Origin of the sequence: Burkholderia cepacia (assembly GCF_001718835.1) — a bacterium.
Lineage (GTDB): Bacteria > Pseudomonadota > Gammaproteobacteria > Burkholderiales > Burkholderiaceae > Burkholderia > Burkholderia cepacia_F.
In genome coordinates this window covers 172,102-286,371 of the sequence record NZ_CP013444.1, presented here as the reverse complement: position 1 = coordinate 286,371, position 114,270 = coordinate 172,102, and the positions used below count along the sequence as shown (strand labels likewise).

102 protein-coding genes and 4 pseudogenes (2 of these 106 cut by a window edge) are annotated in these 114,270 nt (G+C 66.4%); 54 read left to right on the top strand and 52 right to left on the bottom strand.

Annotated elements, in window-relative coordinates:
- From WT26_RS21755 to WT26_RS21735, 5 genes are all read left to right on the top strand, one after another.
- Window positions 1–609 carry the 3' portion of a LysR substrate-binding domain-containing protein gene (locus WT26_RS21755; RefSeq protein ID WP_069273924.1) on the top strand. The gene continues 330 nt to the left of window position 1, outside the view, so the window shows 609 of its 939 coding nt (coding positions 331–939); its start codon lies beyond the left edge, outside the window; the stop codon is at window positions 607–609.
- 276 nt (window positions 610–885) lie between these two features.
- Window positions 886–2,310: an aldehyde dehydrogenase gene (gene aldA / locus WT26_RS21750; protein ID WP_069273923.1), complete on the top strand. Its 1,425-nt coding sequence runs from the start codon at window positions 886–888 to the stop codon at window positions 2,308–2,310.
- A gap of 109 nt (window positions 2,311–2,419) precedes the next feature.
- Entirely contained in the window at window positions 2,420–3,751 is a 1,332-nt protein-coding gene (locus WT26_RS21745; protein WP_069273922.1) for an MFS transporter, read from the top strand.
- Window positions 3,748–4,965 carry a mandelate racemase/muconate lactonizing enzyme family protein gene (locus tag WT26_RS21740; RefSeq protein WP_069273921.1) on the top strand — a complete coding sequence of 406 codons (1,218 nt, stop codon included), beginning with the start codon at window positions 3,748–3,750 and terminating at the stop codon, window positions 4,963–4,965. The genes WT26_RS21745 and WT26_RS21740 overlap by 4 nt, the downstream gene beginning before the upstream one ends.
- 15 nt (window positions 4,966–4,980) lie before the next feature.
- Window positions 4,981–6,648: a GMC family oxidoreductase gene (locus WT26_RS21735; RefSeq protein WP_069273920.1), complete on the top strand. Its 1,668-nt coding sequence runs from the start codon at window positions 4,981–4,983 to the stop codon at window positions 6,646–6,648.
- Between the two features lie 164 nt (window positions 6,649–6,812).
- Here WT26_RS21735 and WT26_RS37465 read toward each other — a convergent pair whose 3' ends face one another.
- Window positions 6,813–8,051 (bottom strand): hypothetical protein, encoded by a 1,239-nt coding sequence (locus tag WT26_RS37465; protein ID WP_155123163.1) that lies wholly within the window; start codon window positions 8,049–8,051, stop codon window positions 6,813–6,815.
- Between the two features lie 21 nt (window positions 8,052–8,072).
- On the opposite strand from WT26_RS37465, the gene WT26_RS21725 reads away from it, so the two are divergent.
- On the top strand, window positions 8,073–9,449 hold the full coding sequence (locus WT26_RS21725) for an acetate kinase (protein ID WP_059821389.1): 1,377 nt from the start codon (window positions 8,073–8,075) through the stop codon (window positions 9,447–9,449).
- A 22-nt stretch (window positions 9,450–9,471) separates the two neighbouring features.
- On the opposite strand, the gene WT26_RS21720 is transcribed toward WT26_RS21725, so the two are convergent.
- The 7 genes from WT26_RS21720 to WT26_RS21690 all read right to left on the bottom strand — a co-directional run bounded on the left by WT26_RS21720 (window position 9,472) and on the right by WT26_RS21690 (window position 16,075).
- Entirely contained in the window at window positions 9,472–10,074 is a 603-nt protein-coding gene (locus WT26_RS21720; RefSeq protein WP_059887074.1) for a hypothetical protein, read from the bottom strand.
- 8 nt (window positions 10,075–10,082) lie between these two features.
- Window positions 10,083–10,775: a C39 family peptidase gene (locus tag WT26_RS21715; protein ID WP_059657422.1), complete on the bottom strand. Its 693-nt coding sequence runs from the start codon at window positions 10,773–10,775 to the stop codon at window positions 10,083–10,085.
- Between the two features lie 3 nt (window positions 10,776–10,778).
- Entirely contained in the window at window positions 10,779–11,234 is a 456-nt protein-coding gene (locus WT26_RS38500) for a hypothetical protein (RefSeq protein WP_063801273.1), read from the bottom strand.
- A 231-nt stretch (window positions 11,235–11,465) separates the two neighbouring features.
- Entirely contained in the window at window positions 11,466–12,710 is a 1,245-nt protein-coding gene (locus WT26_RS21705) for a hypothetical protein (RefSeq protein WP_059716997.1), read from the bottom strand.
- 498 nt (window positions 12,711–13,208) lie between these two features.
- Entirely contained in the window at window positions 13,209–14,030 is an 822-nt protein-coding gene (locus WT26_RS21700; RefSeq protein WP_059523838.1) for a quaternary amine ABC transporter ATP-binding protein, read from the bottom strand.
- Between the two features lie 14 nt (window positions 14,031–14,044).
- The gene (locus tag WT26_RS21695; protein WP_069273919.1) at window positions 14,045–15,001 is read right to left on the bottom strand and encodes an ABC transporter permease; all 957 of its coding nucleotides are present in this window, start codon (window positions 14,999–15,001) and stop codon (window positions 14,045–14,047) included.
- A gap of 36 nt (window positions 15,002–15,037) precedes the next feature.
- Window positions 15,038–16,075, bottom strand: coding sequence for an ABC transporter substrate-binding protein (locus WT26_RS21690; protein WP_059730491.1), 1,038 nt, complete (start codon window positions 16,073–16,075; stop codon window positions 15,038–15,040).
- Between the two features lie 383 nt (window positions 16,076–16,458).
- Between WT26_RS21690 and WT26_RS21685 the strand changes: the two genes are divergently transcribed.
- The 4 genes and pseudogenes from WT26_RS21685 to WT26_RS21670 all read left to right on the top strand — a co-directional run.
- Window positions 16,459–17,610: a porin gene (locus WT26_RS21685; RefSeq protein ID WP_069273918.1), complete on the top strand. Its 1,152-nt coding sequence runs from the start codon at window positions 16,459–16,461 to the stop codon at window positions 17,608–17,610.
- Window positions 17,611–17,843: 233 nt separating this feature from the next.
- Window positions 17,844–18,656, top strand: a complete 813-nt coding sequence (blaOXA, locus tag WT26_RS21680; RefSeq protein WP_081333756.1) for an OXA-1043 family class D beta-lactamase — start codon at window positions 17,844–17,846, stop codon at window positions 18,654–18,656.
- Window positions 18,653–19,802, top strand: a pseudogene (locus WT26_RS21675) (acyltransferase family protein). The gene blaOXA and the pseudogene WT26_RS21675 overlap by 4 nt, the downstream one beginning before the upstream one ends.
- Before the next feature lie 2 nt (window positions 19,803–19,804).
- A pseudogene (locus tag WT26_RS21670) lies at window positions 19,805–20,065 on the top strand (hypothetical protein); the annotation flags it as partial.
- Window positions 20,066–20,089: 24 nt separating this feature from the next.
- On the opposite strand, the gene WT26_RS21665 reads toward WT26_RS21670, so the two are convergent.
- Both WT26_RS21665 and WT26_RS21660 read right to left on the bottom strand, forming a co-directional pair.
- Complete coding sequence (locus WT26_RS21665) at window positions 20,090–20,797, bottom strand: haloacid dehalogenase type II (RefSeq protein WP_059724629.1); 708 nt, start codon at window positions 20,795–20,797, stop codon at window positions 20,090–20,092.
- 170 nt (window positions 20,798–20,967) lie between these two features.
- Complete coding sequence (locus tag WT26_RS21660) at window positions 20,968–21,468, bottom strand: Lrp/AsnC family transcriptional regulator (protein WP_069273917.1); 501 nt, start codon at window positions 21,466–21,468, stop codon at window positions 20,968–20,970.
- A gap of 183 nt (window positions 21,469–21,651) precedes the next feature.
- Here WT26_RS21660 and WT26_RS21655 point away from each other — a divergent pair, with 183 nt between their 5' ends.
- Window positions 21,652–22,668 carry a 1-aminocyclopropane-1-carboxylate deaminase gene (locus tag WT26_RS21655; RefSeq protein ID WP_069273916.1) on the top strand — a complete coding sequence of 339 codons (1,017 nt, stop codon included), beginning with the start codon at window positions 21,652–21,654 and terminating at the stop codon, window positions 22,666–22,668.
- A gap of 402 nt (window positions 22,669–23,070) precedes the next feature.
- Here WT26_RS21655 and WT26_RS21650 read toward each other — a convergent pair whose 3' ends face one another.
- The 3 genes and pseudogenes from WT26_RS21650 to WT26_RS38885 all read right to left on the bottom strand — a co-directional run.
- Complete coding sequence (locus WT26_RS21650) at window positions 23,071–24,108, bottom strand: fimbrial protein (protein WP_080485710.1); 1,038 nt, start codon at window positions 24,106–24,108, stop codon at window positions 23,071–23,073.
- Window positions 24,109–24,256: 148 nt separating this feature from the next.
- A complete protein-coding gene (locus WT26_RS21645) occupies window positions 24,257–24,757 on the bottom strand; it encodes a FimD/PapC C-terminal domain-containing protein (RefSeq protein WP_060153545.1) in 501 nt (166 codons plus the stop codon).
- Window positions 24,758–25,117: 360 nt separating this feature from the next.
- Window positions 25,118–25,411: pseudogene (locus tag WT26_RS38885) on the bottom strand (ATP-binding protein); the annotation flags it as partial.
- Window positions 25,412–25,714: 303 nt separating this feature from the next.
- Between WT26_RS38885 and WT26_RS38490 the strand changes: the two are divergent.
- From WT26_RS38490 to WT26_RS38090, 3 genes are all read left to right on the top strand, one after another.
- Window positions 25,715–25,984 carry a fimbria/pilus outer membrane usher protein gene (locus WT26_RS38490; RefSeq protein WP_080485709.1) on the top strand — a complete coding sequence of 90 codons (270 nt, stop codon included), beginning with the start codon at window positions 25,715–25,717 and terminating at the stop codon, window positions 25,982–25,984.
- A gap of 59 nt (window positions 25,985–26,043) precedes the next feature.
- Window positions 26,044–26,268 carry a FimD/PapC C-terminal domain-containing protein gene (locus tag WT26_RS38485; protein WP_059852666.1) on the top strand — a complete coding sequence of 75 codons (225 nt, stop codon included), beginning with the start codon at window positions 26,044–26,046 and terminating at the stop codon, window positions 26,266–26,268.
- 114 nt (window positions 26,269–26,382) lie between these two features.
- Window positions 26,383–27,486, top strand: a complete 1,104-nt coding sequence (locus tag WT26_RS38090; RefSeq protein WP_060153543.1) for a fimbrial protein — start codon at window positions 26,383–26,385, stop codon at window positions 27,484–27,486.
- Between the two features lie 66 nt (window positions 27,487–27,552).
- Here the strand turns inward: WT26_RS38090 and WT26_RS36095 are convergent.
- The 9 genes and pseudogenes from WT26_RS36095 to WT26_RS21585 all read right to left on the bottom strand — a co-directional run.
- Window positions 27,553–28,119, bottom strand: a pseudogene (locus tag WT26_RS36095) (response regulator); the annotation flags it as partial.
- 522 nt (window positions 28,120–28,641) lie between these two features.
- A complete protein-coding gene (locus tag WT26_RS37460; RefSeq protein WP_155123162.1) occupies window positions 28,642–29,739 on the bottom strand; it encodes a fimbrial protein in 1,098 nt (365 codons plus the stop codon).
- 48 nt (window positions 29,740–29,787) lie between these two features.
- Window positions 29,788–32,292, bottom strand: coding sequence for a fimbria/pilus outer membrane usher protein (locus WT26_RS21615; protein ID WP_069270820.1), 2,505 nt, complete (start codon window positions 32,290–32,292; stop codon window positions 29,788–29,790).
- 125 nt (window positions 32,293–32,417) lie between these two features.
- The gene (locus tag WT26_RS21610) at window positions 32,418–33,134 is read right to left on the bottom strand and encodes a molecular chaperone (protein ID WP_069270819.1); all 717 of its coding nucleotides are present in this window, start codon (window positions 33,132–33,134) and stop codon (window positions 32,418–32,420) included.
- A 55-nt stretch (window positions 33,135–33,189) separates the two neighbouring features.
- Window positions 33,190–33,783: a fimbrial protein gene (locus tag WT26_RS21605; RefSeq protein ID WP_230461702.1), complete on the bottom strand. Its 594-nt coding sequence runs from the start codon at window positions 33,781–33,783 to the stop codon at window positions 33,190–33,192.
- A gap of 628 nt (window positions 33,784–34,411) precedes the next feature.
- A complete protein-coding gene (locus WT26_RS21600) occupies window positions 34,412–37,462 on the bottom strand; it encodes a hybrid sensor histidine kinase/response regulator (protein ID WP_069273913.1) in 3,051 nt (1,016 codons plus the stop codon).
- A gap of 71 nt (window positions 37,463–37,533) precedes the next feature.
- Entirely contained in the window at window positions 37,534–38,208 is a 675-nt protein-coding gene (locus tag WT26_RS21595; RefSeq protein ID WP_069273912.1) for a response regulator transcription factor, read from the bottom strand.
- A 377-nt stretch (window positions 38,209–38,585) separates the two neighbouring features.
- Window positions 38,586–38,783 carry a hypothetical protein gene (locus WT26_RS21590; RefSeq protein WP_029227094.1) on the bottom strand — a complete coding sequence of 66 codons (198 nt, stop codon included), beginning with the start codon at window positions 38,781–38,783 and terminating at the stop codon, window positions 38,586–38,588.
- Between the two features lie 95 nt (window positions 38,784–38,878).
- A complete protein-coding gene (locus tag WT26_RS21585; protein WP_069273911.1) occupies window positions 38,879–42,082 on the bottom strand; it encodes a hybrid sensor histidine kinase/response regulator in 3,204 nt (1,067 codons plus the stop codon).
- Window positions 42,083–42,968: 886 nt separating this feature from the next.
- On the opposite strand from WT26_RS21585, the gene WT26_RS21580 reads away from it, so the two are divergent.
- The 6 genes from WT26_RS21580 to WT26_RS21555 all read left to right on the top strand — a co-directional run bounded on the left by WT26_RS21580 (window position 42,969) and on the right by WT26_RS21555 (window position 48,302).
- Entirely contained in the window at window positions 42,969–43,841 is an 873-nt protein-coding gene (locus tag WT26_RS21580) for a response regulator (protein WP_069273910.1), read from the top strand.
- 45 nt (window positions 43,842–43,886) lie between these two features.
- Window positions 43,887–44,387, top strand: a complete 501-nt coding sequence (locus tag WT26_RS21575; protein ID WP_069273909.1) for a molybdopterin-dependent oxidoreductase — start codon at window positions 43,887–43,889, stop codon at window positions 44,385–44,387.
- Entirely contained in the window at window positions 44,384–46,195 is a 1,812-nt protein-coding gene (atsR, locus tag WT26_RS21570) for a hybrid sensor histidine kinase/response regulator AtsR (protein WP_069273908.1), read from the top strand. The genes WT26_RS21575 and atsR overlap by 4 nt, the downstream gene beginning before the upstream one ends.
- A gap of 78 nt (window positions 46,196–46,273) precedes the next feature.
- Complete coding sequence (locus WT26_RS21565) at window positions 46,274–46,975, top strand: flavin reductase family protein (RefSeq protein ID WP_069273907.1); 702 nt, start codon at window positions 46,274–46,276, stop codon at window positions 46,973–46,975.
- 45 nt (window positions 46,976–47,020) lie between these two features.
- Window positions 47,021–47,353, top strand: a complete 333-nt coding sequence (locus WT26_RS21560; RefSeq protein ID WP_069273906.1) for a DUF2322 family protein — start codon at window positions 47,021–47,023, stop codon at window positions 47,351–47,353.
- Window positions 47,354–47,438: 85 nt separating this feature from the next.
- The gene (locus WT26_RS21555) at window positions 47,439–48,302 is read left to right on the top strand and encodes a PASTA domain-containing protein (protein ID WP_069273905.1); all 864 of its coding nucleotides are present in this window, start codon (window positions 47,439–47,441) and stop codon (window positions 48,300–48,302) included.
- A 42-nt stretch (window positions 48,303–48,344) separates the two neighbouring features.
- Here the strand turns inward: WT26_RS21555 and WT26_RS21550 are convergent, their stop codons facing one another.
- The 3 genes from WT26_RS21550 to WT26_RS21540 all read right to left on the bottom strand — a co-directional run bounded on the left by WT26_RS21550 (window position 48,345) and on the right by WT26_RS21540 (window position 51,326).
- Window positions 48,345–48,854, bottom strand: coding sequence for an adenylate kinase (locus WT26_RS21550; RefSeq protein WP_059893731.1), 510 nt, complete (start codon window positions 48,852–48,854; stop codon window positions 48,345–48,347).
- 79 nt (window positions 48,855–48,933) lie between these two features.
- Window positions 48,934–49,905 (bottom strand): PDR/VanB family oxidoreductase, encoded by a 972-nt coding sequence (locus WT26_RS21545; RefSeq protein WP_060117392.1) that lies wholly within the window; start codon window positions 49,903–49,905, stop codon window positions 48,934–48,936.
- Window positions 49,906–49,928: 23 nt separating this feature from the next.
- Complete coding sequence (locus WT26_RS21540; RefSeq protein ID WP_069270815.1) at window positions 49,929–51,326, bottom strand: SLC13 family permease; 1,398 nt, start codon at window positions 51,324–51,326, stop codon at window positions 49,929–49,931.
- 373 nt (window positions 51,327–51,699) lie between these two features.
- Here WT26_RS21540 and WT26_RS21535 point away from each other — a divergent pair, with 373 nt between their 5' ends.
- The 3 genes from WT26_RS21535 to WT26_RS21525 all read left to right on the top strand — a co-directional run bounded on the left by WT26_RS21535 (window position 51,700) and on the right by WT26_RS21525 (window position 53,960).
- Window positions 51,700–52,260, top strand: coding sequence for a hypothetical protein (locus WT26_RS21535; protein ID WP_059593060.1), 561 nt, complete (start codon window positions 51,700–51,702; stop codon window positions 52,258–52,260).
- A 67-nt stretch (window positions 52,261–52,327) separates the two neighbouring features.
- The gene (locus tag WT26_RS21530; RefSeq protein WP_059538197.1) at window positions 52,328–53,242 is read left to right on the top strand and encodes a helix-turn-helix domain-containing protein; all 915 of its coding nucleotides are present in this window, start codon (window positions 52,328–52,330) and stop codon (window positions 53,240–53,242) included.
- 85 nt (window positions 53,243–53,327) lie between these two features.
- Window positions 53,328–53,960 carry a LysE family translocator gene (locus WT26_RS21525; protein WP_069273904.1) on the top strand — a complete coding sequence of 211 codons (633 nt, stop codon included), beginning with the start codon at window positions 53,328–53,330 and terminating at the stop codon, window positions 53,958–53,960.
- Window positions 53,961–54,012: 52 nt separating this feature from the next.
- On the opposite strand, the gene WT26_RS21520 is transcribed toward WT26_RS21525, so the two are convergent.
- Window positions 54,013–54,582, bottom strand: a complete 570-nt coding sequence (locus tag WT26_RS21520; RefSeq protein ID WP_069273903.1) for a hypothetical protein — start codon at window positions 54,580–54,582, stop codon at window positions 54,013–54,015.
- Window positions 54,583–54,685: 103 nt separating this feature from the next.
- On the bottom strand, window positions 54,686–55,144 hold the full coding sequence (locus WT26_RS21515) for an Lrp/AsnC family transcriptional regulator (protein WP_006749370.1): 459 nt from the start codon (window positions 55,142–55,144) through the stop codon (window positions 54,686–54,688).
- A gap of 125 nt (window positions 55,145–55,269) precedes the next feature.
- On the opposite strand from WT26_RS21515, the gene WT26_RS21510 reads away from it, so the two are divergent.
- A complete protein-coding gene (locus WT26_RS21510; protein ID WP_069273902.1) occupies window positions 55,270–56,004 on the top strand; it encodes an AzlC family ABC transporter permease in 735 nt (244 codons plus the stop codon).
- A complete protein-coding gene (locus WT26_RS21505) occupies window positions 55,997–56,302 on the top strand; it encodes an AzlD family protein (RefSeq protein ID WP_069273901.1) in 306 nt (101 codons plus the stop codon). Before WT26_RS21510 ends, WT26_RS21505 begins: the two co-directional genes overlap by 8 nt.
- A 42-nt stretch (window positions 56,303–56,344) precedes the next feature.
- Here the strand turns inward: WT26_RS21505 and WT26_RS21500 are convergent, their stop codons facing one another.
- From WT26_RS21500 to WT26_RS21490, 3 genes are all read right to left on the bottom strand, one after another.
- The gene (locus tag WT26_RS21500; protein WP_155774685.1) at window positions 56,345–57,088 is read right to left on the bottom strand and encodes an SDR family NAD(P)-dependent oxidoreductase; all 744 of its coding nucleotides are present in this window, start codon (window positions 57,086–57,088) and stop codon (window positions 56,345–56,347) included.
- A gap of 13 nt (window positions 57,089–57,101) precedes the next feature.
- The gene (locus WT26_RS21495; RefSeq protein WP_069273899.1) at window positions 57,102–57,575 is read right to left on the bottom strand and encodes a cupin domain-containing protein; all 474 of its coding nucleotides are present in this window, start codon (window positions 57,573–57,575) and stop codon (window positions 57,102–57,104) included.
- Between the two features lie 70 nt (window positions 57,576–57,645).
- Window positions 57,646–58,266: a LysE family translocator gene (locus WT26_RS21490; protein ID WP_059479339.1), complete on the bottom strand. Its 621-nt coding sequence runs from the start codon at window positions 58,264–58,266 to the stop codon at window positions 57,646–57,648.
- A gap of 275 nt (window positions 58,267–58,541) precedes the next feature.
- Between WT26_RS21490 and WT26_RS21485 the strand changes: the two genes are divergently transcribed.
- Window positions 58,542–58,874 (top strand): type II toxin-antitoxin system RelE/ParE family toxin, encoded by a 333-nt coding sequence (locus tag WT26_RS21485; protein ID WP_069270810.1) that lies wholly within the window; start codon window positions 58,542–58,544, stop codon window positions 58,872–58,874.
- A complete protein-coding gene (locus WT26_RS36080; RefSeq protein ID WP_010100491.1) occupies window positions 58,867–59,199 on the top strand; it encodes a helix-turn-helix domain-containing protein in 333 nt (110 codons plus the stop codon). Before WT26_RS21485 ends, WT26_RS36080 begins: the two co-directional genes overlap by 8 nt.
- A 187-nt stretch (window positions 59,200–59,386) precedes the next feature.
- Here the strand turns inward: WT26_RS36080 and WT26_RS37455 are convergent, their stop codons facing one another.
- The 3 genes from WT26_RS37455 to WT26_RS21475 all read right to left on the bottom strand — a co-directional run bounded on the left by WT26_RS37455 (window position 59,387) and on the right by WT26_RS21475 (window position 61,929).
- On the bottom strand, window positions 59,387–59,941 hold the full coding sequence (locus tag WT26_RS37455; RefSeq protein ID WP_155123160.1) for a hypothetical protein: 555 nt from the start codon (window positions 59,939–59,941) through the stop codon (window positions 59,387–59,389).
- A 325-nt stretch (window positions 59,942–60,266) separates the two neighbouring features.
- On the bottom strand, window positions 60,267–61,619 hold the full coding sequence (locus WT26_RS21480; protein ID WP_069273898.1) for a pyridoxal phosphate-dependent decarboxylase family protein: 1,353 nt from the start codon (window positions 61,617–61,619) through the stop codon (window positions 60,267–60,269).
- A gap of 10 nt (window positions 61,620–61,629) precedes the next feature.
- Entirely contained in the window at window positions 61,630–61,929 is a 300-nt protein-coding gene (locus WT26_RS21475) for an ArsR/SmtB family transcription factor (protein WP_069273897.1), read from the bottom strand.
- 221 nt (window positions 61,930–62,150) lie between these two features.
- Here WT26_RS21475 and WT26_RS21470 point away from each other — a divergent pair, with 221 nt between their 5' ends.
- Complete coding sequence (locus WT26_RS21470) at window positions 62,151–62,573, top strand: NUDIX hydrolase (RefSeq protein ID WP_059716974.1); 423 nt, start codon at window positions 62,151–62,153, stop codon at window positions 62,571–62,573.
- 70 nt (window positions 62,574–62,643) lie between these two features.
- Here the strand turns inward: WT26_RS21470 and WT26_RS21465 are convergent, their stop codons facing one another.
- Entirely contained in the window at window positions 62,644–64,119 is a 1,476-nt protein-coding gene (locus WT26_RS21465) for a PLP-dependent aminotransferase family protein (protein ID WP_069270808.1), read from the bottom strand.
- Window positions 64,120–64,249: 130 nt separating this feature from the next.
- Here WT26_RS21465 and WT26_RS21460 point away from each other — a divergent pair, with 130 nt between their 5' ends.
- Entirely contained in the window at window positions 64,250–64,726 is a 477-nt protein-coding gene (locus WT26_RS21460; protein WP_069275104.1) for a GNAT family N-acetyltransferase, read from the top strand.
- A gap of 16 nt (window positions 64,727–64,742) precedes the next feature.
- Here WT26_RS21460 and WT26_RS21455 read toward each other — a convergent pair whose 3' ends face one another.
- On the bottom strand, window positions 64,743–65,876 hold the full coding sequence (locus WT26_RS21455) for a branched-chain amino acid ABC transporter substrate-binding protein (RefSeq protein WP_069273896.1): 1,134 nt from the start codon (window positions 65,874–65,876) through the stop codon (window positions 64,743–64,745).
- Between the two features lie 81 nt (window positions 65,877–65,957).
- Window positions 65,958–67,001 (bottom strand): histone deacetylase family protein, encoded by a 1,044-nt coding sequence (locus WT26_RS21450; protein WP_069273895.1) that lies wholly within the window; start codon window positions 66,999–67,001, stop codon window positions 65,958–65,960.
- A gap of 113 nt (window positions 67,002–67,114) precedes the next feature.
- Here WT26_RS21450 and WT26_RS21445 point away from each other — a divergent pair, with 113 nt between their 5' ends.
- The 9 genes from WT26_RS21445 (at window position 67,115) to dbpA (ending at window position 79,203) form a co-directional block, all read left to right on the top strand.
- The gene (locus WT26_RS21445) at window positions 67,115–67,603 is read left to right on the top strand and encodes an Lrp/AsnC family transcriptional regulator (protein WP_069273894.1); all 489 of its coding nucleotides are present in this window, start codon (window positions 67,115–67,117) and stop codon (window positions 67,601–67,603) included.
- Window positions 67,604–67,649: 46 nt separating this feature from the next.
- The gene (locus tag WT26_RS21440; protein WP_069273893.1) at window positions 67,650–67,919 is read left to right on the top strand and encodes a hypothetical protein; all 270 of its coding nucleotides are present in this window, start codon (window positions 67,650–67,652) and stop codon (window positions 67,917–67,919) included.
- 378 nt (window positions 67,920–68,297) lie between these two features.
- Entirely contained in the window at window positions 68,298–69,320 is a 1,023-nt protein-coding gene (locus WT26_RS21435; RefSeq protein WP_059807745.1) for an IS30 family transposase, read from the top strand.
- 113 nt (window positions 69,321–69,433) lie between these two features.
- Window positions 69,434–73,342 (top strand): type VI secretion system Vgr family protein, encoded by a 3,909-nt coding sequence (locus tag WT26_RS21430; RefSeq protein ID WP_080485705.1) that lies wholly within the window; start codon window positions 69,434–69,436, stop codon window positions 73,340–73,342.
- A gap of 1 nt (window position 73,343) precedes the next feature.
- Window positions 73,344–74,213 (top strand): hypothetical protein, encoded by an 870-nt coding sequence (locus WT26_RS21425; protein ID WP_069270807.1) that lies wholly within the window; start codon window positions 73,344–73,346, stop codon window positions 74,211–74,213.
- A 155-nt stretch (window positions 74,214–74,368) separates the two neighbouring features.
- Window positions 74,369–75,181 carry a hypothetical protein gene (locus tag WT26_RS37450; RefSeq protein ID WP_069273892.1) on the top strand — a complete coding sequence of 271 codons (813 nt, stop codon included), beginning with the start codon at window positions 74,369–74,371 and terminating at the stop codon, window positions 75,179–75,181.
- 463 nt (window positions 75,182–75,644) lie between these two features.
- Complete coding sequence (mqo, locus tag WT26_RS21415) at window positions 75,645–77,306, top strand: malate dehydrogenase (quinone) (protein ID WP_196774815.1); 1,662 nt, start codon at window positions 75,645–75,647, stop codon at window positions 77,304–77,306.
- A gap of 308 nt (window positions 77,307–77,614) precedes the next feature.
- A complete protein-coding gene (locus WT26_RS21410) occupies window positions 77,615–77,812 on the top strand; it encodes a hypothetical protein (RefSeq protein ID WP_021157994.1) in 198 nt (65 codons plus the stop codon).
- Window positions 77,809–79,203: an ATP-dependent RNA helicase DbpA gene (dbpA, locus tag WT26_RS21405; RefSeq protein ID WP_069273890.1), complete on the top strand. Its 1,395-nt coding sequence runs from the start codon at window positions 77,809–77,811 to the stop codon at window positions 79,201–79,203. Before WT26_RS21410 ends, dbpA begins: the two co-directional genes overlap by 4 nt.
- A 16-nt stretch (window positions 79,204–79,219) precedes the next feature.
- Here dbpA and WT26_RS21400 read toward each other — a convergent pair whose 3' ends face one another.
- The gene (locus WT26_RS21400) at window positions 79,220–80,044 is read right to left on the bottom strand and encodes a phosphate/phosphite/phosphonate ABC transporter substrate-binding protein (RefSeq protein WP_069273889.1); all 825 of its coding nucleotides are present in this window, start codon (window positions 80,042–80,044) and stop codon (window positions 79,220–79,222) included.
- A 97-nt stretch (window positions 80,045–80,141) separates the two neighbouring features.
- Here WT26_RS21400 and WT26_RS21395 point away from each other — a divergent pair, with 97 nt between their 5' ends.
- Complete coding sequence (locus WT26_RS21395; RefSeq protein WP_069273888.1) at window positions 80,142–81,167, top strand: fatty acid desaturase; 1,026 nt, start codon at window positions 80,142–80,144, stop codon at window positions 81,165–81,167.
- Window positions 81,168–81,186: 19 nt separating this feature from the next.
- Here the strand turns inward: WT26_RS21395 and WT26_RS21390 are convergent, their stop codons facing one another.
- A complete protein-coding gene (locus WT26_RS21390) occupies window positions 81,187–82,071 on the bottom strand; it encodes an NmrA family NAD(P)-binding protein (protein ID WP_069273887.1) in 885 nt (294 codons plus the stop codon).
- A gap of 184 nt (window positions 82,072–82,255) precedes the next feature.
- Between WT26_RS21390 and WT26_RS21385 the strand changes: the two genes are divergently transcribed.
- Window positions 82,256–83,464 carry an MFS transporter gene (locus WT26_RS21385; RefSeq protein ID WP_069270805.1) on the top strand — a complete coding sequence of 403 codons (1,209 nt, stop codon included), beginning with the start codon at window positions 82,256–82,258 and terminating at the stop codon, window positions 83,462–83,464.
- A gap of 72 nt (window positions 83,465–83,536) precedes the next feature.
- Here the strand turns inward: WT26_RS21385 and WT26_RS21380 are convergent, their stop codons facing one another.
- Window positions 83,537–84,478 carry an AraC family transcriptional regulator gene (locus WT26_RS21380; protein WP_069273886.1) on the bottom strand — a complete coding sequence of 314 codons (942 nt, stop codon included), beginning with the start codon at window positions 84,476–84,478 and terminating at the stop codon, window positions 83,537–83,539.
- Between the two features lie 134 nt (window positions 84,479–84,612).
- Here WT26_RS21380 and WT26_RS37445 point away from each other — a divergent pair, with 134 nt between their 5' ends.
- On the top strand, window positions 84,613–84,891 hold the full coding sequence (locus tag WT26_RS37445; RefSeq protein ID WP_071768175.1) for a hypothetical protein: 279 nt from the start codon (window positions 84,613–84,615) through the stop codon (window positions 84,889–84,891).
- A 6-nt stretch (window positions 84,892–84,897) separates the two neighbouring features.
- Here the strand turns inward: WT26_RS37445 and WT26_RS21370 are convergent, their stop codons facing one another.
- A complete protein-coding gene (locus WT26_RS21370) occupies window positions 84,898–85,923 on the bottom strand; it encodes a GlxA family transcriptional regulator (RefSeq protein ID WP_069273885.1) in 1,026 nt (341 codons plus the stop codon).
- Between the two features lie 102 nt (window positions 85,924–86,025).
- Here WT26_RS21370 and WT26_RS21365 point away from each other — a divergent pair, with 102 nt between their 5' ends.
- On the top strand, window positions 86,026–86,550 hold the full coding sequence (locus WT26_RS21365; protein WP_059716959.1) for a tautomerase family protein: 525 nt from the start codon (window positions 86,026–86,028) through the stop codon (window positions 86,548–86,550).
- A 29-nt stretch (window positions 86,551–86,579) separates the two neighbouring features.
- Here WT26_RS21365 and WT26_RS21360 read toward each other — a convergent pair whose 3' ends face one another.
- Window positions 86,580–87,056 carry a MerR family transcriptional regulator gene (locus WT26_RS21360; protein ID WP_069270802.1) on the bottom strand — a complete coding sequence of 159 codons (477 nt, stop codon included), beginning with the start codon at window positions 87,054–87,056 and terminating at the stop codon, window positions 86,580–86,582.
- 70 nt (window positions 87,057–87,126) lie between these two features.
- Here WT26_RS21360 and WT26_RS21355 point away from each other — a divergent pair, with 70 nt between their 5' ends.
- Window positions 87,127–88,362, top strand: a complete 1,236-nt coding sequence (locus WT26_RS21355; protein WP_069273884.1) for an NADH:flavin oxidoreductase/NADH oxidase family protein — start codon at window positions 87,127–87,129, stop codon at window positions 88,360–88,362.
- A 19-nt stretch (window positions 88,363–88,381) separates the two neighbouring features.
- On the opposite strand, the gene WT26_RS21350 is transcribed toward WT26_RS21355, so the two are convergent.
- The gene (locus tag WT26_RS21350) at window positions 88,382–89,335 is read right to left on the bottom strand and encodes a LysR family transcriptional regulator (protein WP_069273883.1); all 954 of its coding nucleotides are present in this window, start codon (window positions 89,333–89,335) and stop codon (window positions 88,382–88,384) included.
- Between the two features lie 100 nt (window positions 89,336–89,435).
- Here WT26_RS21350 and WT26_RS21345 point away from each other — a divergent pair, with 100 nt between their 5' ends.
- A complete protein-coding gene (locus WT26_RS21345) occupies window positions 89,436–90,794 on the top strand; it encodes an NAD(P)/FAD-dependent oxidoreductase (protein ID WP_069273882.1) in 1,359 nt (452 codons plus the stop codon).
- 279 nt (window positions 90,795–91,073) lie between these two features.
- A complete protein-coding gene (locus WT26_RS21340; protein WP_069273881.1) occupies window positions 91,074–91,508 on the top strand; it encodes a phosphatase in 435 nt (144 codons plus the stop codon).
- 25 nt (window positions 91,509–91,533) lie between these two features.
- Here WT26_RS21340 and WT26_RS21335 read toward each other — a convergent pair whose 3' ends face one another.
- Window positions 91,534–92,532, bottom strand: a complete 999-nt coding sequence (locus WT26_RS21335) for an NAD(P)H-quinone oxidoreductase (protein WP_069275103.1) — start codon at window positions 92,530–92,532, stop codon at window positions 91,534–91,536.
- A 188-nt stretch (window positions 92,533–92,720) separates the two neighbouring features.
- Here WT26_RS21335 and WT26_RS21330 point away from each other — a divergent pair, with 188 nt between their 5' ends.
- Window positions 92,721–93,587, top strand: a complete 867-nt coding sequence (locus WT26_RS21330; protein ID WP_069273880.1) for a LysR family transcriptional regulator — start codon at window positions 92,721–92,723, stop codon at window positions 93,585–93,587.
- A 13-nt stretch (window positions 93,588–93,600) separates the two neighbouring features.
- On the opposite strand, the gene WT26_RS21325 is transcribed toward WT26_RS21330, so the two are convergent.
- From WT26_RS21325 to WT26_RS21290, 8 genes are all read right to left on the bottom strand, one after another.
- The gene (locus WT26_RS21325; RefSeq protein ID WP_059593008.1) at window positions 93,601–93,984 is read right to left on the bottom strand and encodes a DUF4377 domain-containing protein; all 384 of its coding nucleotides are present in this window, start codon (window positions 93,982–93,984) and stop codon (window positions 93,601–93,603) included.
- A 98-nt stretch (window positions 93,985–94,082) separates the two neighbouring features.
- Window positions 94,083–95,468, bottom strand: a complete 1,386-nt coding sequence (locus WT26_RS21320; RefSeq protein WP_069273879.1) for an NCS2 family permease — start codon at window positions 95,466–95,468, stop codon at window positions 94,083–94,085.
- A gap of 300 nt (window positions 95,469–95,768) precedes the next feature.
- On the bottom strand, window positions 95,769–97,187 hold the full coding sequence (locus tag WT26_RS21315; RefSeq protein WP_069270799.1) for a UbiD family decarboxylase: 1,419 nt from the start codon (window positions 97,185–97,187) through the stop codon (window positions 95,769–95,771).
- Between the two features lie 13 nt (window positions 97,188–97,200).
- Window positions 97,201–98,454 carry an MFS transporter gene (locus tag WT26_RS21310; RefSeq protein WP_059879356.1) on the bottom strand — a complete coding sequence of 418 codons (1,254 nt, stop codon included), beginning with the start codon at window positions 98,452–98,454 and terminating at the stop codon, window positions 97,201–97,203.
- 23 nt (window positions 98,455–98,477) lie between these two features.
- Entirely contained in the window at window positions 98,478–99,686 is a 1,209-nt protein-coding gene (locus WT26_RS37440) for a phosphoribosyltransferase family protein (protein ID WP_063801391.1), read from the bottom strand.
- Window positions 99,683–100,723 carry an anthranilate phosphoribosyltransferase gene (gene trpD, locus WT26_RS21300; RefSeq protein WP_059716949.1) on the bottom strand — a complete coding sequence of 347 codons (1,041 nt, stop codon included), beginning with the start codon at window positions 100,721–100,723 and terminating at the stop codon, window positions 99,683–99,685. The genes WT26_RS37440 and trpD overlap by 4 nt, the downstream gene beginning before the upstream one ends.
- Window positions 100,716–101,327: an isochorismatase family protein gene (locus WT26_RS21295; protein WP_059956734.1), complete on the bottom strand. Its 612-nt coding sequence runs from the start codon at window positions 101,325–101,327 to the stop codon at window positions 100,716–100,718. The genes trpD and WT26_RS21295 overlap by 8 nt, the downstream gene beginning before the upstream one ends.
- Window positions 101,328–101,344: 17 nt before the next feature.
- A complete protein-coding gene (locus WT26_RS21290; RefSeq protein WP_059716947.1) occupies window positions 101,345–102,421 on the bottom strand; it encodes an LLM class flavin-dependent oxidoreductase in 1,077 nt (358 codons plus the stop codon).
- A gap of 417 nt (window positions 102,422–102,838) precedes the next feature.
- On the opposite strand from WT26_RS21290, the gene WT26_RS21285 reads away from it, so the two are divergent.
- A complete protein-coding gene (locus WT26_RS21285) occupies window positions 102,839–105,220 on the top strand; it encodes a DNA polymerase II (protein WP_069273878.1) in 2,382 nt (793 codons plus the stop codon).
- A gap of 79 nt (window positions 105,221–105,299) precedes the next feature.
- Here WT26_RS21285 and WT26_RS21280 read toward each other — a convergent pair whose 3' ends face one another.
- Complete coding sequence (locus WT26_RS21280; protein WP_069273877.1) at window positions 105,300–105,854, bottom strand: hypothetical protein; 555 nt, start codon at window positions 105,852–105,854, stop codon at window positions 105,300–105,302.
- Window positions 105,855–106,213: 359 nt separating this feature from the next.
- Here WT26_RS21280 and WT26_RS21275 point away from each other — a divergent pair, with 359 nt between their 5' ends.
- From WT26_RS21275 to WT26_RS21245, 7 genes are all read left to right on the top strand, one after another.
- Window positions 106,214–107,476 (top strand): MFS transporter, encoded by a 1,263-nt coding sequence (locus tag WT26_RS21275; protein ID WP_069273876.1) that lies wholly within the window; start codon window positions 106,214–106,216, stop codon window positions 107,474–107,476.
- A gap of 140 nt (window positions 107,477–107,616) precedes the next feature.
- Window positions 107,617–109,296: a flavin-containing monooxygenase gene (locus tag WT26_RS21270; protein WP_069270797.1), complete on the top strand. Its 1,680-nt coding sequence runs from the start codon at window positions 107,617–107,619 to the stop codon at window positions 109,294–109,296.
- A gap of 82 nt (window positions 109,297–109,378) precedes the next feature.
- Window positions 109,379–110,083: a CoA transferase subunit A gene (locus WT26_RS21265; RefSeq protein WP_069273875.1), complete on the top strand. Its 705-nt coding sequence runs from the start codon at window positions 109,379–109,381 to the stop codon at window positions 110,081–110,083.
- Window position 110,084: 1 nt separating this feature from the next.
- Entirely contained in the window at window positions 110,085–110,726 is a 642-nt protein-coding gene (locus WT26_RS21260; protein WP_069273874.1) for a CoA transferase subunit B, read from the top strand.
- A 154-nt stretch (window positions 110,727–110,880) separates the two neighbouring features.
- Entirely contained in the window at window positions 110,881–112,275 is a 1,395-nt protein-coding gene (locus WT26_RS21255) for a KamA family radical SAM protein (RefSeq protein WP_059718152.1), read from the top strand.
- Window positions 112,272–113,180: an N-acyl homoserine lactonase family protein gene (locus tag WT26_RS21250; RefSeq protein WP_059866373.1), complete on the top strand. Its 909-nt coding sequence runs from the start codon at window positions 112,272–112,274 to the stop codon at window positions 113,178–113,180. Before WT26_RS21255 ends, WT26_RS21250 begins: the two co-directional genes overlap by 4 nt.
- Window positions 113,177–114,270: the 5' portion of an FAD/NAD(P)-binding protein gene (locus WT26_RS21245; protein WP_059802112.1), read on the top strand. The gene runs 844 nt beyond the window's last position; only the first 1,094 of its 1,938 coding nucleotides appear in the window; it begins with the start codon at window positions 113,177–113,179; its stop codon lies beyond the right edge, outside the window. Before WT26_RS21250 ends, WT26_RS21245 begins: the two co-directional genes overlap by 4 nt.

Here is a 114,270-nt window from a genome sequence, read left to right as displayed (position 1 = left end):
CGGCTGCGCGACGCGCATCCCGAATTCGAGCTGAGCCTCACGACCCGCATTCACGACAGTCTCGGCGAATCGCGCGTGCTCGACTGCGCGATCCGGTTCGGCGACGGCGAATGGGACGGCTTCGACAACGCACTGCTGATGCAGGAGCAGCATATCGCCGTCTGCGCACCCGCGCTGTATGCGCGGCTGCGACAGGACGGCGCGCCGATCGACCTGAACCGCTTCACGCTGCTGCACGTGCTCGCCACCGACGACCAGCGCTACCTGACCTGGCAGCACTGGCTGAAGGCCGCCGGCATCGCCGACGTCGACACGCGCGGCGGCTACGAATTCGACCTGCTCGACCACGCGATCCGCGCGGCGATCGACGGCCTCGGGATCACGATCGCCGATCGCCACATGGTCGCGCGCGAACTGGCGACCGGGCAACTGATGCAGGTACTCAACGTGCACGTCGACGGCCATCAGTCATACTGGTTCGTCACGCGGCCCGAACAGACGAACCTGCCGCACATCGTCCAGTTCCGCGACTGGCTGCAGCAGGAAGTGTGGCTCGCGAAGCGCCACCTCGAACCGTCGTCGCCGCTTCCGCAGCCGCCGCTGCGCTGAGCGGACGACAGCGTGGCCGGAGCGCCGCGCGCCGGCCCCGCCCCATCGGGAAATACCTGCAGGCCGCGGCACCCCCGCTCGCGCGCCGCCATCGCCCTCCCGTTGCGTGGCGTGCGAATCCGCCCGACCTGCCGAGCAACATGCGTTTTTCTCACGCTCACCCCGAAAATAAGTCGTTTGTCGTGCGCTAAACGCATGAACAGAATGGCCTCTGTCCCGTACCGCGCGTGTCGCCACCCGAAGCGATCCGCCCGCATTCATCGGAGGAGTCACTTCATGCGCACCGAACGCAATTACGTGAACGGCCGTTTCGTCGCCCCGGAAAGCGACGCGTTCATCGTCGTCCACAATCCCGCCACCGAAGCGCCGTTCGCGCGCGTGCCCGCCGCGACGCCGGCCGACGCACTCGCCGCCGTCGACGCCGCGGCCGCCGCGCAGAAGGCGTGGCGCAAGCGGCCGAGCGCCGAGCGCGCCGCATACCTGCACCGCTTCGCCGACGCCCTGGCCGCACGTGCCCCCGAGATCGGCGCGGCGCTCGCGCAGGAATCCGGCAAGAGCGTCGAGGACGCGTCGAACGAAGCCGTCTACGCGGGCCAGATCACGCGCTACCACGCCGAGTGGGCTCGCCGGATCGAGGGCGAGATCATCCCGAGCGACACGCCCGACGAGAACCTGTTCCTGCAGCGCGAGCCGATCGGCGTCGTCGCGTGCCTGATCCCGTTCAACTATCCCGTCTACACGCTGCTGCGCAAGGTCGCGCCCGCGCTGATCGCCGGCAACACCGTGGTCGTGCGGCCGAGCAACCACACACCGGTGTCCGCGTTCGAGATCGCGAAAGCGGCCGACGATGCGGGCTTCCCGCCGGGCGTCGTCAACGTCCTGACGATGGACCACGCGACGGCCGAAGCGCTGTGCACGCACCCGGCGGTCGGCATGATCACGCTGACCGGCAGCGTGAACGCGGGCCGCAAGGTGCTCGACTACTGCAAGGCGAACATCGCGAAGCCGTCGCTCGAGCTCGGCGGCAAGACGCCCGCGATCATCGAGCCCGACGCCGACCTCGAACGCGCGGCCGCCGCGCTCGTCGCATCGAAGACGACCCATTGCGGCCAGCTCTGCACGGCGATCGAGCGCGTGTACGTGCACGACAGCGTGCACGACCGTTTCGTCGCGCTGCTGAAGGAGAAGATGGCGGCCGTGCGCATCGGCAACCGTGCGGAAGATGCCACGCGGATGGGCCCGCTCGTCAGCGCATCGGCGCGCGCACACATCCACGGCATGGTCGAACGCGCGATCGCGGCAGGCGCGACGCTCGAAACCGGCGGCGCGATCCCCGACGGCCCCGGCTTCTTCTACCCGGCCACGCTGCTCACCGGCGTGCGGCAGGACATGGAGATCGTGCAGGAGGAGACCTTCGGCCCGGTCATGCCCGTGCTGCGCTACACGACGATCGACGAAGCGATCGCGCACGCGAACGACCACCAGTTCGGCCTGTCGTCGGTGCTCTACACCGAGCACTACCGCACCGCGATGACCGTCGCGAACGCGATCGAAGCCGGCGAACTGTACGTGAACCGCACACCGGCCGATCCGTACCAGGGCTTCCATGCCGGCTGGAAACGTTCGGGCCTCGGCGGTGACGACGGCAAACACGGGATGCTCGAATTCACGCAGACGCGTCTCGTCGTCATGAAGTACTGACGTTCCCTGCCGGTGCGCGGCGTGATCCCGCCGCGCACCGGCCACGTTCCATCGAGACCAAGACACGAGGAGACGTCCGCGCAGCGGCGATCTCCCGGAGGAAGACATCATGCCGACCCAACCGTCGACGCCCGCCGCGTCGCTCGCTTCGCGCACCGATGCGCACACATCGCACGACTCGCGCACGCAGCGCTACCTGCAACTGCTGCTGCTCGTGATTGCCGCGGGCGCGATCTATCCGATGCTGTATCTGCGGCAGGTATACCAGCCGACGATGCTGCAGTTCTTCCATATCGACGACGTGCAGCTCGGCTACCTGTACTCGTCGCTCGGCACGATCTTCCTCGTCAGCTACCTGCCGAGCGGCTGGCTCGCCGACCGCCTGTCGCCGCGCTGGCTGATCTGCTTCTCGCTGCTCGCGACGGGCGCGCTCGGGCTCGTCTACGCGACCGGGCCGTCGTTCGACACGCTCGTGCTGATCTTCGGCGGCTGGGGGCTGACCACCGGCCTCACGTTCTGGGCCGCCGTGATCAAGCGCGTGAACACGATCGCGGGCCCCGACGAACAGGGCCGCTTCTTCGGGCTGCTCGACGGCGGCCGCGGGCTCGTCGAGGCGCTGCTCGCGACGGTCGCGATCACGCTGTTCGCCTACGTGACGCAGGCGCACGGCGGCACCGATGCGGCCGGCTTCAGGCTCGTCGTGCACCTGTACGCGTTCTTCTGCATCGCGCTCGGCGTGCTGCTCGCGCTGGTGAAGGATCCGGCGGGTGCCGGCGGGCGCAAGGCCGTGACCGAACGCCGAAAAGGCAACGTGCTGACCGACCTGAAGACGCTCGCGGCGATCCCCGAGCTGTGGCTCGTCGCCGCGATCGTGTTCTGCGGCTACCAGGTGTTCTGGGCGACCTACAGCTTCTCGGCCTATCTGCACGAAGGCAATTTCGGGCTCAGCGCGACGGCGGCCGGCTTCATCACGACGCTCAAGCTGTGGATGCGCCCGATCGGCGGCATCGGCGGCGGCTTCCTCGGCGACCGCGTCTCGAAGGTGTCGGTGCTGTTCTGGGCGCTGCTGCTCGCCGCGCTGTCGCTCGTCGGCCTGATCGCCGCGCCCGCGCACAGCCCGCAGGCGATGCTCGTCGTGCTCGTGCTGTTCATCGGCATCCTCACCTACGCGATCCGCGGCCTGTACTGGTCGCTGCTCGACGACTGCAAGGTGCCGACGCATTGCGCGGGCCTCGCGATCGGCCTGATCTCGGTGCTCGGCTATTCGCCCGACGTGTTCGTGCCGCTGATCAACGGCTACGTGACGCAGACCTTCCCGGGCGCGCACGGCTACCAGCTCTATTTCGGCTATATCGCGGCCATCGCGCTCTGCGGCGCGGCCGCGGCCGCCTTCCTCAAATACCGTCTCACCCGCATTCACCGCATCCAGGAGTCCGCATGAAGATCGTTTCGCTCGAAACCCATATCGTCGCCGTGCCGCCGCCGCATGTCGGCGGGATGTACTGGATCTTCGTGAAGCTGAAAACCGACGACGGCATCGAAGGCGTCGGCGAGATCTACTCGGCGACGTTCGGCCCGAAGGCGATGGCCCCGATCATCGACGACGTGTTCGAACGCCACCTGCTGAACCGCGACCCGCATCACGTCGAACGGCTGTTCCGCCAGGCCTACTCGAGTGGCTTCACGCAGCGGCCGGATCTCACGATGATGGGCGTCGTCAGCGGCCTTGAAATGGCGTGCTGGGACATCGTCGGCAAGGCCGCCGGCAAGCCCGTGTACGAACTGCTCGGCGGGAAGATCCACGAGCGGCTGCGCTCGTACACGTACCTGTACCCGAAGAATGCCAGGGGCGAATACGACTACGACGATCCCGACCTCGCGGCCGAATGCGCGGCCGAGAACGTGAAGCTCGGCTTCACCGCCGTCAAGTTCGACCCGGCCGGCCCGTACACCGCCTACTCGGGCCACCAGCTGTCGCTGGAAGTGCTCGACCGCTGCGAGACGTTCTGCCGCAAGGTGCGCGAAGCCGTCGGCAGCAAGGCCGACCTGCTGTTCGGCACGCATGGGCAGATGGTGCCGTCGTCGGCGATCCGGCTCGCGAAGCGGCTCGAGAAATACGACCCGCTGTGGTTCGAGGAGCCGGTGCCCCCCGGCCAGGAAGAAGCGATCGCGCAAGTCGCGAAGCACACGTCGATCCCGATCGCGACCGGCGAGCGCCTGACCACCAAGTACGAATTCCACAAGCTGCTGCAGGCGGGCGGCGCGTCGATCCTGCAGCTGAACGTCGCGCGCGTGGGCGGCCTGCTCGAAGCGAAGAAGATCGCGACGCTCGCCGAAGTGCACTACGCGCAGATCGCACCGCACCTGTACAACGGGCCGGTGGGCGCCGCCGCGAGCATCCAGCTCGCGACCTGCACGCCGAACTTCCTGATCCAGGAAAGCATCATGACGTGGGGCGGCTTCCATGCGGAAGTCGTGAAGACGCCGATCCGCTGGGAGGACGGCTACATCGTCCCGTCGAACGAGCCGGGCCTCGGCATCGAGCTCGACATGGACGTCGTGAGGCGCCACACGCCGTACACGGGCGAACGGCTGCACCTGCAGATGGGCGAACACCCCGTCGACGTGAAGGATCTCGCCCCCGCGAAGGGCTGAGCGCAAAGGACAGACATGAGCTACGACTACATCATCGTCGGCGCGGGCTCGGCCGGCTGCATCCTCGCGAACCGCCTGAGCGAATCGGGCCGGCACTCGGTGCTGCTGCTCGAGGCGGGCGAACGCGACGCGTCGTTCTGGTTCAAGGTACCGGTCGGCTTCACGAAGACCTATTACAACCGCCGCTACAACTGGATGTACTACAGCGAGCCCGAAGCGCAACTCGCCGATCGCAAGCTGTACTGCCCGCGCGGCAAGGTCGTCGGCGGGTCGGGCTCGATCAACGCGATGGTCTACGTGCGCGGCCAGCGCAGCGACTATGACGACTGGGCGGCGGCCGGCAATCCGGGCTGGGCGTACGACGACGTGCTGCCGTACTTCCGCAAGCTCGAAACCCACGCGGCCGGCGCGACCGATCCGCAGCACCACGGCGCGACGGGGCCGATCCACATCACGTCGATGAAGGCCGACGTGCATCCGATCGTCCACGAGTTCCTGAAGGGCTGCGGCGAACTGAACCTGCCGCGCACCGACGACTTCAACGGCGCGAAGTTCGAAGGCGCAGGCATCTACGACCTGAACACGAAGAACGGCGAACGCTGCTCCAGCAGCTTCGCGTACCTGCGGCCCGCGCTGGGCCGCGCGAACCTCACGCTGCGCCCGGGCGCACTCGTGCGGCGCGTGACGTTCGACGGCACGCGCGCGACCGGCGTGGTCGTCGCGGGCGAGCACGGCGACGAAACGCTCGTCGCCGCGCGCGAGGTGATCCTCGCGGCCGGCGCGGTCGATACGCCGAAGCTGCTGCAGCTGTCGGGCGTCGGCGATCCGGCGCTGCTCGCGCGCCGGCGCGTGCCGCTCGTGCATGCGCTGCCGGCCGTCGGCCGCAACCTGCAGGACCACCTGTGCGTGAGCTTCTACTTCAAGGCGAACCGGCCGACGCTGAACGACGAGATGGGCACGCTGCTCGGCAAGATGAAGATCGGGCTGCGCTACCTGCTGACGAAGCGCGGGCCGCTCGCGATGAGCGTGAACCAGGCCGGCGGCTTCTTCCGCGGCACGCACGAGGCGCAGGAGCCGAACCTCCAGCTCTACTTCAACCCGCTGTCGTACCGGATTCCGAAGAGCGACCGGGCGAGCATCAAGCCCGAGCCTTACCCGGGCTTCCTGATCGCGTTCAACCCGTGCCGGCCGACGAGCCGCGGCACGATCGAGATCGCGTCGAACCGCGCGGAAGATGCCGCGAAGATCCACATCAACGCGCTCACCACGCAGAAGGATCTCGACGAAGCCGTGCAGGGCAGCAAGCTGATCCGTGCGCTGATGCGCGCACCTGCGCTGAAGTCGATGACCGTCGAGGAAATCTCGCCGGGGCCGCAGGTCGATTCCGACGAAGCGATGCTGCAGTATTTCCGCGAGCAGTCGGGTTCGATCTACCACCTGTGCGGCTCGTGCGCGATGGGGCCGGACGCGGCGACGTCGGTGGTCGATGCGTCGCTGCGCGTGCACGGGCTGCAGGCGCTGCGGATCGTCGATGCGTCGGTGTTCCCGAACATCACGTCGGGCAACATCAACGCGCCGACGATGATGGTCGCGGAAAAGGGCGCGGATCTGATCCTGGCGGATGCGCTTCGCGAGGAAACGGCCGACGCACGAACCGGCGAGCGTGAAACCGTTGCGCACTGACGCGGCGGCCGCGCGCGGCGAAAGGACAAAAGGCAGGTGGCGCGCAAGCAAGGTCTGTTGCATCGAATCGCTGCAGATCAGGCCATGGCGGTCGAAGTCATCCAGTATGGTTTTTGCGGTCAGCATGCGTTCTCCACGGTGAGCGTACGGTGGTTGGCGTACGCTCAGGCATCGGCGACCTGATTCGCCGTCAACGCCTTGCCCAGAAAATTCGCCACGCGCGTCAGCACGCTGAGCAATTCGAATGCGACCTCGGCCGTCCACGCGTCGCTTAAGTCGAAGTGCGCGGCCTCGACATTGCGAAACCACGCGTTGGGCCCCGGCTCGTCGCGCAACACGCACACGGCCGACACCTGGAAATAACCGGAGCCGCGTGCAGGCATCCCCGTCTCGAGGACGAAGCCCAGCAGGGACGCCAGGCGAAAACGGAAGCATTCGCCGCGCCACCGGAAGCCCGCCCACTCGGCGTCGCGCGAACGGAACATGAAGAAGTGCGCATCGTCGTCGGTCGACGCGACCCATTGCCACGACGCGAATCCGTTGAATTCGGCGTCGTTCGTCATCGACGCCGGCGAGCCCATCGGCCCCTCTTCGATTTCGGTGATCAAGCCGAACACCTTCTTCAATCCCGCGAACATTTCTCCATTGAGACGTCCGCCGAGGCTCTGCCACTCGCTGATGGTGCGAGCGCGAATGTTCGGACGCAGCCCGATGTGCTCGAACACGGCCAGGTCGCCCAGCAACCCGTAAAGACGGTTGTCGTCGGCGGGGTCGTCGGCGTGGCGGCCGCCGAGCGGATACGGCAGATCCTCGACCGGCATGCGCTTGTCGGTGGTCCGGGGGAGCGGTCGGCCTGGCGGCACATTCGGGTTGGAGTTCATCTGGCGAAGGTGGTCGACGTAGCGTCGGGATCGATGGTATGCGCATGCCGGCACGAACCGGCCGTGCGGCATGCATGCGCGCCGACATACTGCCAGAAAACCGACGCAACGGGCGGCGACAGCGATCCTGCTCTGCAAGCTTGTCGACGTGTCGGTTGTCAGCCGATGAACGACAGGCGCACACACAAAAACAACGCGCGCCCCGCGTCGCACAGGCGCGAAACATGCATGCGGTTTTGACGGAAAGCCCCGCGAAACAGGTGCGCCCGTGTCGCCGCCGCACGCGATCAAGGGTTTGTCTGATTGGCTTTCGAAGTCTGCCTGAACTAGCCTCGTGAAGTCTGCTGCTGCGTGGTTCGGGCGGCGGCAACTGACGTTGTGGTGATGTTGTGCACATGACAATCCTGCGTCGGCGCGCGGCCTCGCTGCCGAAGTTTCATTGCGCTCGATCGCACGCGCATCGACGCCGCCGGAGAGACATCCTTTGGCCCGCCGTCGATGCACATTGGGGTGAATCTGCAAGCCTGATCATGGAGACGCACCGTGAAGCGCATGCCATTTCGCCACATCCGTGCCATCACCTACGCCAGCGTGCTGCTCTTTCAAGCCGAGGCGCACGCGCAGTCGCTCGACGCCCAGTCGACGCAGGAGAACATCTCCGCGCTGCGCCAGGAAGTCGACCACCACCTGAAGGAACTGGACGCGCTCAAGCGCAAGCTTGCCGATGAAGAGGCGAATCTCGCGCGCCTGAGCCGGGCGCTGGACAATCGCGAACTCGCGGCCAAACGTGGGGCGGGCCCCGGCGACACCGGCGGCACGGCGCCAACCGACGCCGGCGCAGCAAGCACCGGCGGCGCAATGACAGCCGGCGCCCCCAGCCCTGAGCCCAGCCCCGGCAACGTGCAATCCGCGGCCACCCCGGCGCCGAGCCAGCCGGTCGGCCAGGCGCCCGTGCCGGACACCGCGCCGCCGCCCGTCGCGCCGATCTTCGATCAGCCCGGCGTGTTGACGCCCAAGCACAAGTTCGTCGTCGAGCCGTCGTTCCAGTTCGGCTATTCGTCGTCGAACCGCGTCGCCCTCGTCGGCTACACGATCATCCCGGCGCTGCTGATCGGCCTGGTCGACGTGCGGGAAGTCAAGACGACCACGCTGACGGCCGCGGTCGCGGCGCGCTACGGGATCACCAACCGGATGGAAGTCGAAGTCCGCATCCCCTACGTGTACTCGACGAACGACACGGTCAGCCGCGAAATCTTCACCGGGTCCGCCCAGGACAACGCGTTCAACAGCCACGGCAAGGGGCTCGGCGACGTCGAAATGACGCTGCGCTACCAGTTCAACACCGGCGGCCCCGACAAGTTCTATTACATCGGCTGGCTCCGCTTCAAGACCGCCACCGGCAAGAGCCCGTTCGACGTCGTCACCGACTGCGTCACGCGCTGCGTCGGCAACACCACCGGCACCGGCCTGCCGCTCGAACAGCCCACCGGCTCCGGCTTCTACGCGATCCAGCCGGGCCTCACGTGGCTCTTCCCGTCCGACCCGGTGGTGTTCTTCGGCAACGTCAGCTATCTGCACAGCTTCGGCCGCGACAACCTCAGCCTCACGATCCGCAACGGGCAGAAGGACTTCGTCGGCAGCGTGCAGCCCGGCGACATCTGGGGCTTCAACATCGGCATGGGCCTCGCGCTGAACGAGAAGGCGTCGGTGAGCCTCGGCTACGACCAGAGCATCGTGCTGCCCACGAAGGAGAACGGCCAGACGGTGCCGGGCTCGGTGCGCGTGATCCTCGGCACGCTGCTGGTCGGCTACTCGTACCGGCTGTCGCCGAAGACCACGCTGAACCTGTCGATCGGCGCAGGCCTCACGCGCGACACACCGGACGTGGCCATGACGCTGCGCGTGCCGATTGCGTTCTGACGCCGGACGCGCGTCTGCCCGCTCATCTGCCGGGCAGCACGCCGGTCAGCGCGTTGTTGAGCGTCGACATGATGTTCAGGTTCTTGAACATCGACAGCGTGTTGACGGACGTATCGATCGTGGTCAGCGCCTGAATGTGCTGATTGCTCAACGTATTCTGGATCACCGCGCCGGTCAGCCCCGGCAGCGCGCCGGGCTGCGCGGCGTTGCCGGGCCCGACCTGGATCAGCGCGCCCAGGTTCGCGGCCGCGAGCGCCTGCGCCTGCTGCGCGGTGATCTGGCTGACGTCCGGAATGTTGAAGTTGGTCGTCGTGACCAGGTTGCCGTTCACGAATGCGACACGCGAGATGCCGAACGAGACCTGCAGGCCGCCCGGCAGATCGAAGCCGCCGCGCATCGCGTCGAGGCGCGTGTCGCTGAGCGCGACCGCGCCGCCCGCCGGCCAGTCCCGCTCATCCTGCGCGCGACCGGACGCCGGAAGCCCTGACGCCGCCCCGCTCGTCTGCACGACACATTCGACGGTCGCGGCCGGCGTTCCGTCCGGCATCGCCGCCGCGCCCATGGACGCCATCCCGCCGCACACCATCGCGGCAAAGCCGGCGATCTTCCTGGTCTCGGATCTCATGACGGTCCTCAAAAGTCGCTCGGTCCATGCTTCGGCATCACGACGTTGTACAGGCCATCGCGGTTGATGCCGGTGTAGAGCGGCGCGCTGGGCGCGACGCGCCAGTCGCGCGGGTCGTTGAACACCGCAAGCTCGGGCTTGTTGTGGATCACGAAAATGACGTGGTCTTCCCATTTCTGCTCGAAACTCGCGAGCGAGACCGGCCGCGTGCCGGTGGCCGGATCGCCGACGAGCACGCGCCCGTTGCGCAGCCCCTTCACGACCACGAAATGGTGATAGCCGTGCTCGGTGATCAGCACGATCGCCGGCGTGTGCGTCTTCGCGAGCGTCTGCAGCGGCAGTTCGTAGCCGTCCGCGACGAAACCGTGCGCTTCGAGAAAGCGCCGGATGTCGAGCAGCGAGAATCCCTGTCGGCGGATCTTCTCCTGATTGCCGTTCTCCCACATCTGGGTGAACGCGGTCTGCTCGGTCATCGGATAGCCGTACTGGTAAGTCAGCAGCGTCGCGACGGCGGCCGACCCGCAACTGAAGTCGTACTGCTGCTTGACCGTCCGCCTGAAGCGCGCTTCCTTGAGACTCGTGACGTGCATCGCGTAGCCGGCGCCGGCCGGATCGACCACGGTCATCTCGTCCGCCCGGGCTGCCGGGACGGATGCCGCGCACGCGAGCGCCGCCATCCACACTGCCGCGCAATGTCTCATCGCTCAATTTCCGAAGCGCACGTTGAGCACCGTCGCGTTCTGGATCAGCACGTTGGCGCCGGTATTCTGGATGACCGTCGGCAATCCGCTCGAATTCGCGAACGAGCCGTCGGCAATCGAATTCGAGCCTGTCGACACCCGGTTCGCCACGTTGTCGGAAACCGCGCCGGTCAGGTAGTTCTGCCCGATCAGCGCATCGCCGCCCCGATGCTGGTCGAGCTGGTCGGGCGTCATCGCGACGCCGAGGCTGTCGTCGTGCACGGCCGGCGCGCCGGTCGCTGCCGCAGCGGCTGCGCCACTGTCCGGGCGTTCAACCGGTGTGGAAGGTGCTGGCGTCGGCGCAGCGCTGGCCCCGGCATCCACGCCGGTTCCTGACGCGTCAGGCGCCGCACGGGCCGTCAGGCCCGGCAGCAGCACCGCAGGCAATAGCATCAGCGAAAATGCCTTTCGGATTCGCATGGCTGTCTCCTCGGCCCTGCGCGGTTTGGCTCGAACCCGACGCGCAGGGAGCGGAATCGGCGTGACCGTCGATCGACGGACGTCAGGCCGGAATACGCCGGCGACGGCGAGGCGGCCATCCGGTCGTCCCGCCGTCGCCGGCCATCTCGTCCGTCCGGCGAAGGAACGCGAGCCGCGGGACCGACTGCCCCTGCGGCCTTGCGTACGATTCGCCGGGGCTGGCCGGCCGTTCTAACGCCCGACGGTCAGGTTCGCCTGCACGGTCACGGCCTGCTGCACGAACGACGCCATGCCGCTGTTCTGGTTGGCGATCATGATGCCCGCCGCGGACTGACCGACGCTCGCCATTGCGTTGGACATGTCGAACGTCCCCGCATTGACCCCGACCGCTCCGCCTGCGCCACCCGCGCCGCCGACCGCGCCGTTACCGACGCCGCCGTTGCCGGTGCCGCCTGCGCCGCCCGCCGCGCCCGTCGCACCCACCGCGCCGCTGCCTGCGGTCGCGCTGCCGTTGCTGGCCGTCGTCGACGCGCCGCCGTTGGCCGCGCTACCGCCCGTGCCCGCGCCGCCTGCCGCGCCGTTGCCCGCCGAGGCCGTCGCCGCGCCGCCCGTGCCGCCCGCGGACGTGCCGGGGCCGCCCGTGCCCGAGCCTGCTCCGCCCGAAGCCGTCGCCGTGCCTGACGAGCCTGCGCCGCCCGTACCGCTGCCGCTGCCCGTGCCGGTACCCGTCCCGGTGCCGGTGCCGCTGCCGGTCGATGCCGTCGCGCTTCCGCTGCCATGATTCCGGGCCCACGCGGAACCGGGATCGGCCGTGCCCGCGCCGCCGCCCAAGCCGGCGCCGCTGCCCCTGCCGGGGCCGCCCACGCCGATCGAAGCCGCGACCGCGCCGCCGCCTGTGCCCGAGCCTGTGCCGCCGCCCGCCGTGGCGTAGCCGCCGCCCCCGCCGGTGGCCCCGGATGCGCCGCCGTTTCCGCCGCCGCCGCCGTTGCCGGTGCCGGCCGTCGCGCTGCCGTTGCTGGCGTTGCCTGCCGTCGCGCTGCCGTTCTGCGCGCTGCCGCCGCTGCCGCCCGCACCGCCTGCGCCGCCGTTGCCGCCTGTGCCGCCCCTGCCGCCGAAGCCATACCCGTAGCCGCCCCGACCGCCGCTTCCGCCGGCCGCGCTACCCGAGTTGGCCGCCTGGTTGCCGACGCCCGAGACCTGGACGTTGGAGACGTAGCCGTCGAGCCTGCTGAGCGCGACGACCCTGGTGGTGTTGTAGGAATCCTGATAGACGCTCGCGCCGGGGGAGACTTCGTTCGCGTTGGACCCGGTGCTGCTGGTTTGAGTCGAGCCTACCGTATTGGTCAGGGTGTTCGATCCGTCATCGGCTGTTTGGCTGCATGTCGAACTGGTATCGCTGCTGCATGGATTCGCCGTCGCGTAACCGCTGCATCCTAACGCGAGGAGCGCAGCGGACGCCAATAAAGTTTTGCGCATGAAATCCTCCTGAAGTAACGAGGGACGGCTTGGCCGACTGCGCCAATCCGGACCACTCGACGCATCGGCGATGCCACCCCTGCAAGCGCCTGAATGCAAAGAGGAAGTTGGATTTTTCATGCGGCTCGGGCCGATTCGCCCGATTTCGGCGTGCGATTCATGTTTCAGTCCTGAAACACGCCGGCCCCGGAACAGCCCTGATGCACGGCTGAATTCCCGTTTGAATTCAAGCACATGACGGCGTCTTTCAATGCCGCCGCGACGAACGCGAAACGTTTCACTTTTGACACAGTCGCTTCGGGCATCCGGGTTCACCCGTAGCACCGGATATTCGATCGCGATCGCAGAAGGCTGTCCGGCAAGGGCTTCCTGCCGGATTCGTTCGTCAACGGAGGCCAAGGCCGGGCGCCCTGGCCGTTCAGAAATGCATCACCTGCGATCACGTGTTTTTCTTCGAACCCGGTTTGCGTCAGGCGTCGGCGGATTCGATCCGGCGGCTCAGTTCACGCTCGTGCGCTTCTCGACGAACCGCTTCACGTAATCGTCCGCCGGGCGCGACAGGATGTCGTCCGGCGTGCCGACCTGCACGAGCGTGCCGTCACGCAGGATCGCGATCCGGTCGCCGATGCGCAGCGCCTCGTCGAGATCGTGCGTGATGAACACGATCGTCTTCGCAAGCGTCGCCTGCAGTTCGAGCAGCTGATCCTGCATCTCGGTGCGGATCAGCGGATCGAGCGCGGAAAACGCCTCGTCCATCAGCAGCACGTCGGTGTCGGCCGCCAGCGCGCGCGCCAGCCCGACACGCTGCCGCATCCCGCCCGACAGCTCGTCCGGGTAATGATCGCCATACCCGTCGAGCCCGACCTTCGTCAGCCAGTTGCGCGCGGCATCGAGCGCGTCGTGCCGCTTCTCGCCGCGTGTGCGCAGCGCATACGCGGCGTTGTCGAGCACGGTCTGGTGCGGCAGCAGCCCGAAGTTCTGGAACACCATGCTGACCTTGTAGCGGCGCAGCTCGCGCAGCCCGTGCGCGTCGAGCCCGATCACGTCGCGGCCGTCGATCACGATCTCGCCGGCCGTCGGCTCGATCAGCCGGTTGAAGTGCCGCACGAGCGTCGATTTTCCGGAACCCGACAGCCCCATGATCACGAAGATCTCGCCCGACTCGATGCCGAGGCTCACGTCGTTGAGCCCGACGTTGCAGCCCGTTTCGGCCAGCACGTCGGCCTTGCGCCTGCCCGAGCGCAGCAGGTCGAGCACGCGCGCATGCGCGGCCTGCGGCCCGAACAGCTTGTACACGTGTTTGACGTCGATGGTCGCCATGTCTTTCTCCGCTCCTACGATTGCGCCGGTTGATTCGAATCGACGCCCGCCGACTGCGCCTTGCGCGGCAGCCGGTACGGCACGCGCGACGCGCCCTTCTGCCGGCGCTGCTGCGCGAGCCGGCGCCGCGCGCGCCGCTCCTGGCCGAAGCCCTGGCTGATCCGGTCGATCACGATCGCGAGGATCACGATCGCGAGGCCGGCCTGCGTGCCCTTGCCGACGTCGAGCGTCTGGATGCCCGCGAGCACGTCCTCGCCGAGCCCGCGCGAGCCGATCATCGACGCGATCACGACCATCGACAGCGCCATCATCGTCGTCTGGTTGATGCCGGCCATGATGCTCGGCCGCGCGAGCGGCAGCTGCACGTTGACGAGCAGTTGCCAGCGCGTCGTGCCGAACGCGCGCGCGGCCTCCGTCACGTCCGGATCGACCTGGCGGATGCCGAGATCGGTCAGGCGGATCAGCGGCGGCAGCGCATAGATGATCGTCGCGAGGATCGCCGGCACCTTGCCGAGCCCGAACAGCATCAGCACCGGAATCAGGTACACGAAGCTCGGCAGCGTCTGCATCACGTCGAGCACGGGCAGCAGCATCCGCCGCAGCCACGCGCTGCGCGAAGCGAGAATGCCGGCCGGCACGCCGATCGCGACCGACAGCACCGTCGCGACGAGCATCAGCGCGAGCGTCTGCATCAGCTTGTCCCACAGGCCGAAGCAGCCGATCGCGTAGAGCAGCAGCATGAAGAGCGCGCCGAGGCCGATGCGGCGCGTCGCATTCCACGCGATCGCGCCGACGACCAGCAGCACGAGCCACGGCGGCGCCACGCGCAGCGCGCCTTCGAGCGGCACGAGCAGGTAGCGCAACACGAGCACGCTGAAGTGATGGAAGCTGTCGCCGTATTGCGCGACGAACGTCTCGAGCGCGCCGTTCACCCAGTCGGCGATCGACAGGTGCAGAAAGAAACCGTTCATGGTGATTCTCCGTCGCGCCGCGAAGGCGCGCGAGCGTTACGCGCCCTTCAGGCTGCCGGCGATCTTCTGTGCGACGTCGGCCGGCACCCACTGCTTCCACATGTCCTGGCGGGTCTTCAGGAACTGCGTGGCCATCGCCGCGCCGTCGATCTTCTTCGTCGTCATCTCGAGGATCGTCTGGTTCAGGAAGTCCATCGGGAAACGCACCTTGCCGAATACGCCGACGAGGTCGGGATTCGCATCGGCGAACGGCTTCGACACGCCGACCGTCAGCCGCGACACCATGTACGACGACGCGCACTGGTGCGTGCTGCTCTCGTCGCGCAGCGTCTTCCAGCATGCTTCGTTGTAGGCCGGCATCTTCAGCGCGGTGAACTTGTATTTCGCCATCAGCGCGGCCGGGCCCCAGTAATAGAACACGATCGGCGCGCCGCGCTGGTACGCGGATGCGATCGCCGCGTCGAGCGCCGCGCCGGTGCCCGGATGGAAGTTCGTGTACGACTGGTCGAGCTTCAGCACCTTCAGCAGACGCGTGTTCACGCGCTCGCAGTCCCAGCCCGTCGGGCAGTTCAGGAAGCGGCCCTTGTCCGGTTCCTCCTCGTCGGCGAACACCTGCCTGAACTTCGGCAGATCGTCGACCGACACGAGGCCGGGCGCGACCGGCTTGAGGTTGCGTGCCGGATCGCCCTTCACCACGTAGTCGGGCACGAACCAGCCTTCGGTCGTGCCGCCCGGCAGCGTGTCGCCGATCAGCTTCACCGCGCCCGACGAGACGGCCTTCGCGGTGATCTCGCTGCGGCCCGTCCACTGCTCGGCCCAGATCTGCAGGTCGTTGCGCGCGAGCGCCGTTTCGGTGGCGGCCGTGCTGCCCGGCACGACGTCCGTCTTGCAGCCGTAGCCCTTCTCCATGATCTGCCGCAGCACTTCGGTCGCGAACGACCCGCTCTCCCACGTGATGCCCGCGAAATGGACCGTCTTGCCGTCGGCGCACGCGCCGCCGGCCGCATGGGCCGCGGGCGCGGACAGGATCGCCGCGGCGGCGAGAAGGACCGTTTTCAGTCGTCGAATCTGCATGGTGGGTCGTCTCCAATATCGGGCTTGTTGTCGGTGCGTCGCGCGATGCGCGGCGGCCATATCGGGCCACGCTGCATGTTTGGACCGCCAAATTGTTTAGGGAAACGAGTAATTCCGATCATTGCTATCGGCCGCGCCAATCGCCCCCGCGACGCGCGCCGGGGCCGCCGGAAACCCCATCGGCGACACCGATCCCATCCATCGAAATTACTCGCTTTTGGTTCCGCATCCGGTTCGCAAGAATGCGCGGTGTCATCGGAGGAGACACGACCGCACGCCGCCGGTCCCGGCACGTCCGGCGGCTGCGCATCGCTCCGGATGACGGGGGCGCGCCGCGCTCACGACAACCGATACAAGAAGCTGGATATCCCGGAGATCTCTCAATGAAAAAGACCCTGACGGCGCTCGCCGTAACGGCAACCTTCGCCGCCCCCGTGTTCGCGCAGAGCAGCGTCACGCTGTACGGCGTGATCGACGAAGGCCTGAACTACACGAACAACGTCGGCACCGGCCACGTCTACGAGATGGCGAGCGGCTACGCGCAGGGCAGCCGCTGGGGCCTGAAGGGCAGCGAGGATCTGGGCGGCGGCATGAAGGCGCTGTTCCAGCTCGAGAACGGCTTCGACGTGAACTCCGGCCGGCTCAACCAGGGCGGCCGCATGTTCGGCCGCCAGGCGTACGTCGGCCTGAGCCAGACGCAGTACGGCACGCTGACGTTCGGCCGCCAGTACGACTCCGTCGTCGACTATCTCGCGCCGACCACGGCCAACGGCAACTGGGGCGGCTACCTGCTCGCGCACCCGTTCGACAACGACAACACCGACAACTCGTTCCGCCTCGACAACACGGTGAAGTACGCGAGCCCGAACTTCGGCGGCTTCCAGTTCGGCGGCGCATACAGCTTCAGCAACAGCACGAACTTCTCGGACAACCGCGCGTACAGCTTCGGCGCGCAATACCAGAACAACGGCCTGCTGATCGGCGCCGCCTACCTGCAGGCGAACCACCCGGGCGACGGCTCGGCCGGCGCGATCACCGCGAACGACGCGAGCTACATCGCCGAGCGCATGCGCGTGTTCGGCGCGGGCATCAACTACACGTTCGGGCCCGCGACGGTCGGCTTCGCGTACACGAACTCGAACTACAAGAACCCGACCGGCAACGGCTACCTCGGCACGCCGGGCGCGATCATCGCACCGGGCGCGACGGTCAGCGCGATCAAGTACCAGAACTTCGAGGTCAACGGTTCGTACCAGATCACGCCGGCGTTCATGGTCGGCGCGCAGTACGTGCTGTCGCTCGAGAAGTACGACGCCTCGACCGGCGACGCGAAGCCGAAGATCCACTCGGTCGGGCTGATGGCCGACTACAACCTGTCGAAGCGCACCGACGTGTACGTGCAGGCCGCGTACCAGCACATCGCCGGCGACAGGACGAACTCGATCCTCGACAACGCGTTCATCCCCGGCACCGACGCGCCGTCGTCGACGTCGAACCAGGTGGCCGTGCGCCTCGCGCTGCGCCACAAGTTCTGACGGCTCCGCGCGTTCCACGCGGCCCCCGCGTCGCGTCTGCGTGCAGGGGGTCTTTGCCCGCCCGCGTGCGACAGCACGCCGGCGGGCTTTTTCGTGAGCCGCGCCGAAGTGCTTGCTCGATGCACACGGCCCGCGCGACGGCCTCTACAATGTCGCGGGCGGCAGCGCAGGGCTGGCCGCCGCCATGAGACTGATCCAAAAACGAAGAACGACATTCCTTTTCCGAGGACCTCATGCTGAAACCGCTGCAACGCATGCTGTTCGCACTCGCGGCCGGCGCACTCGCCGCCACTGCTGCCCACGCCAAACCCCTCTGCACGATCGTCGCCGACGCCGCCACCGGCCAGGTGCTCATGCAGCAAGGCGACTGCGCGACCCGCGTCACGCCCGCGTCGACGTTCAAGATCGCCATCAGCCTGATGGGCTTCGATGCGGGCGTCCTGAAGGACGAGCACACGCCGGCGCTCCCCTATCGCGACGGCTATCCCGACTGGGGCGGCGCGCCGTGGCGCGAGCCGACCGATCCGGCGCGCTGGATGAAGCTGTCGGTGTTCTGGTACTCGCAGCAGGTCACCCAGGCATTCGGGCAGGCGCGCTTCCAGCAGTACACGACCGCGTTCGACTACGGCAACGCGGACGCGACCAGCCTACAGGGTGAACTGAACGGCGTGATGGGCGCATGGGTCAACGCGTCGCTGCGCATCTCGCCGCTCGAACAGGTCGGCTTCATGCGCAAGATCGCGAACCGGACGCTGCCTGTCAGCGCGCACGCGTACGACATGACCGAGCGCATCACGCTGATCGACACGCAGCCCGGCGGCTGGATCGTGCACGGCAAGACGGGCACCGGGTCGCCGGGGCGCAAGTACGATGCGTCGCATGCGTACGGCTGGTTCGTCGGCTGGGCGACCAAAGGGCCGCGCACGCTCGCGTTCGCGTACCTGATACAGGACGACAAGCCGCAGCGCCCGAACGCCGGCATGCGCTCGCGCGACGCGTTCCTCGACGCGCTGCCTGCGCTCGCCGATTCCGCGCAGCCGCAATGAGCGCCGGCCCGCGCAACGCGCGGATCGACCTGCTGCGCGGGGTGTCGATCGTGCTCGTCCTGCTGCATCACTTCAACATCGCGTATGCGCTGCGCGACACGGCGCTCTCCCGCGCGTTCGGCTGGGATGCCGTGCATGCGGTGGTGCGCAACGGCAACTACGGCGTGACGATGTTCTTCGCGATCTCGGGCTACCTGATCACGTCGAATGCGCGGCACCGCTGGGGCAACCTCGGCGCGGTCGACGTGCGCGCGTTCTATGTGTCGCGTGTTGCGCGCATCGTCCCGTGCCTGCTCCTGCTGCTCGCGCTCGTCAACGGCCTCGCGGCGGCCGGGGTGCCGATCTTCCGGAACCACGCGCCGGAGGGCGTCGACGGTGTCGTTCTGGCTCGTGAACCTCGCGTCGCTGACGTTCTGGATGAACGTGCTGATCGGCGCATACGGGTGGGTCAACTACGCGCTCGGCGTGCTGTGGTCGCTGTCGGTCGAAGAGGTGTTCTACCTGTCGTTTCCGCTGTTGTGCATCGCGCTGCGCCGCGATGCGCGGCTGGTCGCGTTCTGGGTGGTCGTCGCCGCGATCGGGCCCGTGTACCGCTTCACGCACGCCGGCGACGAAGGCGGGTTCCTCTATGCGTACTTCGCGTCGTTCGACGGAATCGCAATCGGCTGCTGTGCGGCGGTGCTCGCCGACCGGCCGCGCTGGCGCGCACTGGCGCGGCCTGCCGTGCAGTGGCGCGCGGCAGCAGCGATGACGGTGCTCTATTTCGCGTGGCCGATCGCGCAGAGCCACGTCGCCGGCGTCACCGCGATGGCGCTCGGCACGGCCGTGCTGTTGGCCGGCGCGCATGCGCGGGCCGCCGGCGGCGACGCGCGCGGCAGCCGCCTGTTCGCGCCGTTGCGCCGGGCCGGCACGCTGAGCTACGAGCTGTACCTGTTTCACCTGATCGTGCTCGGCGGAATGCGCACGCTGTTCCCGCCGCGCGCGACATCGGGCGACGACAGGCTGCTGCTGCTCGCGGCCTATCTCGTGCTGTCGGCCGGCGTGAGCGCGGCGATCGCGCGCGGCTATGCGACACCGCTCGACCGCTTCATCAAGCGGCGATGGGCGAGCGCGTCAACACGCATGCCGGACGGCGCCCGCGTCTGATAACCGATTACGTGCGCGCAGTGCCCGAGCTGATTCGCGCATACGTGCCGCGCCGTTACGTGACGCTCGGCACGGACGGCTTCGGGCGCAGCGACACGCGGCAGGCGTTGCGGTCGTTCTTCGAGGTCGATCGCGAGAGCATCGTGATTGCCGCGCTGAAGGCGCTCGCGGATGAACGCGAGATCGGCGCCGATGTGGTGCGCGCCACGCGCAAGCGCTATCGGAAAACGGCGGGAGCCGGCGACGCGCCCTGGCAGCGCTAGCGCCGCTCGCGCGCCCCACGCTGCTCAGCAGCCAAGCTGCGCGGCAAGATCGATGAAGTCGTGCGCGTTGATGTCGAAGCGGTCGTCGAAGGCCGTATCGACGTCGCCGCCCGGACCGAATTCCAGCGGCCGCGCGACGAACGCCGTCCTCATGCCGAGCGCGGCGGCGGCAATCAGGTCGTACTTGTGGCACGCGACCATCATCGCGTCGCCCGCCGCCACGCCGAGATAGCGCAATGCCATCCGGTAGGTGCGCGGATCGGGCTTGAACGTCCCCGCCATCTCCGCCGCGAAGATCGCATCCCACGGCAGCCCGCCGCGCCTCGAGATGTTGACGACCGCGCTCACGTCGGCATTCGACAGCGTCGCCAGCTTGAACTTGCGCTTGAGCCGCTGCAGGCCTTCGACCGTGTCCGGCCACGGCGCGATCGTCTGCCACGCGAAATTGAGCGTCTCGCGCTCGTCGTCGGTGAAGAACGTCAGGCCCCACGCGTCGATCACTTCGTCGAGCGCATGCCGGTAGATGCGGTCGACCGACGACCACGGCCGCTCGCCCGCGAGGATCGCGTCGAGCGCGGGCCGGTACTTGCGCCGCCAGTCGTCGACGAAGCGCCCCCAGTCGGCATCCGGCGCACGCGCGCCGGCGAGCGCGCGCGCGGCGCTGCCGACCGTCGAGCGAAAATCGGTGGCCGTGCCCTGCACGTCGAAGATCAGCGCTTGAATGTCATGCATCGGGGTCTCCGTCTGGATGCGATCGCGCGACGCGCCCGCGCGCTGCGCCGCAACGAACGTCGAGCATAGCGCGCCGCCACGGATGCGTCACGCCGCGCGCGTAGTGCGACCGTTCGGTACGGGTGCGTTCGAGCGCCGCGCCGGACGCGCGAACGCCCGGCGACGGCGCGCTACACCGGCAACGCATGCGTCGACAGAATCTCCTTGAGCACCATGAACGAGCGCACCTGCCGCACGCCCGGCAGATACAGCAGTTGTTCCGCGTGCAAGCGGTTGAAGCTCTCGTTGTCGCGCGTGCGCACCAGCATGAAGTAATCGAACTCGCCGGTCACGACGTGGCATTCGACGCATCCCGACACCTTCTGCGCGGCCCGCTCGAACGCGGCGAACGCTTCCGGCGTCGAACGGTCGAGCACGAAGCCGATCACGACGAGCATGCCGGCCCCGAGCGGCTTCGGGTCGAGCAGCGCGACGATCCCGCGGATCAGCCCCATTTCCTTGAGCCGATCGACGCGTCGCAGGCAGGCCGGCGCGCTCAGCTTCACTTTCGCGGCGAGGCGCACGTTGGAAATCGACGCGTCCTGCTGCAGTTGCCGGAGGATCGCGCGGTCGATGCGATCGAGCGCGGGCGCGGCTTCCGGCGCCCGCGCCGGCCGTCTGCCTAATTTCATTGCGCAAATTTCCTGTTTGACGAACTCGGATTGTTCACAAAGTGATGACCACGTTTGAAACGTAGGACGACGTTATTTATTTCGCACGCTCATTTCTCGCGCGTCCGCCTATCATTTTCTCGTCGGGGCGCCATCTGCCGGCCGGTCCCGTCACCTATCCGCCGCGCCTTTCGGAGACATTCGATGAACCTGCACCGCTTTCCCCGCTATTCACTCACGTTCGGCCCCACGCCGATCCAGCCGCTCGGGCGCCTGAGCGCACACCTCGGCGGCAAGGTGGATCTGTATGCGAAACGCGAGGACTGCAACAGCGGCCTCGCGTTCGGCGGCAACAAGACGCGCAAGCTCGAATACCTGATCCCCGATGCGCTGGCGCAGGGCGCGGATACGCTCGTGTCGATCGGCGGCGTCCAGTCGAACCAGACGCGCCAGGTCGCGGCCGTCGCCGCGCACCTCGGGATGAAGTGCGTGCTCGTGCAGGAACATTGGGTGAACTACGACGATCCCGTGTACGACCGCGTCGGCAACATCCAGCTCTCGCGGATGATGGGCGCCGACGTGCGGCTCGTGCCGGACGGCTTCGACATCGGCATTCGCCGCAGTTGGGAAGAGGCGATGGAAAGCGTGCGGCAGGCGGGCGGCAAGCCTTATCCGATTCCGGCCGGCTGTTCCGAGCATCCGCTCGGCGGGCTCGGGTTCGTCGGCTTCGCGGAGGAAGTGCGTGCGCAGGAGGCGCAGCTCGGCTTCCGGTTCGACTACATCGTCGTGTGCTCGGTGACGGGCAGCACGCAGGCCGGCATGGTCGTGGGCTTCGCGGCCGACGGGCGCGCGGATCGCGTGATCGGGATCGACGCGTCGGCAAAACCCGAGCAGACCCGCGAGCAGATCACGCGGATCGCACGTCATACCGCCGAGCTGGTGGACCTCGGGCGCGACATCACCGATAAGGACGTGATCCTCGATACGCGCTACGGCGGCCCCGAGTACGGCTTGCCGAACGAAGGCACGCTCGAGGCGATCCGGCTGTGCGCACGGCTCGAAGGCGTGCTGACCGATCCCGTGTACGAAGGCAAGTCGATGCACGGGATGATCGACAAGGTGCGGCGCGGGGAATTCGAGCCGGGATCGAAGGTGCTGTATGCGCATCTCGGCGGTGCGCCGGCGCTGAGCGCGTATAGCTTCATGTTCCGGGACGGTTGAAACTCGGCGCCTGGTGATACGGAAAGCAGTGAGGCGTCGGCGACGACACCGCCGTTCGGCAGGATGACGAAGCCACTCGCCCCGTCGGCTTATCCTGGGGTAATCGCGCCGAATGGCTGTACGTACCTAGCCTTGCCCGTGAAGCGGTAAGCCTCGTTTACTGGGACCGAATGATTCCGGTCCATCGTTAGGGCACCGTCCTCCGTGATCTGCAATTTGACGCATTTGCCGCTGGTCAATCCGATGCAGATGTCAACGCCGGGCGGCCGGCCCCCCCGGTCCGCCCCCCGTCGGCGAACTGGGCCAGTGCAACACGCGACCCCAGCAGTCGCCCGGCGCGTGCGTCAGTGCGCTACGCGTCCAAGCCTGGTAACCGGATGGTATCGCTGCCCAGTCGACGATCTACTGATAGCTCATGGTAAACGTCGCCACACCATTCGCAGTTCCGGGCTGGACATCGGTTGCCGTCCGGACATAGCGCGCTTTCAGCGGGATCGCCACATGGTTGTTGCCAGGCTCGCCGACGTACCACTGGCCCGGGTTGCCTGCAGCGGCCGAATCCGGCCCATAGCTGACGGGCGTGTCGTCGGCACGCAGTATCTGGATGCCGTAGCCCTTGGCCTTGGAATCCGGAGACAAGGACAACGCTGTGCCGCGATTGCCCGGATCGGCGGCGTCGGTCAGCGTCATGCACATCCTCGTGGTTGCGCCCTGGGTGCCTCCTGCGCACTGTAGCTTGATGTCGAAGGGCGTGGACTGACTGGACGAACCGAGGCCTCGCAGCGTTTCCATCGTAACCTTGCCAAGACCGACCGGAACGGTCTTGGTCAACACGTTGCAGGTGGGCACGCTCGGCTTGATGGTAAGCGTGCCAGTCATGAAAACGCTGTACACGATCTGACCATGGTCCAATAACGTCAGCCGACCGATTTCACCGCCGAGGCTGCCTTGTGCCGTGATGGGGCCCGTCTTGATAAGCTCGACGACGAGCGGGGGCGGATAAATTGTCATGCCCACGGAACCAGAGTTATCGACGATATTGTTATTCCACCAGATGGCAGTACCACCGCTGCTCCGGTACCCGACACGAATGCCGACGCCGGCAACGGACGTGGGAAAGGTATCGAAGCGTCCGAGTGTACCTACACCGGAATGCATCTCGCGCCCAAGTGAGTTCGGGTTTTTGCAGCCAGTGGCATAGACCTCAAACCCCTGCGAGACTACGTCGCGGCTCATGAGAACGGTGCCGTCCGGTTGCATTGGATCGAACGCAACGGTGGCAGGCAGAGAAATCGTGAAGCGGCCGGGGCCGGGACCTACAAAAGACTGCCTGACGTTACATGTCGCCTGCACGTTCGTACAGAGGCCGAACGCAAGAAAAGCCAGACCGAAAGCGATATGCGCGACCCGCTTGAATTTGAATGTAGTGATCGCATGCATGCGAGAACTCTCTGTCGTTAGGTTTCGAAGATAGCCAAATGACACGCCGCTTCGTCATCACAGCAACCCACGGCCAGAGTGATTTGGTTTGGAACCCGATGAATCTGAATTTGAAATGCCGGTGCTGAAATTTCCGATCCGCCACAGTTCACTCGCCGCCGGCCAGCGTGCTGGCGCGCCTGCAACTCGCCGCCACGCGTTCATAGGCCAGTTCCTTGTCCTGCGGCTTCAGCGCATACCCGATCGTGCATTGCTTGTCGCCCCAACGTACGTCAATGCTGCCCTTGTCTTCGATACCGAACACCAGCAAACGCGACTGGTTGTCCAACATGCCGAGCAGCTTGCCCTTCGCGTCGTACGCCTGCGCGCCGAACGGCACCTTGCCGCCTTCGTCGCCGCTCAATTCGAATTGCACACGCCGCCCCGACTCGGCCTCGAAGCGGGTCTTGACGATCGCGCCGCGTGTCGGCACGACCATCTTCGCGTTATCGGGGATTTCCGTATGCGTGCCGATACTCGACGGATCGATGTTCAGCCAGTTCTGGCGATACGGCTGCAGATACGGCACGACCGCATAGCCGCGCCGGTCGGTACGCACGGTCGCCAGGTGCCGGTGCGACCGCTGCCGCGATGGCGATTTTCTCGGCATTGATTGCCGCGATTCACTCCAACTGGAACCCATGAAAATAACTCTTTATCAGAGTTGAGTGAATTGTATTTGCGGGGAATAGCAACAATCAATAGTAATAGCTCGACATCTGACGAGCAAGCATTCGCACTTGTACTAAAATCCTGCAAAGCACGTATCAGCCATCATGGCGCCACGACATTTCAACAAAAAGAAAATGTTTTATATCATCGCTTTAATTCACAAATCCGATTTTAATTTTTAAAATAAACAGACATCAGACAGCATAAGACAAAGCCGACATCCCAAATTCGCCTATATGATCCGCATCGCGCCCCTCGTGCACACGACACGGCGGCCGGAACTATGCGACGCAACGCGCTGGCTCGCCGGGTGATCCTCGGCAACAAGCACGCGAAGCGGCGGCGCGTCGTCGTCATGCCGCTCCGGCTCGATCGCCGTGGCACCACCGATTACCTCGGCCGGCTCCGCAAAAGTGCCGCGCCAGCCGGGCGGCGCATCGGGCAGCGGCAGCGATGCGATGAACGTCGAACCTTCATCCACACGGCTGTCGACCGTCAGTTCGCCATGCATCAGCCTTGCAATGCGCGCACACAGCGGCAGCCCGAGGCCGCTGCCGCCAAAGCGCCGGTAAATGGACGGATCGGCTTGCATGTTCGAACGGAATCCGTTCGAGCACCATCTGGTTCGACTCGGCCTTCGACAGATCGAGCACGTCGTTGATCACGCGCAGCAGCGCGTCCGACGCAATGCGTTCGCGGATCATCGTCCGCACACGTTTCGTTCGACGCAACGCACAGGTCACGACTACGATCAATTCCGCGTGCGCCGCCTACCGCACCGGCACTGCGACTCCGTGTCCGATCCGCGCCGGCTTGCGCACCGGTCGTGAAAACGAAGCGCCAAACTCGCATCAAATCCACTTTAGTACTTGTCCCATTACCTCGCTATCGAGGAATGGTATTTGTCATATTCCCTCGGACACCACGGCACCTGACAATTCAGGCAAACCAGAGCCGCGGCAACAGGCATGTCGACGCCAGCGCCGCCGGCTCGGTGGTTGTGCATGACGGCGGCGTCACGCTAGGCCAGCCGGTCGGCGAGACATTCGCGATCGCCGAAGTGCCGAACGTGTCCGGCGCGCCCTTCCGCACGGAGTCGGTCCGCACCGACCCGCGCGGCTACGCAGTCGTTCCGTATCTGCACCGTATCGCACGAACTGGCTGAATATCAGCCCGGCGAGCGTCGGCACCGAGGTCGAACTGACTCGCGACGCGGGCGGCAAGGTGCCGTTCGGCGCACAGGCGTACGACAAGAACGGCAAGCTGCTCGGCATGATCGACAACCAGTCGCTCCTGCTGGTGTTCGGCATCGAGGATCACGGCAGCGTCGACGTGCGCTGGACCAACGGAAGCTGCACGGTCGCCTACGGATTGCCGCAGCGGAACAATGCGCTGACGTACGAACGGATCGTGAGGCGCTGCGCGCAACCAGTTGCGCGCACACCGTGACGGTACCGCCGACGCCCGTATCTTTTCGCCCTTTTCACCGATGCGTTTGATCGTGGCGACAGGCGAACTGCAATCTCCACATCAACGTACGAACATATGACTTCAGGCCTGCACATGAAATACCTGCCTCGCCCACGACAAGCGATTCGCTGCTCGCACCGATCTGCGCTCCGGCCTGCCGAAGCCACGAACGCGGCGGCCAATCCGGCTCGCCGCGCGCTCGGCACGCTGTTTCTGCTGGCCGCCTGCGGCGTACTGTTGCCGCATCACGCGCGGGCGGCACTGACCGACGTCTGCATTCCGGTCGGCTCACCGACGACGCAAATCAAGTTTCCCTCCCGCATCGCCGTGACGCGCAAGACGCCGATTGGCAGCGTTTTAGCTACCCAAACGGTCACCACCACGATCGAGTGTACGAACAAGTATTATCCGACCGGGTCTTTCGCGGTCATCTTCAAATCGCCGTACAACGAGGCGCGAACAAACACCAGCCGGGGCTTTGAAACGAGTGTTTCGGGCATTGCTCTCGACTGGACGATCACCAACTACAACGGCCAGAAGTATGCGTTCGGTTCGTCGCCGCTCAACAGCCCGCTCACATCGCTCGGCGTACCGTTTCCTCACAGGCCGATCATTCCGATAACGAATACGTACACGTTGACGCACACTTTCGAACTGATCAGGACCGGAACCGTTACCGGAGGCACGTTCACCTTTCCGAAAATTACGATGATGAGCAAGCCGGAATCATTCTTTGGCGACAAATACGACAAGGATCTTCTTTCTTTTACTTTTGCTTCGGCCGAGATCGTCAGCGCGTCCTGCGATGTCATCAAGAACAATATCGGCGTGGTGCTGGGACGCGTGCCGCAGAGTGATTTCAATGGCCCGGGCACGGCGGCGCAGGTTCGGCCGTTCACCATCGACCTGACCTGCACGCCCGGTACCGCGGTCAGTCTGACGCTTGACGACACCTATAAAAATCCCGGCTATCCCGGCACGATCAATCTGTCGGATGCAACGGCCACAGGCATCGGCATTCAGATGCTCGACACGTGGGCGAACAAGCCGTTCCCGATCGGCGAGAGTCGCGCCGTCGGCGTCACGTCCAACGGAAGCATGTCGATCGGACTCGGAGCCCGCTATATTCAGACCGCACCGAGGGTCACGGGCGGCAAGGCGAACGGCGTGCTCACTTTCACGCTCGAATATCGGTGACCTGTGTCGACGGCAGACAGCCGCGTCGTAACACGACGCGCTATACGGATTCCGGCGCGTCCGGAAGCTCGCCTTCTGCGAACTGATGGTCTGCTTGCTGCGATGCAGCTGGGTCGCAATCTCGCCGACCGTGTAGCCCGCGCAGCAGAGCCGCACCACCTCGGTCTCGCGCATCGTCAATGCGCGTGCGGCCGGTGTCGTATCGACGTCTTGCAGCAGCTGCTTGATATGCGGCGACATGTAGTTCGCGCCGACATAGGCCGCGTGCACCGCACCGATCAGATGCGAGATCGCGTCCGATTTGCTGAGGATGCAGTTCACGCCCTGCTTGCGGATCGCGCCCAGCACGCTCGGATTGTCGATCATCGTCATCGTTACGATATGCAACGCCGGATAGCGCCGTTGCAGAAATGACAACAGTGTCAGTCCATCGCCATACTTACCGCTGGGCATTACATAATCGAGCACGAGCACGTCGCACTGCTGCGTATCGAGCGCGGCGACCAGATCCGTCGAGTTCGAAACGGCGCCCACGAGATTGATCGTGCTGTTGCCCTGCATCGCCTGTGACATGCCGAGCGCGGATGCCGGATGATCGTCTGCCACCATCACGCGCACAAGGAATTCGTCCATGTTCCTGTCTTCCCCGAGGCTTTGCAGTCACGTACCGACTCATCGCGGCGACGTGCATGCTTTTATCATCGCGTCAATGGCTGGCCGAATTCGGTCAGCCGGACAAAATGTTGCCGTGATTTTGAGATATATCGGGATTTGAATGCGTCGGGATTGCGCCGCGCATCGCATCGATACCGCCGCACATCCGGCGATCGCGGCGCGGGAACGGTGCGGAACATGCATGTGACTATCCGACGATACCGCCGCAGGATCGCTGCGGTTGCCGCTCGGCACAAGCTCGAACACACCAACGCGGATGCTGTAGTGATAGCCGTTGAACGTTGGCCCGCGATCGGGCGAACGGGTTGCGCAGATGCGCGCGAGCGGCGCTGACGATGACAGGTGGCGCTCAACCGGCGTGCACTAGCGCGTGCGTGGTTGCTCTGCTGTGTCCGCGATGGTTGAACACAATTGCAGCGGGCCGATGCGGAACGCGCTAAAGCGACGGCAATGGCTTCACCGCCCTGTTCGTGAATCCGGTCAGTTGTATTGAAGAATGTAGGTCAGCGTAGCATCCGCCCGCCCGGCTTTGACCTCTCCGCCGCTGGCAACGTAGCGGGCCTTGCCCCGGAATCGGTAGAGCTCGGTATTGGTGCCGCTGGAGGTCCAGGTCGTCGGCAGCGCCCGCTCCTTGGCAAACGGCAAATCGGTGCCGTTGCTGTCGGTCAGCGCGACACCCACGCCCTGGGCCATGCCGGCCTGACCTTGCCCGTCCGTGAGCAGCAGGCCGTCGCGCGGCGAGTTGCCCGCAAAGTAAATCTTCACGGCCGGCTTCGTGGTCGGGTTCATGCCATCGCAGCGGATGTCCAGCGAAAAGTCCTGCTGCGTCACGTTTCCCTTCTTGAGATCCCACGCGGAAACGCGTCCCAGATTGACGGTAGGCGGTGGTGCGGGGTTATAGCAGCTCGTGTAGTAGAAGTTCTGCACCAGCGTGGTCTTCAATTGGGTGCCCGTGATGGGAATACGGGTCTGCGGGTTGGTGCTGATATGAAAGTCAGTACTCAAATTGAAGGGCGTCATGGGGCCCTTTCCCACCTCCATCCCGGTGCGGATGAACTCGATGAGCACCTTGGTGACGATCGAAAAGATAGCGAACCCTGTCCCCGACGAGCCACCCCAAGCGTTTTTGTCGAAAGGTAAAATGAAGGTGTCCCCCCACGGGTAATAGCCCGAGAAGCCGATACGAATGCCAATACCGGGCACGCCGGTTTCGTAGATTCTCCTGCTCTCATCCTGCAGCGCAAGCGTGGTCGTCAATGCTCCCATGCCCCAATGGTCTCCGACTCCGTCCTGGCACGTCCACTCGCTTCTATCGCCATAGCTAATCATATCGAGCTTATAGGAGGCCATCACTGCGCCGATGGCGGCGGGCTTCAGCGTGGTAGTGGCCGGCAGCGCCGGAATTCGTATCTGGGAAGGCGGCGAGCCACTACCCGAAGCCAACTGACACACTGCCTCGGCCTGCACACTCCAGCCGCACCCGAGCAGCAGCATGACCCCAAGCATGACCATGCGGCACTGGGTCATGCCCCAGCGCGATAACTCCGAGCGGTATTGCGTATATGTTTGACGATGCATGAATGCCTCTCGTATCTCTGATTCAGGGGAGTGCTTTCTACAAGCCGATCACTCGACGCCAGCAACCGTGCTGGCGCGCGTACAACTTGCCGCCACACGCTCATAGGCCAGTTCCTTGTTCTGCGGCTTCAGCGCGTAGCCGATCGTGCATTGCTTGTCGCCCCAGCGAACATCGATGCTGCCTTTGTCCTCGATTCCGAACACCAGCAGCCGCGACTGGTTGTCCACCATGCCGAGCAGCTTGCCCTTCGCGTCGTACGCCTGCGCGCCGAACGGCACCTTGCCGCCTTCTCCACCGCTCAATTCGAACTGCACGCGCCGCCCCGACTCTGCTTCGAAGCGCGCCGCCACGATCGCGCCGCGCGTCGGCACCACGCTCTTCGCGTTGTCGGCAATCTCGGTTTCAGTGCCGAGGCTCGACGGATCGATGTTCAGCCAGTTCTGTCGGTACGGCTGCAAATACGGCACGATCGCGTAGCCGCGCCGGTCGGTACGGACTGTCGACGATCCGAACGTCGCGCCGGACACCTTCGGCACCTCGACCACCGCGAACGTCTCGCCGAGCGGCTGCCCCGTCGTGATGCCGCCGCGATGCACGACCACCGAGCCCGCGGCGCCGACATCCAGATGGCGGCCCGAGCGGTCCTGGTTGAAATTGCCGGTGAGCTTCGCATTCGGTGTGTCCCAACCGGCGCTGACGCCGCCCGATCCGCCGCCGTTGCGGCTGTACCCGGCCTGCACGCCGTAGTTGAGCGTGTTGCTGTCGTTCAGGTACCCCGACACGCCGGTCTGCATGTTGAAGTCGCCGTTCGTCGACGAGACCGCATTCGCGTAGACGCGATGCGTGCTCGACGCCTTGCCGAGCGGGATGCTCACGGACACGTTGAACTGCGTGTCCGGCCGCGCGAACGGGCCCGACTCCTTGATATGCGACGCCGACACGCTATAGCTGACGTTTTTGTAGCTGTTGCTGTAGCCGACCTGGTAACGGCGGCTGCGCCCTTCGCCGTTCCAGTACGTCGTGTCGCCCACGCCGACGAACATCGAACCGCTCGCCAGCGGCTGATTGACGTTCACGTCCAGCCGGCTTTTCTGCCGCATCAGGCGCGGACTGTACGAACGATCCCGTTCCTCGACGTGCTGCGCCAGCGTCCGATAGCCATCGGTCGAATAGCGGTAGCCGACCATCGTGAACGTCGTACCGGTCGGATAGAGCGTCTTCGAGTAAAGGAACCGGATACTCTGCCCCTGCCGCGTGCCGTTCGACGTGCGCGAGCGGCTATGCGTGACGTCCATCGACATGCCGCCGATGCGCGTGTTCACGCCGACGCCGACGTTGGCCGCCAGATAGTTGTCCGCGGCGAGAACGCCGCCGTAACCGGTGAAGTTGTCGGACACGCCATACACCAGCGTGCCCTGCGTGAGCTTCGGCTTCGACGTGCCCTGCGCACGGTACTGGCCGACAGCGAACGAGTAGCGCAGGCTGCCGCGCCGAACCATCACCGGCAGGTACGAGTATGGCTGGCTGAACGTGCGCACGCGCCCGTCTGCCTCGGTGATCCTGATCTCAAGGTCGCCGTTCGAGCCGCTCGGATAGATGTCGGTGATCTCGAACGCACCGGGCGGCACCGGCGTCGAATAGATCACGTAGCCGTTCTGCCGCACTTCGACGACGGCATTGCTCTCGGCGATGCCGCGCACGACCGGCGCGAAGCCGACTTCGCTATCGGGCAGCATGCCGAGATCGGTGCCGATCTGCGCGCCCACGAAGCGCACGCTGTCGAAGATGTCACCGGACGTATACAGTTCACCGGCCGCCACCTTGCTGCGCAGGCGCCGCACATCGCGCTCCACGTAGGTACGGTTGCTGCTGAAGCGGCTCCCCGCGCCGGTGGTGCCGGTCAGCGTCGATTCGTTGCGGAAACGCCAGCCGCCGGCATTGAAGCCGTTACGCAGACCGACGAAGTAGTACTCGCTGTTGTAGCCGTGGCCGTCGTTGCGGCTGTAGTTGACCTGATAGTCGCTGTACAGCGCGGGAATGCCGTCATCCCAGAGCGATGAGTCCACGTAGCCGCGCGACGTTCGAGCGACATATTTTTGCGGAAAGCTGATGTTCAGCGACAGCGTGTTGGACTCGAACTCCGCCGCGGCGCCATCCGCCACGTCGGCCAGCGCCACGACCGTCGCATCGTCGGCGCCCGACGCGACGCGCCCGTCCTTCTCCAGCCGCGCGACGTTGACGCCGACGGCACGCAACAATCCGAGCGTTACCATCGGCTTGACCGCACCCTCGGCGTCCGCTCGGAACATGACGTTCTCGCGCTTGACCAGCGTCTGATTCAGGTAGACGTCGACGTCGTAGCTGCCCGGCAGCACCGAGCTGCCCTTCTCGAAATATTTCAGCTCGACAGGCGCATCGCCCTTGCGCAGGAAGGATTCGTTGAACTCGGCCGCATGGCCTTGCGCAGGCAGCGCCAATCCGAGCGTCGCGAGGCACGATGCGCTGATCTGCGTAAGTTTCCAGACATCGGCTTCCTTCCTGACGAATTCCATACCATTTCTCTCAGTAGTTGATCTCCCGGCGCGCGCAGATTTGCAGGCGCGAACGCTCCCCTCCCGCGGCACGAGCCTCGGGATGACGAAGATGAAGAGGAATGCGGCGCTTTAAGCCGCCTGCGTCAACTCGCGGTAGTTACGTCGTGGGGCTCGACGGCGCCGTAGTCGTTGATCGACTCGAAGTGGACCTTGACACCCGCGGCAGCGGCGCTGCCCGGCAGATCCTTGACGTCGAAAGCGCGCGTGGCGGACGGCGGAACCATCTCGGCCGCCGCGGCATATTCGCGGCCGCCGCTTTGCACCTTGACCGACGCCAGCGATACATGGAAAGCCGACGGGTTGTTCACTTCGAGCTGCGCTTTGCCATTGCGATTGACGAGCCGCCAGCGAAGCTGCGCAGGCGCGCTCTCCACGTTGCCGGGCAGGCCGGCAGGCCGGTAGAAGAACTTGATGCGCTGACGCACGGCGATCTGCAGCGTGTTGTCGCTCTTTGACTTCTGCGGGATCTCCTGCACATTGAGCCAGAACGCCGACTCGCGATCGGTGGGCAAGCCCTGACCGTAGTAGAGGACGCGCAGCGTCTGCTGCTTGTCGCCGCCCAGGCGACTGAGCGTCGGCGTGATGGCGAACGGCACGTCGGCCTTCTCGTCGCGCGCGTCCATCCACGCCTGGATCATGACGTCCTCCGGCGCGCGGTTCCGGACCATCAGGGACGCCTCCTTGCTCGGCGCGGCCAGCACGACGCGAGTTCCGTCGAGCGTGATGCCGGCGAACGAGGCACCCGAAGACAACAATAGCGAGCCGGCCAGGGCCAGCCCGGCAAATTGGAAGCGTTTCATATTGAATTGGATAGAGGTGTGTGGGCGGGAAGCCACCTTCCCGCCCAGAGGCTGATTACTCGTAGGTCAGCGTGAAAGGCAGCGTGCCGTTGGCGGTACCGGCAGCGATCTCGCTGCCGTTCGCCACGTAGCCGGCGCGCAGCGCCAGGTTGGCCGTGTAGACCGGGGCTTCTGCCGTGCCGCCCTGGACCAGCGGCGCGTCGAACGTCTCGTTGGCGTTCAGGTTCAGCAGCGTGCCCGCCGTGTTGAAGATGCCGATGCCCACGCCCTTGGCGGTACCGGTGACCTGCAGCAGCTTGTTGTTGTGGCCGTCCACGCCCGAACCGCCAGCCGGATCGAAGCGGACCTTGACCGAGGTCAGGCCCTTGGCCGTCGCACCGCAATCGAGGTTGAGGTTGATCGCGGTACCGGCCGCAATGCCGCCGCCGGCCGTGCCGCTCAGCGTATCCGCGCTGACCTTGCCGAGTTTGACGTCAATGGACTGGTTACCCTTGCCGCCGGTGACGGAAGTCCCGTTGCCGCCGGTGATGCCGCACGACGCGGCCACGATCTCACCCGTAAAGTTGATGGTGCCGTCTGCAGCCATCGCGCTGCTTGCTGCCAGTGCGACCGCTGCTGCGATGGTGATTTTCTTGATATTGATTGACACGATTCACTCCAATTTAAATCCAGGGAAATAACTCTTCGTCAGAGTTGAGCTAATTATATTTACCCGGAAAAACATGGAGCAATAGTAACAGTCCGATATTCACAGCCAAACCAATAGTACTTGTACTAAAATTCTCGAGAGCACATATCAACCACCAGCCCATCCTCGAAATTCCAGCATAAAAATACACCAATTCATTGATTTTATTGAAAATATTATTGTTGTATTTTTTGCAATAGCCAGATGCGCAACAACACAAAATGAAGCCGAATTCACACATTCAACCCATCCATGCGGCATCGCGACTCAGTTATCGAAGCGATAATATTTAAATCAATATGACATTTCATGCAGAGGAAAAGTGGAACCGGCCGGCGCCTGGGGAACATCGAAACGTGCCCGAAAACCGATCGGACGACAGCAGACGCGGCTGGACGAACAATGAGAAAGGACTAGAGCGGGCATAGCGGCCGCGAAACGGGCAGTGCTTCGACACCATCCGGCGCAACGGACATGTGCCGATTCCCGGGCGCGGCACCGCACCGCGTGCAGAGCAATGCGACGCAATGGACAGGAGCCTGCGACCGCGCGTCACCGGTCCACGCCGGCGCGGTCGCTCGGTCGAACGTCAGTCGGACTCGCGCGATTCGCGTTGCCCGGCCCCTGACAGCCGTTTCAACGCGCATTCGATCTCGGCTTCGAACGCAGGCCAATGCGCCTTCATCGCATCGATGCCGCCTTCGGTCACGGTCCGTTCGGCTCGCGCGCATGCATCTCGCGCCGCAGTATCGCCGACCAGCGCGAAGCCGCCCCGCATCGAATGCAGTTCGATCTTGACCGGATCGATTTCACCGCTCGACAGCGCGTCGCCGATCACCGCGAGCGAATGCAGCGTTGCAGCGCGAAGCGTCTCGCGGATCTCGACCGACATCACCGGCTGGTTGCCGGCATGCCTGCCGCTCGCATGCGCCGTATTCGAAACCGCCGCCTGGCCACACGCCGCCTGCCGCCGCAGCACCGCGTCGAGCGCGTCGATCGACAGCGGCTTGAGCACGACCTCTGCCGCACCGGCCTGCGCGCAGCGCCGGTAATCCTCGTCGGTCGCATGCGCGGTCATCGCGATCACCGGCACCGCCGCGCCCTGCTCGCGCAGGAACCTCGTCAACGCGAAGCCGTCGAGCTCGGGCATGCCGAGATCGGTCAGCACGACGTCGAACGGCCCCTCGAAGAACGCACGCATCGCCTCGATTCCGTTCGTCACGAGGGTCGCTTCATGGCCCAATGCGCCGAGCTGGTCGCGCAACAGCGCACGGCTCGCCGGATGATCCTCGGCAACCAGCACGCGAAGCAGCGGCATGTCGTCGTGCGTCTCGAGCGCCGGCTCCTGCTCGCTATCGGGCGCCGCGTCCGGCTCCGCAAACGCATCCCGCCAGCCGGCCGGCGCCTCGGGCAGCAGCAGCGCGGCGACGAAGGTCGTGCCCTCGTCGACACGGCTGTCGACCGTCAGTTCGCCATGCATCAGTCGCGCGATGCGGCGGCACAGCGGCAGGCCGAGCCCGGTGCCGCCGAAGCGCCGATAAATGGACGCATCGGCCTGCATGTAAACGTCGAACAGGGTCGGCAACGCAGGCTCGGGAATCCCGATGCCCGTGTCGCGCACCGCGATCTCGACGCGGCGCACGCCCGCGTCGTCCGTCGCGACGCGCGCGTCGACCGTCACGCCGCCGCGCTTCGTGAACTTGATCGCGTTGCTGACGAGGTTCGACACGAGCTGGCGCAGCCGCGTCGGATCGCCGACATAGCCGTCCGCCAGATCGGGCGCGAGCCGGCAATCGAGCGTCAGATGCTGCGCATCCGCGACCGGACGGAAGATCGCCGCGACGTCGCGCAACACGGCGCGCAGGTCGAACGGAATCCGTTCGAGCACCATCTGGTTCGACTCGGCCTTCGACAGGTCGAGCACGTCGTTGATCACGGCGAGCAGCGCATCCGACGACGACATGATCGTCTTCAGGCGCCGCCGCTCGGACGACGGCAGCGATGCGCGCGCCATCAGCTCCAGATTGCCGACGATCGCGTTCAGCGGCGTGCGGATCTCGTGGCTCATCGTCGCGAGGAACGTCGACTTGGCGCGGTTGGCGTCCTCCGCGGCCTCGCGCGCTTCGCGCAGCTTGAGTTCGGTCCGCTTGCGCGCGGTCACGTCGAGCAGCATGCAGAGCAGTACGTCGACGCCGCGAAAACGCGTGCGCACGATGTTCGCGGCGAGATAGGCCGAGCCGTGGCCCGGCAGTTCGACGGCCAGCTCGTGCGTCATCACGCGCGGCGCGCCGGGGCCGCGCGCGCTGTCGCGATAGGCTTGCCAGATCCGCTTGCCGAGCGGCGGCTCCGACGCAGGCTGCTCGTATTCGCGCATCGTATCGTTGCTCACCATCGTGTCGCCGTCGACCACCGACAGCAGCATGAGTCCGGCCGGCGCCGAGCGGATCAGCGCGCGGTTGAGCGCCTCGCTCTCGATCAGCCGGATCGCGCGGCGGTTCGCGGGGCGCAGCGCGCGGCGATCGAACAGCATGATCGCCAGCCACAGCAACGCGATCGCGACCAGCGCCGTACCGGCCGTTGCGCCCGCCGGCACGGCGATCGCGGCCACGATGCTGCGCCACGAAAATGTCCCCATCAGCACCAGATCGGATTCCGGCATGCGGTCGCTGACGACGAAGCGGGCGCCGACGCGATGCGCCGTCACATGCTCGCCGGACGGTTCGCGCGCATGGTCGAGCGCCTTCGCGATCAGCTTGCCGTCCGGCTGCGCGCCGGCCAGCACATTGCCGCCGCTCCCGATCAACGCGTATGTCTCGTCGATCGCCCGCGACGCGAGCATGTCGTCGATCCGGGCACGGCCGTTGATGACGGCCCAGGCGACAGGCTTCCCGTCGGCGTCGTACACCAACCGGACGAAGCGCAGCACGCGACGCCCCAGCAGCGGATCGACGCGGCGCTCGAGCACGATGCCGTCCTGCCCCGTCATGCCCGGCGTCTGCGTCACGATACGCGCGCTCGAAGGGAGCAGTTCGCCGATCAGGATCTCCAGCGAATGGCCGGCCGGCAACGCGAGCGCCCGGTCGACGAGGATCGGGTCGAACACGCCGAGCAGGTCGCCGTACAGGCTGATCAGGTAACCGGACAGGCCGACATCGACCGGAACCTGCGTGGCAATCGCGTCGAATTGCCGGACGATCAGCGCGAGATAGGGCGAGTACAGCCGGGCCGGATTCTCCGGCGAGAGATTGGCCAGCCCGACGGCCGCCGCACGGCCGAACCGGTAGCGAACGATCTTGCCTTGACCGGCGGCGAATTCCCGCATCACGTCCGGCGATGCCTGCGTGCCGGCGCGCCACAGGGCCTGCGATTGATTCACGTATTGGCCGAGCAGCAGCGTCGTCGACTGCAGCTCGGCATGCAGTTCGGCCTCGCGCTTCAGAAACGCCGCGCGCACCTGCGTGAAATAGTCCAGGACTTCGAGTCGCACGACCAGCGCCGCGCACACGAGGATGAATACCGTGATCGCCGCGCCGCCGCCATACAGCAACGACTGCTGCTGGCGCCGAACCCGATCCGGATCGAATGGCTTGCGGCCTGCCGCAGCGGCATGGGCGACGAGTCTCTTCAGTTTTTCAGGCATGTCGTTCCGATCTCGTCTGTCCCGCACGGGGACGATGCGTCATCGACGGCTGGCCGCCGCGCCGCGATGCGCTATGCGGCCCCCGGCGGCCCGTCGCCGTTCGACGCATCCGGGAATTTGCCTTCGTCGGCGTAGCGGATCAGGTCGGCGTCGCGCACGATGCCGAGCTTCTTCATCGCGCTCGATTTCTGCGAACTGATGGTCTGCTTGCTGCGGTGGAGCTGGACGGCAATCTCGCCGACGGTCAGGCCCGCGCCGTACAGCCGCACGACTTCGATCTCGCGCGTCGTCAAGTCACGCGCGACCGGCACGGATTCGGCGTCCTGCAGCAACTGCTTGATGAACGGCGACAGATAGTTCGCGCCGACAAAGGCCGCATGCACCGCGCCGACCAGGTGCGAGATGGCGTCCGACTTGCTGAGGATGCACCCGACGCCCTGCCGCTGGATCGCGAGCAGCACGCTCGGGTTGTCGATCATCGTGATCGTCACGAGATGCAGCGCCGGATAGCGGCGCTGGAGAAACGACAGCAGCGCAAGACCGTCGCCGTACTTGCCGCCCGGCATCACGTAATCGACGACGAGCACGTCGCTCTGCTGCTCGTCGAGCGCCTCGACCAGATCCGTCGAATTCGAGACGGTGCCCAGCAGTTTGATCGTGCTGCTGCCGGCGAGCGCCTGGGACATCCCGAGCGCGGACGAAGGATGATCGTCCGCCACTATCACCCGCACAAAAAATTCATCCATGTTTCTGTTTCCCCGAGGCTTTCAGTCACGTATCCAGTTCCCCGGTTCGACCAGGCAACGTTCTTGTTCCGTCAGGCAAACGGAGCACCGCGTACAGCCCGCCGGATCATGCGTGACATGATTTTAAGATAAAACCAGGCTCGCCAGCTCCCGCCAGGCAGCGCGCGGCATCTGCGTTCGGCGCGCACCGAACGCGCTGTTGAACGGGCCCGGAGTCACGCGCACGGCGCCTGCGCGCCTCATCGAAATATTTCCGATAGGCGGGAAGCCGCCGTCGAGTCGTCATCCAGCCTCGGCAGGCGGGCTGCCTTGCGCGCCAGCCCGCGTTCGGGGCGGCGCCGTTTCGCCCGGCGCTTCCCGCCCCGCGACGCGTCGCGCTACCGGCGGGTTGGATCGACGGACAGATCGCGCGAACCGTCTTCCAACCTGCTTTTCCATTCGTTGATCGCTCGCCGTTTCTGGAGCGGCGACATCACGAGAAATTCGTTCATCATCGTCAGAAATTCCCTGCGGGATTTCTCAGAGAGCGTCGCGAAATCGAGCAGCAGTGCGAATACCTTCCCCACGTGGCGCACGACCTTCTCCTCCTTGGTTGATTTGAAATATGCCGGACGATGCAAACCGGCACCCTGCCTTCGTTATCTCGTGCATAGCTTCCACGATCGTGCATTTAGGATTTTTCGTCATGCAACGCCGATTCCTGGTCCGCCCGTCCCTGCCGGCCGCCACCCATGCGTAACCGCTGCCCGCGCAAGTCGCGCCGCCGCCGCGCATGCGCGAGCGCGCCGTGCAGATGCGCAAGCGTCACGGGTTTCGTCAAGATGCGCCGCACGCCGGCCAGCGCGTAGCGGCGCATACCTTCCGGCGTCAGGTGCGACGTCACGACCAGCACGTCGCACCCGGCCGCCAGGCCGTGAACAGTCTCGGCAAGCGCGTGCGCCCGCATGTCGGGCATGTCGGCGGCGATCAGCAGCGCGTCCCAGTCGTTCGCGGCGAGCGACTCGAGCACGGCCTGTCCAGTCGCCGCGGCGGCCACCGTGCAGCCCAGCGCGAGCAGTTGCTCGCTCAGCAGCGAACCGTGGACCGCTTCGTCGTCGACCACGAGCACGCGCAACGCGCCGCCTCCCTCCGCGCTGCTCGCAGCCCGGTACCCGGAATCGCAGCGTCGCATCGCGACAGCGGCGACAGCCGGGACACCGGGTGCATGGTTGCCGGGCGCCGGGGCGCCGGCCGCCGGATCGCCGGCCGCCGGATCGTCGAGCGGTTGCCCCCCGGGCGCCGGGGCGCCGGCCGCGAAATCGTGAGGCGCCGGATTGCCGCCCCCTGCATCGCCATGCGACAGGGCTGCACGCAGCCCGCTCAGCGAGTAGCTTGACACGCGCACCGTTGCGCCGGCGCGGTACGGCTCGAGCGGGCCATCCGGCGTGGCGACGATGATCGATGCACAACCGCGCAGGCCGTCGAGTTCCGCATGCGACCAGGTATCCGGATCGCCGAACAGCACGACCGCGCCCGGCCGCGCGCGACGATCGCCCGCCATGCGGGCCGGGCTGTCGTGAACGCTGACGTCGAAGCCCCACGCGCGCAGATGCGGCAACACGAAATCCCGCCATTCGGCATGCGCGGCTATCAGCGTCAGCGCCCGCGCGCCGGGCACGCTCGGGCGCGCGAACTTGACGACGGCCGCGCCGAGCGGGAGTCGAACCGTGAAGCAGCTCCCTGCGCCCGGCTCGCTCGCGACCGAAATCCGGCCGCCCATCGCCGCGACGAGCCGGTCGCACAGCGCGAGCCCGAGCCCCGTTCCGCCGTAGCGCCGCGTGATCGACGCGTCGCCCTGCGAGAACGGCTTGAACAGCTTGCATTGGTGTTCCGGCGAAATGCCGATGCCGGTGTCCTCGACCTCGACAGCGAGTTCCGGCGCGCCGCATGCATCGTCGATGGAGACCCGCGCGGTCACGCGGCCTTCGTCGGTAAACTTGATCGCGTTGTTCAGCAGGTTGCCGAACACCTGGGCGAACCGCATCGGATCGCCGCGCATCCGTTGCGAGATGGACGCGTCCATCTCGCAGAAGAGCTGAAGGCCCTTCGCCTTCGCGACCGGCGCGAACGCGCTCAACTCTCGCTCGATTACGGTCACCACGCCGAATTCGATCGACTCGACGGACATCGCGCCGGCCTCGATCTTCGAGAAATCCAGGATGTCGCTGACGAGCGCCAGCAGGCTCCCGGCCGAGGTGCGCAACGTCTGCACGCGGCCGTGCTGCGACACGTCGAGCGCCGAACGTTCGAGCAGTTCGAGATTGCCGAGGATCACGTTGAGCGGCGTCCGGATCTCGTGACTCATCGCAGCCAGGAACGACGACTTGGCCGCATTCGCCGAATCGGCCGCGCGCACCGCTTCCTCCAGCTTCCGGACGATCTGCCGCTTCGCCGTCACATCGACGGCCGCCACGATCAACACATCCTCGCCCTGATACCGCGCGCCACGCGCTCCGATGTCCAGATGGCGCCAGGCGTCGTCCTGGCCCGCCAGCGGGAGAACGGCCTGCATCGTCCCCTCGGGCGCGCCGCACGCGAGAAAGGCTTCGTAGTGCGCGACGACCTGCGTGGCCAGCGTCCGGCTCTCGTCGCCGCATCGCGCGATCATGTTCGTCAGCGTTCCGCTGGCGAGCATCAACCTTCCGTCCGACCGGGAAATCAGGCCAAGGCCGATCGGCGCCATCTCGATCACGTTGCGGCACAGATCCTCGCTGTCGAATACGCGCTGCGAGCGCGCGTACACGGGCATCAGCGTGCGCCGGTAGAACCGCACCAGCAGCATCCACATGACCGCCAGGGCCAGCAGCGTCGCGGCGGCGAGCGTGCCCGCCTGCCACGCGACGCCCTTCGCGACGTCCGTCCACGATATCGCGTAGACGAGGATCCAGCCGGTCGAATCGAGCCTGCTGCGGAATACCACGAAGCCGTCGCGAAACACGGGCGCGTCCGGCATCGTCAGGCCGCGCGGCGCGTCCAGCCCCAGCAGACGTCCGCTCAGCGCCTGGTCGGCGGCGGCGCTGCGCGCCATCGTCACGAGCCGGTTATCCTCGGTGGTGATGAAGAAGATGCCGTCCGACGGCACTTCAGGCAGCCACGACAGCAGGTATTCCGGCGCATATTCGGTCACGAGGACCGCAAACGGCGCGCCATCCGCATACGCCTGCGCGGCGATCCGGATCCGGACTTGCCCCGCGACGGGACCGACGTACGGCGGCAGCCAGCGCACGCGCGGGCGCTCGCCCGCGGCCGGCGGCCGCTCGTCGCCGAAATCGATGCGCAGCGCGTCCAGCACGCGTGCGCGCCGCTCCGGCGTCGCCAGCGCCGGCCAGTCTTCGTCCATGGTCGGCACGAGGCCGAACACCCCGGTGCGCGTGCTGTAGTGGTAGCCCTCCAGCGTGCGCCCGCGATTGATCGAGCTCGCCGCGCAGATGCGCGACAACAGTATCGACAACGCGAGATAGCGCGAGACTTCGGCGCGGTTCCCGGTCTGCCCCGGCACGCCGACCACGAGCGACGGATACGGCTTGATCGCGATCCGCTGTTCATTGCCGAAAAATGCGTCGACGACGCTGTCCGGCGCACGCGAGATCTCCCGCCAGATCAGCTGCGTGTTCGCGACGCCGTTGCGGAACGACGTCTCGCTCGTCTTGATTTCGTCGAGCGTCTCTTCCTTGCCGCTCACGAAATTGCGCCGTTCGGCCTCGATGTGCCCATAGACGATCGACGCGATCCCGAGCCCGCAGGCGATCAGGATCAGGATCGTGACGACGATGGCGCCGCCGAACAGCGATATGCGCTGGTAGCGGCGAATGGACTGAAGCGTGCTGTATGGCATGACGCGGCACGACGACGCTCCGGGCGCCGAAATGCGATCGCATCCGGCCCCCGGCGTCTCGCAAAAATGCGGCCGAAAAAAATGGAAGTGGGCCGATCATGCCAAACGAATTCCTGAAAATCAGTGCAGAACGAATGGATTAGTACTTGTCAAATATATTTTGGATGTATTTTTGAACTTGAACTAAATGAATCGGACGCGTCCGGCATCGGCGCGTGTCGGCGGAGAGCCGATTGCTCGAGATGAATGCGTGGGTCGCGCCTGCGCGCCGTTCCGGCGAACCCTCGCCTTTCGGCCGGATGCGATTGACGCACGCGGCGGCGCGATCGCGCTGTTGCCGATCGGCGAATCGCTGATGACGATCTGCGGCTCCATGTAGGAATCGGCCGCGACGCACCGGCCCCTCTGCTGCATCGAGCCCGCACGGTATTCGCCGGAGCTGCGCTGCAGGTCCGTGATGCGCGACGGGCGCGCGATGGTGGTCTCCCCGCTGCTGCCCCCGTTGCTTTCGGATGCGGTCAATAGCCGTACCAGTACGTCTGATTCCAGACGCCGATACGGATAGCCCGAATACCAGTAGCCGTAATAGACGTCACGCTATTGCGTGCGCCATTTGTAGTCTTTCTCGTTATCGCGCACCCGGTCGGGCGCCGGCGCGGTGGATATCCACCGCGCCGGCGCTCGGCCCAAGGCTCTCTCAGGTTCCCTGCTTTACTCGTTTGTCACGCTTTGTCGCGCCCCAAACATGACGCGACAAACAAAGGTGACGTGGTGAGCAATAATAATGAAGAAAAACGGCATGTCAAGCCGATTCTTATTTTGAAGTTTGCATAGCACGTCAGCTTTGCTATGCTTCGACGCGCAAACCACCGGAGACCCCATCGAGATGTCCAACAGCGAGCAGGCCAACGTCGATCTGATCACCGCCAACAAGGTGCGCGACCTACTGAACCGGAACGGCATTCCGCCGCGAAGTCACAACACGACGATCGCGAACGTGCTCGGCCTCAGCTTCTCCGTCATCACCCGCAAGATGAAGGGCCTGATCCCGTGGAACCTGTCGCAATTGCAGGACATCGCGACGCATTTCGGCGTGCCGCCCGCGATCCTGCTCGACGACAAGGGCACGCAGGCGGCCGCCGCCGAGATGATCGACGCGACGCTCGTGATCGAGTCGCGGCGCTTTCGCTGCCGCGCCGCGATCTCGACCAAGGCCAGCAGCCACGCCGAAACGGATTTCGTCGCGATCCAGTCGCAAGGCGAATGGATCGTCATGGAACGCCACCACGCGCATGAAGGCCGCACGTATCCGGTCGACGTGATCGAGCTGCGCTCGACCCAGCCGAACGTGTATGCGGCGCGGATCGCCGTGGTCGACGATTCGCAGGACGTCGCCGAAACCGTATGTGAATATTTCATCGAAAAAGGCGTGAACGCGATCCCGTACTTCGACGGCGCATCGTTCCGCAAGGCACTCGAGGTTGAGGATTTCGACGGCTACATCCTCGACTGGATGCTCGGCGACCAGACCGCCGCCGAACTCGTGCGCGGCATCCGCTCGAGCGAGAACAGCGGCGCGCCGATCTTCCTGCTGACCGGCAAGATCTCGACCGGTGAAGCGAGCGAAGACGAAATCGCGCACATCGTGTCGCACTACAACGCGCGCTGCGAGGAAAAGCCGGTGCGCCTGCCGATCCTGTTCGCCGAAGTGGCGCGCGAACTGAAGATCGCCCCGCCGTTCAACGCGCCCGCGGGCTGAACCCGGTTGGGCCCACGGCACATCGACAACACGCAAGAGGAAACCATGCGAAATCCGAAAACCTGGTTGCAAGGCCTGCTGCTGGCCTGCCTGCTGGGCGCCGCCGCCGCGTCGTGGGCCGCGCCGTTCACGTTCACCGTCGACGGCAACATCGCGAAATCGAATCAGCCCGGGAAAAACGCGTACGTCTTCTCCGAGCAGGCGCTGATGGCGCTGCCCCAGCACACGATCGTCACGTCGACGAGCTGGACGCCGAAGGCGACCTTCACCGGCCCGCGCCTGTCCGACATCCTGAAGACCGTCGGCGCGCACGGCACGCAGATCGAGTTCCGCTGCATCGACGAGTACACGTTCACGATTCCCGTGTCCGACGCCGATCGCTACGGCGTGATCCTCGCGCGGACGATGAACGGCAAGGTGCTCGGCAACGACAACTACGGCCCGCTGTGGATCATGTACCCGCGCGACCAGTATCCCGACGAACTGAAGACGCCGCTCGGCGAAGCGAAGTTCGCGTGGCAGATCATCGGCCTGACGGTGAAATGACCGCCAGGCGATGGAAAAATAGAAAAATCATCCTGGTCCTCGGCTCGCTGTGGATCATGGGGTTCGCCGCGTGGGCGTTCCTGCTGTGGGACCTCCTCGCCACCTCGGTCAACGAGGGCGTACTCGAAGGGCCGCGCGAAGGTGTGTTCTGGACCGCCGCGCAATACCGGAACGTCTATACGCGGTTCGACCGGCAACTGATCCTCTACGCGACGCACGAGGACGACGACTTCAATCACGTCCAGATGCAGCTCGACAGCCTGTCGGTGTCGTTCGGCTTTCTGCAGCGGCCGTCGGAAGTGTCTCAATACTGGCTGCGCATCCCGAAGGCGCGCGACGACATCGCGACGCTCGGCGCATTCATGGCCCGGCTGCAGCGCGAGGTGCCGGCGCTGCGCGATGCGCGCGGCGATGCGCGGCGCATGGCGGCCGACGTCGACGCGTACTGGCCGAAGGTCAACGGCCTCGCGAACTATTTCCGCGCGATCGAGATGGCGCAGCGCGACTTCACGTTCCATCAGCTGAAGGAAAAGCAGCGCGCGATCCTGATCCTCGGCATCGTGCTTGGCGTGATCCTCTGCGCGCTGTTCCTGCTGCTGTTCTATACGATGCGCACGCGTGACGACCTGCTCGAACGGCAGGACGCAGCGCTCGACGCGGAGAAGCAGGCATCGGACCGCGCGTTCGAAATGATCGAGGCAAAGAACGCATTCCTCGGGATGGTCAGCCATGAGTTGCGCACGCCGCTGCAGGCTATCTGCGGATCGGTCGAGATCCTCCTCGCGCGCCCGCAGTCGGACGCGAACCTGAAGACGATCCGGCGGCTGCAGAATTCCGCGCTGTCCCTCGAAGCGCTGGTGAGGGAGCTCACCGACTACATCAAGCTGCGCTCCACCCGGCGCCGCGCCGAACCGGCAATCGTCGGCATCGCGCCCCTGCTGGCCGATGCGATGGAACCGTTTCGCGAGCGGATCTCGGCCAAGCGCATCCACGCGTCGCAGCACGTCGATCCGCCCGGTCTGGCCGTGCGCTCCGATCGCAAGCTGCTGCGCCAGGTGCTGTCGAACCTGATCGAGAACTCGGTCAAGTACACGAACGGCGGCACGATCGACGTGAGCGCGACGCTGCTGGACGCGCCCGCCGGCCCGAAGCTGAGAGTCGCCGTGCGCGACACGGGCGCCGGCATCGCGAAACAGCACCTGTCGAAGATCTTCGAGCCGTTCTATCGCGCGAACGACGCGGTCGGGCTGCATGTGGACGGAATCGGGATGGGGCTCGCCGTCGTGCGCGAAATCGTGACGACGCTGCGCGGACATGTGGACGTGCGCAGCACGGTGGGCGAAGGCAGCGAGTTCGTCGTGACGCTGCCGGCCGAAGTGCCCGACAGCGGCGAACCGGCGGGCGACGCGCCGGCATCGCCGCACGCGGCCGCATACCGCGACCGGCGCGCGCTGGTGGTCGACGATGACGACAACGCGCGCGAAACGCTCGGCGCGATGCTGGCGGCGCTGGGCGTCCATGCGGACCTGTGCGGCACCGGCAGCGAAGGCGTCGCGCGTTTCGCCGAGCACCGGTACGACATCGTGCTGCTGGATCTCGAACTGCCCGACCTGAACGGCGTCGAGGTCGCGAAGCGGATCCGCGCGGCGACGCCGGCGGACGGCACGCGGCGCGCGGCGATCCTCGGCGTCAGCGCGTATGAATCGGCCGGGCTGGACGCGCACAAGTCTGTCTTCGACGCATTCCTGCCGAAGCCCGTCCACCTGCGCGAACTCGGCGCGCTGGTGGAGCAGTTGATCGCCGAATGACATCACAAGAAGCGGAGCGTCAGCCGGCGGCGGACGGATCAGCATGAAGCCTGATCCCGTCACCCGAAGGCCCCGACCATGAATGCTCCGCATCGCATCTGTGAACCGAACATCCTCTATTTCGGCACGCCCGTCGTGCTGGTCAGCACGCTGAACGAAAACGGCACGCCCAACCTCGCGCCGATCTCGTCCGCGTTCTGGCTCGGCTGGCGCGGCGTAATCGGCATCGCCGCCAGCTCGCAGACCACCCGCAACCTGATGCGCACCGGCGAATGCGTGCTGAACCTGCCGTCGTCGGCGCAGGCGGACGCGGTCGACCGGATCGCGCGCACGACGGGTTCCAGCCCGGTGCCGGCGTCCAAGGCGGCGCGCGGCTACGTATTCGAACCCGACAAGTTCGGCACGGCCGGGCTCACCGCAACCGCGTCGCAAACCGTCGCGCCGCCGCGCGCGCTCGAATGCCCGGTGCACATGGAAGCGGTCGTCGCGGCCCGGCACGGGCTTGCCGAGGATTCCCCCGACGGGCGTGAGCGCATCTGCGTGTTCGAGTTGCGCATCCAGCGCGTGCACGTGCATCCCGACCTGCTGATGGACGGCCACGCGGACCGCATCGATCCGGACAAATGGTCGCCACTGATCATGAGCTTCCAGAAGTTCTACGGGCTGGAGCCGCGTCAGGTGCATGCGTCGCGGCTTGCGGAGATTCCGGAGCGCGCGTATCGCAGCCCGGACGTCGACCGCGCGCGAGCGGCCGCCGACTCGCCGCAGCCGATCGGATAAGATACGGCCCGCGATGCCCTTTACCGAACCGACGGAGTGTTCTCAGTGATTCAACCGACCCCTGTATTCAAGGACAATCTCGCGCAACTGCCGGCCATCGACGGTATCGCGCGCATCGATCTCGCCGGCGCGAACGGCGACGTGGTCGCGACCATCGAGAACCAGCCGGGCAAGCAGGGCTCGCTCGCGGTGTACAACTATCTGCAGCAGGCATTCGGCACGCTCGACGCGAAAGCGGCCGAGCACGGCCTCGCCGTGTTCGCCGAACATACGGCCGACGCACGCAACCGCCCGGGCGCGCACCCGAACGTCGATCGTCTGCTGGCGATCGTCGACGGCGGCGAAGCGCTGCGCATCGACGTCGTCGCGCGGGCCTGAGCGCGCAGGCGCGGCTGCCGCGCGTTGAAGCGCGGCAGTCGCCGGCCATCCACACGAGCATCGCTTTCCATCGGAGAACGTCCGCGTGTCCGACTCGTTCACTTCCCATCCGCTTCGTCGGCTCGCCGGGATTGCCGCCCTCGCCGCTGCTTTGCTGCTGCCGAGCGGCGCGGCTTCGGCCGATCCCGTTCATACGGCGTCCGAGATCGCCGGCGCGTCGCTCGTGCCGCTCGGCGTGCTGCCGCATTCGCCGGAAAACGGTTCGCTCGACGATTTCTGTTCCGGATACTCCGTGAAAACGACGAGCGCCGCCGGCCGGCAAGTCGCGACACTCGGCTGGATCGTGACGTCCGAGGCATCGCTCGGCCGCTATCAGGTCGTGACGTTCGCGAGCGGGTTCGAGCGCGGCACGAGCGGCATCTGTTTTCCGCGCAACGCAAATGTCGCGATCTTCAACGGGACGGACCTGATCGCGCTCGCGTACACCGCGCGCGCCGCCGATTGGCACCTCGGCATCGCCGAGCCGCTGGAAAGCGGCGCGTTGCTGATCTGGGAAGGCTCGGGCGTGGGCATGCCGATCGGCGAACTGCGCGAGGAAAACGGCGGCTTGCGCCTGACCCGGGTTGCGGCCGAGCACACGTTCTGCCACGGCCGCGCAGTCGTGCCCAATGTCTACGGCAAGCCGCTCGACGTCGCGCGCAAGATCCTGCTATCGCATGGGTGGAAACCGCTGCGCCCGCGTGAAACGCCGGACGGCCTGGGCGTCGGCAAGGCGCTGGTGAAGCGCGGCATCGTCGAAGTGGAAGCCTGCTCCGGCACCGGCGTGGGGTATTGCGCATTCAACTATCGCAGCCCGGCGGGTGTGCTCCGCACCATTACGGTCGGCGGCGATCCCGAACCGGCCAACAACAATCTGGTCCGCTACGGAGTCACGTGCAGCGCAAAATGACGCGCGCGTCGATCCCGGGCGGCGGGCGGCGTCCGCAGGCCGTCACGCCTGCCGGGAACCCGCCAGCGATGCCGCGAACGCCGTGACTTCGTCACGGCTCGACAGACATAAGCGATCGCGCCGGAAGTCATTGAAAATCCGCTCGTGTGCGGCATCGGAGCTCGAGCCCTGACGGCTTCGATACGTCGCGGCCCATTGCAGCAGCGCGGCCAGCGACGCTTCGCTGCCGCCGCGCCGAATCCCTCTCTCCCGGACGGCGGCGACGCAATCGGCCGGATCGACGCGCAGCCAGACGAGCGCCGTCGCATCCGCGAGTATCCCTTCGACCAGCCAGCCGTAGATGCCTTCGATCACCCAGCGCTCGTGCGCGGCCGCACGCTTGACCGCGCGCATCGCGTCGTCGCGGTCGCGCGGCACGTCGTAACCGCCGGGCAGCCAGTGAATCAGGTCGAGATCCACGAGTGTCGCCGCTTGCGACCGGGCGATGCGTTGCGCCAGCCAGCTCTTTCCCGAGCCGGAATTGCCGATGACGATCGTTCTGGTCAGATCCATGGGGCGCGCGGGCGGGTTGGGCAGGAGAGCGTCAGTCTAACCGGACGGACGGGCCGGACAGCCCGCCCCCCATCGCAGCTCACAGATCCAGCACCAGCCGTTCACCGCGGCACCGCGACACGCACGGCATCATGCAGTCGTTGCGGGCCTTGTCCGCCGCGCTCAGGAACGCGTCCCGATGATCGGGCGCGCCGTCGAGCACGGTCGTCCGGCATGCGCCGCACACGCCCGCCTCGCACGACGTGGCGACCTCGATGCCGTGGTCGTACAGCACATCGGTGATCGACTGCTCCGGCGGCACGCGCAGCGTGCGCCGCGAGCGCGCGAGCTCGATCTCGAACCCGCCGGCCTCACCCGCGGCAGCGCCCGCCGCCGGCGCGGAAAAATGCTCGTGATGGAGCCGCGCGTCGCCGAGCGCCGGGCGCGCGATCGCATCGACGGCCGCCATGAACGGCGCCGGCCCGCAGAAATACAGATGCGCGCGCGGGTCCGTCGCGCCGACGATCGCCGCGATCGCGTCGCCGGTCGCGTCGGGCGTCAGCCCCGTGTGCACCGTCGCGACGTCCGCGAGTTGCGACGCGAGCGTCGCCCCGTACGCGGCCGCGTCGGCCGAACGCACGAAGTAGTGAAACGCGAGCGGCCGCCCCGCGCGCAACAGGCTATGCGCCATCGCGAGCAACGGCGTCACGCCGATCCCGGCGGCGAGCAGCACGGCCGGGCTGTCGTCCGGCGCGAGCGGAAAGTAATTCAGCGGCGCGCCGATCCGCAGCACGTCGCCGACCCGGATCGCGTCGTGCACGTGCGCGGAGCCGCCGCGCGACGCCGGCTCGCGCTTGATCGCGATCTCGTACACGCCGCGCTCGAACGGGTCGTTGCACAGCGAGTACTTGCGCGTGAGCCCGTCGCGCAGATGCAGGTCGATATGCGCGCCTGCGTCGAACGCCGGCAGCGCGAAATCCGGCGCATCGCTGACGAGCCGCAGCGAAATCACGTCGCACGCGACGCGCTCGCGCGCGATCACGCGCGCGGCAATCAGATCGTTTTCGATCATTGGATTCCCCCGTTCAGGAAAACTCACAGCAGCCCGATCAACCGCCACCACAACGCATTGACCGGGATCACGAACACCACGCCCAGCAGCGCCGTCGCGATGCAGTACCGCAGCACCGCGCCCCGGTCGAGCTGCGCGAGCGCGTTGCCGAACACGATCGGCGGCGACTGGTACGGCAGGACCGTGGTCGCATAGCCCATCACCTGCGCGAGCAGGCCGGCCTTCAGGTGCAGCCCCTGCGCGAGCAGGCGCGACACGATCGGCACGTACAGCGCCGGCTCCGCGTTCGACGTGACCGCGAAGCAGACGACGATCGACAGCGCGGTCAGCGCGAAGTACGCGAGCATCGGGCTGTCGCGCAGCGCGTCGAGCGCGAGCGCGTCCGGCACGCGCACGCCGAGATGGTTGACGAGCGCGGTCAGCCCGATGATCGCCGCGATGAACCACAGCAGGTCCTTCTTCAGCGTCGCGGTGAAGCGTTCGAGCTGCGCGGGCGGCGACGTGGCGAAATAGACGAGCGTGAAGCCGAGCCCGACCCAGCCGGGCGCGACGTGATGCACTGCGTCGGTGAACCACAGCGCGAGCGTGATCGCGAGCAGCACGATCGCGTGCCATTCGCGGCGGCCGAGCGCGACGCGCGCCGCCGGTATCTCGACTTCGCCGACCGTATCCGCGAACAGCCAGTAGGACGCGAGCACCAGCACCGCGCCGCGCACGATCACGCCGGCCGGAAAGAACAGCAGCAGATACTCGGAGAAGCGCAGATGCAGCCCGTGCGATTGCTCCAGAATCCCCGCCATGATCACGTTCGGCAGGTTCGCGGGCAGCACCGCGGCAGCCAGCTCGTACGAGCCGACGATCACGAGCAGCAGGATGCCGCGCCGCCCGTTCGCGTGCGCGCCGAGCTTCACGACGTCGCAGTAGCCGATCGCGATCGGAATCAGGATCGCGATCCGCCCGAACGTCGACGGCATCACGAGCGACAGCAGGAAGCTCAGGATCGCGAACGCGAGCAGCTCCTTCAGGTACGAGCCGCCGATCCGGCGCGCGAGCGCGATGCCGATCCGCTCGCTCAGGCCGCTCTCCTTCAGCGCGAAGCCGATCGCCGCGCCGCTGAACACGAGCCAGAACGCGCTCGACCCGAAGCCCGAGAAGATCTCGGCGGTGGGCACCGACGTGCAGGTCGCCGCGAGAAAGAAGAACAGCAGCGACACCCAGAGGCTCGCGACCGCGCCTGTCGCCCACAGCACGATGCAGGTGAACACGATCGCGATGATGCGCGCGTCGCCGCCCGGCAGCGTGCCGCGCGCGCCGAGCGCGGCGACGGTCGCGAGCCCCGCCGCGAGCAGCGCGGCCGCGACGCGCCCGCCCGTCAGCATGCCGGCCCCGCGGCCCGGCCCGCCGATCGCGGCGCCGCTCAAGCGCGCATCACCGGCGAGTTCGCCGGGATCTCGTATTCGACGTCACACGACGTGCCCGACCCCACGCGGTTCAGCAGGTCGTTGGTGGCGCGGTCAGGCATGAATACACCTCTCTCAGGTTGTAGCGGGCTGTCTCGCCCCGAAGACGTCTGCGTACCGGCGCCCCCTCGAGCCGCGATACGATCATCAATTAATCTATTTTTATAGACTAAAGAAAGCGAATGAAAAATTCAAGGCAGGAAAATCCGCTATTCCCAGGTCGATCACACATCCTCACCACCGAAAATCGGTCAATATGTATAATTAAAAAGACGAATGGCGCTAACGATCGCGGAGATCGGTGCGCCGTTCGTCGGCCGACCAGGAGGACAAGATGGCGATCATTGGCGTGATGGGCTCGGGCAAGAACGAATGGCCGGAGTTGGCGGCGCCGCTCGGAGCGTGGATCGCCGCGCAAGGATTCGACCTGCTGACAGGCGCCGGCCGCGGCGTGATGCTGTCGGCCGCGCGCGCGTTCGCGACGACGCCGGGGCGCCGCGGCCGCTCGATCGGCATCGTGCCGACCGAAACGCATCCGTTGTTCGGCTTCGCGCCGATCGCCGGCTATCCGAATCCGTTCATCGATCTGCCGATCGTCACGCCGCTGCCGCGCAAGGAGGCCGACGCGCCGGACGACGCGCTGAGCCGCAACTACGTGAACGTGCTGACGAGCGATGTCGTCGTCGCGCTGCCGGGGAGCAAGGGCACGCTCGACGAGATCCGCCTCGCGACACGCTTCGCGAAGCCGCTGATCTGCGTCGGACCGGCGGGCGCGTTCGACGGTGTCGCGGCCGGTACGCGCATCGTGTCGGCGCTCGACGACGTCTACGCATTCGTGCTCGCGCAGGTGAGCCGCGCGGAGGGTGGCGCAGCCGCAGACGCTCCGTCCGCGTGACCGGCGGCCACCCGGTGCTTTCGCGTATCAACGTGTCGATTTTTTTACCTGCCACCCAGAGGATCAAATGCCCACAGCCGGTTCCCGAAAAACGCGCCTGCGCGGCGCGCGCTTCGATTTCAACAGCATCGGCGAGCGCTTGCGCGCGTACCGGATGGCCGCCGAGCTGCGCAGCGAGGATGTCGCCGAGCGGCTGAACATCTCGCGCGCGGCGGTCTACAAGCTCGAACGTGGCGAGATCGTGAAGATCGATACGCTCGAGCGGCTCGCCGCCCTGTTCGGCGTGTCGCTCGCGAACCTGATGGGCGTCGAGGTCGAGTATCACGATTCGGCGATCAGCTATTTCGAGCGCATGCGGCAGCTCGAGAGCCGCTCGCAGCGCATCGTCGCGCATTTCGATCCGTTCTCGTTCCTGCTGACGTCCGACGATTACGAAGGCTGGCTGCGCCAGATGCTCGAGGAAAGCATCCCGCCGTCGCTGACCGACGCCGCGTGGCGGCAGACGCTGTCGAAAGTGATGGCGATCCTCGCGGACCGCAAGGCCGCGTTCCGGCGCGCCCCGCTGAACGTGACGAGCCTGATCGGGCTGCGCCAGATCGAGCAGTTCCTGCACCACGGCCTGGTCGGCCGCCTCGGGCTGCCGCCCGGCGTGCAGCTCGAGCGCAAACTCGCCGCGCGCCGCGAGGTGATGCGGATCGTCGGAATGCTCGAGGACGATGCGAAAGGCGTGCGGATCGGGATCGTCAGCGACAACCTGCCGAACGAGACCTTCCAGATCTTCGAGGACGACGACAGCGCGCATATCGCGGTGTCGCCGTTCCGGCTCGGCGAGCTGCCGAACATTCGCACCGGCATCGCGACGATCACCACGTCGGCCGATGCCGTCGCCATGTATCGGAAGATGATCGACCGGCTGTGGACCGATTCCACGAAAGGGGCCGACGGCGCGAAGCTGCTCGTCGACTTGCTCGACCGGGTGTAGTGCGGGCACCCTCCCGGTTGACCGGCATCGCGCGCGTTCCTACACTGCTCTTCCTTTTGCGCCGAACCCGCACTGAGGAACGCCCATGATCGACCTCTCCACGCTCGCGCTGTTCTCCGGCGCATGTCTCGCGCTGACCGCCACGCCCGGCCCCGACATGCTGCTGATCGCATCGCGCAGCGTGAGCCAGGGTCGCCGCGCCGGCTTCGCCACGCTCGCGGGCATTCAGGCCGGCACCTACTGCCACGCGCTCGCGGCCGCGCTGGGCTTGTCGCAGCTCTTCGTCGCGGTGCCGATCGCGTATGACGCCGTGCGCTTCGCAGGCGCCGCGTATTTGCTGTATCTCGCGTGGAAGACCTTCCGTTCGGATGCGACGTCGCTCGCGCCGGATGCGTCGGCCCCCCGCCGCTCCACCGCGACGATCTTCCGTCAGGGCCTGACGACGAACCTGCTGAATCCGAAGATGGCGTTGTTCGTGCTCGCGCTGTTTCCGCAGTTCGTGCGGCCCGAGCACGGTTCGATCGCCGTGCAGATTCTCGTGCTCGCGACGGTGCTGAACCTGATCGGACTCGTCGTGAACGGCGCGGTCATTCTTTCCGCGAGCCGGCTGAGCCAGCGGATCGGCGCGCGCCGCCGGCCGTCGAAGCTGCCTCAGTATCTGCTCGGCGCCGTGTTCGTCGGGCTCGCCGCGCGGCTCGCGGCCGCCGGCCGGAGCTGACGCGCGCGCCGCGTGCACGTCGCGCCGGCCGCCAATTCATCGCTTCATCGTTTCACCGGTTCGCGCCCAGCGACACGCGCAGCACCTCCATCAGCCGCGTGTAGTGCGCGCGCACTTCGGCGCCGTCCACGACGTTCGCGGTCGCAAACCGCTCGTACCACGCCGGGTTCCATGCGTACGTGCCGTGCTTCGTGCGATCTCCGTTCGGCGCCTCGATGAGCGAGCGGATCCGCGCATCGCGGCCCGGGCCCGTATGCATGTCGAACAGCGCGTGGATATACGTGTGATACGCGTCGTACACGTCGTCGTCGAACAGGTAGCGGTAGATGTGGAACGTGCGGTCGAGCTCGCGCTTCGCGCGGATCACGTCGTCCGGCGAGATGTCCTTCCAGTAGCCGATCCACGTATAGAAGCACAGCAACGCATTGAGCTGCGGCGCGACCGCGTCGTACAGCGCGAGCCGCTTCTCGATCAATCGCTGGTTCGTCCATTGCACCAGTTCAAGGCGCTTCAGCCGGCGTGCGACGAGCCAGCCGAGACACGCGACCGACAACGGCGTCAGCACACCCAGCACGAGCTTGACGATTTCCAGCGAATTCCACGGATTGTTGATTGGCTGCATGAATGGCCCGACAAGAAGTAGCGCATCTGTCCCGACGCATGGCCGGGCGCGCGGCGAAGCGGCCTGGCCGCCAGTTTATCCGGCGATCGTGACCGGCGCGGCGCTACGTCGGCAGCGCCGACGTCAGCTTGACCTTCTGCATCGGAATGTCCGTCTTCACGCTCAGCACGCCCGGGATGCGCGTGAGGGTTTCCATCTGGAAGCGCCGGTAGTCGTCGATATCGGCCGCGACGACGCGCAGCAGGAAATCGCAGTCGCCCGCCATCAAGTGGCATTCGACGACTTCCGGCATTTGCTGGACGGCGTCGGCGAAGCGGTTCACCGATTCCGCGTCCTGCCCCTTCAGCCACACGCGCGTGAAGATCGTCAGGCCCTTGCCGACTTTCGCGGGATTCAGCACGGCCACGTATTTCTCGATCACGCCGGCTTCCTCGAGGAGCCGCACGCGCCGCAGGCACGGCGACGGCGACAGTCCGACCTCGTGCGCCAGCTCCACGTTCTGCATGCGGCCGTCGCGCTGGAGCGCGCTCAGGATACGGCGGTCGATGGCGTCAAGTTTCATTTGGCATCCGATTCCAAGAAATTCGCGTATCGCGTATTCGATGCCAAATTCTCCGAAAGAACTGGCCACAACGCAACCCGATTCGAGTCAAAAAAGCAGACAATTCCTCCCCCGAAGGAGGAGTAATGAGCAGTAGCGTTTCAACGTCGACCGGGCTGCGCCAGCAGTCCGCGTTCTTGCTGGAGATGAGCCGCGGCCTGCGTGCGTCGCTGCCCGTCATGCTGGGTTTCGTGCCGTTCGCGCTCGTGCTGGGCGCGCAGGCCGCGCAGAAAGGGCTGAGCCTGTTCGAAGTGCCGATGATGACCGGCATGAACTTCGGCGGCGGCTCGGAATTCGCGGCGATCCATCTGTGGACGTCGCCGCCGCACATCGCGCTGATCGTCGCGATGTCGTTCCTCGTGAATTCGCGCCACATCCTGATGGGCGCTGCATTCGCGCCGTATATCCGCCGCCTGCCCCGCCGCCGCGCGTTCTTCGCCCTGTTCTTCATGTGCGACGAAAGCTGGGCGATGTCGCTCGCCGACGCCCGGGCGCGCTCGGCCACCCACATCAGCGTCCCGTATTACGCGGGCTTGGCCGCCGGCCTCTACATGACGTGGCTGTCGATGACCACGCTCGGCGTGGCGGTCGGCCCGACGATCGGCAACGTCGAGCAGTACGGCTTCGACATGGCGTTCACGGCCGTCTTCCTGGTGCTGCTGCGCGGGATGTGGAAAGGAATGCGCGCGAGCCGCCCCTGGTTCGTGAGCCTCGTCGTCGCGGCGGCCACGCACCTGGCCGTGCCCGGCGCATGGTACGTCGCGGCGGGCGCCTGCGCGGGGCTGATCGCCGCGCTGCTGTGGGAGCCGCGCGATGCCTGATTTCCATGTCAGCACGGTCGCGACGATCGTGCTGATGGCGTCGACGACTTACCTGTCGCGCATCCTCGGCTACGTGCTGCTGCGCAACCGCACGCTGAGCCCGCGCATGGCGTCGGTGATGGAAAACGTCCCCGGCTGCGTGCTGATCTCGGTGATCGCGCCGGCCTTCGTGTCGACGCGCCCGGCCGACCTGCTCGCGCTGGCCATTACGCTGATTGCGGCGACGCGCCTGTCGATCCTGCCGACCGTGGCGATCGGCATCGTGTCGGCGGGGGTGCTGCGGCATTTGCTCGGGTAGGCGGACGCGGCGCGCCGCTTGGCATCTTGCGGCCTTCAATCCCTACGTCAGGTTCATTCCCCCGTCAAGCATCACGATCTCGCCCGTCACGTAATCGGACGCGACGAGCATCGCGACCGTCTGCGCGATGTCATCCGGCGCCGCCGCCCGGCGCATCGGCGCGCGCTCGCGCCAACGCTGCTGCGCGTCCGTCCAGTCGGCCGTGAGCGGCGTATCGACGAGCCCCGGCGCGACCGCATTGACGCGAATCGCCGGCGCGAGCGTGCGCGCGAGCAGCCGCGTCGTGTGATTGAGCGCCGCCTTCGCCGCCGCATAGGGAATCGACGCGCCCTTCGGCCGCACGCCCGCATGCGAACTGACGTTCACGACGCACCCGGCCCGCCCGTGCGACGCCGCCTCGCGCAGCGCGGCCTCCGCTTCGGCGACGAGCCGGAATGGCGCGATCACGTTGATTTCGTGCATCTCGCGCCACACGTCGGGCGTCGCCGCGGCAAGGTCGTCATGCGGAATCACGCTGCTGACGCCCGCATTGTTGACCAGCAGGTCGAGCCGGCCCCATACGGCGAGCGCGTCGCGGATCAGCCGCACGCGTTCGGCATCGTCGGCGAGATCGGCCTGCACGTAGGCCGCCGCGCCCAGCGCGCGCGCCATCGCCTGCCCCGTTTCGACGGAGCGTCTCGAATGCAGGATCACCGCATAACCGTCCGCCGCCAGGCGGCGCGCGATCGCCGCGCCGATTCCCGACGTCGATCCGGTGACGAGCGCGACCGGCCGCGCTTCGGTCATGACGATGACCGGATCATGCCGGTTCCTCGTCGTCGGGCAGATCGATCAGCGCCTCGCGCTTGCCGGCCACGTACAGGCGCTTGCCGCTTTTCGGGTAATCGCACACGTCGTGCTCGAGCCGCTGCCCGCCGACGAAAATCACCAGCGGCACGTCGCCCGTGTTCACCAGCGTATGCGCGTCGCCGCCCCGCGCGAAGCCGAGGAAATCGCCCGGCCCGACCGCGTGGTCCTGCTCGCCGATCGTCGCCGTTCCGTTTCCGGACAGCACGTAGACAAACTCCTCTTCATACCAGTGCCGGTGATACTCGGCGGACGCGTGTCCGGGCATCAGCGTGATCAGGTGCACGCCGAGCTGCGTGAGCCCGGTCAGGTCGCCGATCGATTTCCGCAGGCGCACCGCGTCGCCGTTCAGCGAATGCACCGCGCGCGTCGGTTCCATCTTCGCGATATCGGCGGCCTTCAGCAGTTCCCGGGGTCGTGTGGACATGGTTGTTCTCGCAACGAGGCTTGCAACGTTTGGGGGGCGGCGCAGCGTGTACGGCAATGCGCCGAACGCATCAGCGCATGAACTGACGGATGCCGAGCGCGACGATCAGCGCGCCGCAGACGCGGTCGACCCGGCGTTTCGCGCGTCGATACATGGACGCGATCGCGTCATGCGACAGCACGAGCGCGACGAATCCGTACCAGCACGCGGCGGTGACGCCGACGGTCGCCAGCATCGCGAAGAACGTCGCGGGAGACACATGGGCCGGCGCGGCCGACGAGAACACCGCCGCGTAGAAAGCGATCGATTTGGGATTGGCGAGATTGGTCGCGACGCCGTGCAGGAACGCCGGACGCAGCCCGGCGGACCCGGCCGCCGCGCCCGCGCGGGGCTGCCCGGGCGCGCCCGACGCCGCGATGAGCCGCAGCCCGAACCAGACGAGATAGGCGGCGCCGGCGACGCGCACGAGCGCCGCGAGCCACGGAAACACGGCGAATACGAAGCCGATGCCGAGGATCGCGCAACTCGCCCAGAACAGGTTGACCATCACGATGCCCGCGACGAGTGCGAGCGACTCGGCGCGCGCGCCGGACGCGGCGCGATGCGCGACCGCGACGAAGTTCGGGCCGGGTATCACGACGCCGGCGACATAGACGGAAAACACCGCCGCAACGGCGGACGAGTCGATCATGCGGGACCTTCGGGCAAGGGGGAGCGAATCGTGACGGTTCAGGGTGAACGCTATTTTGCGGTATTTCGGGATAGACCGGCAAAGGAGCGTCGCATGCTGGCCGAACGTCATCTTGCCCCGGCCGTCGAGCACGTCGAAATTGATGAACCGTGGTTGCGGCGATGGCATGTGAACGCCGACGCGCAACGGATCTATCCACCGACGACTGCGATACAGAGGCTCCTGCCGCTCGCAAGCGATAGGCTGAATTGCAGAAATATCGCAAATTTGCTAACATGAAAATTCATTGGACGATCGTCTACTACTACGAACGCGTGAAGCGTGACGTTTTCGCGTTCCCCGCCGGGATTCTTGCGAACTACCTTCGGCTGCTGGACCTGATGCAGGAATTCGGCGCAGATCTACGAATGCCTCACTCCCGCGCAATGGGTAACGGGTTGTTCGAGTTGCGTCCAAACGGTAGGGAAGGTATCGGGCGAGTGTTCTATTGCACGCATGTGGGGCGGCAAGTCGTTGTGCTGCACTCCTTCGTCAAGAAGACACAGGAGACGCCGCCGCAAGAATTGCGGATCGCCCAAGCACGTTTGAGAGAGGTGCGGAATGGCTAAGGTAGCAACGAAGCGTGTTCGCGCTGAGGGATTCGATCCGGTTCCGCATACGGCGGACGATACGGCTCGTCTGCTCGCAGATGGCAAGGTCAAGGCGGCCTATGATGCGCTGGAAGATGAATACACCGCGCTGCGCGCACTATTGGCCGCGCGGCAAGAGGCTGGACTGACTCAAGCACAGGTCGCTGAGCGCATGGGTACGACGGCGTCAGCCGTGTCGCGCCTCGAAGCATCGCTCACTAGCGAAAAGCATTCGCCCTCGTTTGCGACATTGCGAAAATATGCGGCCGCATGTGGCAAGAGGCTCGTGATTTCGTTTGCTTAGGCTGTGTGAAACCAATATCTGCGAAACGATCCCTACTCGTCATGTTCAATCGAGCGCGGGAACTTCGGGCAAGGCAGAACGGTTCGTGACGGTTCAGCGTGAGCGCTAATTCCGAGGCGATCCGGTGGCACGCCGCGCGCTGCGCGCCACCGTCCGAAGCCCTCCGGGTCTTTCGGTTGTTTATGAATCAAAGCGGCGGAGCGATCGTCAGCGTAGTCCCACCGCTTACACTCGTGACACCGCTGCCGGCGCAAGCAGTGAGAAAATCAGGCTGGCTCAAAGACGTGAGCGTGCTGACGCCAACGGCGGATTGACCCTTGAATAATCCCGCGGAAATATTACCCGTTTGCGTAATGACGAAATTCCCGTTGACTGCACTACTCGAAGCGGTATAGCTGAACGTACTGGACTGCCCATTCGACCAGTGGATGATTTTCGTCGCGGGTCCGCCGCCAAGCAACATTTGGCACGATAGATTGGCAACACCTTGAGCGCTCTCGGTGGCCGAGTTGATTCCGGACACCCCCACCACGAGGCACGGCGACAGGCTTGCCGTGTCCGTCACGACAAGGTTCCGCTGGGTATTGGTCAATGCCGGATTGAATGACAACGTCTCGCTTCCGGTACAGATGACGGTTTGCGCGCCTGCCCGTTCGCAAAAACCAGTCAGGGTAACCAGCAGGAATACCGATGCGAACAGTGTTTTGATCGACGAGCGGCCACGTGCTTTTAGCGTCTTCATCACCACCTCCTGGCTTTATTTAAATACTCCGTTAGCGCATTAAAATATGAGTCATTCGCGCGTAAACGAGACTAGCAGCGGGCCGAAGGTGGACAAATAATTTATTGTTATGACGATTGAGGGTGGCACCAGTTCCGATCGATATTCATTAATTCCCGAAAAATATAATTCATCGAATTGAACCGGGAGATCAATTATTGCGAATTGCGCGAGACCTTGATTAATAGCGGGACTGTGCGTATTGGCGAAACTCCGATGGCCGGCGTCGGCCGACCGGCAGCATGGCGGACGGACGTTCGGCCCGCCCGCCGTGCACCCGCCCGGCTTACCCCGCGTGCCGCTTGTACAACCCCGCGAGCAAATCAACGAGCCGATCGATGTGCGCGTCCTCGGTGCGCCACGACGACACGCTGATCCGGAACGCTGGCCGCCCCTGCCACACGGTCGCGCCGAACCACGCGTCGCCCGATGCCTGCGCGGCTTCGAGGATCGCGACGGTCTGCGCGTCCGTAGCGGCGCGCACGAGCACCTGGTTCAGCACGACGCGGTTCAGCACGTCGTAACCGGCCGCACGCAGGCCGTCCGCGACCCGCGCCGCCTGCGCGCAATGCCGCTCGACCATCGTCGCCACGCCGGCGCGGCCGAGCGCACGCAACGCGGCCCACACGGGAATGCCGCGCGCCCGCCGCGAGAATTCGAGGTTGAGATTCATCTGCGCGTCCCGTTCTGCGCTCGAATACACGGCGGCGGCGTTCATCGCAACGGCGAGCGCGTCGGCGTCGCGGCAGATCACCATCGCGCCGTCGTACGGCGTGTTGAGCCACTTGTGGCCGTCGGTCGTCCAGCTGTCCGCGCCGTCGATGCCGTCCGTCAGCGCGCGCTTCGACGATGCGCGCGCCCACAGGCCGAATGCGCCGTCCACGTGCACCCATGCGCCGGCCGCCTTCGCGGGCGGAACCAGCGCCGCGAACGGATCGAATTCACCGGTGTTCACTTCGCCGGCCTGCACGCAGAGGATCGTCATGTCGTCGAGCGGCGGCAACTGGGCAGGGTCGATGCGGCCGTGCGCATCGACCGGCGCGACGACGATGCGCTTCATGCCGAAGCCGAGCACGCGCAGCGCCTTCTTCACGGTGATGTGCGCGAGCGCGGAGATCACGACCTTCACTTCGGGCGCGCCGATCAGCCCGTCCTCGTCGATATCCCAGCCCTTGCGCGCGAGCAGCGCGCGCCGCGCGGCCACCAGCGCGACGAGCGTGCAGGCCGTCGCGCTCGTGCCGAACCCGACCGCGCTGTCGCGCGGCAGATCGAGCGCATCGACGACCCAGCGCGCGGCCTGGCGTTCGATCGTCGCCGCGACCGGCGAATTCGCGTACGACGACGCGCACTGGTCCCACGCGAGCATCAGTCGCTCGGCCGCGGCAGCAGCCGGGAGCGCCGCGCCGATCACGAAGCCGAAGTAGTTCGGGCCGTTCGACGCGACCGTCGCGGGCGAACCGGCGCCGTCGAGCAGGCGCAGCACGTCGTCGCCCGGGCGGCCCGCGTCGGGCAGCGGCTCGTCGAAGGCGACCAGATTCGCCAGCGCGGCGGCATCCGGAAACACGCGGCGCGTGTCCACCGACGTCAGATAGGCGTGCGCGCGCCGGTCGGCGTCGGCCAGCAGTGCAAGTTCGTCCATGTGGGTTCTCTCAGAGTTGCGACAGATCGCGGCCGAGCTGCTGCAGCGCGCCGTCGATCCGCTTGTAGTACGTGAACTTGCCGACGCGGGTCGCCCGCACGAGCCCGGCATCCGCGAGGATGCGCATGTGGCGCGTGGTCGTGGCCGGTGCGATGCCGAGCTTCTCGGTGATGTACGTGCAGCACACGCCGAGCTCGTCGAAGTCGCCGTGCGGCTGCGGCGGGAAATGCTTGCGCGGCTGCTTGAGCCAGCGCATCACGGCCAGACGGCTTTCGTTGGCCAGGGCGCTGATGCGGGTAACGTCGTCCATGGAGTGCGGGTTCGTTTAACGTTTCGAATATTAGCTAAATGACAAAATGTTTGCAATCGACGACGGGCAAAGCGGCATGCGCCGCCGGGCTTCAGCGCGCGGCGATTCTTTCTTTTCGGTAACGGATCCGGCACCGTCATTTCGTCACTACGCGACGCCAAGGCGTGTCATGATTGCCGCTGTCGTCCATCGCAGTCCGCATCGATCGCCCCGCAGCAATCATGAGCTTCCGCCCCGACGCCGCCGCCATCATCCGGGAACGCGCGACCATCGTGTGTCGGCAAGGCACGCGCATCCTGCTCGTCGCGCGCAGGCCGTCCCGCTGGTCGTTGCCGGGCGGCATGGTCAAGCGCCGCGAAGCGCCGCTCGCGGCCGCGCATCGCGAATTGTGGGAGGAAACGGGACTGGTGAACCTGCCGGTCGCCTACGCGTTCCAGTTCGGCGGACTGGCGAAGCTGCACCACGTGTTCGTCGCCGACGTCGCACCCGGCGCCATGCCCCGTGCGCGCAACGAGATCGCGCATTGCAGCTGGTTCGAGCCGTCCGCCGTCGCGTCGCTGCCGACGAGCGTGTCGACACGGACCATCGTCGAACTGGTGAGCGGCCACACGTTCGCTCGCCTCGCGAACGTCGCGGCCTTCTGATCTCCCCGTCTACACGTCGCGCACGACGCCGGCCCGGAAAGGGCGCGGCGTGCAGGCGCGACCGGTCTCGTCAGCCCTCCGCCGCGAGCGCGATCATGTCGCCGATCCGCCGCGCGAGCCGGTCCATCTGCGCGGCCGGCACGCCGCCGTATCCGAGCACGAGACCGTTGTAGCCCTGCTCCGTGCCCGGCATGCAGAACGTCGACAGCGGGCGCAGGATCAGCCCGTGCCGCTGCGCGACGCGGCTGAGCTCGACATCCGCCACCGGCACGTCGAGCCGCGCGGACAGATGCATGCCGCCGGCCCCGCCCGACACCGTCAGGTACGCACCCAGATGCCGCTCGAGCGCATCCTGCAGCGCGGCGCGCCGCTCGTCATACAGCCGGCGCATGCGCCGCAGGTGGCGCGTGAAGTGCCCGGCCTCGATGAAGTCCGCCAGCGCCCGCTGCTCGACCGCGCGCCCGTGCAGCATCAGCGCGCCGGCCGTCTCGCGCAGCACACGCGCGAGCGCCGGCGGCGCGACCAGGAAGCCGATCCGCAGCGCCGGAAACATCACCTTGCTGAAGGTGCCGAGATAGACCACCGGCGCGTCGTCGGCGAGGCCCTGCACCGCCGCGAGCGGCGCGCCGTGATGACGGAACTCGCTGTCGTAGTCGTCCTCGACGATCCACGCGCCGGCCGCGCGCGCCTGCGCGACCAGCGCGAGCCGCCGCTCGAGGCTCATCACCGCGCCGAGCGGATACTGATGCGACGGCGTGATGTAGATCAGCTTCGGCGGGCGATCGCGCCAGTCCTCCGCGCGCGGCGCCAGCCCTTCGGCATCGACGCCGATCGGCGCGACGCGCAGGTCCGCGGCCAGGAACGCATTGCGCGCGCCGTGATAGCCGGGGTTCTCGATCCATGCGGTGTCGCCCGTGTCGGCCAGCGCGCGGGCGCACAGGTCCAGCCCGTTCTGCGTGCCGTCGGTGACGACGATCTGCTCCGCGCCGCAGCGCACCCCGCGCGACACGCGCAGGTAGCCGGCGATCGCCTCGCGCAGCGTCGCATCGCCCGCCGGGGACTGGTAGCCGAGCTGCACGGGCCCGGCCTCGCGCCACGCGCGCTCGACGCAGCGCCGCCATTGCGCGAGCGGGAATTCGTCGAGCGCGGGCGTGCCGGGCACGAACGGCAGCGATTCGTCGATGCCGTCGGCCGCGCGCACGACGTGCGCGACGCGCCGCGACAGCCGCACGGCATCGCCGCCCGCGCCGGCCGTCTCGACCGGCGGACGACGCAGCCCCACGCGCGCGACCACCGTGCCCTGCCGCGTGCCGCTCACGAAGCCTTCCGCGGCCAGCCGCTCATACGCGTACAGCACCGAATTGCGCGCGATGCCGAGTTCGTCCGCCAGCGTGCGCGACGGCGCGAGGCGCGCGCCTTCCGCGATCCTCCCGTCGAGAATCGCGGTGCGCAGGCATGCGTACAGCCGATGCTGCTGCGACATCCGCGCGGGGCCGTGCCGCCCGCCTTCGCGTTCGAACATCGACAGCAATACGCCGTAGTCCATCGTGGCTCCAGGATTCGTGTTAGACATGGGTCTATACATGGTGCCACGATTTTTCTATCGTAAACGCCTGCGCCGCTTCCGCTCACGCCGAAGGCGGTGACAATTCCACGCCAACGAGAGGTCGATGCAGATGAACGCTGCCGATGCGAGCCTGACCGTACGCCCTGTCCGCGAGGACGACTACGAGCGCTGGCTGCCCTTGTGGGACGGCTATAACCGCTTCTACGGCCGCTTCGACGATACGGCCCTGCCGATCGAAGTGACGAAGCTCACGTGGTCGCGCTTCTTCGACGGCTACGAGCCCGTCCATGCTTTCGTCGCGGAACGTGACGGCAAGCTCGTCGGGCTCGTGCACTTCCTGTATCACCGCAGCACGACGCTGATCGGCCCGACCTGCTACCTGCAGGACCTGTTCACGCTCGACCGCGAGCGCGGCAAGGGCGTCGGCCGCGCGCTGATCGAAGCCGTGTATGCGGCCGCGCGCAGCGCGCGGGCGGAACGCGTGTCCTGGCAGACGCACGAATCGAACCATACGGCGATGCGCCTCTACGACACCGTCGCGGAAAAATCCGGCTTCGTGATCTACCGGAAGATGCTGGCCCGGTAAGCGGCGGGAAGCCGCGTCACATCCGGACGACGTCGAGCAGCACCTTCTTCCCCGCCTGGTACGAGTACACGGAAATCGCGCCATGCCTCAGGTCGCCCTGCGGCGTGAAGCTCGTTTCGCCGATCACGCCGCGATAGTCGGTGGCCGGCATCGCGGCCAGCACCTTCGCCGCATCGGTCGCGTTCGCGCGCTTCATCGCGTCGACGATGATGTACACCGCGTCGTACGAGAACGGCGCATACACCTGCATCGGCTGGTGGTAGCGCGCTTCGTAGCGCTTCGCGAACGCCGCGCCGCCCGGCATCTTCTCGAGCGCGATACCGGCTTCGGAGCACACGACGTTGTCGGAGGCCGGGCCCGCGAGCTTCGGCAGGTCGGTCGAACACACGCCGTCGCCGGCGAGGATCTTCGCGCGCATGCCGAGCTGGCGCGCCTGCTTCGCGAGCGGGCCGCCGGTTGCGTCCATTCCGCCGTACATGATCGCGTCCGGGTTCGCGCCCTTGATCTTCGTGAGGATCGCGCGGAAGTCGATCGCCTTGTCGTTGGTCGCGTCGCGCGACACGACCTTCATGCCGGCTGCCGTCGCGGCCTTCTCGAACTCGGTCGCGAGGCCCTGACCGTACGCGGTCGAATCGTCGACCACGGCGACCGTCCTGATGCCCATGCGCTTGGCCGCATAGGCGGCGAGCGCCGGCCCCTGCTGCGCGTCGGTCGCGACGACGCGATAGGTCGTCTTGAAGCCCTGCTGCGTGTACGTCGGGTTGGTCGCGGCCTGCGAGATCTGCACGACGCCGCCGTCGCGATACACGCGCGACGCCGGAATCGACGTGCCCGAGTTGTGATGGCCGACGACGCCGATCACCTTGTCGTCGACGAGCCGCTGCGCGACCTGCGTCGCGGTGCGCGGATCGCCCGCGTCGTCCTGCGCGTCGAGCTGCAGCGTGACCTTCCTGCCGCCGATCACGAGCCCCTTCGCATTGATTTCCTCGACCGCGAGGCGCGCGCCGTTCTCGCTGTCCTTGCCGAGATGCGCGATCGCGCCGGTCAGCGGCGCGACGTGGCCGATACGCACGATCTCGTCCGCGCGCGCGGACAGCGCGCAGGTCGCGGCGGCGGCTGCGGCCAGTGCGTGCTTGTGATGTCGGGTCATCCTTGTCTCCTGGTGGGTAGGTTTTTCGTGCGGCGTTTGCGGCAGCTGGGGGCCGACTTTGAATCTGTCAGCGCAGAACGATCACGCGCGCCCTTCGAAGCCGAGCAGCACGTTCACCGCATTGATACCGATTTCGTCGACCATGTAGCCGCCCTCCATCACGAACAGCGTCGGCAGGTTCAGGCGCGCGAGCGCTTCGCCGATCCGCAGGTAGTCGGGCGAACGCAGCTTGAAATGGCTGATCGGGTCGTGCTCGAACGTGTCGACGCCGAGCGACACGACCAGCAGGTCGGGCGCGTGCGCCGCGATCGCCGTCGCGGCGCGGCCGAGCGCTTCGTCGTACGTGCTCCAGAGCGTGCCCTTCGGCAGCGGCAGGTTCAGGTTGAAGCCCTCGCCGGTGCCCGAACCGCGCTCGTCCGCGTAGCCGGAGAAGTACGGGTACGACACCGACGGTTCGCCGTGCAGCGACGCGAACAGCACGTCCGAGCGCTCGTAGAAGATGTCCTGCGTGCCGTTGCCATGGTGGAAGTCGACGTCGAGCACCGCGACGCGCGCGGCGCCGCTCGCGATGCCGTGCTGTGCGGCGATCGCCGCGTTGTTCAGGTAGCAGTAGCCGCCCATGTATTCGCGACCCGCATGATGGCCGGGCGGGCGGCACAGCGCGAACGCCGCGCGTGCGCCTGGCGCACCATTGGATAGCAGGTCGGCGCCGGTGAGTGCCGAGTTCGCGCTCGCGCTCACGGCGTCCCACGTGCCGGCGTTGATCGGCGCGCCGGCGTCCATCGCGTAGAAGCCGAGCTTGCCGTCGATGAACGCGGGCGGCGTCGCGGCGGCCGGCATCGCGCGCACCGGCCACACGAGCGGCAGTGCCTGGCAGGTACGGCCGGTCGCGGTCCATTCGTCCCATGCGCCGGCGAGGAAGTCGACATAGCGCACGCTGTGCGCGGCCGCGTAGTGCGCGCGGTCGAACGGCTTCGGCGCGATGACGTCGCCCAGGCCTGCGGCACGCACCTGCGCGAGCACCGTCTCGGCGCGCAGGGGGTTTTCGAACGAATCGGTGATCGCGCCGTCCTTCAGTTCGACGCCGCGATGCAATTGGTGATCGCTGCTGTAGACCGTGAGCATGGTTGACCGTTGCGGTGAGGGTGGCAACAGTTTATTGACCGTCACCGGCAATAGCTTTGCTTTCCGCGCGTCTTTCATACAATTTTGAGAAAACCGCCTACGGAATCCCGGAAATGAGCAAAAATCGCGCTTCGGTCGAACTGGATGGCGTGGACCGCGCCATGCTGCGTCTGCTGCAGGACGACGGCGCGCTGTCGAACGCGACGCTCGGCGAGAAGCTGTCGCTGAGCGTCACGCCCTGCTGGCGCCGCCGCAAGCGGCTCGAGGACGAAGGCGTGATCACCGGCTACCAGGCGAACCTCGATCGCCGCGCGCTCGGCATGAACGTGTTCGCGTTCGTGCAGGTGACGTTCAACATGCACTCCGACCAGGATTCCGATCACTTCGAGGAGGTGATGCGACGGCACGACGAAGTAACGTCGTGCCACAAGATCACCGGCGCGGCCGACTACATCCTGCAGGTGGTCGCGGCCGATCTCGACGCGTATGCGGATTTCGTCGAGCGCGTGCTCCGCAAGCAGGCCGGGGTTTCGTCGATCCAGTCGAGCCTCGCGTTGCGCGAGGTGAAGTTCTCGTCGCGCGTGCCGGTGCCGGAGGAATGAGCGGCGGCGTCACGACACCTATCCTCATTTCACGGAGCACAACCCTATGAAGCGTTTCATCCCGTCAGTCTCGCTGGCAGCAGCAATCGCGTTCGCATTGAGCGCATGTGCTGCACAACCGACTCCGCCTGCGCAGGCGTCCGCACCGATCGTCGGCGCCGACCGCGACGCGCACGGCTGCATCGGCTCGGCCGGCTATTCGTGGTGCGAACAGACCAGGCAGTGCGAGCGCCCGTGGGAACTGGCAAAGCGGAAGGGCTTCGCGAATTCGGCGGAGGCGTTCGCGCAATACTGCCGCAACGGCTCCGCCAACTGAGCCTGACGCGAGTCGCCGCGATCGTTTCGCGGCACTCGTGCAAGAACCGCGCGCGATCCGGTCGACGATCGCGCCGACGTCCCCTCCGGCAACCTCTCGGTCACACCGAATCCCCCGCTGAACACGCCGCGCACGACGCCGATCCGAAGGTTTCCTATTGATCGGTGTTCAAGACTCATACATGCACCGGGACCATGCTCTACTTCGCCTCTGGATATCGAATAAACGAATGAAACAGAGTGCGAATAATCTCAATTGGCTTTAAAAAAATTCTGATATGTTCGAAATTCTCATGGCATAACTAACCATATTCATCACAAACCGTTGGCGGCCTCAAATCTGAAGTGCAACACTCTCGCCATCCGGTAATGTCCGCGAATGGCAAAGAGAACGTACCAACAACTGCAACCTGAAGAACGTATGCGAATCGATTTCTGGCGGGACGAAGGCTTGAGCTTGCGGGCGATCGCCCGCAAGCTCAAGCGCGCGCCGTCGACGCTCAGTCGCGAGTTGGCCCGCAATACCCAATCCAACGGCCTGTACTGCCCGCGCGCCGCGCAGGCATCTCGCGACGCGCGCCGACAGGCTGGACGGCCGGATCCGAAGCTCGCACCAGATTCGATCCTTTGGGGCCTCGTTCGTCGCTTGCTTTGCGAACGTCAGTGGTCGCCGCAGGAAATCGCCGGTACTCTGAAGCGTGTCTTTCCCGACGACCCGAGCCTGCACGTGTCCCACGAAACGATTTACAACGCCATCTACGCCCAGCCTCGCGGCGAGTTGCGCCGCGAACTGATTGCCTGCCTGCGCCAGCATCGCAACAAACGCCTGCCGCGATCGCGTGGCGCCGATCGGCGCGCGACGATTCCCGACATGATCAGCATCCACGTGCGTCCGCCCGAAATCGATGATCGCCTCATGCCGGGCCATTGGGAGGGCGACCTTATCAAGGGTGCCGAGAACAAATCGTCGGTGGCCGTGTTGGTCGAACGCATGAGCCGCGCCGTCCTGCTGGCGAAGATGCCCGACGCGACGGCCGCTTCGGCGCTGGCCGCGTTCACGACCAAGCTGCAATCGCTCGTCGAACCGCTGCGCCAGACGCTGACCTACGATCAAGGTCGCGAGATGGCGCGACACGCCGAACTGAGCGCCGCGACCAATGTGCGCGTCTATTTCTGTGATCCGCACAGCCCTTGGCAACGCGGCACCTGCGAAAACACCAACGGCCTGCTGCGGCAGTACCTGCCAAAAGGCACTGATTTGTCCGTCTACTCTCAAGATGACCTCGACGCCATTGCCGACAAACTCAATACCCGACCGCGCGCCACACTGAACTGGCACACCCCTCTGGAAATCCTTGCCCAAGTCCTGGCTAACCCCATAGACCGGCTTCCCGTTCAGTAACCCGCGAGTTGTTGCACTTCGCCCTTGAAACCGCCGTTAATTCTCATCTCGAAAATTGCACGGCGTTTCGTTGCGAGGTAAAAGAACGCTTTCATTCCTCGCGCGAGTCGTTGATGAAAAACGAGCAAGACCGTGACACGGTCCGTTTGGGCGACACCATCGACCCCGGCGGCAACGTCAGATTGACGCTCCCCCAGTCGCGTACGCTGTCGATTTCCGGCGCGGCGCTGCCGACTTATGGCGTCGACGGACTGCCGGTATTCGTTCCGGTGCGATTGCAGGGGAGGGAAACGATCGGTCGCATCGACCAATGTCATTATCTGGTCACGCTGCGAACCGACGACGCCTATGCATTCTCGCCGAGCGGAACGGCCGATCTCGAACTCGACACGATGGTGGGCACCGAAGCGACCGTATTGATCGAGCTCGAAGGCAAGCCGGGCCTTGCCGGCCATGCCGGACTCGCCGACATCGGCGCGAATGCACGCGAAATCACCGGGCTGATCGAGGCGGCCCGGCTTGTCGGTCAGGATCGGCATTCGATCCTGTATGAGCTGGAACTGCGTCCGTGGCTCTATCGTGCGACGCTGACGCAAGACTGCCGCCTGTTTCAGGACATGAGCGTGGTCGAGATCACCGACTCGGTTCTCGCCAAATATCCATACCGGGTCGACAAGCGTCTGGCCGGTGTGTCTCGCGGCATCTACCCGAAGCGGGACTTGCAGCGTCAGGCGTACGAGACGGACTGGGCGTTCCTGCAACGCCTATGGGAAGAATGGGGGATCTGGTGGTGGTTCGAGCACGACGACGGCCATCATCGTCTGGTCTTGTGCGACACGATGGGCGGCCACCAACCGCACGGCGCGGCCTATGAGACGCTGCGCTACCTGCCGCCCGACGGCAAGCGCATCGACGAAGAGCACATTCATGCGTTGTCGGTGACAAGCCGGCTCACGTCCGGACGCGTGACCGTGACGGACTACGACTACACGCGTCCGCGAGCGAAGCTGACCGTCACCGAAGCCAATCCGCGCGACACCGCGAGCGCGGACGGCGAAATCTACGCGTGGGGTGACTACGGCCAGCCGCTGGCCGGCGCGCACGGTCTCGCGGGCCAGCCGAACGATACTGATGTGGAAGCGCGCCATTTCGCACGCGTGCAGCTCGAGGCGAAGCGTTGTGCGGGACTACGCGCCCATGGCGCGGGCAACCTGCGCGGGCTGACGGTGGGCCGCACCTTTACCCTGACGGGCTACCCGCAGCAGGCGGCCAACCGCGAATACGTGGTGGTGTCGTCCACGCTCGACATCGAGGAAATCGGTGATCGCACGGGAACCGGGCAGACCTATCGCGCCGAAGCGCAGTTCGAACTGCTGCCGGCAAACGAGCCGTTCCGGCTCGCGAGAAGCGTGCGGAAACCGTGCCTGTCCGGCCCGGAGAAGGCCATCGTCGTCGGCCCGGCCGGACAGGAGGTCTGGACGGACCAATACGGCCGGGTCAAGGTGCAGTTCGGGTGGGATCGTCACGGCAAGCTGGACGAGCATTCCGGAATCTGGCTGCGCGTGCTGTCGCCGTGGCAAGGCATTGAGATGGGGGCGACGTTCCTCCCGCGCGTCGGTCACGAGGTCGCCGTGGAGCACTACTACGGCGACCCGGATTTGCCCGTGATCGTCGGCAGCGCCGTGAACGCGTTCCACCAACCGGCGCTGGACCTGCCGGACAACCAGGCGGTAACGGTGCTGCGCGGCCGGGAGTTTCAAGGCACGGCGTCCGGCCACGTGGCGATCGACGACACGCAGGGACAAATCCAGACGCAGATCGCGAGCGATGCGGGCGCGTCTCAACTCAGTCTCGGGAATCTCCGGCGCATCGTGAGGAAAAAAGGCCGCGCGGATGCGCGCGGCAAGGGCTTCGAACTGCGCACGGATTTTTGGGGCGTGGTGCGGGCGTTGAGGGGCCTGTTCGTCACGACGGACGGCCAACCGGGCGGCGCGGGTCATGCGAAGGAAGCGCGCGACGCGGTCAGCCGGCTCACGCAAGCGCGCGAGTTGCAGGAGAGCCTGTCCGGGCTGGCGCAACGGCATGACGCGCAGCAGCGTGACGCCGACCAGAGCGACGTGGCGAAGGCCATCAAGGCGCGCAACGATGCGATTCGGGGAAAGCCGTCCGGCGGCGAACACGATTTTCCGGAACTGGCGGAGGCCGACTTGGTGCTGTCGTCAGCGGCGGGAATCAGTCTCGCGGCGGAACGCAGCGCCCATATCGCGAGCAACGAGGATGTCGCCGTGACGAGCGGCCGGCATGTGGGTCTGGCGGTCGGCCGGTCGCTGTTCGCGAGCGTGGCGAATGCGCTCTCGTTGTTCGTGCACAAGGCGGGGATGAAGCTGGTTGCCGCCGCCGGCAACGTGCGCATCGAGGCGCAGACCGATGGCATCGACATGACGGCCAAGCAGGCGGTCACGATCACGAGCACGACCGATCGCATTCATCTCCATGCAGCGAAGGAGATCGTGCTGCACGCGGGCAGTACGGAAGTGCGCATCAGCGAACGGGGCTACGTGGTGCGCACCGCCGGCGAACACACGGTCCATGCAGGCAGTCATCAGGCCGACGTTCCCCAGACGCGGCCGATGCGCTTGCCGGTCACGCCGGACAATCCGGGGCGGTTTGCCGCGCACTTCGTGTTGATGGAACACGCCGGCGGCTTCGCGCTGCCGCGGCAGCCTTACCGGATCACGCTCGATAACGGACGCGTGATCGAGGGGGTGAGTAACGCGCGTGGCGAAACGGCGCTGGTTACCGACCATGACATCACGTTTGGGACGGTCGAGCTGCTGGCGGCAAGCGACCCGGACAAGGTGATTGCGGTCAATCATGCGGCGATCGTGCGCGACATCGCGACACCCTATGCCGCCACGGCACCGAATGCCGACAAACGGACCGCGAAGATCAGGGGCAAGACGGCGAGCACGCCGGAGCAGGGGGCCACGTCCGAGAATCAACAACCCATGTTCGCGACTTGCGATCCGCTCAACTTCGGGCTGCGCTTCCATCACTTCATCAACGGGGCCAGGCAGAGCGATGTGCGGGCGAATCGGCCGCGCAACGATGTCGTGTATCCGGTGACGAAGGCCTATACGGCGGCGATCAAGGCGGCACTCAAGAGCATTCCGTGGAGTCAGTTCAAAACGGTAGGCGGTGGAATATCAAGTGGATTGAAAGACAAGATTGTCGATACAGTCGGTGAAATATTGAGCGCAGCGTTAGCCTCTGGGCCATTTGGTTTGCCAAAAGGCAATGTTAATGATGCGATGCAGTCAAACGGAGCGATGCCACGCATTGATATCGTCAACGCGCTGCATGGGCAAGCCCAATACAACATGCGCCCCAATGTCAGCGCATCATTTACCCAGAAAAACTGGGCCATGGCCATTCAGGAAAAGGAGGTCACCAAGATTATTGAGGTTGCGGATGATGCGGAGGCGCTGGACGGTCAATTGAAGGCATTTGCTGACATGCTTTATCACGAGGCACGGCATTGCCAGCAAGCGTTTTGGATGATGGCGCTGCTTCAGCAACATCCAAAGGATTACGAAAAATTTACGCAGATTCTCAAAATGTATAAAGCGTATACGAAAAAATGTGCCTATGATGCAGCCCAAAAAATCAACATTCCCGATGACAATCTTGTTACCACTGGATTGCATCGAATGTTGATGTTCCACTACTACTGGATGATTTCATACATGCAAGACCAAGCGGGTGGAACTTATGTGAAACCAGATGTGCCAATTGCGCAGGCTGAAGTGTGCAAGTTGCTGAACGTGTCGCCCGAGACGGCAGCAAAAATGGTGAGTTTCGAAGAAGGCTACCGGAGCCAGTTACATGAAGAAGATGCCTATGCGTGCGCGGATGTGGTGCAGGCCTATTGGGACCGTGGTGATCGCGCTCTTGTGTTCAACCCAGGTACATGCACAGACAAGTATGAGGCTGCCATCAGAGCCGTTGGCGCAAGGAGTTGAGATGCAACATCAAGCGGAAGAACAGCGTGCGATGGTGCGCAGCATCCTGAAAACGGCGATGGCGATCCTGCGCGATGACAAATCATTCGATCCGGGAAACACAGTCCTCGGACGGGTGTACGCGGCGAAGCCACATCTTCCTGCCGAAGGAAAACTTTACCGTTATGTCAATCCAGTGTTACCTGACACGAGAATTGAATTTTCTACTGGTGATGACCCAGAAGATTTTAGTGCTGATCGTTCCAAGGTGAAGATCGTCCCGGCAGGCGTGACGATTCGGTTAAGCCCGATGCTCGCTGATTTACCCGAGACGGAAATCAAAGATCTTCTTCAGTTGGAGGACTATTGGGTAGATTCAGATGGGAAGCGTGAATACGGCAACGAGATGATGGTACGCACTCCGGATATGCCAAACTTGCAATCCTTTCGCTATCGGTCAAAAGATATTCCGGGCAGCAAGTTTCCAGTTGATGTTGAACTCTTTTACGCAAATCCATTGGACGGTTCGTTTCCTCCGATGCTGACCGAAATCGAGATAAGCCGAGCATACAAGATTTTGACGCCCGCCGAACGTAAACAACGTCGCCTTGAAGAGCGGCAGGCAAAGCGGCAGAAATACGGGGAGATGAACCTGTGCACGGGTATGCTCTGTCCTGAAACGGGGTTATGGCAGGGATACGCCAAGACCTCTAACCCGAATCGCTTGGTGGTCCGGAAAGGGCAAAGATTTCCCATGGTCCGCACGTTGACGCATCAGGAGGAACACGCACAACGGCGGCGCAGCGAGCTCGTAGCAGGTCAATGGATGTGGTTGAGGGAGGAGTCCGAGCATCCAATATGGTGGATGATTGATCCGGAATCGGAGACATGAGCTGCAACGTAGCCCAAATTCAATTTCGAAATGAGCGTATCCATGTGAGATCCCACCTGTCGATTTTGCATGCCTAGGCATACGGGCTGTTTGAGTTTCGCCCGAGACGGCAGAAAAAATGGTGAGTTTCGAAGAAGGCTACCGGAGCCAGTTACATGAAGAAGATGCCTATGCGTGTGCGGATGTGGTGCACGCCTATTGGGACCGTGATGATCGCGCTCTTGTATTCAACCCAGGTACATGCACAGACAAGTATGACGCTGCCCTCAGAGCCGTTGGCGCAAGGAGTTGAGATGCAACATCAAGCGGAAGAACAGCGTGCGATGGTACACAACATCCTGAAGACGGCGATGGAGATTCTGCGCGATGATAAGCCATTTGATCCATCAAATACCGTCTTTGGTCGCATCATCGATACGGAGCCTCACTATCGATCGAAAGGACTGCGCTATCTTTACGCCACTCGGGTGTCGCCCTCAACTACAGTTGCCTTTTCGACATTCGACGACCCCGAAAATTACAGCGCCGATCGTTCGAAGGTGAAGATCGTCCCAACTGGATTGGTCATGCGGTTAAGTCCAATGCTTGCTGGTATGCCGAATACGGAAATTGAATTGCTGCTACAACTGGATAACTACTGGGTCGATTCAAACGGAAAGCGACATTATGAAAACGAGATACCGGGTCGCCATCCTCAAACTCCAAATTTGCAGAATTTCCGTTACCGCGCGAAAGATATTCCCGGTAGCAAATTTTCCGTCAATGTCGAACTCTTTTACGCAAATCCGGTGGACGGCTCCTTTCCCCCGAAACTGTCCGAAATCACGATAACGCGCGCCTACAAGATTTTGACCCCCGAGGAACGCAAACAGCGCCGACTCGAACAACAGCAGGCAAATCGCCAGAAATACGGCGAGATGCCCCCCGCCCCCGAGACGACAACGCAGCCCGCATCTCCGCCGATGTAGCAGCACCTTTGACGCGTGATCGACGCTCCATCCCCCGGAACAACACCTCGACTTCCCTGGTTTTTTCCGTCGCCGCCGCCCGTCATTCCGGAAACCCGGACACGCAAAAAACCCCACGAAAACAACGGTATTTTTCGTTTGTGACACAGCAAACGAGTTCGGTTACATTACGCGCCCCTTGCCACCCCGCCCCCGGCGAAAGCGTCGCGTGCGGCCCGTTCCGCCGCAGCCTGAAACCCCAACCGCTCAGGCTTGCCGCAAGGGCCCGGGCGCAATGCGCGCCCACGCGACGCAGGTGATTGCGTGCCTGCCGCGAGTCGCTCCGAAGGTCTCCTTCGCACCGGCTTCGCGTGCGCAAATGCAACGTCCGCCCGCGCCAATCCGGAATTCCGGATTCGCGATCCGGATCTCCGGATGCGTGTATCGCCCCGGCCGGGCGGCATGGCAAACCGATGCATCCAAGTTGAAAAAGGGATCTGCTGTGATCAAAACGTTACGGGTAATACTGTCGGCGCTCGCGCTGTGCGTCGCCGCGTCGTCCGCGCACGCCGCCGATACGAAGAAGGTCGACGTCCTGCTGGTGGGCGGCGGCATCATGAGCTCGACGCTCGGCGTCTGGCTGCACGAGCTTCAACCGGACTGGTCGATGACGATGGTCGAGCGCCTCGACGGCGTCGCGCTGGAAAGCTCGAACGGCTGGAACAACGCCGGCACCGGCCACTCGGCGCTCGCCGAACTCAACTACACGCCGGAGAAGGCGGACGGCAAGGTCGACATCTCGAAGGCCATCGAGATCAACGAGTCGTTCCAGATCTCGCGCCAGTTCTGGGCGTGGCAGGTCAGGCAGGGTGTGCTGAAGAACCCGCATTCGTTCATCAACTCGACGCCGCACATGAGCTTCGTGTGGGGCGACGACAACGTCCGCTTCCTGAAGAAGCGCTACGAGGCGCTGCAGGCCAGCCCGCTGTTCCGCGGGATGCAGTATTCGGAAGACTACGACCAGATCAAGCAGTGGGTGCCGCTGATGATGGAAGGTCGCGACCGCAACCAGAAGGTCGCGGCGACGTGGACGCCGATCGGCACCGACGTGAACTTCGGCGAGATCACGCGCCAGTTCGTCGGCTACCTGAAGACGCAGCCGAACTTCACGCTGTCGCTGTCGAGCGAAGTGCGCGAGATCTCGCGCAATGCCGACGGCACGTGGCACGTGTCGTGGGTGAAGCTGCACTCGGATGAACCGCCGCAGGCCGTCGACGCGAAGTTCGTGTTCATCGGCGCGGGCGGCGGTGCGCTGCACCTGCTGCAGGCGTCGGGCATCCCCGAGGCGAAGGACTACGGCGCGTTCCCGGTCGGCGGCTCGTTCCTCGTGACGGACAACCCCGAGGTCGTGAAGCAGCATCTCGCGAAGGCGTACGGCAAGGCGTCGGTCGGCTCGCCGCCGATGTCGGTGCCGCACCTCGACACGCGCATCATCGACGGCAAGAAGATCATCCTGTTCGGGCCGTTCGCGACGTTCTCGACCAAGTTCCTGAAGAACGGTTCGTACTTCGACCTGCTCAAGAGCACCAACACGCACAACGTCGCGCCGATGATGCGCGTGGGCGTCGACGAATTCCCGCTGGTGCAGTACCTCGCCGGCCAGCTGATGCTGTCCGACGACGACCGCTTCAACGCACTGAAGGAATACTTCCCGAACGCGAAGAAGGAAGACTGGCGCCTGTGGCAGGCCGGCCAGCGCGTGCAGATCATCAAGCGCGACCCGGTGAAGGGCGGCGTGCTGAAGCTCGGCACCGAGATCGTCAGCTCGCAGGACGGCAGCATCGCGGGCCTGCTCGGCGCATCGCCGGGCGCGTCGACGGCCGCGCCGATCATGCTGAACCTGATGAAGAAGGTGTTCAAGGACAAGGTCGCGACGCCCGAGTGGCAGCAGAAGATCCGCCAGATCGTGCCGAGCTACGGCACGAAGCTGAACGACAGCCCGGCGAAGGTTGTCGAGGAATGGACGTATACGAGCGACGTGCTGCAGCTCTCGCCGCCGCCGAAGATCGACGTCACCGCGCCGGCGCACCCGGCGCCGGACGCACCGGCGCGGCCCGCGAAAGCCGCGAACGACATGGCGCTCTGATGCGCTGAGCGGCACCATGCGCGATTCGAACGGCCATCCGCGAGGATGGCCGTTTTTACTTGTGCGGGCCGCGCCCCTGCCGCCTCGTCTCGCGCACGTTCGCGGCACGCGCGGTATCCGCTAGAATTGCGCCACGCACGATTCCGCGATCGCGCCCCGATCCATCATCCACCCCGACGAGCCATCACGCGAACGGCCGCACCGCGCCCCGCCCTTTCACGCGGACGCCGCGCGCCACGACCGCGCAATTCCGGCGCCCTCACCCGACACGCCGGGGCGCCCAACCGAATTCAGCTGGAGAAAAATCCGTGTTTACCTGCCGAAACCAGAGCTGCGGCACGCAGTGGGAACAGTCCGACGTCGTCATCAAGGACGAAGGCCAGGGGCTGCTGTTCCGCTGCCCGCTGTGCGGCGCCCGCAACTACCTCGAGCGCTTCGAGGACGATGAAGGCAACGTCGCCTACGAACAGATGGAAGGCAAGCCTTACCTCGGAGACCTCGAATGACCCAGCCGACCGCCACGCCCTTCAGCGCGCTGCCGCTGACGCCGGCCACGCTCGCCAACCTCGCCCAGCTCGGTTATGTCGACATGACGCCGATCCAGGCCGCGAGCCTGCCGATCGCGCTGGCCGGCCAGGACCTGATCGCGCAGGCGAAGACGGGCAGCGGCAAGACCGCCGCGTTCTCGCTCGCGCTGCTGGCCCGCCTCGACGCGCGCCGCTTCGACGTGCAGGCGATGATCCTGTGCCCGACGCGCGAACTCGCCGACCAGGTCGCGCAGGAAGTGCGCCGCCTCGCGCGCGCCGAAGAGAACGTGAAGGTGCTGACGCTCTGCGGCGGCACGCCGATGCGCCCGCAGGCGCAGAGCCTCGAGCACGGCGCGCACATCGTCGTCGGCACGCCGGGCCGCATCATGGATCACCTCGATCGCGGCAACCTGAAGCTCGACGCACTGAACACGCTGGTGCTCGACGAAGCCGACCGGATGCTCGACATGGGCTTTTTCGACGATATCGCGAAGGTCGCGCGGATGTGCCCGACGACGCGCCAGACGCTGCTGTTCTCCGCGACCTATCCCGACGGCATCGCGAAGCTGAGCCAGCAGTTCCTGCGCAATCCGAAGGAAGTGAAGCTCGAGGAGCGTCACGACAACAGCAAGATCCGCCAGCGCTTCTACGAAGTGACGGAGAACGAGCGTCTGCATGCGGTGGGCCAGTTGCTGAACCATTACCGGCCGGTAAGCACGATCGCGTTCTGCAACACGAAGCAGCAGTGCCGCGACCTGCTCGACGTGCTGCACGCGCAGGGCTTCCACGCGCTCGCGCTGCACGGCGAGCTCGACCAGCGCGAGCGCGACCAGGTGCTGATCCAGTTCGCGAACCGCAGCTGCTCGGTGCTGGTGGCAACCGACGTCGCCGCGCGCGGGCTCGACATCGCGCAGCTCGAGGCCGTGATCAACGTCGACGTGACGCCCGATCCCGAAGTACACGTGCACCGCATCGGCCGGACGGGCCGCGCGGATCAGGACGGCTGGGCGCTGAGCCTCGCGAGCATGGACGAGATGGGCCGCGTCGGGGCGATCGAGCAGGCGCAGAAGCGCGACGTCGAATGGCATCCGCTCGCCGAGCTGAAGGCCGACGCCAACGAACCGCTGCTGCCGCCGATGGAAACGCTGCAGATCCTCGGCGGGCGCAAGGACAAGATCCGCCCGGGCGACGTGCTCGGCGCGCTGACCGGCGACGCCGGGTTCGACGGCAAGCAGATCGGCAAGATCAACGTGACCGAGTTCTCGACCTATGTCGCGATCGAGCGCGGCGTCGCGCGCGACGCGCTGCGCAAGCTCAATGCGGGGAAGATCAAGGGCAAGCGGGTCAAGGTCCGGTTGATGGACGAGTGACGCCGGGCGGGCTGCTTCAACCCAGCGCAGGGTAGCCGAGCGCCGCGGCCTCGGTCGCGAACCGTTCGATCGCCGCGTAGTCGTCCGGCGCGAGGCGCTCGAACCCGCGCAACCGCAGCACGCGCGCGCGCTCGGCATCAACCGCGACGGCATAATCGAGCGCGTCGCGCAACAGCACCGCCTGCGCAGCGCCGAGCGCGCGCGACGCGATCAGCGGCAGGCCCGGCGCCGGCGCGGTCACGCCGATCGCGCGCACGCCGTGCAGCAAGCCGGGCAGCGCGTCGCGCACGTATGCAAACGTCACGCAGTCGATCGCCGCGCAATCCGCCTCTTCCGCAGCCAGTGCGCGCAGCACGTTCAGGTGCGAACCGAACGGCGCCGCCGACGCGAAGAAGCGCCCGCCGCGCGCATGCGGCGCGACCGCATGCCGGAATGCGTTCATCCCGCTGTGGGAGTCTTCGCCATTGAATGCGGCCCGCACCCCCCGGCAGGCGGCGAGCGTCGTCGCGCCGCCCGCATGGGCGCGCGCCGACACGACCAGCACGCTGCGGTATTGCGCGCCGTCGCAGCCTTCCACGTCGAAAGCGGGCGTCGCGATCAGCCGCACGGCATCGCCGAGCCCGAGCATCCGGTACGGGTAGCCGCAGGTCTGCGACAGCAGCAGATCGTCGCGTCGCCAGAAGGACGGCAGCTCGCCGAACGGTTCGGCGGGCAGCGCGACGTCGGCGGGCCCGCCCGCGTTGGCGAACGCATCAAGCGCGTCGCGCAGCAGCGCGCGCCACAGCGCATCGTGGCGCGGCGTCACGTTGTACATCGGCAGGGCGGCGATCCATTGGCTCATGCGGGCATTCTACGCAGGATCGCTTGTCCCGGCGCCCGAGATAAGCAAATGCGAATCGATTGGTTGGCCGGCCGGCTTCGCATGGTTAAAGTGAAGCATGGCCGAATACTTCGACGTCGACCACGCGCGTGCGATCGCCGCGCTCCACACCCGCTTCACCGCCCGCACCGAGTGGCCGACCTGGCTGCTGGTCGCCGCGATCTACGGCGGCTGGCTCGGCGTACTGCTGCAGGTGCGCGCGGGCGCGTTGCCGCTCGCGGCCGCAACGCCGCCGCTGATCCTGCTCGGCGCATGGCACCTGTCGCTGCAGCACGAACTGCTGCACGGCCATCCGACGCGTTCCGCGTTCGTGAACAAGCTGCTCGGCTATCCGCCGCTGACGGTCTGGTATCCGTACACGCTGTATCGCGACACGCATCTCGACCATCATCGCGACGAAGACCTGACCGTGCCGGGCGTCGATCCCGAAACGAACTACCTGTCGCCCCGGCAATGGGCAGCGCTGTCGCGCTGGCGCCGCGCGCTGACGGTCGCGCGCAAGACCTTCATCGGGCGGCTCGTGGTCGGCCCGCCGGCGAGCGTCGCCTCGATGTTCGCCGCGTCGTTCGCGGCGTTTCGGCATGGTGACCTGCGCTATCTGCCGATGTGGGCGACGCACGCCGCCTGCGTGGTCGCGCTGCTCGCATGGCTGCAATGGGCGATCGGCGTGCCGTGGTGGTGGTACCTGCTGGCCGTCACGTGGCCCGCGCTGTCGCTCGCGATGATCCGCTCGCTGTACGAGCACCGCGCCGCGCGGCACCCGAAGGCACGCATCACGATCAACGAGGCCGGCATTGCGATGCGACTGCTGTACCTGAACAACAACTATCATCTCGTCCATCACGACCTGCCGAAGCTGCCGTGGTACGACCTGCCGCGCGCGTACCGGATGCGGCGCGACGCGTATCGGCGGAAATGCGGCGGCTTCGTGATCCGCGGCGGCTACCGGGCATTGTTGACGCGCCATGCGTGGACACCGACCGATACGCCCGTGCATCCGTTTCCGGCAGGCACGGCGTCGCTGTCCGGCGGCGGTGGCGTGCGCGTCGCGGTCGTCGACGGGCATCCGCAGGTCAGCACCTGACGGGCTTCGTGCGCGTCGCTCAGCGCGCCGCGCTGGCCGCCAGCGCCGCGAGCGCATCGCCCGGCCCGGTCCCGCCGAAGCGTCGCTCGGTCGCACCGTGCTCGACGTCGATCTGTCCGGCGTTGTGCACGTCGTAGAGATCGACGATCAATTGCGCATGACGTTCGCTGAGGCCCGCGCGCAGCAACGTCGCGGCCCATGCGTCACGCGGCAGCTCGCGCGCGACGATCGTCCGGCCGGCCGCCTGTCCGAGCGCATCGGCAACGTCGCGCGCGCTGACGCGCCGCGGCCCTTCGACGCTGACGACACGCGGTCCGCCGGCCCTCGGATCATCGAGCAGCAGTTCCGCCGCGACGGCGCCGACGTCCGGCGCCGAAACGGCCGGAAACTGCTTGTCGACCGGATGGTGAAAGCTCGGCAGCACGCCGGTGCCGAGCGCGACCGGCAGCACGCGCGCCCAGTTCTGCAGATGCTCGGCCGAACGTAGCAGCGTCAGGCGCGTGGCGATCGGCTTCATCCGTTCCTCGAGTTCATGGAACAGGCTCGTGATGCCGGTGTCGATGTCCAGCTCCGCGCCGTAATCCGACAGGGCGAGCAGCGCGGGCGGCGGGTTGGCGGCGAGCGCCGCGGCCGCGACGTCGCTCATCCGCCGCATCGTCGCCGCGGGGTCGGCGTCGGCGGCAGGCACCGGGCACAGCATCTGCACGCCGTGCGCGCCGTCGAGCGCCGCGGCGACCGACCGCTTGTCGGTCAGGTCGGCGAACACGACGTCGCAGCCGATGCGCGCGAGCCGCTCGCGATGACGCGCGTCGCGCAACACCGCGCGCACGGGATGGCCCGCATGGCGCAGCGCCGTGGCGGTGGCATGGCCGACGTTGCCTGATGCTCCGAAGATCACGAACACGATTCGCTCCCGTTGGTGGATGTGCGGCGATTATCGGCACGCGCGGCCGCGCCGGCGCGCATGCGCGGATGAAACGAGCACGCAAGGATGACGGCGTCGGCGTGCAGCAGAAAACCGCTCGCTGTTCATTCCCGATGCATTCTGATTAAATGACCCGCTTCCGACCCGCAGCACAAAAACAACGATGAGCGAACTGACCAACGGCCACTCTCTCGGCGCACCGGACGCAGGCGACGCGTCCACGCGCCGCCGCTCGCTATGGGCCGCGTGCGGCGCGCACGCGGTGCACGACGGGCTGACGGACGTCATCTACGTGCTGCTGCCGATCTGGCAGGCGCAATTCGGCATCAACTACGCGCAGGTCGGCCTGCTGCGCGGCGCCTATTCCGGCATGATGGCCGGCTTCCAGTTGCTCGCGAGCCGCGCGGCCGGCCGCTGGGGACGCAAGCGCCTGCTGGTCGGCGGCACCGCGCTCGCCGGCCTCGCGTACCTGGTCGCCGGCCAGGCCGGCGGGCTCGCGGTGCTGCTGATCGCGCTCGTGCTGGGCGGGCTCGGCGCGAGCACCCAGCACCCGCTCGCGTCGTCGATGGTCACCGATGCGTACGAGGCCGGCGGCGGCGTCAAGGAGGCGCTGTCGCAATACAACTTCTCGGGCGACATCGGCAAGACGCTGATCCCGGGGTTGATCGGCCTGCTGCTGACGGTCGTGACGTGGCGCACCAGCGCGACGCTGATCGGCCTGCTCGGCGTGGTGTCGGCGATGCTGATGGCGTGGCTGATTCCAGCGCAACACGCGGCACGTGCCGCACGCAAGGCAGCGCCAGGCGCGGCGGCCGGCGCCGGCTCGCCCGCCGGCCTGCGGGCGCTGCTGGCCACCGGCACCCTCGACAGCGCGGTGCGGATGGGGTTTCTCACGTTCCTGCCGTTCCTGCTGAAGAGCAAGGGCGCCGGCACCGCCGGCATCGGTCTCGCGCTGACGCTGCTGTTCGTCGGCGGCGCCTTCGGCAAGCTGCTCTGCGGCTACCTGGGCGCGCGCATCGGCATGATGAAGACGGTGTGGCTGACCGAGTCCGCGACGTCGCTGCTGATCCTCTTCGCGGTGTTCGCGCCGCTCGTCGCGATGATGGCGATGCTGCCGCTGCTCGGGCTCGCGCTGAACGGCACGTCGTCGGTGCTGTACGGCGTCGTGCCGGAACTGACGGGCGCCGGCCGGCGCGACCAGGCGTTCGCGCTGTTCTACACGGGCACCATCGGCGGCGGCGCGCTGGCGCCCGTGGTGTTCGGGCGGTTGGGCGACGTCGCCGGCGTTCCCGCCGCGCTGATCGCGCTGGCGGCGCTCCTGCTGCTTACGCTGCCGCTGTCGTGGTGCGTGCAGAAGGGGCTCGAACGCTGATGCGCGTCGCGGGCCGCGCGACCTCGCGCTCGCGGCCGCCTGACGCGCGATCGGCCTCTACCGGTCCTTCCATCAATTCGGCGGCAGCCTCGGCTCGATCCTGCCGGTGCCCGGCTGGCATCGCTGGGGCCGGGCGGGCAGCGTCGCGTTCGCCGCCGAGCGGGCAATCTCGCGCGGCGTCGCGCCGAGCAGGCGGTTCATCCAGTTCGCCATGTGACTCTGGTGCGCAAACCCGGCTTCGAGCGCGATCTGGCTGATACTCAGCCGGCCTTCGAGCAGCAACGCCTTCGCCCGCTCGACCCGGCGCCGCACGACGTACTGGTGCACGGGCATCCCGAGCGTTTCGCGGAACAGCACCTTGAAATGCGGGACGCTGATCGACACGAGCGCCGCGAGTTCGGCAAGCGTCATGCGCCGCTCGAGATTCGCTTCGACATAGTCGATCACGCGCGCGGCCGCCTTCGGCGCGAGCGTGCGGCGGCGCTCGCGAAACGCCGGCTGGCCGTCGACCAGCCGCGCGACGAGCGCCGTGCACAGGCTTTCCGCATAGAGCGGATCCGACGCGTCCTCCGCTTCGAGTTCGGCCGCCATCGCCCACGCGATGTGCTGAAGGCGCGGGTCGCGCACCTGCAGCCGGCGGCGGATCTGCCCCTGCGACGGCTTCAGTTCGAGCTGGTCGAAGGTCGCGCGCGCGAACGCGTCGCTGATCGAAATGCGCAGGATCCGGCAGTCGGCGCTGTCGGTCCACTGGCCGGGCAGGCCGGCCGGAATCACGTCGACGTCGCCATGCGCCTGAATGCGCGCGGACCGGCTCCCGTCGCACACGCAATCCGCGCGCACGGGCCCGCCGATATGCACGCCGATCCGGTGATGCTCGGCCGCCGGAATGCGGTAGGTGCCCGCGCGGATTTCCAGCAGCGACGCGCCGAAGCCCTGCCAGCCGCGTTCGGCGCTGGAACGCAGGATGACCGGCACGCCGTGGTCCGGGTGCGCGGCCGGAGTCGCATTGCTCATCGCATCCTCACCTCAAGTCGCGAATCGAATGCGCATTGTGACGCCGTTTCGGCCGGCGCGCTTGCCGTCTGCCGCGCGCGTCGAATGCGGGCGTCGACGCGAAAACGATCATCCGTTTCTGTTCGCGCCGATCCTTGCATGCGCGCGGGCTCGCGATCGGCTCGCTACGATCGGGGCATTCGATCCTTCCGGAGACCGCCATGCAATCCTGCTGCTCGCGGCGAACGGCGTTCGCCGGCCCGCTGTCGCCTGCGTCGTTGCGGAAGGAACCGCGCAACGTTTCCCGTTCCCGGGCCGCCCGCTCGGCATTCGCCGCAGCCTGCGCCTTCGCGCTAGGCATCGTCGGCTGGCGATGGTTCGAATCGTTGCTGAATTCGATTCCGGACAGCAACGACGACTTCGGGATCGTTTGAAGTTCGTCACCGTCCCGCCGGACGATCGACGGCATCGTCGTCCACGCCGGGCTCCAGCGATTGCGCGAACCGGCGCTGGTACTCGCGCGGCGACAGCCCCGTCTTGCGCTTGAACAACTGCCGGAACGTGCTCAGGTCGCCGTAGCCGACCTGCTCGCCGATCGCGTCGAGGCCGACGTTGCCCGCCTCCAGCAAGCGCTTGGCGACCTCGACGCGCAACGTCTGCAGATACCCCAGCGGCGCATCGCCCACCGCCTGCCGGAAACGCCGGTTGAGCGTGCGCTCGCTGACGGCCAGCTCGGCGGCGAGGTCGGCCAGCCGGAATCGTTGCCGCAGCGTCGCCTCCATCCAGCGCTGGGCGCGCGCGACGAGCGGGTCGGTATGCCCGTGGTCGTCGAGCAGCGTCGCATACGACGCTTGCGACGCACGATTGACGTCGATCAGCAGCAGCTTCGCGACGCGCGCCGCCAGCCGCGCATCGGCGAGCCGTTCGACGACGCGCAGCGCCAGGTTGAGATAGGACGTCACCGCGCCGCTGCACACGATGCCGGCCTGCTCCGTCAGGACTTCATGCGCACGCAGTTCGACCTTCGGGTAGCGCCGCAGGAAATCCGTCGCCCTCGCCCAGTGGGTCGTCGCGATCCGGCCGTCGAGCAGCCCGGCCTCGGCCAGCAGGTAACTGCCGGTGCAATACGACGCGAGCAACGCGCCGGCCCGATGCTGGCGGCGCAGCGCGGACGACAGCGCGCGCACCCGGTCGCCGCAGGCGAGGAACGTGTCCATGTCGGCGACGAACGGCGCGGCCACGAGGATCGCGTCGGCGCGCTTGCGGGCGTCGATGCGCCCGTCCACCGCGATGGCCTGCCCGGAGGCGGCGCGCACGGGCTGGCCGTCGAGCGACTCGACGCGCCAGACGAGTTTCGGCGACGACGTGCTCGCGCCCAGGCTGTTCGCGGCGTTGAACACGTCGATCGGGCCGGCGACGCCGGACGCCAGGATTCCGTCGTAGACCCAGATGCGGACGATGGCCATGCTGTCTGAATTCCCTTGAACAATGGCGATCCTGCCACTCGCCGCAACGTGGCGCAAGCGCGATGATGGTCCCGTCCCAACCACTGACGAAGGACGATCGACATGCCGATGATCGACGCATTGATTCCGCAGGACGCACTGACGCCCGAAGCCGAGGCGCGCCTGCTCAAGGAGATGACGGACATCCTGTTGCGGGCCGAAGGCTTCGAGCCGGACAACGCGAACGCGCAAAGCGTGTCCGTGCTGTTTCTGCATCGCCCCGCCGCGACGTACGTGGGCGGCGTGCCGTCGGCGCGGCCGCGCTACCGGATCGTGCCGACGGTGCCGGAAGGGCAATACACGGATGCCGCGCGGGAAACGCTCGTCAGGGAGATCACCGCGGCCGTCGTGCGCGCCGAAGGCGGCACGCACGAGGACGTCGCGCCGCGCGTATGGGTGTTTCCGAAGGAGATGCCGGACGGCCAGTGGGGCTCGCGCGGCACGATCCGCAGGCTCCCCGACATCCAGGCGTTCATCGCCGGCGAGCACGAACGGCAGACGGGCGCGCAGCGGCTCGCGCGGCGGCGGCGCGACAAGGCGCGCGCGGTGCTGGCAAGTGCCGTCGACGCGATCGACCGGAACGACTGATTCGCACCGCGCGGCCAGGGCGCGACGCGCTACGGATTGCCGGCCGCTTTCCTGCGCGCGCCGAAATCCTGCGCAGGCGCGGCCCGCCGGGCGCGCCGGCCCTTCGCGGCGGCCGCCGGCGCATCCGCTTGCAGCGCATCCACCTTGAGGCACCGCCCCGCTTCCCATTCGGCCTGAAGCGTGTCGCGAATCCGCTGCAACTCCCGGCGCTGCCCGTCCAGCTTGACGCGCAGCGCGTCGATCTCGTGCAACCGCTCGTCGATGCGCGCGAGCAGGCCCTCCTTCGCGAACGCGTCCATGTCCTCGGCGACGCCGCGCATTTCATCCAGCGAGAAACCGAGCCGCTGCGCGAGCTGGATCTGCCGCAGCCGCTCCGCCGCGGCTTCGTCGTAGATCCGGTAGCCGTTCGCGCCGCGTCCGGCCGGCGGCAACAGGCCGCTCTGTTCGTAGAAGCGGATGGCGGACGTCGTCATGCCGGTCCGTGCGGCCAATTCCCCGATCTTCATAGCGCTCTTGACCTTCAAGTTGACTTGAAACTTAGTATAGGCGCATCAAGGCTATCGAACAGGTCTTCTGATGACGACACCGCTCTTTGCACCGCTGACGCTGCCCAACGGCGCCACCCTGCCCAACCGCATCGCGAAGGCCGCGATGGAAGAGAACATGGCCGACCCGGGCCAGTTGCCCGGCGAAGCGCTGCGCCGCCTGTACGCCGCGTGGGGCGCCGGCGGCGCAGGCCTGCTGATCACCGGCAACGTGATGATCGACGCGCGCGCGCTGACCGGCCCGGGCGGCGTCGTGCTGGAACGCGACACGCCGCTCGAGCCGTTCCGCGCGTGGGCGGCCGCAGCGCGCCGGCACGGTGCGCGCGTATGGATGCAGATCAACCACCCCGGGCGGCAGGTGCTGGCGGCAATGGGCCGCGACGGCTGGGCGCCGTCCGCCGTGCCGGTCGACCTCGGCCGGCACAGCAAGCTGATCGCGACGCCGCGCGAGATGACCGAAGCCGAGATCCACGAGGTGATCGAGCGCTTCGCCGACACCGCGGCGGCGGCCGAGGCGGCCGGATTCGACGGCGTGCAGATCCATGCGGCGCACGGCTACCTGATCTCGCAGTTCCTGTCGCCGCTGACCAACCGGCGCCAGGACGACTGGGGCGGCTCGCCGGAGAACCGCGCGCGGCTGCTGATGTCGGTCGTGCGCGCGGTGCGCGCGCGGGTCGGCGCCGCGTTCAGCGTCGCGGTCAAGCTCAATTCCGCGGACTTCCAGCGCGGCGGGTTTTCAGAGGACGACGCGAAGCAGATCGTGCTGCAGCTCAACGCTTTGCCCGTCGATCTCGTCGAACTGTCGGGCGGCAGCTATGAAGTGCCGGCGATGCAGGGCCGCACCGCGGACGGGCGCACGCTGGCCCGCGAAGCGTATTTCCTCGAGTTCGCGCGCGACATCGCCGCGATCGCCCGGATGCCGGTGATGACGACCGGCGGCATTCGCCGGCAGCCCGTCGCGGAAGCGGTGCTCGAGCACGGCGTGGCGATGGTCGGCATCGCGACCGCGCTGGCGTCCGTCCCGGACCTGCCGAAACGCTGGCGCGACGGTCAGGCGATCGACGCGCCCGTCGTGCAGGTCAACTGGCGCGACAAGGGCGCCGCCGGCCTGGCCACGATGGCGCTCGTCAAGCGCAGCCTGCGCGCGATCGGGGCGGGACAGCGTCCGCGGCGTCGCTACTCGGCGGTCCTGAGCCTCGTGCTCGACCAGCTCCGCACGCGCAGGCTGACGCAGCGGTATCGCCGATGGAACCCTGCGGGGGCCTGATCCGGCGTGACCACGCCCGTCACTTGCGCCGCCGCTCGTGCGGCGCCACCGTCGCGCCGTCGATCACCGGCGCGCCCTGCTTGATCAGGAAATCGCGGAACAGCCCCGTGACCTGCGAAATGCGCCGGTCGGCGAGCGTGACCACATACCATTCGCGTTCGATCGGGTTGCCGGGGAACGGCAGTTGCCCGAGCAGCCCGGTGCGCAGTTCGAGTGCACACGCGTGCAACGACAGGAACGCGACACCGAGCCCGGCTTCGGCCATCTGCTTGATCGCCTCGTTGCTCGACAGTTCGGAGCCCACATGAAACTTGAACCCTGACGACTTGAACAGGTTCTCGACGGTCGAGCGCGTGCCCGCGCCGCGTTCGCGCACGAGCAGGTGCGCGGATTCGAGATCCTTCAGCGAGATGCGCTTGCGCTGCATCAGCGGATGGCCCGGCGCCGCGACGAACACCATCGGGTGCTTCGCGAACTCCACCGCATGCGTACGCAACTCCTTCGGCGCGCTGCCCATCACCGCGAGATCGATTTCATGCGTGGCGAGCATGCGGATGATGTCGTCGCGATTTCCAACCTTGAAATAGGTCTTCACGTGCGGACGCGTCGCGGTGAATTTCACGAGCAGCGGCGGAATCAGGTACTCGGCCGTCGTGATCGCGCCGATCCGCAGCGTGCCGCCGAGATCGCCGGTCAGCGCAGCCACTTCGTCGCCGGCCTCGCTCCACAGATGCAGGATCTCGCGCGCATAGCGCGACACGATCTCGCCGGCCGCGGTCAGCTGCACCCCGCGCCCCACCCGCTGCAGCAAAGCGGCGCCCACCGCCTCCTCGAGCAGGCGAACCTGCAGCGACACGGCCGGCTGCGTCAGGTTCAGTTCCTCGGCCGCCCGCGACACGCTGCCGAGCCGCGCAATCATGTCCAGCGCCTTCAGCTGCCGGAACGTCGCGGTCTTTCCTATAAGTGAATACATATGAGTCGCTTATAAACATTAAATTGTCTGAGCGGATGCCGAACTATATCGTCGTATCTCGAAATCTGTCATCCGTATCGACAACAACGAGGAGCCTCTCATGGCCACGCCCCTCTTCCCCCCAGCAACGGATCGCGCACCGCGCCTGCCGCGCATCGTGATCGTCGGCGGCGGCGCCGGCGGCCTGCACCTCGCCACGCGTCTCGGCGACGCCGTCGGGCAGCGCGGCCTGGCGGACGTCGTGCTCGTCGACCGCTACCCGACGCACTTCTGGAAGCCGCTGCTGCACGAAGCCGCGTCGGGCCATCGCGATCCGGCATCGCACACGATCGAGTACGCGGCGCAAGCAAAGCGCCACGGTTTCCGTTTCGTGCAGGGCGCGCTGCAGCGCGTGGACCGGGCGCGGCGCGTCGCGACGATCGGCGCCGTACGCGACGGCGACGGCTCGGAAATCCTGCCGCCGCGGGACGTGCACTACGACGACCTCGTGCTCGCCGTCGGCAGCGTGACGAACTTCTTCAACGTGCCGGGTGCGGCGCGCCACGCGCTGCCGCTCGAAAATCTCGACCAGGCCGAGGATTTCCGCCGGAAGTTCCTCGCGGCGTGCACGAAGGCCAACCATCTGGCGGAACGGCAGCCGGACCGGCGCGCGCCGCCCGTCTGCATCAACGTGATCGGCGCGGGTGCGACGGGCGTCGAGCTGGCCGCCGCGCTCACGCACGCGATCGATCAGCTCGCGGCCTATCGCTTCAACGCGCTGAGCCCGGATCGCGACGTGCACATCCGGTTGATCGAAGGCGGCCCGCGCATCCTGCCGGCGCTCGACGAACGCCTGTCCGCACGCATGCACGCGCAGCTCACCGCGTTGCACGTCGACGTGCTGACGAGCACGCGCGTGGCAGAAGTCGGCGCGGACGCGATCGTGACCGCGACGGGCGAACGGCTCGCGAGCGACATCACGATCTGGGCGGCCGGCGTGGCAGGCCCCGCGATGCTGCGCGAAATCGGCGACATCGCGCTCAATCGTGCGAACCAGGTGATCGTGACCGATACGCTGCAGACGCCCGACGATCCGCACGTGTATGCGTTCGGCGACTGCGCCGCATGCCCGACGGCGGGCGCGAGCGGCTTCCTGCCGCCGCGCGCGCAGGTCGCGTACCAGCAGGCCGTGTACTTGAGCCAGGCTTTCGCGCGGCGGCTGTCCGGCAGGCCGGTGGCCGGCTTCACGTTCCGCGACGCAGGCACCGTCGTGTCGCTCGGGCATGCGGGCGCCGTGTACCAGGCCGACCTCGGCGTGCGTTCGCGCTCGCTGATCGTCGACGGGCTCGCCGCGATCGGCCTGTACAAGTTCCTGTATCGCAAGCACCTGTTCAGCGTGGTCGGCGTGAAGCGCGCGCTGTTCCAGTCGCTGAGCCACTGGCTGCAAAGCCGCAACCAGCCGTCGATCAAGCTGCATTGAATCGACGGCAGCCGTGAGAAGTGCACCGGTTCCGTGCGAATCGGCGCACTTTTCCTGTGCACGTCGCGCACGTCGAGTGAAGCAATGCCGTGCATCGTTGCGAGCCGTGCCGGCAATGCATCAGGATGCAAAATTGCACGCGGAATCGCAAAATTGAGATATCAGCCGAACCTTATGAGTCGAACAAAAAGATTAATTGGTTCTGTATTCCGTTTCGACGATAAGGTCGTGGCATTCCCGTCGGCGAACGGATCATCACGTTTCTGAAGAGGAATCACCGTGGTTATCGAAGCCATCGTCACCCGTCTCGACGCAGCGTTTGAACAGATCGAAGCGACCCCCGACTCGCGCGAATCGCAGCAGCAGCGCGAGACCATCCTGCAGTGGCTCGATCATGCTTCGGCGGAAGGCTATCGCCTCGGCCTCGTGACGACCCTGCCGGCGGCGCGGTTCAGCGCGCTGTTCGAAGGCCAGTTCGGCCGCGCGAACCTCGACCGCTTCTCGGTCGTCGTCGCGGATGCCGGCCAGCCGTCCGTGGACGCGAGCCAGCATCCTTTCGACGTCGCGCTGCAGGCACTCGGCGTGCCGCGGGAATGTGCGGCGGCGGTCGCCAGCAGCGAGCGCGAACGCCGGGAGGCGGAAATCTACGGCATGTCCCGCTGCGTGCAAATCGCCGACGTCGCGCGCGCCGCCGCGCCGCTCGGCCACTGCTGAACGCACGCGCGGGCAGCGCAGCCATTCACGCGGCGCGCGCCGCCGCAGTCGTCAGCACGACCTTGCCGATGTGCGCGCCCGCCTCCATCAGTGCGTGAGCGGCGCGCGCATCGTCGAGGTCGAAGGTCCGATCGATCAGCGGCTTCACCGTGCCGCGACGGATGTGCGGCCAGACCGCCCGCTCGAGATCCTCGATCAGCGCCGCCTTTTCCGCCGGCGTGCGTGAGCGCAGCGTCGAGCCGAGGTGCGTGAGGCGCTTCGTCAGCATCGGGAACAGGTCGAGCGCCTGCGCCGGCCCCTTGATCACGCCGATCTGCACGATGCGGCCGTTCATCGCGGCCGCCGCGTAATTCCGCGCGACGTAATCGCCGGCGACGATATCGACGACCACGTCGACACCGCGCCCATGCGTCGCGCGCATCGCCGCTTCGACGAAATCCTCGTTCCGGTAATTCACCACGACATCGGCGCCGAGCGCGCGGCTCGCGTCGCGCTGCACGTCGGAACTGACGGTCGTGATGATCGTCGACGCGCCGAACGCCTTCGCAAGCATCGTCGCCGTGGTGCCGATGCCGGACGCGCCGCCGTGAATCAGCACGCTGTCGCCCGCCGCGAACCGGCCACGCTGGAACAGGTTCAGCCACACCGTCAGGAAGGTCTCGGGCATCGCGGCCGCTTCGACCATCGACAGGCCGTCGGGAATCGCCAGCGCGTTGCTTTCGTGCGCCACCGCGTACTCCGCATAGCCGCCGCCCGTGATCAACGCGCACACGCGCTCGCCCACTGCGAACCGCGTCACGTCGCGCCCGACGGCGACGATCTCGCCCGCGATTTCGAGGCCCGGAATGTCCGACGCGCCCGGCGGCGGATCATACAACCCCTTGCGTTGCAGCACGTCCGGGCCGTTCACGCCGGCGGCGTGAACCCGGATCAGCACTTGATCGGCGGCCGGCGCGGGCACCGGCCGCTGCACGGGCGCCAGCACGTCGGGCGCGCCCGGCTGGGTGATCTCGATCGCGGTCATCGCCGCGGGAAGGGTTGGCTTTACGTTCGACACGACTTCACCTTTTCGAAAATCCGGATGCGCAGCGGATTCGATCCACACGCCGAATCGCCGCATCGGTTGAGAAAAAGTGTAGTGACGCGCCGCACGCTTGACACGCAGCGAATTGCCGATCGTATGATGCAAATTTGCATCACGCCGGAGGCGCAATGAACTGGGACGACGCGCGCATTTTCGTCGCGCTCCATCGGGAACGGACCCTGCGCGCCGCTGCGCGCGCGCTCGATATCGACCAGGCGACGGTCGGCAGGCGGCTCGCGGCGCTCGAGCGGGCGCTCGGGGCGACGCTGTTCCTGCGCACGTCGAACGGCTATGAATTGACGCCGGTCGGCCGGATCGCGATCCGCGCGGCCGAGGCGATGGAACAGTCCGCGCACGATCTCGTGCGCCACACGCAAGGCGTCGACAAGCGCCTGGCCGGCGAGGTGAAGCTGTCGACCACGGACGCGCTCGCGCAGGAATACGTGATGCCGGCGATCGAGCGCCTGCATGCGAAGCATCCGGACGTGTCGGTGCTGCTCGACACGACGACGCAGGTTCTCAATCTCGCGAAGCGCGAGGCCGACATCGCGATCCGGACCGTCAAGCCGCGCAATCCGGACCTGCTCGCGCGCCGGCTCGCGAGCTGGGAAGTCGGGCTGTTCGCGTCACCCGACTATGTGCGCCGCCACGGCGAACCGGTGCCGGGCGAGCGTTTCGCCGGGCACGATCTGGTCGTCTACCAGCCGCATTTCGCGAAGGCGCGCGTGCCGTCGTTCGTCGGGGAACCGCTGGCTGACGGCCGCATCGTCGCGCGGCTCAACACGAACCTGACGCTGCGCGCAGCATCGAAGGCCGGGCTCGGCCTCTGCGAGCTCCCGGTGCAGATGGGCGAACGCGACGGCCTCGTGCGCGTCTGGCCCGATCGCGCGAACGATGCGCAGTACGAAATCTGGCTCGTCACGCATCAGGACCTGCGGCACACCGCGCGCATCCGCGTGACGATCGACGAGATCGTCGCCGCGTTCGGCGCATAGCCGCCGGCTCGCGTCACTCGCTTGCCGGCGTGCGCGACACGACGCGCTTCAGCACCCAGCGGATCGACGAGCCGTCGGCCGGCGGCTGCGCGACCTTGTATTCGTCGATCTGGAGTTCGTAGAGGAAGCCCGGCTTGAAGTCGAAGCCTTCGATGCCTGCGTACCACAGGCTCCATTCGCCGTCGGGCCGGTCGCGCACCTGCAGGCACGCCATCGGCGCGACGCCCACGCAGCGCCTGGTCTGCGGCGCGACGTAGACGGTTTTCGTGACCGGCCGGCCATCCGCCGGCCGTGCGGCGGATGCCTGCACATTGCCTGCGCCGGTTTCACACGCGGCGAGTCCGGCCACACCGGCCAGCGCCGCCGTCAATGCCAATCCGCGAAAAATCCGATTCATCCTCTCGTCGACCTTCCAGTTTGAAAAGCCGTCAGACTGCGCGCTCGCACGCAGGTTCCGGATGCCGTCGTCGCCGCGACGCTGCACTCGGCCGTGCGTCAGATCGCCCAGCCGCCGAGATAGAACGTGACGAGCACGGCCGCGATGAGCACGGTGCCGACGTTCAGCTTGCGGAATTCGCCGCTGGCGATGCGACCGATCACGAGCGTCGAGAAGCCGAGCATGATGCCCGTCACGATGTTCGCGGTCAGCACGATGAACACCGCGCACACGAGGCCCGACATCGCGTCGACCATGTCGTCCATGTGCAGCTTGCTCACGCTGCCGAGCATCAGCAGGCCGACGTACATCAGCGCGGGTGCGGTGGCGTACGACGGCACGAGGCCCGCGAGCGGCGAGAAGAACATCACGACGAGGAACAGCAGGCCGACCACGGCGGCTGCGAGGCCAGTCTTCGCGCCGGCGGCCACGCCGACGCTCGACTCGATGTAGGCCGCCGCCGGCGCGCCGCCGAGGAAACCGGAGAAGATCGAGCTGATCGAATCGGCGGTCAGCGCGCGGCCGCCGTTGATGATGCGGCCGTTCTCGTCGAGCTGGCCGGCCTGGCCCGCGACCGCGCGGATCGTGCCGGTCGCGTCGAACACGGCGGTCATCACCAGCGCCAGCACGCTCGGCAGCACGGCCATCGACAGCGCGCCCTTGATGTCCATCGCGCCGATCAGCGACGCGTGGCCCGGTGCGCTCAGCGACGGCAGCGCGAAGATGCCGTGGTACTTCACGGCGGGATCGAAGATCAGCCCGAAGATCGAGATCGCGATCACGACGAGCAGGATGCCGCCCGGCACGCGACGCTTCTCGAGGCCGAAGATCGCGGCGAGGCCGACGACCGACATGATGACCGGGAGTGCGGTGACCTGGCCGAGCGAGACCGGCAGGCCGGCGCCCGGGTTCTTGATCACGAGGCCGACGTCGTTCGACGCGATCAGCAGCAGGAACAGGCCGATGCCGATCCCGGTGCCGTGCGCGACGCCCGCGGGCAGGTTGCGCAGGATCCACGAACGCACGCCGGTGACCGAGATGCCGGTGAACACGACGCCCATCAGGAACACGGCGCCGAGCGCGACCGTCGGATGCAGCCCCTTGCCGAGCACGAGGCCGAACGCGGTGAACGCGGTCAGCGAGATCGCGCAGCCGATCGCGATCGGCAGCTTCGCCCACAGGCCCATCAGCAGCGAGCCGAACGCGGTCGTGAGGCAGACCGCGACGAACACGGCGCTCGTGTCGAAGCCGGCCTTGCCGAACATGCCGGGCACGACGAACACGGAATAGACCATCGCGAGGAAGGTGGTGACGCCGGCGACGATCTCGGTGCGTTGCGTGCTGCCGCGCGACGAAATGCCGAAGTACCGGTCGATGGCGCCGTTCGCGCCGAACGCCGCTTGCGCGCCGACGCCGGCGGCCGGCTGCACCGGGGTATCACTCATGAGCTTGCTCCTTTATCAGCATGCTGAAACGGTCGACGTGGACCGTCGTCAGGTTTGTCTCGTCTCTGTCTCTAATGGATCGTCGGCAACGTCGTCCGCACTTTGCCGTAGCGAAGGGTAGGTGAACAGAACATCACGTCCCATTGGGCGACCAGCATGCAGCGCATGTCGCAGCGCTTATATCGGCGTGCAACCGGGCTCCGTCGCGACGACACGCGCGTATACGCCTAGTTCGAATCCGTTAAGGCGACTATTTGAATGCGGGATCTGAAACGGGGACGGATACGGCATGCATGCCGTTCAGGCATATGCCCGCCGAAACCGCTCCCGCAGTCCGAACGGAACCAGGCAGTCGATCACGCACTTGTTGGTAAAGCCCTTCTGCCCGCCGGACACATAGCTTTCCGACTGAGTGGGGTCTAGCGACGTGCCTCGCAGGCTCTGGGTCTGCAGCACGTCACGCTCGAGCCGGCTGCGCGTCGCGATCGCCCACAGCACGTCGTCGGCCGAGTGAGGGTTCACGTCGTCGTCGACCAGCACCAGGTTCTTCGTCGTGGCGACCCGCTCCAGCAATCGCATCGCCGCATTCAGCAGCGGCGCGTCGTCGTCGCGCGTGCGCCGCGCGACCTGCAGCACGGTGAACAGGTGCCCGCCGCCCGCGGGCAGCGCGACGGCGTCGCGAAACAGCGGCGCAACACCCTCGTCGTGCAGCACCCGCCAGATCGCCGCTTCCTGCCCGACGCCGAGCAATTCCGACTGCTCCCGCCCCGGGCCCGTCAACGCCGGATAGATCGCGCCGGGCCGCCAGGACAGCGCGCTGACGGCCAGCGTGGTCACCGCGCCGGCGGCCGAGAAATAGCCGAGATACTCCGGCATCGAGTGCCCGCGGCCCGGCGGGCCGGCCGACGCACCATCATGCTCGGCTTCCTTGTCCGCCCCGAGGCTGCCTTCGATGACGATCTCCGCGTGGTCGACGTACCAGCCGCCGCCGGACGCGCACGGCGCCAGCGCAACCGGCCTGCCGCGCAACGCGCCGGCCACCGCGAGTTCGTCGTCGCCGAACCCGACGGCCGGACTGCTGAGCGCGGCCGCGTAGTACAGCACCGGGTCGAGCCCGATATTGACCGACACCGGAAGCCGCTCGCCCCGCGCGACGTGCCGATCGACGAGCTGCTGCAGATGCCCCTTCGACGAGATCGCCACCACGGTCGAGCTCGGCTTGAGCGTAATTCGGTGTACCGAGCAATTCGCGATGCCGGTGATGGCGTCGCGCGCATAGACGAGGCCGAGCGTCACCGTCGGCCCCGGGTCGCCGGCCGTGCAGGTCAGCGCCGGCAGCCATTGCCGCAGGTCCGGCGCCGTGACCCATTCGCGCGGCGTCGCTCGTGCCGACAGCGTCGGCGCGAGCGGCGAGCGGATGGCGCGGGCGATCCGCTCGCCCGGCCGATCGGCGCCGAGCAGCACGCCGGTGCGCGCGCGGCTGCCGAACAGGCCCATGAGCACCGGAAAGCGGCCGCGCGCGGGCCGGCGATACAGCCGCAGCGGCTGCTCCGCCGCGAACCACGACGCAGCGCTCGCTCGATAGGACCCGAGGTAATCGTCGATCAGCCCGACGTGCGGATCAAGCGGCGCATCGATTTCGACCGGCCGTTCACCTGCACGGGCCAGCGCATCGAGCGCGCTGCGCAGGTCGTGGATGTCGCTCGCCGCGCTCGTCATGCCGGCCCTCCGCTCAGCGCGCCGTCGTCGGGCTCGCGGCCCGCACGGCGCGCGACGGCGACGCGGCAACCGCGATCAGCGCGACCGACGCCAGCGCGCACAGCGCACTGAACGCGATCGACGCGACGTAGCTGCCGTAGACGTCGAACAGCAGCCCGCCGATGCTGCCGCCGGCCACCGCGGCGACACCGACCGACACGTAAAGCGCGCCCAGGATCGCCCCCAGATTCGTGGTGCCGAACCAGCCGGCCGCAACCGACGGATACAGCGAAATGCAGCCGCCGTTCGCGACGCCGAACAACACGGCGAATACGGCAAGCGCGACAAAGCCGTGCGCGGCGAGCCAGAAGCCGTTCAGCAGCGCCAGCGCGAAGGTCAGCGCCATCAGCAGCGAACGTGCGCCGATCCGGTCGGCAAGGCTGCCGAGCAACAGCCGGCCGGCCACGTTGCCCACGCCGATCAGCCCGATCAGCAGGTTGGCCTCGACGGCCGAGAGGCCGAGCTGTCGCGCATACGGATTGATGTGGACGAGCGCGAGGAACAGCCCGACCGAACCGAGGAAGATCGCGGCGAAATACCACCAGAAGCGCGCGCCGCGAAGCGCCGACGCGAGCGTCGCGTCGGCGGCCGCCGGATGCGCGCCGTTCGTCGTGCGGGCCGGCGCGGCGTCGCCGTCCGCGCGCAGCCCCAATTCCTCCGGCCGCCCCCGCACCACGAGCGCAGCGACGCAGCCGAGCACCGCGATTCCCACCGCGAACACGCGCATCGTCGTTTCCCACGACAGGTGCTGCATCAGCAGGCCGGCGACGCTCGGTCCGACGAAGGTGCCGAGCCCGGTGCCCGCGAGTGCCAGGCCGGACGCCTTGCTGCGGTTCCTGACGAACCAGCGCTGCACCGCGGTCACCGTCGGCACGTACACGAGGCCGACCCCGAGCCCGACGAGCGAGCAGAATGCCACGAGGAAATGTGCGATCGACCGCCCGGCCAGGCTGCTGACGAAGAAGCCGAGCGCCAGCAGCACCACGCCGGCGCCGACCACCTTGCGCGTCGACGTACGGTCGGCGATCGAGCCGGCAAACACGCCGACCGCGTAATAGATGAATGCGGTCAGCGAGAAAATCGACGCGACCGAGAATCGCCCGACGCCGAAACTTGACTGCAGTTGCCCGAAGAACGCGCCGAACGAATAGGCCGCCCCGAAAATCAGCGCCAGCAGCAGGTGCGCTGCGATCACGACATACCAGCCTCGAAAGATCCTTTCATTCATCAAGCCATCCTCCCTGCGATTCGTCAGTAGTTGACATCCAGCACGCGCGACATGTCGCCCGCGACGCTGACCCGCACGAGCGTCGTGACGTCCAGCCCGGTCGCGTCCCGTACTCGCTCGACGCCCGCGTAGTCGGCCTTCTCGGCGACGCAGACGATCTGCTCGACGTGCGCGCCCGCCCGCCTGACGGCCTCGACGAGACCGATCAGCGTGCCGCCCGTGCTGATCAGGTCGTCGACGATGACGACGCGGTCACCGGGCTCGACACCGTTCAGGTACAGCGCGCCCGCCGTGTATTCGCAGCCGAACTCGACCTTCACCTGCCCTTCGAGCCCGGACGGATACCAGCGCGCGATGCCGTACGGCAGCCCCGACAGCAGCGACACCGCGGCGAGCAGCGCGCCGCCCTTGTCCTCCTCGCCGACGAGCTTCAGCCCGGGCGCGACCGACATCACGTCGCATACCCGTTGCGCCGCCATGCGCAGCAGCGGCGCGGGGGTCGCCGGCACCTGCTCGGTCAGCGAATTGACCAGGAAACGCTTGCCGTTGATGCTGACGAGCGGCCGGCCGTCGAACGACGCGCGCAGGATGTCCGCCTCGACCGGTTCGTGCACCGCGCGTTGCGCGCCCCTGACCGCCGCGACGAACGCGCGCATCTTCGCCGGGTCCTTGCGGGTCGCGCTCGCGCCGACTCCCGAGCTGACGTCGACGCCGGACGGCCCGAGCAGGTCGAGCATGCGGCGCACGTTGCCGGCGTTCAATCCGCCCGCCACGATGACCGGCCGCGCGAACCGCAACCCGCGCAGCCGCGCCCAATCGAAACGCTCGCCGGTGCCGCCGTCGCGGCCGGCCACCGCCGCGTCGAACAGGTACGCGCTGACGTCGTACGGTTTGACGACCGCGGGATCAAAGCGCTCGCCGACCCGAAATCCCTTGATCACCGGCCACCCGACCTGCCGGCAATACGCGGGGCTCTCGCTGCCCTGAAGCTGCACGCTCGACACGCCCGAGTGCGCCACGACGTCCTGCAGCCGTTCGAGCGGCTCGTCGACGAATACGCCCACCGTGCTGACGAACGGCGGCAGCCGGTCGACGATCGCCCGCACGTCGCCCGCCGCCATCCTGCGCGGACCGTCGGAGAACACGAAACCGAGCGCGTCGGCGCCGGCGTTCACGGCGTCGAGGGCATCGTCGAGGTTCGTCAGGCCGCAAATCTTGATGCCGGTCTTCATGAGTTGCTTGCTCCGCATAGAAAGTTGTCGAGCACCTTGCGCGCCGCGCCGCTGTCGATCGCGTGACGCGCGAGCTGCGCGCCGTCGGCGAACGTCCGTGCGCGTCCGTCGAGAACGAGCGACATGCCGGCCGCCGCCGTCACGGTGTCGGCGCGCGGCCCGCGTTCGCCGTCGAGAATCGCGCGGCAGATCGCCGCGTTGGTCTGCGGGTCGCCGCCGCGCAGGTCATCGACGCGGCACGGCGACAACCCGAAATCGTGCGCGGTGACGCTGAACGACGCGGTCGCGCCGCGCTCGACGCGCGTGACGAGCGTTTCACCGGCACAGCTCACTTCGTCGAGTCCCGCCACGCCGTGCACGACGAATGCCGCGTCCCGCTCAAGCCTCGCCAGCGCGGCAGCAATCGGCGCCTGCTGTTCGGGCCGCGCGACGCCGACGATCTGGCGGCCGATCCGCGCCGGGTGCACGAGCGGTCCGGCGAGATTGAAGAGGCTGCGCATGCCGAGTGCGCGGCGCAGCTCGCCGAGCCTCGGCGGAAAGCGGTGATGGCTCGCGGTCGAGACGAACGCGAAGCCGCACGCGGCAAGACTCGCCGCGATCCGCTCGGGCGCGCTGCAGCGCAGCGCGTCGGCGCCGAGCGCGTCGATCAGGTCGGCGCTGCCGCACGCGCTCGTCACGCTCCGGTTGCCGTGCTTGATCACGCGCGCGCCCGCCCCCGCCGCGACGAACGCCGCGGTCGTGGAAATGTTGAACGTGCCCGCGCGATCGCCGCCCGTCCCGCCGATGTCGAGCGCGTCTTGCGCCGGCAGCGGCAGCGGCGTGCTTCGCGCGTTGATCGCGTCGACCGCGCCCGCGATCTCGTCCGCCGTTTCACCTTTCCTCGCGAGCGCCGCGAGCGTCGCCGCGATCTCGACGTCGCTGAATCGCAAATCGAGCATCGCGGACACGGCCTCGGCCGCCTCGGCACGGTCGAGATCGGCGCGCGCGTCGATCAGCCGGCTCATCATCGCGCGATAGTGCGCGTCGGCGTCAGGCATGTACGGCTCCGGCCGAGGGGGCGATCCGTGCGATCAACGCATCGAGCGAGACGACCCGCCCGAGCACGTAGCCGATGTGTTCGAGCGCCGCGTCGTGCCGCGCGGCCGTCGTGCCCGCCACGCACTCGCGCGGCACGAACACGCGGTAGTCGAGCTGCAGCGCGTCCTGCGCGGTCGCGCGCACGCAGACGTCGGTGGCCACGCCGGTCAGCACCAGCGTGTCGACGCGCAGCCCCTTCAGCAGCAGGTCCAGATCGGTCGCGAAAAAGCCGCTGTAGCGGCGCTTGACGAGCACATAGTCGGACGCGGCGGGCGCGAGCGCGTCGACGATCTCGACGCCCGGCGTGCCCTCGACGCAATGCTCGGTCTCGCCGTACTCGAGCTCGAGACCGAAGTCGACCTTCTGCCGGCGATGCGCTTCCTGCGTGTAGATGACGGGCATGCCGGCCGCGCGCGCGGACTGCGCGAGCCGCGTGATCGCCGGCACGACGTCGGGCGCGCCCACGCAGGCGATCGGCGCGCCGGGATCGACGAAGTCACGCTGCATGTCGATGATCAGGAGCGCTGCGCGGCGCGGGTCGAACGTATCGCCCAAGGCATTCATCGATTGGCTCCTCCCGGTCAGTCGCGCAGGTTCGCGACGATTTCCGCGAGCGCCGCATGGCTGTCGCGGATCGCGCTCATTTCGTCGAGATGGTCGAACCCCATCACGTGCAGCACGCCGAAGCCGCCCGACAGCGCCTGCATGGCCTCGATGCGCTCGCGCACCGTGTCCGGCGAGCCGACGATCCAGCAGTGCCTGGCGACGTACTCGACGGTGACGTCGCTGTCCGGCATGCCGGGATCCTCCTTGAGCAGGCCCAGCGCGTTGTTGCCCGCGAGCATCGGCAGATAGTCGTCGCGGAAATAGCGGCCCATCTCGCCGTCGACCGCGCGGCGCCACGCCTCGCGATCCGTATCGGCGACCAGGATCGGCCGGCTGACCCGCCATTCGCCGCGATCGGGCGCCGGCCGGCCCGCCGCGCGCGCGCCCGCCTCGACGACGTCCCAATGCGTGTGCAGGTATTGCGGCGTGAAGCAGAAGCTGATCGGAATCCAGCCGTTCGCGCCGGCGAGCCGCAGCGTCGGCGACGACGCGGACAGGCCGGTCACGCCGATCGGCGGATACGGCGCCTGGAACGGCTTCAGGTGATAGGTGCTGCGCTTGTCGGGCAGATCCGCGGGGCGCCGCGCCGTCCAGTACTTGCCGCGATATTCGAACGGCCCGTCGCTCTCCCAGAAGCGCGTCATGATCGCGATCGACTCGGCCGTCATCTCCCGATGCGCGCCGGACCGGTAATCGATGTCGAACATCTCGAGATCGAGATTCGTGCCGCTCGCGCCGATGCCGACCATCAGGCGCCCCTGCGAAATGTGATCGAGCATGCAGATCCGGTGCGCGAGCTCCGCCGGGTGATGGAACGGCAGCATGAACGCGCCCGGCGCGAGGCGGATGCGCTTCGTGCGCAGGAAGGCTTGGGCGAGCAGCAGGTCCGGCGACGGGCACGGCTCCGCCGGCATCATGTAGTGCTCGCCGATCCATGCTTCGGCAAAGCCGGTGCGATCGAAAAACTCGAGTGTGTCGAGGTCGTGGTAGTGACCGTCGTGAAGCGAACGATGCTGCGGATGCGCCGGCATCATGAACGCGCCGAGTTTCATGTCGGATAGTCCTCGGAATGGCCGCGCACTGCCGCCGCCAGGTGCGGCCGGCATGCGACGTTTGTTCGTTGTGGTTCCGAACCGGCGCCCCGGCGAGCTGCCGCGACGACGATCGGGGAGTCTTTCTCTCAGGTTCCGGGTGAACCGGCGGCGTTGTACCGCCGGCTCGGGCGACGAGGTTCAGTCGCCTGACGCATCATCGCGATGCATCCGGACGCGTGAATCCGGGTTGCCGAGCGTATCTGGTTGTATAGACAACGACAGAAACCGCGCCAGTCTATGCCTTAATTTCACCCGTCGCGATGCGCGTAAACCCCGAAGTACTTTGAACTAATCAGGTCGACCGGGACGCGTCCGGCAGCCACCCCGCCCAGGCGTTAAAATCCGCCGCTTGGGCACCAATGAAGAGCGCGCGTCTTGACGGAATTCGAGCAGGGTTTCATCCTCACCCGCCACTGGCGGGACACCGCATCCGGCATCGAGATCGAGTTCTGGCTGGCAACCGAACACGGTCCGCGCCGCGTGCGCTTGCGCCCGCAGGAAGCCGTCGCGTTCATCCCCGCCGAACAGCAGGAGCCGGCCGCGCGCGTGCTGGCCGGCGAAACCGGCGCCGAACTGCGCCCGCTCGCGCTGCGCGACTTCCGGCAACGCCCCGTCGTCGGCCTCTATTGCAAGCGCTATCGTCATCTGTCCGGGCTGCAAAAGCGCCTCGCCGCGGCCGGCGTCGACGTCTACGAAGCCGACGTGCAACCGCCCGACCGCTACGCGATGGAGCGGTTCATCACCGCGCCGGTCCGGTTCCGCGGCACGCCGGCCGGCGACGGCGCGCTGTCCGACGGTGAGCTGAAATCCGCGGCCGGCTATCGCCCGGCGCTGCGCTGCGTGTCGCTCGACATCGAAACCAGCGTCCACGGCGAGCTGTATTCGATCGCGCTCGAAGGTTGCGGGCAGCGGCAGGTCTACATGCTCGGCCCGCCGAACGGTGATGCGGGCAACCCGGGCGGCCTCGACTTCCGCCTCGACTACTGCGACAGCCGGCCCGCGATGCTCGCGCGGCTCAACGAATGGTTCGCGCAACACGACCCGGACGTGATCATCGGCTGGAACCTCGTGCAGTTCGACCTGCGCATCCTGCATGCGCACGCCGGGCAGTATCGGGTGCCGCTGCGGCTCGGGCGCGGCGGCAGCGTGCTCGACTGGCGCGCGCACGGCCAGCAGCCCGACCACTTCTTCGCGGGCGCGGCCGGCCGGCTGATCCTCGACGGCATCGACATGCTGAAATCCGCGACGTGGACGTTCCCGTCGTTCAGCCTCGAATACGTGTCGCAGGCGCTGCTCGGCGAAGGCAAGTCGATCGACAATCCGTACCAGCGGATGGACGAGATCCAGCGCCGCTTCGATCACGACAAGCCGGCGCTCGCACGCTACAACCTGAAGGACTGCGAGCTCGTCACGCGCATCTTCGACAAGGCCGACCTGCTGTCCTTCGCGCTCGAACGCGCGAGCGTGACGGGCCTCGCGGCCGATCGCACCGGCGGGTCGGTCGCGGCCTTCACGCACCTGTACCTGCCCCGCATGCACCGGCTCGGCTATGTCGCGCCGAACCTCGGCGACGTGACGGGGCAAAACAGCCCCGGCGGCTTCGTGATGGATTCGCGCCCCGGGTTGTACGACTCGGTGCTCGTGTTCGACTACAAGAGCCTCTATCCGTCGATCATCCGCACGTTCCTGATCGATCCGGTCGGGCTGATCGAAGGGCTCGCGAATCCCGGCGACGACGCGTCGGTGCCCGGCTTTCTCGGCGCGCGCTTCTCGCGTACCGCACACTGCCTGCCCGATATCGTGCGCCGCGTGTGGGAAGGCCGCGACGATGCGAAGCGGCAGCGCAACGCGCCGCTGTCGCAGGCGCTGAAGATCATCATGAATTCGTTCTACGGCGTGCTCGGCTCGACGGGCTGCCGCTTCTTCGACCCGCGCCTCGCATCGTCGATCACGATGCGCGGCCACGAGATCATGCACCGCACGCGCGAGCTGATCGAAGCGCAGGGCTACGAAGTAATCTATGGCGACACCGATTCGACGTTCGTGTGGCTCGGCCGCGCGCACGACGACGACGAAGCCGGCGCCAAGGGGCGCGCGCTCGTCGAGCACGTGAACCGGTGGTGGCACGCGCACCTGCGCGACCACTTCGGGCTCGAGAGCGCGCTGGAGCTGCAGTACGAGCGGCACTACCGCCGCTTCCTGATGCCGACCGTGCGCGGCGCGGAAGAAGGCAGCAAGAAGCGTTACGCGGGCCTCGCGGCGGCGGCCGACGGCGGCGAGGATCTCGTGTTCAAGGGGCTCGAAACGGTGCGTACCGACTGGACGCCGCTCGCCCAGCAGTTCCAGCGCGAGCTGTACCGGCGCGTGTTCAGCCGCGAGCCCTACCAGGATTTCATCCGCGACACTGTCCGCCGCACGCTGGCCGGCGAATTCGACGACCAGCTCGTCTACCGCAAGCGCGTGCGCCGGCCGCTGCGCGAGTACGAGCGCAACGTGCCGCCGCACGTGCGCGCGGCGCGGATCGCCGACGAGTTCAACCACGCGCAGGGCCGACCGCTGCAGTACCAGCGCGGCGGCTGGATCAGCTACGTGATGACGACCGCCGGCCCCGAGCCGCTCGAGACGATGCGCTCGCCGATCGACTACGCGTTCTACCTGAGCCGCCAGCTGCAGCCCGTGGCCGACGCGATCCTGCCGTTCCTGCGCGACGATTTCGAGTCGGTGATCTCGGGGCAGGGGCGGTTGTTTCCGGGTTAGAGACGCAGCACCGCACAGACGGCAAAACGGCCCGGCCCTGCATCGAAGCAGGACCGGGCCGTCGTCGGGCCGACGCCGGTTACTGCGCGGTGCCCTGCGCCGACACCGAGCCCTTCACGCCGACCGATGCGCCGCCCTGCACCGCGTTCGTCGCACCGTCGAGCGCCTCACCGGCCTTCGCCTTCGCGCCACCGGCGACGTCGCCTGCCGTCGACACCGCGCCTTGCGCGTGGCTCTTCGCCGTACCCGCGACATGCTTCACGTGCGCCTTCGCCGAATGCGCGGCCGACGTGGCGGCGTCCTTCGCCGAGCCGGCTGCCGAACCCACTGCGTGGGTCGCGCCGCCGACCGCGCCTTTGACCGTGTCGCCGGCCGCTTCGCCGACACCGCCGACGGTCTTGCCGACGCCGCTCAGCGCACCGCCGACGACGTTGCCCGCGCCCGAACCCGAACCTGCCGCGTTCGCGCCGGCGCCGGCCTGCGCGTTCGCGCCAACGCCGAGCACCGGCGTCTGCACCTGCAGGCCGGCGCCAGCCGAACCCTGCGCGCCCGTCTGGGCCGACTGTGCGAACGCAGCCGAAGTCGCCATTGCCGTCAGCGCGGCGCCGAGCAGAACCGTACGAAGCTTGTTCATGTTTCTTCTCCCCAAGGACATCGTTGATGCGGCCGCATGCGTGCGGACCGTCACGTTCCTCGCCGCACCATGCGGCAGGTGGGAGCTACTGTAGCGGGCCTCGACGGCACTGCGAGCGGATTTCGCCAACCTGTTACTCACGTTGCAAATGCTAACGAATGGCTCACAGTGTTTAACAGTCGCCGGGTTCATGCCGCCGGTCGCAAGCGCTGGCAGCGAACCCGGCACAATCCCCCCTTTCATTTTGAAAGCAATCCGTTAGTTATCGGTAACTACGATAGTTTTTATTGCAAAGACGTCTCTACTCGCAAAACCGGCCTTCGAATACTGTAGCGACCACGTTACTACCGAGGCCATACATGTCCAAGCTCAATCTCAAACTACTGGGTCCATGCCTGCTCGCGATCGCGCTCGACGCGATGGGATTCGGGCTCGTCTATCCGATGATGTCCGCGATCTTCTCCGATCCCCAGTCCGGCATCATCGGGCCCGATACGAGCCCGCAGCTCCGCAATTTCTACCTCGGTCTCGGCTACGGGATCTATCCGTTGTGCATGTTCTTCGGCTCGTCGCTGATGGGCGAACTGTCCGATCGCTACGGCCGCCGCAGGATCCTGCTGCTGTGCGTGTTCGGCCTGGCGCTCAGCTACTTCCTGATGGCGCTCGGCGCACTGCTGCCGAGCGTCGCGCTGCTGCTGGCCGGCCGCGGGCTCACCGGGCTGATGGCCGGCTGCCAGGGCATCGCGCAGGCGGCGATCACCGACCTGAGCACGCCGGAAAACAAGGCGTACAACATGAGCATCATGTCGCTCGCGTTCAGCGCGGGCGTGATCGTCGGCCCGGTGCTCGGCGGCGTCACGTCCGACCGCACGATTTCGCCGCTGTTCGACTACGGCACGCCGTTCCTGCTGGTCGCCGCGCTGTCGGTCGCCTGCGGACTCTGGACGTACTGGTTCTACCGCGATGCGATCGCGCCGACCGGCAACACGCGCGTGGACCTGCTGATGCCGCTGCGGATCATCTACCAGGCCGGCACGCACCGCCGCGTCGCGTTCCTGTCGGTGGTGTTCTTCCTGATGCAGGTCGGTTACGGCTTGTATCTGCAAACGATCATGCTGGTGCTTCAGACGAAGTTCCAGTACACGAGTTCGCAGCTCGGGCTGTTCAGCGGCGTGATCGGCCTCTGCTTCGTGTTCGGCCTGCTGTTCGTCGTGCGGCTGATGCTGCGCGTATGGCGCGTGGTCGACATCGCGAAGACGGGCCTGCTGATCGCCGGCATCGGGCAAGTGCTGTCGGCCATGTTTCCGAACGAAGGCATGCTCTGGGCGCTCGCGATGGTCGTCGGCTGCTTCGACATGGTCGCTTACACGACGATGTACACGGCGTTCTCCGACGCGGTCAGCGAGGACCGGCAAGGCTGGGCACTCGGCGTCGCAGGCTCGGTGATGGCGATCGCATGGGTCGTGACGGGCTTCCTCACGAACCTGCTGCCGGTGTTCGGCGAGATCGGCCTGCTGCTGATCGGCGGCCTGAGTTTCATCCTGAGCTTCGTGATGATGCTGGCGTACGGCCGTAAATGGTCCGTGTCGCCGGTAGCCGTCGACACCCGCGTCTACGACTAGCGTTTCTTCTCCCGGCGCGCGCATCGCTGCCGCGATGCCGCCCGGGCGCCATCCGGACTCCATGCCGGTCGCGTGCTCCCCCTGTATCGACACTGAAGTATCCGATCAATTCAGCAACACGTTCATAGTGAAGGACTGACATGGTGAATATCGCTTCAAGAGACCAGGACGCCGCATTCGACATGATCATCGTCGGCGCCGGCGTAGCGGGCCTGTACATGCTGCATCGGGCCAAGGAAGCCGGCATGTCCGTGCGGCTCGTCGACGCGGCGGACGGCATCGGCGGCACCTGGTACTGGAATCGCTACCCGGGCGCACGCGTCGACATCGAAAGCTTCGAGTACTCGTATTCGTTCTCGCGCGAACTCGAGCAGGAATGGCACTGGTCGGAACGCTACGCGTCGCAGCCCGAACTGCTGCGCTATTTCGATCACGTCGCGCACCGCTTCGGGCTCTACGAACATATCCAGCTCGGCACGCGGATCGATGCCGCGACGTTCGACGAATCGCGCGCACGATGGACGCTCGTCACGCAGGCAGGCGAACGGCTGCATGCCCGCTTCTGCGTGATGGCGACCGGCTGCCTGTCCGCACCGAAGGTGCCGGACATCCCCGGATACGGCAGCTTCGCCGGCGAGACCTACTTCACGTCGCGCTGGCCGACCAGCGCGGTCGATCTTGCCGGCAAGCGCATCGGCGTGATCGGCACCGGCTCGTCGGCCATCCAGTTCGTGCCGGTCGCGGCGCAGTCGGCGGCGCACCTCACGGTCTTCCAGCGCACGCCGAACTACAGCATCCCGCTGCGCAACCGTCCGATGGACGCGGAGTACGAGCAGCACATGAAGGCGAACTACGCGGAATTGCGCCGCATGGAATGGAATTCGTTCGGCGGCTTCGTCTGCGTCGGCGGGGAGCCGCGCCAGCCGCTGCAGACTTCCGCGCTGTCCGTGTCGCCGGAAGAACGCCTGCGCGAATACGAAGCACGCTGGGCCGCGGGCGGACTCTGCTTTTACACGTCGTACAGCGACCTGCTGACGAACAAGGAAGCAAACGACACGCTCACGGAATTCGTCCGCGCGAAGATCCGGGAGAAGATCAACGATCCCGTTCTGGCCGACAAGCTGACGCCGAGCAATCATCCGATCCTGACGAAGCGCCTGTGCGCGGACAGCGGCTATTTCGAGACCTTCAATCGCGACAACGTATCGCTGGTCGATCTGAAAGAGACACCCATCGAGTCGATCACCCGCGACGGCGTCATCGTCGGCGGCCGCGAGATCGAACTCGACATGATCGTCTTCGCGACGGGCTTCGATGCGGTGACGGGCGCCCTGCTGAACGTGGACATCCGCGGACGTCGCGGCGAATCGCTGCGCGCCGCCTGGAAGAGCGGCCCGCAGACGTATCTGGGGCTCATGAGCGCGGAGTTCCCCAATCTCTTCAACATCGCAGGCCCCGGCAGCACGGCGTCGCTGAGCAGCGCGATTCCCTGCGACGAGCATCAGGTCGATCTCGTGATGAAGCTGGTCGAGCATGCCGCGCGCAGCGAGGCGGCCACCGTCGAGCCGACTCGCGCGGCGCAGGAAGCGTGGACGGCGCGCATCCTGGCGATCGCGGAAAAGACGCTGATCCATCAGAGCAACTCGTGGTACGTCGGCGCAAACGTGCCCGGCAAGCCGCGTGTCGTGCTGCTCGATCTCGAGGGATTCGATTCCTACATCGCGGTATGCGACGGCATCATCGAACGCGATTACGAAGGATTCCTGTTCAACCCGGCGATTTCACACCATTCCCAACCGGAAAGCGTGGCCGAAGTCTGACCACGCGATTTCCTCCCGCTGACTCGGTTTCCTCCACCGCCGATTCGCGTCCGACGGGCGTGAATCGGCATAAGGACCACGTATGAGCAAACTTCATTCGAGCGCTGATTCAGCGCTCCGGGACATCGTGCGCGACGGCCAGACCTTCGCGATCGGCGGCTTCGGCCTGTGCGGCATTCCCGAGGCGCTGATCGCGGCGTTGCGCGATTCGGCCGTCAACGGCATCACCTGCATCAGCAACAACGCGGGCGTCGACGGTTTCGGTCTCGGCCTGTTGCTCGAAACGCGCCAGATCAAGAAGATGATCTCGTCGTACGTCGGCGAGAACAAGGAGTTCGAGCGCCAGTACCTGGCCGGCGAACTCGAACTCGAATTCACGCCGCAAGGCACGCTCGCCGAGAAGCTGCGCGCGGGCGGCGCCGGCATCCCGGCGTTCTTCACGAACACGGGCTACGGCACCGTGATCGCGGAAGGCAAGGAAACGCGCCAGTTCGGCGATCGCCACTACGTGCTCGAGCCGTCGCTGACGGCCGATGTCGCGCTCGTGAAGGCCTGGAAGGCCGACAAGTCGGGCAACCTGATCTATCGCCGCACGGCGCGCAACTTCAATCCGATGTGCGCGATGGCGGGCCGGATCACCGTCGCCGAGGTCGAGGAGATTGTCGAGAACGGCGAGCTCGATCCGGATCACATCCACACGCCGGGGATTTTCGTGCAGCGCATCGTGCTGAACGCGACGCCCGAAAAACGCATCGAACAACGCGTCGTACGCGCGAAAGGAGACTGACATGGCCTGGAATCGTGACCAGATGGCCGCGCGCGCGGCGAAGGAACTGCAGGACGGCTTCTACGTGAACCTCGGCATCGGCCTGCCGACGCTCGTCGCGAACCACGTGCCGGAAGGTGTCGAGGTGTGGCTGCAGTCGGAGAACGGCCTGCTCGGCATCGGCCCGTCGCCGACCGAAGACGAAGTCGACGCCGATCTTATCAACGCCGGCAAGCAAACCGTCACGACGCTGCCGGGCTCGTCGATCTGCTCGTCCGCCGATTCGTTCGCGATGATCCGCGGCGGCCACATCAACCTCGCGATCCTCGGCGCGATGCAGGTCAGCAAGCAGGGCGACCTCGCGAACTGGATGATCCCCGGCAAGATGATCAAGGGGATGGGCGGCGCGATGGATCTCGTTGCCGGCGTGAAGCGTGTCGTCGTGCTGATGGAGCACGTCGCGAAGGGCGACCAGCACAAGCTCGTTGACGAATGCACCCTGCCGTTGACGGGTGTCGGCGTGGTCGACCTGATCATCACCGATCTCGGCGTGATCGAAGTGACGCCGTCCGGCCTGAAGGTCCTCGAGCTCGCCGACGGCGTGACCGCCAGCGAGATCAGGGCGAAGACCGGCGCGCCGCTCGACGTGAGCGCCGTGTCCTGACGCTCGACGGCGAACCGCGGCACCAGGCATGACGCAGTTCCGCCGCTTTCGATTTGCGGTAATCGTTTCGCAGTCCTTGCAGTATCGTTTTGTTACCAGGCAATTGCTTCCGATGTTTTCACATTCATAAATCCAAACCGCTGAGAGGGTCGTTATGAGTCAGGATCAGATGTGGAAGTTCAAGCCGTTTACGAGACATACGATTGCCCAGTCCCCGCAATGGCAGCTATTGCCGGGCGAGCTTCGGGAAGCAGTCGACGTCGTCTCGCGCGTGCTGCCGTTTCGAGTCAATCCATACGTGCTGAACGAGCTGATCGACTGGGACAACGTGCCCGACGACCCGATTTACCGGCTCACATTCCCGCATCGCGACATGCTGAGGGACGACGAATATGCGGCGATTCGCGACCTCGTGCATGACGGCGCCGACGAAGCGCGCATCGAATCCGTCGTCCGTCAGATTCGCCTGCGAATGAACCCGCATCCCGCCGGACAGCTGACCCACAACGTGCCCTATCTCGACGGCGTGCCGTTGAGCGGCCTGCAGCACAAGTACCGGGAGACGGTGCTGTTCTTTCCGAGCGCGGGGCAGTCCTGCCATGCGTACTGCACGTTCTGCTTCCGCTGGCCGCAGTTCGTCGGCATGGACGAGCTCAAGTTCGACGCACGCACGTCGCAGGAGCTCGTCGCCTATCTGCGGCGTCATCCGGAAGTCACCGACATTCTCGTAACGGGCGGCGATCCGCTCGTGATGAATGCCCGCTCGCTCGCCGAATACCTCGAGCCGCTGCTCACGCCGGAATTCGGCCATATCCAGAACATCCGGATCGGCACGAAGTCCGTCGCTTATTGGCCGCAACGCTTCGTGAGCGACAAGGACGCGGACGACCTGCTGCGCGTGTTCGAAAAGGTGGTCGCGTCCGGGCGCAACCTCGCGATCATGGGCCACTACAACCACCCGCGCGAATTGCAGCATCCGATCGCGCAGCGGGCATTGCGGCGCATCATCGGCACCGGCGCGAGCGTGCGCATCCAGGCGCCGCTGATCAGGCACATCAACGAGGACCCGGCCGGCTGGGCCGAGCTGTGGACGACGGGCGTACGGCTCGGCGCGATCCCGTACTACATGTTCGTCGAACGCGACACGGGGCCGAGCGACTACTTCAAGCTCCCGCTCGCGCGCGCGTACGAGATCTTCCAGGCCGCCTACCGCTCGGTGTCGGGTCTCGCCCGCACCGTGCGCGGCCCGTCGATGAGCGCGTTCCCCGGCAAGGTGATGGTGGACGGCATCGTCGAACTCGCCGGCGAAAAGGTGTTCGCGCTGCAACTGCTGCAGTCCCGCAATCCCGAGTGGGTCCGCCGCCCCTTCTATGCGAAATTCGATCCGCATGCAACGTGGTTCGACGAGCTCGTTCCCGCATTCGGCGAGAAGTCCTTCTTCTTCCAGGAAGAACTCGCTGCAATGGAGCACGGCGGCGGATCGGGCCGGACCATCGCCGTGGCGCGTCACGACACCGTGCGCCCGGATCTGCTGGAGGCAGTCGAATGAACGGCCATCCCGCTCATGAAAACGCGGTGTACGAAGTATTCGCGCTCCGTTATGCGACGCATGACGATCGACGCAGCGGCGAGAACTATCTCGGCGAAGATCCGCACGACGACGTGGCCATGCCGCTCGACTTCTACGTCTGGGTCATCCGCGGCATGGGCCGCACGGTGCTGGTCGATACGGGGTTCGACGCACCGACGGCCGCCCGGCGCAAGCGCCGCTATCTGCATTCGCCGGTCGAGTTGCTGGCCGAACTCGGCATCGACGCGGCCGACGTGGACGACGTGATCATCACGCACATGCACTACGACCACGCGGGGAACATCCGCGCGTTTCCCGCGGCGACGCTGCATATCCAGGATGCGGAGATGGCGTACTGCACCGGGCGCTGCATGTGTCACGAAGCCATTCGCAAGCCGTTCGAGGCGCGCGACGTCTGCGCGGCGATCGAGCGGCTGCACGCGGGACGCGTGCGATTCGCGGACGGCGATCACGAGGTCGCGGCCGGCATCCACACGCACCTGATCGGCGGTCACACGGCCGGCCTGCAGGTGGTGCGCGTGCGCACGGCGCGAGGCCATGTCGTACTGGCCAGCGATGCCGCGCATTACTGGGACCACATCCGGTCGAAACGCCCGTTCCCGATCGTCTTCAACGTCGCGCGCATGCTCGACGGACACGCGGCGATCGAAGCACTGGCGGACGGCCCCGACCACATCATTCCCGGCCACGATCCGGCGGTGCGATTGCGGTTCCCGCGCTGGAACGGGCATCCGGACATCGTCGCGCTGCACGCGCCGCCCTTGCACGACACGCACACCGACGCCGTTGCCTCGCGCACGGCGGCATCGAACCCGGCAACGGCATCCGCCGACGTTCAACTCGAAACGGGAGAAACACAATGACGAACACGATTTCGATCGCGATCATCGGCACCGGGCCGCGCGGCGTCACCGTGCTCGAGCGCGTTCTCGAGCACGCGAGCCGGATTCCGGCCGGCGTCGAACTGAACATCACGGCATTCGACGCCGGCGAATGCGGGCAAGGCGCCCATCCGTCGACCCAGCCGGATCATCTGATGATCAACACCGTCGCGTCGCAGGTGACGATGTTCGCGCCGTCGAGCGAGCTGGGCCGGCACGGCGCACCGTCGCTCCTCGAATGGGCGCACGAGAGCGGATATCGCAACGTCGACGGGGCGTTCCGGAAGGTTTCGGGCGACGCGGGCCGTCCGCTCAGCGACGCCGACCACCTGCCGAGAAGCCTGCTCGGTGAATATCTGTCGTGGGTTTACGCACGGATCGTCGCCGCGCTGCCCCGCAACGTCACGGTGACGCATCGCCGCGCGCGCGTCGTCGATCTCGTGCCGGGCCCGCGCGGCTACGAACTGCACGTCGACGACGGCGCACCCGCCTTCGCGCACTATGTGTTCCTGACGACGGGCCACGGCACGCGCCGGGCCACCGAGAGCGACCAGCGCTTCGCGCAGTTCGCGGAGCGGCATCACGTCAAGAATCCGCAGCTCGCGTATGTTCCGTCGCCTTACCCGATCGAGACGCTGGACGACATCGCGCCGACGGCGACCGTCGCCGTGCAGGGCTTCGGCCTGACCGCGCACGATGTCGTATCCGCGCTGACGATCGGCCGGGGCGGGCGTTACGTCGAGCGCGACGGCGAGCTCGACTATGTGAAATCCGGGCTCGAGCCGCAGATCCTGCTGTTCTCCCGCAACTGCCTGCCGTTCGCGGCGCGCGGGATCAACCAGAAAGGACTGACGGGGCGCCACCGCGCACGCTTTTTCACGCCGGAGGCAGTGGCCGCCTTGCGTGCTGCCGCGCTGGACGCGACGGGCGATAGCCGAATCGATTTCCGCACCGACGTGCTGCCGCTGGTCATCAAGGAAATGGCTTACGCGTACCGGCTCGCGCTGCGTGGCGGCGACGTCGACGCCGACGGCTTCGAGCCGCTTCCGGACGAGCTTCACGCGATCGAGCA

What these genes read in the sequence shown, in the direction of transcription:
- WT26_RS21315 (WP_069270799.1), bottom strand. Translation starts at nt 97,187, where the DNA reads ATGACGAGCGCGGCGAGCGACATCCACGACCTGCGCAGCGCGCTCGAT.
- WT26_RS21325 (WP_059593008.1), bottom strand. Translation starts at nt 93,984, where the DNA reads ATGAATCGGATTTTTCGCGGATTGGCATTGACGGCGGCGCTGGCCGGT.
- trpD (WP_059716949.1), bottom strand. Translation starts at nt 100,723, where the DNA reads ATGCCTGACGCCGACGCGCACTATCGCGCGATGATGAGCCGGCTGATC.
- WT26_RS21575 (WP_069273909.1), top strand. Translation starts at nt 43,887, where the DNA reads ATGCGAAATCCGAAAACCTGGTTGCAAGGCCTGCTGCTGGCCTGCCTG.
- WT26_RS21445 (WP_069273894.1), top strand. Translation starts at nt 67,115, where the DNA reads ATGAGCAAAAATCGCGCTTCGGTCGAACTGGATGGCGTGGACCGCGCC.
- WT26_RS21585 (WP_069273911.1), bottom strand. Translation starts at nt 42,082, where the DNA reads ATGCCATACAGCACGCTTCAGTCCATTCGCCGCTACCAGCGCATATCG.
- WT26_RS21595 (WP_069273912.1), bottom strand. Translation starts at nt 38,208, where the DNA reads ATGGATGAATTTTTTGTGCGGGTGATAGTGGCGGACGATCATCCTTCG.
- WT26_RS21260 (WP_069273874.1), top strand. Translation starts at nt 110,085, where the DNA reads ATGGCCTGGAATCGTGACCAGATGGCCGCGCGCGCGGCGAAGGAACTG.
- WT26_RS21740 (WP_069273921.1), top strand. Translation starts at nt 3,748, where the DNA reads ATGAAGATCGTTTCGCTCGAAACCCATATCGTCGCCGTGCCGCCGCCG.
- WT26_RS21250 (WP_059866373.1), top strand. Translation starts at nt 112,272, where the DNA reads ATGAACGGCCATCCCGCTCATGAAAACGCGGTGTACGAAGTATTCGCG.
- WT26_RS21695 (WP_069273919.1), bottom strand. Translation starts at nt 15,001, where the DNA reads ATGAACGGTTTCTTTCTGCACCTGTCGATCGCCGACTGGGTGAACGGC.
- WT26_RS21355 (WP_069273884.1), top strand. Translation starts at nt 87,127, where the DNA reads ATGACGACACCGCTCTTTGCACCGCTGACGCTGCCCAACGGCGCCACC.
- WT26_RS21465 (WP_069270808.1), bottom strand. Translation starts at nt 64,119, where the DNA reads ATGGACTACGGCGTATTGCTGTCGATGTTCGAACGCGAAGGCGGGCGG.
- WT26_RS21280 (WP_069273877.1), bottom strand. Translation starts at nt 105,854, where the DNA reads ATGAACAAGCTTCGTACGGTTCTGCTCGGCGCCGCGCTGACGGCAATG.
- WT26_RS21395 (WP_069273888.1), top strand. Translation starts at nt 80,142, where the DNA reads ATGGCCGAATACTTCGACGTCGACCACGCGCGTGCGATCGCCGCGCTC.
- dbpA (WP_069273890.1), top strand. Translation starts at nt 77,809, where the DNA reads ATGACCCAGCCGACCGCCACGCCCTTCAGCGCGCTGCCGCTGACGCCG.
- WT26_RS21350 (WP_069273883.1), bottom strand. Translation starts at nt 89,335, where the DNA reads ATGTATTCACTTATAGGAAAGACCGCGACGTTCCGGCAGCTGAAGGCG.
- WT26_RS21545 (WP_060117392.1), bottom strand. Translation starts at nt 49,905, where the DNA reads ATGATCGAAAACGATCTGATTGCCGCGCGCGTGATCGCGCGCGAGCGC.
- WT26_RS38490 (WP_080485709.1), top strand. Translation starts at nt 25,715, where the DNA reads ATGGTATTTGTCATATTCCCTCGGACACCACGGCACCTGACAATTCAG.
- blaOXA (WP_081333756.1), top strand. Translation starts at nt 17,844, where the DNA reads ATGCTGAAACCGCTGCAACGCATGCTGTTCGCACTCGCGGCCGGCGCA.
- WT26_RS21380 (WP_069273886.1), bottom strand. Translation starts at nt 84,478, where the DNA reads ATGAGCAATGCGACTCCGGCCGCGCACCCGGACCACGGCGTGCCGGTC.
- WT26_RS21425 (WP_069270807.1), top strand. Translation starts at nt 73,344, where the DNA reads ATGCAACATCAAGCGGAAGAACAGCGTGCGATGGTGCGCAGCATCCTG.
- WT26_RS21255 (WP_059718152.1), top strand. Translation starts at nt 110,881, where the DNA reads ATGAGTCAGGATCAGATGTGGAAGTTCAAGCCGTTTACGAGACATACG.
- WT26_RS21330 (WP_069273880.1), top strand. Translation starts at nt 92,721, where the DNA reads ATGAACTGGGACGACGCGCGCATTTTCGTCGCGCTCCATCGGGAACGG.
- WT26_RS21435 (WP_059807745.1), top strand. Translation starts at nt 68,298, where the DNA reads ATGGCAAAGAGAACGTACCAACAACTGCAACCTGAAGAACGTATGCGA.
- WT26_RS21290 (WP_059716947.1), bottom strand. Translation starts at nt 102,421, where the DNA reads ATGAAACTCGGCGCGTTCATGATGCCGGCGCATCCGCAGCATCGTTCG.
- WT26_RS21335 (WP_069275103.1), bottom strand. Translation starts at nt 92,532, where the DNA reads ATGACCGCGATCGAGATCACCCAGCCGGGCGCGCCCGACGTGCTGGCG.
- WT26_RS21745 (WP_069273922.1), top strand. Translation starts at nt 2,420, where the DNA reads ATGCCGACCCAACCGTCGACGCCCGCCGCGTCGCTCGCTTCGCGCACC.
- WT26_RS21510 (WP_069273902.1), top strand. Translation starts at nt 55,270, where the DNA reads ATGAGCAGTAGCGTTTCAACGTCGACCGGGCTGCGCCAGCAGTCCGCG.
- WT26_RS21460 (WP_069275104.1), top strand. Translation starts at nt 64,250, where the DNA reads ATGAACGCTGCCGATGCGAGCCTGACCGTACGCCCTGTCCGCGAGGAC.
- WT26_RS21600 (WP_069273913.1), bottom strand. Translation starts at nt 37,462, where the DNA reads ATGCCTGAAAAACTGAAGAGACTCGTCGCCCATGCCGCTGCGGCAGGC.
- WT26_RS21500 (WP_155774685.1), bottom strand. Translation starts at nt 57,088, where the DNA reads ATGACCGAAGCGCGGCCGGTCGCGCTCGTCACCGGATCGACGTCGGGA.
- WT26_RS37460 (WP_155123162.1), bottom strand. Translation starts at nt 29,739, where the DNA reads ATGCATCGTCAAACATATACGCAATACCGCTCGGAGTTATCGCGCTGG.
- WT26_RS21440 (WP_069273893.1), top strand. Translation starts at nt 67,650, where the DNA reads ATGAAGCGTTTCATCCCGTCAGTCTCGCTGGCAGCAGCAATCGCGTTC.
- WT26_RS21370 (WP_069273885.1), bottom strand. Translation starts at nt 85,923, where the DNA reads ATGGCCATCGTCCGCATCTGGGTCTACGACGGAATCCTGGCGTCCGGC.
- WT26_RS21665 (WP_059724629.1), bottom strand. Translation starts at nt 20,797, where the DNA reads ATGCATGACATTCAAGCGCTGATCTTCGACGTGCAGGGCACGGCCACC.
- WT26_RS21735 (WP_069273920.1), top strand. Translation starts at nt 4,981, where the DNA reads ATGAGCTACGACTACATCATCGTCGGCGCGGGCTCGGCCGGCTGCATC.
- WT26_RS21360 (WP_069270802.1), bottom strand. Translation starts at nt 87,056, where the DNA reads ATGAAGATCGGGGAATTGGCCGCACGGACCGGCATGACGACGTCCGCC.
- WT26_RS21660 (WP_069273917.1), bottom strand. Translation starts at nt 21,468, where the DNA reads ATGAAATTAGGCAGACGGCCGGCGCGGGCGCCGGAAGCCGCGCCCGCG.
- WT26_RS21700 (WP_059523838.1), bottom strand. Translation starts at nt 14,030, where the DNA reads ATGGCGACCATCGACGTCAAACACGTGTACAAGCTGTTCGGGCCGCAG.
- WT26_RS21470 (WP_059716974.1), top strand. Translation starts at nt 62,151, where the DNA reads ATGAGCTTCCGCCCCGACGCCGCCGCCATCATCCGGGAACGCGCGACC.
- WT26_RS21515 (WP_006749370.1), bottom strand. Translation starts at nt 55,144, where the DNA reads ATGAAACTTGACGCCATCGACCGCCGTATCCTGAGCGCGCTCCAGCGC.
- WT26_RS37450 (WP_069273892.1), top strand. Translation starts at nt 74,369, where the DNA reads ATGAAGAAGATGCCTATGCGTGTGCGGATGTGGTGCACGCCTATTGGG.
- WT26_RS21550 (WP_059893731.1), bottom strand. Translation starts at nt 48,854, where the DNA reads ATGGATCTGACCAGAACGATCGTCATCGGCAATTCCGGCTCGGGAAAG.
- WT26_RS21505 (WP_069273901.1), top strand. Translation starts at nt 55,997, where the DNA reads ATGCCTGATTTCCATGTCAGCACGGTCGCGACGATCGTGCTGATGGCG.
- WT26_RS21580 (WP_069273910.1), top strand. Translation starts at nt 42,969, where the DNA reads ATGTCCAACAGCGAGCAGGCCAACGTCGATCTGATCACCGCCAACAAG.
- WT26_RS21450 (WP_069273895.1), bottom strand. Translation starts at nt 67,001, where the DNA reads ATGCTCACGGTCTACAGCAGCGATCACCAATTGCATCGCGGCGTCGAA.
- WT26_RS21345 (WP_069273882.1), top strand. Translation starts at nt 89,436, where the DNA reads ATGGCCACGCCCCTCTTCCCCCCAGCAACGGATCGCGCACCGCGCCTG.
- WT26_RS21455 (WP_069273896.1), bottom strand. Translation starts at nt 65,876, where the DNA reads ATGACCCGACATCACAAGCACGCACTGGCCGCAGCCGCCGCCGCGACC.
- WT26_RS21400 (WP_069273889.1), bottom strand. Translation starts at nt 80,044, where the DNA reads ATGAGCCAATGGATCGCCGCCCTGCCGATGTACAACGTGACGCCGCGC.
- WT26_RS21650 (WP_080485710.1), bottom strand. Translation starts at nt 24,108, where the DNA reads ATGCATGCGATCACTACATTCAAATTCAAGCGGGTCGCGCATATCGCT.
- WT26_RS21535 (WP_059593060.1), top strand. Translation starts at nt 51,700, where the DNA reads ATGGCGATCATTGGCGTGATGGGCTCGGGCAAGAACGAATGGCCGGAG.
- WT26_RS21490 (WP_059479339.1), bottom strand. Translation starts at nt 58,266, where the DNA reads ATGATCGACTCGTCCGCCGTTGCGGCGGTGTTTTCCGTCTATGTCGCC.
- WT26_RS21365 (WP_059716959.1), top strand. Translation starts at nt 86,026, where the DNA reads ATGCCGATGATCGACGCATTGATTCCGCAGGACGCACTGACGCCCGAA.
- WT26_RS21275 (WP_069273876.1), top strand. Translation starts at nt 106,214, where the DNA reads ATGTCCAAGCTCAATCTCAAACTACTGGGTCCATGCCTGCTCGCGATC.
- WT26_RS21385 (WP_069270805.1), top strand. Translation starts at nt 82,256, where the DNA reads ATGAGCGAACTGACCAACGGCCACTCTCTCGGCGCACCGGACGCAGGC.
- atsR (WP_069273908.1), top strand. Translation starts at nt 44,384, where the DNA reads ATGACCGCCAGGCGATGGAAAAATAGAAAAATCATCCTGGTCCTCGGC.
- WT26_RS38090 (WP_060153543.1), top strand. Translation starts at nt 26,383, where the DNA reads ATGAAATACCTGCCTCGCCCACGACAAGCGATTCGCTGCTCGCACCGA.
- WT26_RS21715 (WP_059657422.1), bottom strand. Translation starts at nt 10,775, where the DNA reads ATGAGACATTGCGCGGCAGTGTGGATGGCGGCGCTCGCGTGCGCGGCA.
- WT26_RS21565 (WP_069273907.1), top strand. Translation starts at nt 46,274, where the DNA reads ATGAATGCTCCGCATCGCATCTGTGAACCGAACATCCTCTATTTCGGC.
- WT26_RS21645 (WP_060153545.1), bottom strand. Translation starts at nt 24,757, where the DNA reads ATGCCGAGAAAATCGCCATCGCGGCAGCGGTCGCACCGGCACCTGGCG.
- WT26_RS21495 (WP_069273899.1), bottom strand. Translation starts at nt 57,575, where the DNA reads ATGTCCACACGACCCCGGGAACTGCTGAAGGCCGCCGATATCGCGAAG.
- WT26_RS21295 (WP_059956734.1), bottom strand. Translation starts at nt 101,327, where the DNA reads ATGAATGCCTTGGGCGATACGTTCGACCCGCGCCGCGCAGCGCTCCTG.
- WT26_RS21430 (WP_080485705.1), top strand. Translation starts at nt 69,434, where the DNA reads ATGAAAAACGAGCAAGACCGTGACACGGTCCGTTTGGGCGACACCATC.
- WT26_RS21720 (WP_059887074.1), bottom strand. Translation starts at nt 10,074, where the DNA reads ATGAGATCCGAGACCAGGAAGATCGCCGGCTTTGCCGCGATGGTGTGC.
- WT26_RS37440 (WP_063801391.1), bottom strand. Translation starts at nt 99,686, where the DNA reads ATGAAGACCGGCATCAAGATTTGCGGCCTGACGAACCTCGACGATGCC.
- WT26_RS21705 (WP_059716997.1), bottom strand. Translation starts at nt 12,710, where the DNA reads ATGCGCAAAACTTTATTGGCGTCCGCTGCGCTCCTCGCGTTAGGATGC.
- WT26_RS21270 (WP_069270797.1), top strand. Translation starts at nt 107,617, where the DNA reads ATGGTGAATATCGCTTCAAGAGACCAGGACGCCGCATTCGACATGATC.
- WT26_RS21520 (WP_069273903.1), bottom strand. Translation starts at nt 54,582, where the DNA reads ATGCAGCCAATCAACAATCCGTGGAATTCGCTGGAAATCGTCAAGCTC.
- WT26_RS21530 (WP_059538197.1), top strand. Translation starts at nt 52,328, where the DNA reads ATGCCCACAGCCGGTTCCCGAAAAACGCGCCTGCGCGGCGCGCGCTTC.
- WT26_RS21685 (WP_069273918.1), top strand. Translation starts at nt 16,459, where the DNA reads ATGAAAAAGACCCTGACGGCGCTCGCCGTAACGGCAACCTTCGCCGCC.
- aldA (WP_069273923.1), top strand. Translation starts at nt 886, where the DNA reads ATGCGCACCGAACGCAATTACGTGAACGGCCGTTTCGTCGCCCCGGAA.
- WT26_RS21485 (WP_069270810.1), top strand. Translation starts at nt 58,542, where the DNA reads ATGAAAATTCATTGGACGATCGTCTACTACTACGAACGCGTGAAGCGT.
- WT26_RS21480 (WP_069273898.1), bottom strand. Translation starts at nt 61,619, where the DNA reads ATGGACGAACTTGCACTGCTGGCCGACGCCGACCGGCGCGCGCACGCC.
- WT26_RS21475 (WP_069273897.1), bottom strand. Translation starts at nt 61,929, where the DNA reads ATGGACGACGTTACCCGCATCAGCGCCCTGGCCAACGAAAGCCGTCTG.
- WT26_RS36080 (WP_010100491.1), top strand. Translation starts at nt 58,867, where the DNA reads ATGGCTAAGGTAGCAACGAAGCGTGTTCGCGCTGAGGGATTCGATCCG.
- WT26_RS21610 (WP_069270819.1), bottom strand. Translation starts at nt 33,134, where the DNA reads ATGAAACGCTTCCAATTTGCCGGGCTGGCCCTGGCCGGCTCGCTATTG.
- WT26_RS21615 (WP_069270820.1), bottom strand. Translation starts at nt 32,292, where the DNA reads ATGGAATTCGTCAGGAAGGAAGCCGATGTCTGGAAACTTACGCAGATC.
- WT26_RS21525 (WP_069273904.1), top strand. Translation starts at nt 53,328, where the DNA reads ATGATCGACCTCTCCACGCTCGCGCTGTTCTCCGGCGCATGTCTCGCG.
- WT26_RS21310 (WP_059879356.1), bottom strand. Translation starts at nt 98,454, where the DNA reads ATGAATGAAAGGATCTTTCGAGGCTGGTATGTCGTGATCGCAGCGCAC.
- WT26_RS37455 (WP_155123160.1), bottom strand. Translation starts at nt 59,941, where the DNA reads ATGAAGACGCTAAAAGCACGTGGCCGCTCGTCGATCAAAACACTGTTC.
- WT26_RS21655 (WP_069273916.1), top strand. Translation starts at nt 21,652, where the DNA reads ATGAACCTGCACCGCTTTCCCCGCTATTCACTCACGTTCGGCCCCACG.
- WT26_RS21265 (WP_069273875.1), top strand. Translation starts at nt 109,379, where the DNA reads ATGAGCAAACTTCATTCGAGCGCTGATTCAGCGCTCCGGGACATCGTG.
- WT26_RS38500 (WP_063801273.1), bottom strand. Translation starts at nt 11,234, where the DNA reads ATGCGAATCCGAAAGGCATTTTCGCTGATGCTATTGCCTGCGGTGCTG.
- WT26_RS21690 (WP_059730491.1), bottom strand. Translation starts at nt 16,075, where the DNA reads ATGCAGATTCGACGACTGAAAACGGTCCTTCTCGCCGCCGCGGCGATC.
- WT26_RS21320 (WP_069273879.1), bottom strand. Translation starts at nt 95,468, where the DNA reads ATGAGTGATACCCCGGTGCAGCCGGCCGCCGGCGTCGGCGCGCAAGCG.